The sequence below is a fragment of the Streptomyces sp. NPDC020747 genome (genome assembly GCF_044334695.1).
Lineage (GTDB): Bacteria > Actinomycetota > Actinomycetes > Streptomycetales > Streptomycetaceae > Streptomyces.
Map to the genome: position 1 here is coordinate 1 of NZ_JBIRTJ010000003.1, position 114,434 is coordinate 114,434.

Annotated in this window: 97 protein-coding genes, 10 tRNA genes, 1 other RNA gene, 3 pseudogenes and 1 riboswitch (1 of these 112 running past the window's edge); of the genes and pseudogenes, 46 read left to right on the plus strand and 65 right to left on the minus strand. The window is 70.3% G+C overall.

Translation table 11 applies throughout. The features are described from left to right. A partial coding sequence (locus ACH4YP_RS09080; RefSeq protein WP_398490057.1) for a hypothetical protein occupies positions 1-211 on the plus strand: 211 nt, incomplete at its 5' end. Between the two features lie 356 nt (positions 212-567). On the opposite strand, the gene ACH4YP_RS09085 is transcribed toward ACH4YP_RS09080, so the two are convergent. Further along, positions 568-1,116, minus strand: coding sequence for a MarR family winged helix-turn-helix transcriptional regulator (locus tag ACH4YP_RS09085; protein ID WP_143643678.1), 549 nt, complete (start codon positions 1,114-1,116; stop codon positions 568-570). A gap of 147 nt (positions 1,117-1,263) precedes the next feature. Here ACH4YP_RS09085 and ACH4YP_RS09090 point away from each other — a divergent pair, with 147 nt between their 5' ends. Continuing rightward, entirely contained in the window at positions 1,264-2,535 is a 1,272-nt protein-coding gene (locus ACH4YP_RS09090) for an MFS transporter (protein ID WP_361053300.1), read from the plus strand. Positions 2,536-2,617: 82 nt separating this feature from the next. Here the strand turns inward: ACH4YP_RS09090 and ACH4YP_RS09095 are convergent, their stop codons facing one another. The 3 genes from ACH4YP_RS09095 to ACH4YP_RS09105 all read right to left on the minus strand — a co-directional run bounded on the left by ACH4YP_RS09095 (position 2,618) and on the right by ACH4YP_RS09105 (position 6,662). Next, positions 2,618-3,448 carry a class I SAM-dependent methyltransferase gene (locus tag ACH4YP_RS09095; protein WP_398490060.1) on the minus strand — a complete coding sequence of 277 codons (831 nt, stop codon included), beginning with the start codon at positions 3,446-3,448 and terminating at the stop codon, positions 2,618-2,620. 79 nt (positions 3,449-3,527) lie between these two features. Further along, positions 3,528-5,174 (minus strand): SpoIIE family protein phosphatase, encoded by a 1,647-nt coding sequence (locus ACH4YP_RS09100; RefSeq protein WP_398490061.1) that lies wholly within the window; start codon positions 5,172-5,174, stop codon positions 3,528-3,530. Positions 5,175-5,297: 123 nt separating this feature from the next. Then, entirely contained in the window at positions 5,298-6,662 is a 1,365-nt protein-coding gene (locus ACH4YP_RS09105; RefSeq protein WP_398490062.1) for an NAD(P)/FAD-dependent oxidoreductase, read from the minus strand. A gap of 378 nt (positions 6,663-7,040) precedes the next feature. On the opposite strand from ACH4YP_RS09105, the gene ACH4YP_RS09110 reads away from it, so the two are divergent. Together ACH4YP_RS09110 and ACH4YP_RS09115 are read left to right on the plus strand one after the other, a co-directional pair. Further along, positions 7,041-7,835, plus strand: a complete 795-nt coding sequence (locus ACH4YP_RS09110; RefSeq protein WP_361053292.1) for a helix-turn-helix domain-containing protein — start codon at positions 7,041-7,043, stop codon at positions 7,833-7,835. 346 nt (positions 7,836-8,181) lie between these two features. Next, positions 8,182-10,089: a sigma-70 family RNA polymerase sigma factor gene (locus ACH4YP_RS09115; protein WP_398490064.1), complete on the plus strand. Its 1,908-nt coding sequence runs from the start codon at positions 8,182-8,184 to the stop codon at positions 10,087-10,089. A gap of 94 nt (positions 10,090-10,183) precedes the next feature. On the opposite strand, the gene ACH4YP_RS09120 is transcribed toward ACH4YP_RS09115, so the two are convergent. Together ACH4YP_RS09120 and ACH4YP_RS09125 are read right to left on the minus strand one after the other, a co-directional pair. Then, on the minus strand, positions 10,184-13,651 hold the full coding sequence (locus ACH4YP_RS09120; RefSeq protein WP_398490066.1) for an AfsR/SARP family transcriptional regulator: 3,468 nt from the start codon (positions 13,649-13,651) through the stop codon (positions 10,184-10,186). Between the two features lie 169 nt (positions 13,652-13,820). Further along, a complete protein-coding gene (locus ACH4YP_RS09125; protein ID WP_398490067.1) occupies positions 13,821-15,914 on the minus strand; it encodes an asparagine synthase-related protein in 2,094 nt (697 codons plus the stop codon). A gap of 773 nt (positions 15,915-16,687) precedes the next feature. On the opposite strand from ACH4YP_RS09125, the gene ACH4YP_RS09130 reads away from it, so the two are divergent. From ACH4YP_RS09130 to ACH4YP_RS09145, 4 genes are all read left to right on the plus strand, one after another. After that, positions 16,688-18,112, plus strand: coding sequence for an MFS transporter (locus ACH4YP_RS09130; RefSeq protein WP_361053280.1), 1,425 nt, complete (start codon positions 16,688-16,690; stop codon positions 18,110-18,112). Between the two features lie 340 nt (positions 18,113-18,452). Further along, entirely contained in the window at positions 18,453-19,664 is a 1,212-nt protein-coding gene (gene lhgO / locus ACH4YP_RS09135; protein ID WP_398490069.1) for an L-2-hydroxyglutarate oxidase, read from the plus strand. A gap of 310 nt (positions 19,665-19,974) precedes the next feature. Then, positions 19,975-20,784, plus strand: coding sequence for a tRNA (guanosine(46)-N7)-methyltransferase TrmB (trmB, locus tag ACH4YP_RS09140; protein WP_361053274.1), 810 nt, complete (start codon positions 19,975-19,977; stop codon positions 20,782-20,784). Between the two features lie 139 nt (positions 20,785-20,923). Continuing rightward, positions 20,924-22,225 (plus strand): PrsW family intramembrane metalloprotease, encoded by a 1,302-nt coding sequence (locus ACH4YP_RS09145; RefSeq protein WP_398490071.1) that lies wholly within the window; start codon positions 20,924-20,926, stop codon positions 22,223-22,225. Between the two features lie 17 nt (positions 22,226-22,242). Here ACH4YP_RS09145 and ACH4YP_RS09150 read toward each other — a convergent pair whose 3' ends face one another. The 5 genes from ACH4YP_RS09150 to ACH4YP_RS09170 all read right to left on the minus strand — a co-directional run bounded on the left by ACH4YP_RS09150 (position 22,243) and on the right by ACH4YP_RS09170 (position 27,422). Next, positions 22,243-23,187 carry an aldo/keto reductase gene (locus ACH4YP_RS09150; protein WP_398490072.1) on the minus strand — a complete coding sequence of 315 codons (945 nt, stop codon included), beginning with the start codon at positions 23,185-23,187 and terminating at the stop codon, positions 22,243-22,245. 60 nt (positions 23,188-23,247) lie between these two features. Next, complete coding sequence (locus ACH4YP_RS09155) at positions 23,248-24,300, minus strand: M23 family metallopeptidase (RefSeq protein ID WP_361053266.1); 1,053 nt, start codon at positions 24,298-24,300, stop codon at positions 23,248-23,250. Positions 24,301-24,311: 11 nt separating this feature from the next. Further along, positions 24,312-24,467: riboswitch (cyclic di-AMP (ydaO/yuaA leader) on the minus strand. 288 nt (positions 24,468-24,755) lie between these two features. Beyond that, the gene (locus ACH4YP_RS09160; RefSeq protein WP_398490073.1) at positions 24,756-25,877 is read right to left on the minus strand and encodes a PP2C family protein-serine/threonine phosphatase; all 1,122 of its coding nucleotides are present in this window, start codon (positions 25,875-25,877) and stop codon (positions 24,756-24,758) included. Between the two features lie 145 nt (positions 25,878-26,022). Continuing rightward, positions 26,023-26,096: transfer RNA gene (locus ACH4YP_RS09165), tRNA-Met, on the minus strand. Positions 26,097-26,267: 171 nt separating this feature from the next. Further along, entirely contained in the window at positions 26,268-27,422 is a 1,155-nt protein-coding gene (locus ACH4YP_RS09170; protein ID WP_398490075.1) for a dihydrofolate reductase family protein, read from the minus strand. A 118-nt stretch (positions 27,423-27,540) separates the two neighbouring features. Between ACH4YP_RS09170 and ACH4YP_RS09175 the strand changes: the two genes are divergently transcribed. From ACH4YP_RS09175 to ACH4YP_RS09190, 4 genes are all read left to right on the plus strand, one after another. Continuing rightward, positions 27,541-28,080: a MarR family transcriptional regulator gene (locus ACH4YP_RS09175; RefSeq protein WP_361053260.1), complete on the plus strand. Its 540-nt coding sequence runs from the start codon at positions 27,541-27,543 to the stop codon at positions 28,078-28,080. Positions 28,081-28,288: 208 nt separating this feature from the next. Further along, on the plus strand, positions 28,289-28,915 hold the full coding sequence (gene ribA / locus ACH4YP_RS09180; RefSeq protein WP_361053257.1) for a GTP cyclohydrolase II: 627 nt from the start codon (positions 28,289-28,291) through the stop codon (positions 28,913-28,915). A gap of 58 nt (positions 28,916-28,973) precedes the next feature. Continuing rightward, positions 28,974-29,381, plus strand: coding sequence for a hypothetical protein (locus ACH4YP_RS09185; protein ID WP_398490077.1), 408 nt, complete (start codon positions 28,974-28,976; stop codon positions 29,379-29,381). 187 nt (positions 29,382-29,568) lie between these two features. Then, positions 29,569-29,856 (plus strand): hypothetical protein, encoded by a 288-nt coding sequence (locus ACH4YP_RS09190; RefSeq protein ID WP_359715688.1) that lies wholly within the window; start codon positions 29,569-29,571, stop codon positions 29,854-29,856. A 541-nt stretch (positions 29,857-30,397) separates the two neighbouring features. Here ACH4YP_RS09190 and cyaB read toward each other — a convergent pair. The 4 genes from cyaB to ACH4YP_RS09210 all read right to left on the minus strand — a co-directional run bounded on the left by cyaB (position 30,398) and on the right by ACH4YP_RS09210 (position 32,800). After that, entirely contained in the window at positions 30,398-30,952 is a 555-nt protein-coding gene (cyaB, locus tag ACH4YP_RS09195) for a class IV adenylate cyclase (protein WP_398490527.1), read from the minus strand. A gap of 206 nt (positions 30,953-31,158) precedes the next feature. After that, positions 31,159-32,010, minus strand: coding sequence for a helix-turn-helix domain-containing protein (locus ACH4YP_RS09200; RefSeq protein ID WP_398490078.1), 852 nt, complete (start codon positions 32,008-32,010; stop codon positions 31,159-31,161). 24 nt (positions 32,011-32,034) lie between these two features. Next, the gene (locus ACH4YP_RS09205; RefSeq protein ID WP_398490080.1) at positions 32,035-32,568 is read right to left on the minus strand and encodes a DUF6879 family protein; all 534 of its coding nucleotides are present in this window, start codon (positions 32,566-32,568) and stop codon (positions 32,035-32,037) included. Beyond that, entirely contained in the window at positions 32,543-32,800 is a 258-nt protein-coding gene (locus tag ACH4YP_RS09210) for a hypothetical protein (protein ID WP_398490082.1), read from the minus strand. Before ACH4YP_RS09210 ends, ACH4YP_RS09205 begins: the two co-directional genes overlap by 26 nt. A 235-nt stretch (positions 32,801-33,035) precedes the next feature. Between ACH4YP_RS09210 and ACH4YP_RS09215 the strand changes: the two genes are divergently transcribed. Continuing rightward, on the plus strand, positions 33,036-33,227 hold the full coding sequence (locus ACH4YP_RS09215) for a hypothetical protein (protein WP_398490083.1): 192 nt from the start codon (positions 33,036-33,038) through the stop codon (positions 33,225-33,227). Between the two features lie 349 nt (positions 33,228-33,576). Next, a complete protein-coding gene (locus tag ACH4YP_RS09220; RefSeq protein ID WP_398490085.1) occupies positions 33,577-33,804 on the plus strand; it encodes a hypothetical protein in 228 nt (75 codons plus the stop codon). Between the two features lie 108 nt (positions 33,805-33,912). On the opposite strand, the gene ACH4YP_RS09225 is transcribed toward ACH4YP_RS09220, so the two are convergent. The 5 genes from ACH4YP_RS09225 to ACH4YP_RS09245 all read right to left on the minus strand — a co-directional run bounded on the left by ACH4YP_RS09225 (position 33,913) and on the right by ACH4YP_RS09245 (position 39,427). Next, positions 33,913-33,985: transfer RNA gene (locus ACH4YP_RS09225), tRNA-Lys, on the minus strand. A 236-nt stretch (positions 33,986-34,221) separates the two neighbouring features. Further along, on the minus strand, positions 34,222-35,757 hold the full coding sequence (locus ACH4YP_RS09230; RefSeq protein ID WP_361053193.1) for an amino acid permease: 1,536 nt from the start codon (positions 35,755-35,757) through the stop codon (positions 34,222-34,224). A gap of 219 nt (positions 35,758-35,976) precedes the next feature. Next, the gene (locus tag ACH4YP_RS09235; protein ID WP_398490087.1) at positions 35,977-38,097 is read right to left on the minus strand and encodes a DEAD/DEAH box helicase; all 2,121 of its coding nucleotides are present in this window, start codon (positions 38,095-38,097) and stop codon (positions 35,977-35,979) included. Between the two features lie 305 nt (positions 38,098-38,402). Further along, positions 38,403-38,924, minus strand: coding sequence for a hypothetical protein (locus ACH4YP_RS09240; protein ID WP_398490088.1), 522 nt, complete (start codon positions 38,922-38,924; stop codon positions 38,403-38,405). A 152-nt stretch (positions 38,925-39,076) separates the two neighbouring features. Beyond that, positions 39,077-39,427, minus strand: coding sequence for a metallopeptidase family protein (locus ACH4YP_RS09245; protein ID WP_055613650.1), 351 nt, complete (start codon positions 39,425-39,427; stop codon positions 39,077-39,079). A 146-nt stretch (positions 39,428-39,573) separates the two neighbouring features. On the opposite strand from ACH4YP_RS09245, the gene ACH4YP_RS09250 reads away from it, so the two are divergent. From ACH4YP_RS09250 to ACH4YP_RS09290, 9 genes are all read left to right on the plus strand, one after another. Beyond that, the gene (locus tag ACH4YP_RS09250; RefSeq protein WP_398490090.1) at positions 39,574-41,151 is read left to right on the plus strand and encodes a metallophosphoesterase; all 1,578 of its coding nucleotides are present in this window, start codon (positions 39,574-39,576) and stop codon (positions 41,149-41,151) included. 104 nt (positions 41,152-41,255) lie between these two features. After that, a tRNA-Glu gene (locus ACH4YP_RS09255) sits at positions 41,256-41,328 on the plus strand. Between the two features lie 204 nt (positions 41,329-41,532). Then, positions 41,533-42,828 (plus strand): MFS transporter, encoded by a 1,296-nt coding sequence (locus ACH4YP_RS09260; RefSeq protein WP_398490091.1) that lies wholly within the window; start codon positions 41,533-41,535, stop codon positions 42,826-42,828. A gap of 160 nt (positions 42,829-42,988) precedes the next feature. Next, positions 42,989-43,969, plus strand: coding sequence for a hypothetical protein (locus ACH4YP_RS09265; RefSeq protein ID WP_361053179.1), 981 nt, complete (start codon positions 42,989-42,991; stop codon positions 43,967-43,969). A gap of 238 nt (positions 43,970-44,207) precedes the next feature. Then, positions 44,208-44,282: transfer RNA gene (locus ACH4YP_RS09270), tRNA-Asp, on the plus strand. Positions 44,283-44,305: 23 nt separating this feature from the next. Continuing rightward, positions 44,306-44,379, plus strand: a tRNA-Phe gene (locus ACH4YP_RS09275). Positions 44,380-44,474: 95 nt separating this feature from the next. Beyond that, positions 44,475-48,467 carry an ATP-dependent RNA helicase HrpA gene (gene hrpA, locus ACH4YP_RS09280; protein ID WP_398490092.1) on the plus strand — a complete coding sequence of 1,331 codons (3,993 nt, stop codon included), beginning with the start codon at positions 44,475-44,477 and terminating at the stop codon, positions 48,465-48,467. A gap of 94 nt (positions 48,468-48,561) precedes the next feature. Further along, a tRNA-Asp gene (locus tag ACH4YP_RS09285) sits at positions 48,562-48,636 on the plus strand. A gap of 209 nt (positions 48,637-48,845) precedes the next feature. Then, positions 48,846-49,037 (plus strand): DUF6274 family protein, encoded by a 192-nt coding sequence (locus ACH4YP_RS09290; RefSeq protein ID WP_361053173.1) that lies wholly within the window; start codon positions 48,846-48,848, stop codon positions 49,035-49,037. 520 nt (positions 49,038-49,557) lie between these two features. On the opposite strand, the gene bldC is transcribed toward ACH4YP_RS09290, so the two are convergent. Both bldC and ACH4YP_RS09300 read right to left on the minus strand, forming a co-directional pair. Further along, the gene (gene bldC / locus ACH4YP_RS09295) at positions 49,558-49,764 is read right to left on the minus strand and encodes a developmental transcriptional regulator BldC (protein ID WP_027749187.1); all 207 of its coding nucleotides are present in this window, start codon (positions 49,762-49,764) and stop codon (positions 49,558-49,560) included. 604 nt (positions 49,765-50,368) lie between these two features. Then, positions 50,369-51,235 carry a hypothetical protein gene (locus tag ACH4YP_RS09300; protein WP_361053170.1) on the minus strand — a complete coding sequence of 289 codons (867 nt, stop codon included), beginning with the start codon at positions 51,233-51,235 and terminating at the stop codon, positions 50,369-50,371. 233 nt (positions 51,236-51,468) lie between these two features. Here ACH4YP_RS09300 and ACH4YP_RS09305 point away from each other — a divergent pair, with 233 nt between their 5' ends. Both ACH4YP_RS09305 and ACH4YP_RS09310 read left to right on the plus strand, forming a co-directional pair. Beyond that, the gene (locus ACH4YP_RS09305) at positions 51,469-52,566 is read left to right on the plus strand and encodes a Leu/Phe/Val dehydrogenase (RefSeq protein WP_398490094.1); all 1,098 of its coding nucleotides are present in this window, start codon (positions 51,469-51,471) and stop codon (positions 52,564-52,566) included. A 302-nt stretch (positions 52,567-52,868) separates the two neighbouring features. Further along, positions 52,869-53,120: a DUF3073 domain-containing protein gene (locus ACH4YP_RS09310; RefSeq protein ID WP_143643689.1), complete on the plus strand. Its 252-nt coding sequence runs from the start codon at positions 52,869-52,871 to the stop codon at positions 53,118-53,120. 167 nt (positions 53,121-53,287) lie between these two features. Here ACH4YP_RS09310 and purM read toward each other — a convergent pair whose 3' ends face one another. The 9 genes from purM to purS all read right to left on the minus strand — a co-directional run bounded on the left by purM (position 53,288) and on the right by purS (position 62,573). Beyond that, complete coding sequence (purM, locus tag ACH4YP_RS09315) at positions 53,288-54,352, minus strand: phosphoribosylformylglycinamidine cyclo-ligase (RefSeq protein ID WP_361053164.1); 1,065 nt, start codon at positions 54,350-54,352, stop codon at positions 53,288-53,290. A 63-nt stretch (positions 54,353-54,415) separates the two neighbouring features. Next, a complete protein-coding gene (purF, locus tag ACH4YP_RS09320; protein WP_361053161.1) occupies positions 54,416-55,942 on the minus strand; it encodes an amidophosphoribosyltransferase in 1,527 nt (508 codons plus the stop codon). Between the two features lie 73 nt (positions 55,943-56,015). Further along, on the minus strand, positions 56,016-56,876 hold the full coding sequence (locus ACH4YP_RS09325; RefSeq protein ID WP_398490095.1) for an META domain-containing protein: 861 nt from the start codon (positions 56,874-56,876) through the stop codon (positions 56,016-56,018). A gap of 97 nt (positions 56,877-56,973) precedes the next feature. Then, positions 56,974-57,771, minus strand: coding sequence for a sterol carrier family protein (locus ACH4YP_RS09330; protein ID WP_398490097.1), 798 nt, complete (start codon positions 57,769-57,771; stop codon positions 56,974-56,976). Between the two features lie 17 nt (positions 57,772-57,788). Continuing rightward, positions 57,789-58,688 (minus strand): M23 family metallopeptidase, encoded by a 900-nt coding sequence (locus ACH4YP_RS09335; RefSeq protein ID WP_398490098.1) that lies wholly within the window; start codon positions 58,686-58,688, stop codon positions 57,789-57,791. Positions 58,689-58,745: 57 nt separating this feature from the next. Next, a complete protein-coding gene (locus ACH4YP_RS09340; protein WP_361053149.1) occupies positions 58,746-59,240 on the minus strand; it encodes a helix-turn-helix domain-containing protein in 495 nt (164 codons plus the stop codon). Positions 59,241-59,377: 137 nt separating this feature from the next. Further along, the gene (purL, locus tag ACH4YP_RS09345) at positions 59,378-61,636 is read right to left on the minus strand and encodes a phosphoribosylformylglycinamidine synthase subunit PurL (RefSeq protein ID WP_361053146.1); all 2,259 of its coding nucleotides are present in this window, start codon (positions 61,634-61,636) and stop codon (positions 59,378-59,380) included. Beyond that, positions 61,633-62,313 carry a phosphoribosylformylglycinamidine synthase subunit PurQ gene (gene purQ, locus ACH4YP_RS09350; RefSeq protein WP_055613835.1) on the minus strand — a complete coding sequence of 227 codons (681 nt, stop codon included), beginning with the start codon at positions 62,311-62,313 and terminating at the stop codon, positions 61,633-61,635. The genes purL and purQ overlap by 4 nt, the downstream gene beginning before the upstream one ends. Further along, the gene (purS, locus tag ACH4YP_RS09355) at positions 62,310-62,573 is read right to left on the minus strand and encodes a phosphoribosylformylglycinamidine synthase subunit PurS (protein WP_361053143.1); all 264 of its coding nucleotides are present in this window, start codon (positions 62,571-62,573) and stop codon (positions 62,310-62,312) included. Before purS ends, purQ begins: the two co-directional genes overlap by 4 nt. Before the next feature lie 371 nt (positions 62,574-62,944). On the opposite strand from purS, the gene ACH4YP_RS09360 reads away from it, so the two are divergent. The 8 genes from ACH4YP_RS09360 (at position 62,945) to ACH4YP_RS09395 (ending at position 67,619) form a co-directional block, all read left to right on the plus strand. Beyond that, positions 62,945-63,262, plus strand: a complete 318-nt coding sequence (locus ACH4YP_RS09360; protein ID WP_361053140.1) for an Lsr2 family protein — start codon at positions 62,945-62,947, stop codon at positions 63,260-63,262. A 167-nt stretch (positions 63,263-63,429) separates the two neighbouring features. Beyond that, a tRNA-Gly gene (locus ACH4YP_RS09365) sits at positions 63,430-63,501 on the plus strand. 81 nt (positions 63,502-63,582) lie between these two features. Beyond that, positions 63,583-63,658 (plus strand) — tRNA-Gly (locus tag ACH4YP_RS09370). A gap of 129 nt (positions 63,659-63,787) precedes the next feature. After that, a complete protein-coding gene (locus ACH4YP_RS09375; RefSeq protein WP_361053137.1) occupies positions 63,788-64,750 on the plus strand; it encodes an ABC transporter ATP-binding protein in 963 nt (320 codons plus the stop codon). Continuing rightward, positions 64,747-65,553, plus strand: coding sequence for an ABC transporter permease (locus tag ACH4YP_RS09380; RefSeq protein ID WP_361053134.1), 807 nt, complete (start codon positions 64,747-64,749; stop codon positions 65,551-65,553). The genes ACH4YP_RS09375 and ACH4YP_RS09380 overlap by 4 nt, the downstream gene beginning before the upstream one ends. Positions 65,554-65,589: 36 nt before the next feature. Continuing rightward, complete coding sequence (locus tag ACH4YP_RS09385; RefSeq protein WP_398490100.1) at positions 65,590-66,906, plus strand: sensor histidine kinase; 1,317 nt, start codon at positions 65,590-65,592, stop codon at positions 66,904-66,906. Continuing rightward, on the plus strand, positions 66,903-67,523 hold the full coding sequence (locus tag ACH4YP_RS09390; RefSeq protein ID WP_143643611.1) for a response regulator transcription factor: 621 nt from the start codon (positions 66,903-66,905) through the stop codon (positions 67,521-67,523). The genes ACH4YP_RS09385 and ACH4YP_RS09390 overlap by 4 nt, the downstream gene beginning before the upstream one ends. 23 nt (positions 67,524-67,546) lie before the next feature. Beyond that, positions 67,547-67,619, plus strand: a tRNA-Gly gene (locus ACH4YP_RS09395). A 60-nt stretch (positions 67,620-67,679) separates the two neighbouring features. On the opposite strand, the gene ACH4YP_RS09400 is transcribed toward ACH4YP_RS09395, so the two are convergent. The 4 genes and pseudogenes from ACH4YP_RS09400 to ACH4YP_RS09415 form a co-directional block, all read right to left on the minus strand. Next, positions 67,680-68,579, minus strand: a complete 900-nt coding sequence (locus ACH4YP_RS09400; protein WP_398490101.1) for a phosphoribosylaminoimidazolesuccinocarboxamide synthase — start codon at positions 68,577-68,579, stop codon at positions 67,680-67,682. Between the two features lie 114 nt (positions 68,580-68,693). Next, positions 68,694-69,737: pseudogene (locus ACH4YP_RS09405) on the minus strand (ISL3 family transposase). Further along, the gene (locus ACH4YP_RS09410; protein ID WP_398490103.1) at positions 69,727-70,203 is read right to left on the minus strand and encodes a nitroreductase/quinone reductase family protein; all 477 of its coding nucleotides are present in this window, start codon (positions 70,201-70,203) and stop codon (positions 69,727-69,729) included. Before ACH4YP_RS09410 ends, ACH4YP_RS09405 begins: the two are co-directional and overlap by 11 nt. Further along, entirely contained in the window at positions 70,200-70,979 is a 780-nt protein-coding gene (locus ACH4YP_RS09415; RefSeq protein ID WP_361053117.1) for a glucose 1-dehydrogenase, read from the minus strand. Before ACH4YP_RS09415 ends, ACH4YP_RS09410 begins: the two co-directional genes overlap by 4 nt. 163 nt (positions 70,980-71,142) lie before the next feature. Here ACH4YP_RS09415 and ACH4YP_RS09420 point away from each other — a divergent pair, with 163 nt between their 5' ends. Beyond that, entirely contained in the window at positions 71,143-71,787 is a 645-nt protein-coding gene (locus ACH4YP_RS09420; protein ID WP_398490104.1) for a TetR/AcrR family transcriptional regulator, read from the plus strand. A 232-nt stretch (positions 71,788-72,019) separates the two neighbouring features. On the opposite strand, the gene ACH4YP_RS09425 is transcribed toward ACH4YP_RS09420, so the two are convergent. The 5 genes from ACH4YP_RS09425 to ffs form a co-directional block, all read right to left on the minus strand. Beyond that, complete coding sequence (locus ACH4YP_RS09425; RefSeq protein WP_398490105.1) at positions 72,020-73,546, minus strand: N,N-dimethylformamidase beta subunit family domain-containing protein; 1,527 nt, start codon at positions 73,544-73,546, stop codon at positions 72,020-72,022. 428 nt (positions 73,547-73,974) lie between these two features. Continuing rightward, positions 73,975-75,822, minus strand: coding sequence for a hypothetical protein (locus tag ACH4YP_RS09430; protein ID WP_398490528.1), 1,848 nt, complete (start codon positions 75,820-75,822; stop codon positions 73,975-73,977). Between the two features lie 325 nt (positions 75,823-76,147). Continuing rightward, positions 76,148-77,407, minus strand: a complete 1,260-nt coding sequence (gene purD / locus ACH4YP_RS09435; RefSeq protein WP_398490106.1) for a phosphoribosylamine--glycine ligase — start codon at positions 77,405-77,407, stop codon at positions 76,148-76,150. 376 nt (positions 77,408-77,783) lie between these two features. Continuing rightward, positions 77,784-80,144 (minus strand): DNA polymerase III subunit gamma and tau, encoded by a 2,361-nt coding sequence (locus ACH4YP_RS09440; protein WP_398490107.1) that lies wholly within the window; start codon positions 80,142-80,144, stop codon positions 77,784-77,786. Between the two features lie 118 nt (positions 80,145-80,262). Continuing rightward, positions 80,263-80,361, minus strand: an RNA gene (gene ffs, locus ACH4YP_RS09445) — signal recognition particle sRNA small type. Between the two features lie 71 nt (positions 80,362-80,432). Between ffs and ACH4YP_RS09450 the strand changes: the two genes are divergently transcribed. Beyond that, a tRNA-Ser gene (locus ACH4YP_RS09450) sits at positions 80,433-80,520 on the plus strand. A 103-nt stretch (positions 80,521-80,623) separates the two neighbouring features. Here the strand turns inward: ACH4YP_RS09450 and ACH4YP_RS09455 are convergent. The 10 genes and pseudogenes from ACH4YP_RS09455 to ACH4YP_RS09500 all read right to left on the minus strand — a co-directional run. Then, positions 80,624-81,853: pseudogene (locus ACH4YP_RS09455) on the minus strand (tyrosine-type recombinase/integrase); the annotation flags it as partial. A 10-nt stretch (positions 81,854-81,863) separates the two neighbouring features. Beyond that, entirely contained in the window at positions 81,864-82,097 is a 234-nt protein-coding gene (locus tag ACH4YP_RS09460) for an excisionase family DNA-binding protein (protein WP_398490108.1), read from the minus strand. After that, positions 82,090-83,394 (minus strand): replication initiator, encoded by a 1,305-nt coding sequence (locus tag ACH4YP_RS09465; protein ID WP_398490109.1) that lies wholly within the window; start codon positions 83,392-83,394, stop codon positions 82,090-82,092. Before ACH4YP_RS09465 ends, ACH4YP_RS09460 begins: the two co-directional genes overlap by 8 nt. Positions 83,395-83,525: 131 nt before the next feature. Further along, positions 83,526-83,786, minus strand: coding sequence for a SpdD protein (locus ACH4YP_RS09470; protein ID WP_398490111.1), 261 nt, complete (start codon positions 83,784-83,786; stop codon positions 83,526-83,528). Between the two features lie 13 nt (positions 83,787-83,799). Next, positions 83,800-83,994: a hypothetical protein gene (locus ACH4YP_RS09475; protein ID WP_398490112.1), complete on the minus strand. Its 195-nt coding sequence runs from the start codon at positions 83,992-83,994 to the stop codon at positions 83,800-83,802. A gap of 16 nt (positions 83,995-84,010) precedes the next feature. Further along, on the minus strand, positions 84,011-84,202 hold the full coding sequence (locus tag ACH4YP_RS09480) for a mobile element transfer protein (protein WP_328845178.1): 192 nt from the start codon (positions 84,200-84,202) through the stop codon (positions 84,011-84,013). After that, complete coding sequence (locus tag ACH4YP_RS09485) at positions 84,202-84,420, minus strand: hypothetical protein (RefSeq protein WP_398490113.1); 219 nt, start codon at positions 84,418-84,420, stop codon at positions 84,202-84,204. Before ACH4YP_RS09485 ends, ACH4YP_RS09480 begins: the two co-directional genes overlap by 1 nt. Positions 84,421-84,439: 19 nt before the next feature. Continuing rightward, positions 84,440-85,057 (minus strand): DUF2637 domain-containing protein, encoded by a 618-nt coding sequence (locus ACH4YP_RS09490; RefSeq protein WP_398490115.1) that lies wholly within the window; start codon positions 85,055-85,057, stop codon positions 84,440-84,442. 86 nt (positions 85,058-85,143) lie between these two features. Next, complete coding sequence (locus tag ACH4YP_RS09495; protein WP_398490116.1) at positions 85,144-86,517, minus strand: FtsK/SpoIIIE domain-containing protein; 1,374 nt, start codon at positions 86,515-86,517, stop codon at positions 85,144-85,146. A 5-nt stretch (positions 86,518-86,522) separates the two neighbouring features. Further along, positions 86,523-86,873 carry a hypothetical protein gene (locus tag ACH4YP_RS09500; RefSeq protein WP_398490117.1) on the minus strand — a complete coding sequence of 117 codons (351 nt, stop codon included), beginning with the start codon at positions 86,871-86,873 and terminating at the stop codon, positions 86,523-86,525. A gap of 168 nt (positions 86,874-87,041) precedes the next feature. On the opposite strand from ACH4YP_RS09500, the gene ACH4YP_RS09505 reads away from it, so the two are divergent. Beyond that, the gene (locus ACH4YP_RS09505; protein WP_398490118.1) at positions 87,042-87,416 is read left to right on the plus strand and encodes a hypothetical protein; all 375 of its coding nucleotides are present in this window, start codon (positions 87,042-87,044) and stop codon (positions 87,414-87,416) included. Between the two features lie 426 nt (positions 87,417-87,842). Here the strand turns inward: ACH4YP_RS09505 and ACH4YP_RS09510 are convergent, their stop codons facing one another. Further along, a complete protein-coding gene (locus ACH4YP_RS09510; RefSeq protein ID WP_398490119.1) occupies positions 87,843-88,526 on the minus strand; it encodes a TetR/AcrR family transcriptional regulator in 684 nt (227 codons plus the stop codon). A 101-nt stretch (positions 88,527-88,627) separates the two neighbouring features. Between ACH4YP_RS09510 and ACH4YP_RS09515 the strand changes: the two genes are divergently transcribed. Beyond that, complete coding sequence (locus tag ACH4YP_RS09515; RefSeq protein ID WP_398490121.1) at positions 88,628-89,587, plus strand: NAD(P)-dependent alcohol dehydrogenase; 960 nt, start codon at positions 88,628-88,630, stop codon at positions 89,585-89,587. A 708-nt stretch (positions 89,588-90,295) separates the two neighbouring features. Here ACH4YP_RS09515 and ACH4YP_RS09520 read toward each other — a convergent pair. The 3 genes from ACH4YP_RS09520 to ACH4YP_RS09530 all read right to left on the minus strand — a co-directional run bounded on the left by ACH4YP_RS09520 (position 90,296) and on the right by ACH4YP_RS09530 (position 92,569). Beyond that, complete coding sequence (locus tag ACH4YP_RS09520; protein ID WP_398490123.1) at positions 90,296-91,024, minus strand: GntR family transcriptional regulator; 729 nt, start codon at positions 91,022-91,024, stop codon at positions 90,296-90,298. Between the two features lie 62 nt (positions 91,025-91,086). After that, positions 91,087-91,551: an ATP-binding protein gene (locus ACH4YP_RS09525; RefSeq protein WP_398490125.1), complete on the minus strand. Its 465-nt coding sequence runs from the start codon at positions 91,549-91,551 to the stop codon at positions 91,087-91,089. Positions 91,552-91,828: 277 nt separating this feature from the next. Then, positions 91,829-92,569: a GntR family transcriptional regulator gene (locus tag ACH4YP_RS09530; protein ID WP_398490126.1), complete on the minus strand. Its 741-nt coding sequence runs from the start codon at positions 92,567-92,569 to the stop codon at positions 91,829-91,831. A gap of 80 nt (positions 92,570-92,649) precedes the next feature. On the opposite strand from ACH4YP_RS09530, the gene ACH4YP_RS09535 reads away from it, so the two are divergent. After that, positions 92,650-93,786: a DUF1152 domain-containing protein gene (locus ACH4YP_RS09535; protein WP_398490127.1), complete on the plus strand. Its 1,137-nt coding sequence runs from the start codon at positions 92,650-92,652 to the stop codon at positions 93,784-93,786. Positions 93,787-94,140: 354 nt separating this feature from the next. Here the strand turns inward: ACH4YP_RS09535 and ACH4YP_RS09540 are convergent, their stop codons facing one another. After that, entirely contained in the window at positions 94,141-95,451 is a 1,311-nt protein-coding gene (locus ACH4YP_RS09540) for a TerD family protein (RefSeq protein WP_398490129.1), read from the minus strand. Positions 95,452-96,156: 705 nt separating this feature from the next. On the opposite strand from ACH4YP_RS09540, the gene ACH4YP_RS09545 reads away from it, so the two are divergent. From ACH4YP_RS09545 to ACH4YP_RS09555, 3 genes and pseudogenes are all read left to right on the plus strand, one after another. Further along, positions 96,157-98,529, plus strand: a complete 2,373-nt coding sequence (locus ACH4YP_RS09545; RefSeq protein WP_398490130.1) for a hypothetical protein — start codon at positions 96,157-96,159, stop codon at positions 98,527-98,529. 244 nt (positions 98,530-98,773) lie between these two features. Further along, a pseudogene (locus tag ACH4YP_RS09550) lies at positions 98,774-98,983 on the plus strand (VapC toxin family PIN domain ribonuclease); the annotation flags it as partial. A 112-nt stretch (positions 98,984-99,095) separates the two neighbouring features. Beyond that, positions 99,096-99,716 (plus strand): disulfide bond formation protein DsbA, encoded by a 621-nt coding sequence (locus ACH4YP_RS09555; protein ID WP_361053099.1) that lies wholly within the window; start codon positions 99,096-99,098, stop codon positions 99,714-99,716. 355 nt (positions 99,717-100,071) lie between these two features. On the opposite strand, the gene ACH4YP_RS09560 is transcribed toward ACH4YP_RS09555, so the two are convergent. From ACH4YP_RS09560 to ACH4YP_RS09575, 4 genes are all read right to left on the minus strand, one after another. Beyond that, positions 100,072-100,866, minus strand: a complete 795-nt coding sequence (locus tag ACH4YP_RS09560; RefSeq protein WP_361053096.1) for an ABC transporter permease — start codon at positions 100,864-100,866, stop codon at positions 100,072-100,074. After that, a complete protein-coding gene (locus ACH4YP_RS09565; RefSeq protein WP_398490132.1) occupies positions 100,863-101,906 on the minus strand; it encodes an ATP-binding cassette domain-containing protein in 1,044 nt (347 codons plus the stop codon). The genes ACH4YP_RS09560 and ACH4YP_RS09565 overlap by 4 nt, the downstream gene beginning before the upstream one ends. Before the next feature lie 99 nt (positions 101,907-102,005). Further along, positions 102,006-102,848, minus strand: a complete 843-nt coding sequence (locus ACH4YP_RS09570) for a DUF4097 family beta strand repeat-containing protein (protein WP_361053093.1) — start codon at positions 102,846-102,848, stop codon at positions 102,006-102,008. 104 nt (positions 102,849-102,952) lie between these two features. Beyond that, positions 102,953-103,471 carry a toxin-antitoxin system HicB family antitoxin gene (locus tag ACH4YP_RS09575; RefSeq protein ID WP_398490134.1) on the minus strand — a complete coding sequence of 173 codons (519 nt, stop codon included), beginning with the start codon at positions 103,469-103,471 and terminating at the stop codon, positions 102,953-102,955. Between the two features lie 574 nt (positions 103,472-104,045). Between ACH4YP_RS09575 and ACH4YP_RS09580 the strand changes: the two genes are divergently transcribed. Beyond that, the gene (locus ACH4YP_RS09580) at positions 104,046-105,485 is read left to right on the plus strand and encodes a DUF2079 domain-containing protein (protein ID WP_398490136.1); all 1,440 of its coding nucleotides are present in this window, start codon (positions 104,046-104,048) and stop codon (positions 105,483-105,485) included. 22 nt (positions 105,486-105,507) lie between these two features. On the opposite strand, the gene ACH4YP_RS09585 is transcribed toward ACH4YP_RS09580, so the two are convergent. Then, positions 105,508-105,945: a PaaI family thioesterase gene (locus tag ACH4YP_RS09585; protein WP_361053084.1), complete on the minus strand. Its 438-nt coding sequence runs from the start codon at positions 105,943-105,945 to the stop codon at positions 105,508-105,510. An 81-nt stretch (positions 105,946-106,026) separates the two neighbouring features. Here ACH4YP_RS09585 and ACH4YP_RS09590 point away from each other — a divergent pair, with 81 nt between their 5' ends. Further along, positions 106,027-106,482 (plus strand): MarR family winged helix-turn-helix transcriptional regulator, encoded by a 456-nt coding sequence (locus tag ACH4YP_RS09590; RefSeq protein ID WP_361053081.1) that lies wholly within the window; start codon positions 106,027-106,029, stop codon positions 106,480-106,482. 25 nt (positions 106,483-106,507) lie between these two features. Here ACH4YP_RS09590 and ACH4YP_RS09595 read toward each other — a convergent pair whose 3' ends face one another. The 5 genes from ACH4YP_RS09595 to ACH4YP_RS09615 all read right to left on the minus strand — a co-directional run bounded on the left by ACH4YP_RS09595 (position 106,508) and on the right by ACH4YP_RS09615 (position 112,699). Then, positions 106,508-108,439, minus strand: a complete 1,932-nt coding sequence (locus ACH4YP_RS09595; protein WP_398490138.1) for a copper resistance CopC/CopD family protein — start codon at positions 108,437-108,439, stop codon at positions 106,508-106,510. A 178-nt stretch (positions 108,440-108,617) separates the two neighbouring features. Then, on the minus strand, positions 108,618-109,490 hold the full coding sequence (locus tag ACH4YP_RS09600) for an SDR family NAD(P)-dependent oxidoreductase (RefSeq protein WP_361053076.1): 873 nt from the start codon (positions 109,488-109,490) through the stop codon (positions 108,618-108,620). Next, entirely contained in the window at positions 109,487-109,966 is a 480-nt protein-coding gene (locus ACH4YP_RS09605; RefSeq protein ID WP_398490529.1) for a cupin domain-containing protein, read from the minus strand. Before ACH4YP_RS09605 ends, ACH4YP_RS09600 begins: the two co-directional genes overlap by 4 nt. Before the next feature lie 124 nt (positions 109,967-110,090). Beyond that, a complete protein-coding gene (locus tag ACH4YP_RS09610; RefSeq protein ID WP_398490140.1) occupies positions 110,091-110,717 on the minus strand; it encodes a GNAT family N-acetyltransferase in 627 nt (208 codons plus the stop codon). Beyond that, positions 110,699-112,699, minus strand: a complete 2,001-nt coding sequence (locus tag ACH4YP_RS09615; protein ID WP_398490141.1) for a penicillin acylase family protein — start codon at positions 112,697-112,699, stop codon at positions 110,699-110,701. Before ACH4YP_RS09615 ends, ACH4YP_RS09610 begins: the two co-directional genes overlap by 19 nt. Positions 112,700-112,777: 78 nt before the next feature. Between ACH4YP_RS09615 and ACH4YP_RS09620 the strand changes: the two genes are divergently transcribed. The 3 genes from ACH4YP_RS09620 to ACH4YP_RS09630 form a co-directional block, all read left to right on the plus strand. Then, on the plus strand, positions 112,778-113,506 hold the full coding sequence (locus ACH4YP_RS09620; protein ID WP_361053067.1) for a siderophore-interacting protein: 729 nt from the start codon (positions 112,778-112,780) through the stop codon (positions 113,504-113,506). 24 nt (positions 113,507-113,530) lie between these two features. Continuing rightward, entirely contained in the window at positions 113,531-114,133 is a 603-nt protein-coding gene (locus ACH4YP_RS09625) for an HhH-GPD-type base excision DNA repair protein (RefSeq protein ID WP_361053064.1), read from the plus strand. An 80-nt stretch (positions 114,134-114,213) separates the two neighbouring features. After that, a protein-coding gene (locus tag ACH4YP_RS09630) for an HdeD family acid-resistance protein (protein ID WP_398490142.1) crosses the window boundary here: on the plus strand, positions 114,214-114,434 show its start. Its footprint extends 478 nt past the window's final position; the window shows 221 of its 699 coding nt (coding positions 1-221); the start codon lies at positions 114,214-114,216; the stop codon falls past the right edge of the window.

Below are 114,434 nucleotides of genomic sequence, written 5' to 3' on the forward strand. Positions count from 1 at the left end.
ACATGACATGGTGGACGGGGTATCAACATATCTGGCGTTGATTTTTGGCACGCTGTTGAGTTCTCAAGGAACGGACGCTTCCTTCGTACTCACCCTCTCGGGCTTTCCTCCGGGCGCTTCCCTTCGGTCTTGCGTTTCCGACTCTATCAGACCGTTTTCCGATCCGATTTCCTCGGTGCTTTCCGGCCTTTCGGCCTTCCGGCGATGTTGACTGTATCAGATCCTTTCGGGCCTGACTCCCTGTCAACAGGGTTTGTCTTTGCGGCTGTTGGGCCGTTCCGACGTTCCAAACTTTAGCGGATCCTCTCGGCAGTTCCTAATCGGGCTGCCGGCCTCAAATCGAATTGAATTCGGGCATGCCGAATTCGCCCCGTTGAGGAGGTCGTGCTGATGGTTTGGTGTGCCGCTTCTGCGGCGGAGGTGCTGTCGCAGAACCGTTACGGCCCCGTGGCAACTCGAAGAACCTTACGGATCGGCGAGGGGAGTGTCAAGTCTCCCCCGGGCGACCATCCGGCAAACCAGAGGCGGGCAGGAAGTCCGAGCCGGAGCCGAGCCCCAACTCGGGCCTCAGTCAAGGTCGGTGAGCCGACCGCCGGCGTCCGGCTGGGCGTGCTCCACGCGGCGCAGCAGCCGGGTCAGCACCTCGCCGAGGACACCGCGGTCCTCCGGGGATAGGTCCTGGAGGAGGTCTTCCTCGAAGACCGTGGCAAGGCGCATGGCCTCCAGCCACTTCCCGCGCCCCTCCTCGGTCAGCTCGACGATGACGCGTACGCGGTTGGACTCGTCGCGTTCCCGGGTGACCAGGCCCTCCGCGACCATGCGGTCGATGCGGTGGGTCATGGCGGCCGGGGTGAGGCCGAGGCGCTTGGCGAGGTCGCTCGGGCCCATTCGGTAGGGGGCGCCGGAGAGGACGAGGGCCTTGAGGACCTCCCACTCGGCGTTGCTCATGCCGAGGGTGGCGGTCTGGCGGCCGTAGGCGACGTTCATGCGGCGGTTCAGGCGGCCCAGCGCCGAGACGATCTTCTCGACCTGGGGGTCGAGGTCCTGGAACTCGCGCTGGTAGGCGGCGATCTGCTCTTCGATCGTCGGCTCGCTGACGCGGCGGGTGTCACCCATGGCCGCAGTATGGCACGCGCTCGCTTGGCGTTGAAGTCCTTCGAGATGTACTGTTTAGCTTCTTACTTTAGCTTCGAAGTCTTCACCTCTAACTCCTGAGGCAGACGTAAGACTTCCCTACCAAGGCAGGTGAAAGTGACCAGGGCGATGGGCGCTGAGATGCGCCGGATCCATGTGGGCAACGCACTCAGCGCGTTCGGGCTCGGCTTTACCGTCCCGTATCTGTACGTCTATGTGGCGCAGGTACGGGATCTCGGTGCGATGACGGCGGGTCTCGTGCTCGCCGTCTTCGCCGTGGCCGCGCTCGTGGTGCTGCCGTTCGCCGGGCGGGCCATCGTCCGCCGGGGCCCGCTGCCGGTGCTGCTCACCGCCCTGGTCACCGCCGCCGTCGGCGCGCTGAGCCTCGGGCTCGCGAGCGGTTCGACGACCGTGCTGCTGTCCGCGGCGGCGCTCGGAGCCGGTCAGGCCGTGATGCAGCCGGCGCTCGCGACGATGATCGTGGACTTCTCGTCGGCCGAGACGCGGTCGCGCGCCTTCGCCACCCAGTTCTTCCTGCAGAACCTCGGGCTCGGGGTCGGTGGGCTCATCGGCGGTCATCTCGTCGACGCCTCGCGGGCGAGCTCGTTCACGCTGCTGTTCTCGATCGAGGCGGCGATGTTCCTGCTGCTCGTGGTGGTCATGGTGACGGTACGGATGCCGCGTACGGCCAAGGTCGAGGGTGCTCCCGGAGGGGCCAGGGGCAGCTGGAAGCAGTTGCTCGGCAACCGGGCCATGGTGCAGCTGTGTGTCGTGGGCTTCGTGTTGTTCTTCGCCTGCTACGGGCAGTTCGAGTCGGGGCTGAGTGCGTACGGCGTCGAGGCGGCGGGGATCTCCACGTCCGCGCTCGGGACCGCGCTTGCCGCGAACACGGCGGTGATCGTGGTCGCCCAGTTCGCCGTGCTGCGGTTCGTCGAGCGGCGGAAGCGGTCCCGGGTGATCGGCGCTGTCGGGCTGATCTGGGCCCTCGCCTGGGTCGTCGCCGGGTACGCGGGGCTCGGGCACGCCAGCCAGACCATGGCCACGGCCGCGTTCGTGTCGACGTACGCGCTGTTCGGGCTCGGGGAGGCGATGCTGTCGCCGACCGTGGCGCCGCTCGTCGCGGATCTGGCGCCGAGCGGGATGGCGGGGCAGTACAACTCCGCCTTCGCCCTGGTGAAGCAGCTGGCGCTCGCGGTCGGTCCCGCGGTGGGCGGGCCGATGGGGGCCTCGCTGCATGCTCCGTACGTCGTGACGTTCCTGCTGTTCTCGTTGGGGATCACGTTCCTGGCGGTGCGGCTGGGGAAGCAGCTCACTCCCGTACAGAATCAGCCGTCGTTGGCGAAGAGCCGGGTTGTCGCGCGGGGCGGGGCTTCGGCGGATGCGGTGCAGACCGCCGCCTGACTGGCGTGCAGGGCTTGAGAGATGGCGGACGGCCGTCACCACTGATGTGGTGGCGGCCGTCCTGTGTTTTGTGTGGCGGTGCTCAGTGGATGGCTGTGACCAGGGTGGATGTGAACGGGAGCATTGCCGTGCCGTCGGGGTTCGTGTGGTCGGTGAGGGTCGCGGCGATCACCTCGGCGGCCTGCGTGAGGCGGTCCGGGCCGCCGGCGTCCTCCATGGCCTGGCCCCATGGGACGGCCGACAGGTGGCCGCGGGCGAAGGCGGCGAGCGGGGGCAGGGTGATGCCGAAGGTGATGTCGTGGCTGACCACGTCGTGGAAGCCCGCGTCCGCGAGGGCGGCCGTGAGGCGTTCGGCGGGGCAGGAGAAGGCCATCGCGAAGTGCGCCTCCGCCTCCGGGCCGCCGTACTCGGTGATCGCGCGGTGGTGGGCCAGGAAATAAGGGGAGCGGTCGCGGGCGGCCCAGGCGGTGGCGGCGAACCGGCCGCCGACGCGCAGGACCCTGGACGCCTCGACGAGGGCCGCGCCGAGGTCGGGGAAGAACTGGACGCCCTGCTGACAGAGGACGGCGTCGAACGTGTCGTCCGGGTGGGGGAGGCGGTCGGCGGGGGCCACGGTGAACTCGATGTCCGGGTACATGCGGGGTGCCCTGGCGGCGGCCACCTTGAGCATGGCCTCGCTGAAGTCGGTGGCCGCGACATGGCCCGTGGGGCCGACCCGGGCGGCTGCCGCGCGGGCCGCGAAGCCGGTGCCGGAGGCCACGTCGAGGACCTGGTGGCCGGGACACAGGTCCACGGCGTCCAGCAGCGCCTCGACGAACGGCGCCATGATCGGTGCGCTGTACTCCTCGTAGCGCTCGGGAGCGCTGCCTTTGAGCTGAAAGCCCGTTTCGTCTGCCTGGGGTGAGCTGGTCATGGGTGAGCTACTAGCACCGCGGGGCGGGTCCGACCAGATGCCGCGCGGCCTATGGGTCACGTGATACGCGGCTCGTGGGTCACGTGGTGCGCGGAAGTGCGAACTCGCACCAGACCGCTTTTCCGCCGCCAGGGGTGCGGCGGGAGCCCCAGTTCGAGGCGATGGTGGCGACGATCGCGATGCCGCGGCCGGACTCGTCGGCCGGCTCGGCGCGGCGGCGGCGCGGGAGGTGGTCGTCCCCGTCGGTGACCTCGACGATGAGGCGCCGGTCGGTGCGGCGGAGTCTGAGGCGCATCGGCGGGGTGCCGTGCTGGAGGGAGTTGGCGACGAGCTCGCTCGCGGCCAGTACGCCGAGGTCGTGCAGGTCGGTCGGGAAGCGCCAGCTGGTGAGGACGCCGGAGGCGAAGGCACGCGCGCGTGGGGCCGCCTCGACGCCGCCGAGCAGCTCCAGTGCGGCGTTGCGGAAGAGCTCGCTGTCCGGTCCCGTACGGGCCGGGTGCTGGAGGACCAGGACGGCGACGTCGTCGTCGTGGTCGGCGGTCACGCCCGCCGAACGGACCAGGCGGTCGCAGACCACCTGGGGGGTGCCCGTGGCGCCGGCGAGGGCGCGCTCCAGGGAGGCGATGCCCTCGTCCAGGTCCGCGTCCCGGCGCTCGACCAGGCCGTCGGTGTAGAGCACGGCGGTGGAGCCGGGGCCGAGGGGGATCGAGCCGGAGGCGTGCATCCAGCCGCCCGTGCCTAGCGGTGGGCCGGTGGGTTCGTCGGCGCGCAGGACCGTGCCGCTCTCGTCGCGGACGAGGATCGGGAGGTGGCCGGCGGAGGCGTACACCAGGCGGCCCTCGTTCGGGTCGTGGACCGCGTACGCGCAGGTGGCGATCTGGTTGGCGTCGATCTCCATGGCGAGGCCGTCCAGGAGCTGGAGGACCTCGTGCGGGGGCAGGTCGAGGCGGGCGTACGCCCGGACCGCCGTGCGGAGCTGGCCCATGACGGCCGCCGCGCGGACGCCGCGGCCCATGACGTCGCCGATGACGAGGGCGGTGCGGCCGCCGCCGAGGGTGATCACGTCGTACCAGTCGCCGCCGACCGCGGCCTCCGTGCCGCCGGGGTGGTAGGTGGCGGCAACGCGCAGGTCGTCGGGCTCTTCGAGCTCCTGGGGCAGCAGGGAGCGCTGGAGGGTGACGGCGGTCTCGCGGTGCTGCCGCTCGCTGGCGCGCAGCCGCTCGGCGGCCTCGGCGTGGTCGGTGACGTCGGCGGCGAAGATCAGTACGCCGCCCCCTTCGGGGGTGGCCGAGACCTCGACCGGGGTGCACGTGAATGTGTACGAGCGGCCGCCGGGGGCCTTGCGGGACTTGACCGTACGAGGCTTGGAGCTGCGCAGGACCTGGTCGAGGAGGGGCAGCAGGCCGACCTCGGCCAGCTCGGGCAGCGCGACGCGGGCGGGCTCGCCGGCCTGGCGGACGCCGAAGGCCGCCACATAGGCGTCGTTCACGTATGCGAGGCGGTGGTCCGGGCCCTGGACCAGGGCGACGAGGGCCGGGATGCGGTCGAGGACCTCGCGGACCGGCAGCTCGTCCACGACGGGCAGGAGCGCCGCGTCGGACAGCCGCTCGGCGCGTGCCGCGGGCACGGAGCCCTCCGAAGGGAGCGCCGTCGGCGATTCCTCGGTCCGCGCTGCCGCGCGGCGCTGCGTTCCGGGGAGCCGGGCGCTCCAGCGCGTGAAGTTCACAGTGGGACAGGCCTCGTGGGTTTGAAGGGCGAGCGGTGGGCCCGCCCATGGTGTGGACCAGTGTGTCCGACCGGACCGACATCAGTCAGACGCGGGCGCGGCCGGTGGAGTTCCTTGGTCCGGTCAGGACGACCCCTTCGGGTTCTGAGGAGGCTTTCCACCGGCCGCGAGTTCGAACTCCGCACGGGGATGTTCGAGCGAACCGAGGGAGACGATCTCCCTCTTGAAGAGCCCCGACAGGATCCATTCGGCGAGCACGCGGGCCTTGCGGTTGAAGGTGGGCACCCTGCTCAGGTGGTAGACGCGGTGCATGAACCAGGCAGGGTAGCCCTTCAGCTTGCGCCCGTAGACGAACGCGACGCCCTTGTGCAGCCCCAGGGAGGCGACCGAGCCGACGTACTTGTGCGAGTACGTCTCCAGGGGCCGGCCGCGCAGGGAGCGGGCGATGTTGTCGGCGAGGACCTTGGCCTGGCGGACGGCGTGCTGGGCGTTGGGGGCGGTCTCCGTGCCGGGCTCGGCGGCGGTGACGTCGGGGACGGCGGCGGCGTCTCCCGCGGCCCACGCGTGCGTGGTGCCGTCCACGGTCAGCTGGGCGGTGCACTTCAGGCGGCCGCGTTCGTTCAGCGGGAGGTCGGTGGCCGCGAGGATCGGGTGCGGTTTCACGCCGGCGGTCCACACGACCGTACGGGTCGGGAAGCGCGCCCCGTCGCTGAGGACGGCGACGCGGTCCGCGCAGGAGTCGAGGCGGGTCTCCAGGCGTACGTCGATGTTGCGGCGGCGCAGCTGGGTGACCGTGTACTTGCCCATGTCCTCGCCGACCTCGGGGAGGATGCGGTTCGAGGCTTCGACGAGGATCCACTTCATGTCGTCGGGCGTGACGTTGTGGTAATAGCGCGCGGCGTAGCGGGCCATGTCCTCCAGCTCGCCGAGTGCCTCCACTCCGGCGTAACCGCCGCCTACGAAGACGAAGGTCAGGGCGGCGTCGCGGATCGCGGGGTCGCGGGTGGAGGAGGCGATGTCCATCTGCTCGATGACGTGGTTGCGCAGCCCGATGGCCTCTTCGACGGTCTTGAAGCCGATGGCGTACTCGGCGAGCCCGGGGATTGGGAGGGTCCGGGAGACGGAGCCGGGGGCCAGCACGAGTTCGTCGTACGTGATCTGCTCCGGGCCGGTGCCCTCCTCCTCGGTGGCGAGGGTGGTGAGGGTCGCGGTGCGCTTGGCGTGGTCGATGGACGCGGCCTCGCCGATGACGACCCGGCACTGGTCGAGGACGCGGCGCAGCGGGACGACGACGTGACGCGGTGAGATCGAGCCCGCGGCGGCCTCGGGCAGGAACGGCTGATAGGTCATGTACGGGTCGGGCGTCACCACGACGATTTCCACGTCGCCCCGCCTCAGCTCCGGTTTCAGCTTCCGCTGGAGCCCGAGAGCGGTGTACATCCCGACGTAGCCGCCGCCGACAACGAGAATGCGCGCACGTTCCTTCACTCACCCATGACGCACCGGCTCCGGGAGTTTGTCCACAGGCCCGTCAATTTGTGTGACCGCGTGCCTGAGACGCGCACGGTTGGCCGATTTGCCGGAGTGCGGGGAAGCTTCGCAGGTCAGCGGGTGTGAGCGGGGTGGAAGTAGGGGGCGCAACCGGGACGTATGCGGCCCGTAGTCCGATCGGGGGGCGCTCTGTGCGGAACCTGCCCCTTCTGAATTGACCCCCACTCAACTATGTTCGTGTGTCATCGGGGTGTAGGGGGATGCGCTCGACGGGTCCGTGCGGCGAGACCGCGCGGCGAAGGCTGTTCCGCTCGCTCCGGCTGTCAATGGCGGGGAGAGTCTCCGGGGGGAGACGTCATTACCGGGGGAACACATATGCACATTCAGGATTCTCAATGGTCTTCCGCGTCTGCCATCGGGGCGGGCGGCGCGATCAGTGCGGCGGCATCGAACGGACGCGGCGTGGGGGACCCGTCGCGCACGACGCCACTGCGCGTGGACGCACAGCGCAATCTGGAGCACGTACTTCGCGCGGCCCGTGAGGTCTTCGGCGAGCTGGGGTACGGGGCGCCGATGGAGGACGTGGCGCGGCGTGCCCGCGTCGGTGTCGGCACGGTGTACCGGCGCTTCCCGAGCAAGGACGTCCTGGTCCGGCGGATAGCCGAGGAGGAGACCTCCCGGCTGACCGACCAGGCGCGCACCGCGCTGGGTCAGGAGGACGAGCCGTGGTCGGCGCTCTCGCGCTTCCTGCGGACGTCGGTGGCCTCGGGTGCCGGGCGGCTGCTGCCTCCGCAGATCCTGCGGGTGGGCGTCGGTGACGAGGGAGCCGAGGGCACGGTCCTCGACGAGACGCGGGTGCCGCAGCAGCGGTCCCAGCCGCTCCCGCCCGAGCTGCGGCTCGTGGAGCAGCGGCCTGCGCCCTTGCAGGAGGCTGTGGAGGTCGTGGCGATCGAGGACGACGCCGGTACGGCGCAGCTGCTGGAGGTCGTGGGGCGGCTCGTGGACCGGGCGCGTGCGGCGGGCGAACTGCGTCCGGATGTCACGGTGTCGGACGTGCTGCTGGTGATCGCCACGGCGGCGCCGTCTCTGCCGGACGCGGCTCAGCAGGCTGCGGCTTCGGCTCGGTTGCTGGACATCCTGTTGGAGGGGCTTCGGTCGCGGCCGGTGTAACGCGCGGTGCCTCCGGCGGGGTGCGGGTGTCTTCGGCGGGGCGAGTGCCTCCGGCGGGGCGGGTGATGGGGTCGTTGCCGGGTGCGGGGGCGTGGGGGCTGGTCGCGCGCCCCCGCGTCGGAGCCGCACAACGCACGGCCCCGCGCCCCTCATGGGGCCCGCCTTCGTCAACCTGCTTGGCAGGGAAGGTGGTTGAGTCTTCCCCGTTCGGGTGAACGGTAGTGCTGTGGTTCGGCAAGTCGCCACGGACGAGTGGTTGGTCCGTTCCTCCGGGTAACAGCGGTGGGTCCGTGTGGCACTCTTTCCCGGTGTTCGGGTCCGAGTGTGCAGGCGGGGGCTTTCCGCGATGAGCGTTGAGGGGCGGGACGAGTCACCCGGTGAGGGTGGCGCGGAGGCCGGTGGGCTGCCGTCGCCGCAGGTGCCGAGCCAGGGCGGCCGGGCGAAGGGCACCCCTGCGGGATCCCCGGAGGCCGTTCCGCCGCAGCGGGAGCGGCGCGAGTGGCACGACAGCGGCGTACTGCCGCCCCCGATCGAGTTGCCGCCCGCCGACGCCGCGCTGATCGAGCGGATGCGCTCGGGCGACGACACCGCGTACGAGGAGCTGTTCCGGCGCCACGCGGACGCCGTCCGCCGGTACGCGCGCACCTGCTGCCGGGACGCCCACACCGCGGACGACCTCACCGCCGAGGTCTTCGCCCGCATGCTCCAGGCCGTACGCGGCGGGCGCGGCCCCGAGCACGCCGTACGCGCCTATCTGCTGACGACCGTACGACGCGTCGCGGCGGGCTGGACCAAGTCGGCGAGGCGCGAGCATCTCGTCGACGACTTCGCCGTGTTCGCGGCGCAGGCGGCGCGCGGCTCGGAGGTGTCGGACGACGACACGCTGGACCTGGGCGCGGACGTACGGGCGATGCACGAGGCCGAGCAGACGATGGCCATGCAGGCGTTCCGGTCGCTGCCGGAGCGGTGGCAGGCCGTGCTCTGGCACACCGAGGTCGAGGACGAGTCGCCGAGCGAGGTCGCCACGCTCTTCGGGCTGGACGCCAACGGCACGCGCGTCCTTGCCAGTCGGGCCCGGGAGGGCCTCAAGCAGGCCTATCTCCAGGCGCATGTGAGCGTCACGCTCACCACCGACGAGGAGTGCGCACGCTACGCCGACCGGCTCGGCGCGTACGCGCGCGGCGGGCTGCGCACGCGCGCCGAGCGCGGGCTGCGCAAGCACCTGGAGGAGTGCGCCAAGTGCCGGCTCGCCGCCGGTCAGATCAAGGAAGTCGCCAGCGGGATTCCCGCGGTCGTACCGATCGCCGTCATCGGCTGGTTCGGTGCCGCCGGGTACGCGAAGGCCGCCGCGCTCGTCGCGGGCGGGGCCGGCGTGGGCGCGGCCGGTGCCGCGGGGGCCGCGTCGGCGGCGGGCGGCGGCTCCGGAGGGGCCGGCGCCGGTGGCGGGGCCGCCGCCGAGGGGCTCGGGGCGCCCGTGAAGGCGGGCATCGCGGCCGGTGTCGTGGCGGCCGCCGTCGCCGTGGTGGCGCTCGCGCTGGCCGGTGACGAGGTGAAGCCCAAGGACCCGGTGGCCAGGCCGGAGCCGTCCCCGACCGTCGTCGAACCGCGTGTACCGTCGCCGTCGCCGAAGCCCCCGAAGGCTGAGCCCGCACCGAACCGGCCGGTGCCGGTCGTGGCGCCCTCGCCACGTCCCACGCCGAGCCCCACTCCGAAGCCGACGCCCACCCCCACGCCCACTCCGAAACCGACTCCCCCGCCGAAGCCGACGCCCACACCTCCCCCCGCACCGGCCCCGAAGCCGCCCCCTCCGCCGGCTCCACCGGCGGTCTTCCAGTGGAACCAGCTGGACTACGGCGTCACCGGCGACGGCACCAAGCCCGAGATGCGGCTCGGCGAGAGCAGCTGGGTCTGGCAGCGGTACGGCATGTCGATCGCCGACACGTCGTACGCGAACGGGGTCACCGTCCACGGCGCCTCCTCGGTCACCATCGATCTCAACCGCACGTGTTCCTCGTACGACGCGGTGGTCGGTGTCGACGACATGACGATGGGGCTCGGTCAGGTGCGGTTCTCCGTGTTCGCGGACGAGGCCCGGCTGTGGCATTCGGGGCTGGTTCAGGGCGGTCATGGCGCGGTGCCGGTGCATGTGGATCTGACCGGCAGGAAAACGATCCGCCTGGTCGTCGAGCCGCATTCGCCCTTCGACTCGGTGGCGCTGGCGGACTGGGCGGATTCGCGGTTCCGGTGTCAGTGAGGTCCCGCGGCGGTGCCGGCGCAACTGGGCTGCTGCGCCGGTGACCGCTGCCGATACCGATGACCGGTGACCGGCGCAGGAGCCGGTACCGGTGTCAGCGGCAGCCGCTGTCCGTGGTGGCAGTCGCGGCAGTGGTGGCAGCCGAGGCTGCCGCTGTGGCCGTGACCGACGCCTCGGCCAGTTCCCGTAGGACGTCGTCCGGGGTGAGGGCCGCGCCGGTGCGCCGCTCGGTGTCGTAGGCCCGGCGGCCCAGCTGGGACAGGGCGGCGGCCTCGATACGGTCGGATTCCCGGCTGTAGGGCAACGGGCGGGGGTGGCCCCGGCGCCAGTGGGAGCCCGCGGCGAGGAACCGGACCGCGCGCGCGTGGTCCTCGATGTCGCCGAGGACGCCCGCCGCCCGATCGGCCAGCGTGGCGACGACCACCTCCGAGCACCGCGCCGACACGGCCTCGCACAGGGTGTCGGCCAGCTTGCGCAGCCCGTGACCGGGGCTCTCCTCGACCGCGATGAGCAGGGCGTCGAGGCCGTTCAGCGCGGCGAGGAACTGGGGCGGCGGTGTGCCACGGTCCATCTCCGCGCGGGCCGCCTCGTGCAGTTCACGGGCCCGTACGAAGTCCTGGTCGTCGAAGGCCATCTGTGACCGCATGAGAAGGACGAACGCCCTCGAGTCCGGCACCGCGTACCGATCGGCCGCGGCCGTCGCCTCGTCGAGCGCCGCGAGAGCCGCGGCCCGGTCTCCCACGTAGTAGGCGATCTCACCGAGGCGGGCGATGAGGAACGGCGTCTCCACATACGCCCCCACCTCGACCGCGAGCCGCAGAGCTTCCTCGAACTCACTCCTCGCCTCGTCGAAACGGCTGCGGGCCATGGCCGTCTCGCCGCCCGCGCTGCTCATCTGCGCGAGCATCCAGCGGTCCCCCGCGCGCCGGGCGACCGCCCGCAGCTCCGTGAGGTTCTCCTCGACGCCCTCCATGCCTCCGGGGCTGTCCACTGCCACATGGACGCAGAACAGCAGGGCCGCGCCGATCTCCCAGTCACCGCCGTACTCCCGGCAGTTGGCGAGTGACGTCTCCATGTGGTCGCGGATGCCTTCGGTGTTGCCGAGGACGAACGCCATCAGCGGCCAGATGATGCCGGGGAACCGCGCCGAGTCGGGCCCGCCCCGCGCCATGGCGGCCCGCAGGCCCTCGGTGTACTCCAGCATCCGCTCGTCCTTCAGCGGGACCTGGCCGAGCTCAGCCCTCAGAAAGAGATTCAGCAGGCGCAGCCTCATACGGAGCCGGTGCGAGGGGTGTTCCTTCTCTGCCTCGGGGTCGGCGAGGTAGGCCTCGACGTGGTCGACGGTGTCGAGGTGGGGCATGCGGAAGGGACCGGACGAGCGGGTGCCGGAGGAGTCGAAGGAGTCGGCGGATTCGGCGGATTCGGCGGAGCGCATGTCGAGTGCCGTGCCCAGGCGCAGGACCTGGTCCGTCCAGTTCATGCCCTCCCGGCGGAAGTTGCGCAGCCACCAGAACCAGCCCATGGCGAGCGCGATGGAGCCCATCTCCGGCTCGTCGGCGGCGACGAGGCTGCGATCGAGTGCCGCGCGGATGTTGTCCAGGTCGGACTCAAGGCGGCGGATCCACCGGAGCTGGTCGGCGGACCGCAGGAGCGGGTCGGCCTCCTCGACCAGCGCGCGGACCCACGCGCGGTGCCGGCGCTCGGCCGTGGCGCGCAGCTCGGGGGTCTCGGCGGCGCGCTCCGCGGCGTACTCGTGGATCGTCTCCAGCATGCGGTAGCGCATGCCGCTGGTCCCTCGCCGGCCGGGCGTCGCGACGACCAGGGACTTGTCGACGAGCGCGCCGACGATCTCGGCCACGGGGCCGGTGCACACGGCCTCGGCGGCGTCCAGGTCCCAGCCGCCCGCGAAGACGGAGACCTCGCGCAGGACGGTCCGCTCGGGCTCGTCGAGCAGGTCCCAGGACCAGTCGACGACCGCGCGCAGCGTCTGCTGGCGGGGCAGCGCCGTGCGGCTTCCGGAGGTGAGGAGGCGGAAACGGTCGTCGAGGCGGTCGGCGATCTGGCGCGGGGTGAGCATGCGCAGCCGGGCGGCGGCCAGCTCGATGGCCAGGGGCAGGCCGTCGAGGCGGCGGCAGATCTCGTCGACGGCGGCGGAGTCGTGGCTGACGTCGGTGTCCGGGTGCGCCGCGACCGCCCGCTCGGTGAAGAGGCGGTGCGCCGGGTCGGGGAGCAGGGGCTCGACCGGGCGCACGGACTCGCCGGGCACGCCCAGGGGTTCGCGGCTGGTGGCGAGGATCGTGAGGCCCGGGCAGTGGGTCAGGAGGGTCTCGGCGAGCTCGGCCGCGGCGCCGATCACATGTTCGCAGTTGTCAAGGATCAGGAGCTGGCTGCGCGGGGCGCAGTACTCGATGAGCAGGGCGACCGGGTCGTCCTGCTGCACCGTCATCTCGTGGGTCTTCAGCACGGTCTCGCGCAGACCGAGGGCACTGACGACCGCGCTGTTCACCGCCTCCGGCCGGTCGAGCGGGGCGAGCTCGGCCAGCCATGCCTGCGGATGCCCGGCGGCGGCTTCCTCGGCGAGGCGGGTCTTGCCGGATCCGCCCGGTCCCGTGAGGGTGACGAGACGGACCCTGTGCAATTCGGAACGGATGGCGTCGAGTTCGGGTTCCCGGCCCACGAAGGAATTCAGACGGGGACGGATGTTGCCGCTGCGGTCGGCTCTCGACGGGCTGGTGGCAGTGCTTGACGGGGTGGTGGCAGTGCCTGAGGGAGTGGCGGGGGTGTACGGGTTCGGGGGCGGCGTCGGGTCCGCAGCGGCGGCCGAGGTTGCGGCCGGGGCCGGCGGCCGAGGCGTCAGCAGTTCCCCGTGCAGGGCTCGGAGTTCCGGGCCCGGGTCGGTGCCGAGGCCGTCCGCCAGGGCCCGGCGGGCGCTCTCGTAGGCGGCCAGGGCGTCCGCCGTGCGGCCCGTGTCGCGCAGGGCCCTGATGAGGAGGGCGTGCAGGGGCTCGTCGTAGGGGTGGGTCTCGGTGAGTTCCCTCAACTCCGGTACGGCGTCGTGGGCGTGGCCGTTGCGCAGGTCCGCCTCCACGCGCGCGCGTGTCGCCTCCTGGCGGAGGGATTCCGGGCGGGTCGCGGCCGTCGTACGGTCCGGGAGGTCCGCCAGGGCCGGGCCGCGCCACAGGGCGAGTGCCTCGCGGAGGGTGCGGGCCGCGGTCTCCGGGGCTGCGTCCAGTTGCGCCCTGCCCTCGCGGACCAGGCGCTCGAAGACGAACAGGTCCACGTCCTCGGGGGTGGCGGCGAGGCGGTAGCCGCCCGGCTCCGACGTGATCGCGTCCTTGCCGAGGGCTCGGCGGAGGCGGGCGACGAGGGCCTGGAGTGCGGCGGGGGCGGCGTGTGAGGGGCTGTCCGGCCAGACCTCGTCGATGAGGGTCTCCGAAGACGTGGTTCGGCCTGCTCGCAGGGCCATCGCCGTGAGGAGTGCGCGGAGGCGGGGGCCGCCCAGGGGCACGGCCTTGCCCTGGGCGTCCGTTGCCTGGGTGACGCCCAGGATTCTGTACCGCACGGGGCCATTGTCACCGGTCCGGCCCGGTGGGGCGGACTTTTTTCGCCCCCGCCGCCCCTACCCGTCCCGTCCCTGGGGGCTGCCGCCCCCAGACCCGCGCATCGCGCTGACGCGCTCGTCCTCAAACGCCGGACAGGCTGCTACCAGCGGGGGCGAGGAAACTCCCCCGCTACCCCCTCCCCGCCCCCGCCCCCAACGCCCCCCGCTGCGGTCGAATCCCCGCGGGGACGGCCCGCTGCCGCGCGGGCGTCCCCGTCCAGCACGTCCCCCGGCGCTCCATCAGGCGGCGGAGCCACAGTTCCAGGGACACCAGGTCCGCGAGGCCCTCCAGGGGCAGGGTCTCGCCGTCGGCCGCCGCCCGGAGGGCCTTGCGGACGACTCGGGCCTCGACGAGGCCCGCCTGGGCGAGGAGGGGCGTGTCGAAGAGGGCGACGAGGTCGTCCACGGCGACCCGGAGCCCCGTACGGGCGGCGGCCGTGGAGGACGCGTGGGACGGGGCACCCCAGCCGGGCGGGAGATCGGCCACGCCGGCACTCTCAAGGACCGTACGGAGGATCGCGGCCCGTGCCCCGGGCTGCACCCGCAGCGCCTCTGGAAGGGCACGACAGGCGCGTACGACCTGGTTGTCGAGGAACGGCGCGTGCAGGCGCTGGAAGCGGACCTCGGCGGCCTGTTCCAGGATCCGGAGGTCCGAGGCGTGGCGCGCGAGGGCGGAGCGCGCGCGGAAGTCGCCCGGGCGCTGGCCCGGACCGACGCCGCCCCGGGTCGTCGCACCCGCCAGGCGAACCGATACTTCAGCGAGGGCCTCGCCGGTGAGCCAGCGCGCGGCGGGCCCGGGTCTGGCCCACGTGAGCGCGGCGAGCGACGCCCCCACGGCACCTCCCGGCTCCTCGAACCGCTTGTGCAGCAGCCGGTCGGCGAGTCCCTCTATGCCGACGAGATACGGCGTACGGGACAACTTGCGCGCCGCGCCGTACACGCGCGCGGGGACCATGACGGAACCGTCGGCCTTCGCCAACGCCGCGACCGGGCGCACCAGATGACGTCGTTTGCGGTCCATCAGCAGGTCGGCGAGGCGGGCCGGGTGCGCGTCCAGGACCTGACGCGCGCCGTACCCGGTGAAGTGGTCCGCGCTGCCCGAGGCCAGTCGCGCGCGGTGCCGGGCGGCCGTCACCAGGGAAGGCCCCGGCTCGTCCGTCAGCGGGCCGTCCAACTCGGCGTAGGGGAGGACCTCTTCACCGCCCGCGACGACCACGTGGTGCAGCCTCGGGTTCGCCGCCAGCGTGCCCGCCCGCTCCAGTTCGGCCTCGCGGCCCTTCACCGCCAGGTCGTTGAACGTGACCGCGAGGAGGCGTTCGCCGGCCCCCGTGCCATGGCCCAGGACCGTGCCGGGCGCACCGGGCAGGCCGGCGGCGAGGAGGGCGAGGGTGCCCGAGGCGGGTCCTCCGGAAAGGTCGGCTCCGATGCCGGGCACGGGCATGCCGCGCGCCGCGCGCCGCTCGGCGGGGCCCATGCCGGGGACGGGACCGGGGTCTATGTCCGCCCCGGGTACGTGCCTCGGAGCCGCGAGTCGTGCGCGCACGGCCTCGACCAGGGCGTCGCGTACGGCGCTCACCGCGCTGTCGGGGTCGGTGGTCGCGGCCGCGACGGCGAGGGAGGCCACCTGCTCGTACCCGGCGATCTCCCGCGCACCCGCGCGCAGGATCAGCGCGTGCCCCGGCGGAATGCGCCGTACCCCCTCGTACGGCGTCGAGTCCTGGAGCGCGGCCGGTACGTCGGGAGCCGCGAGCAGGGCCGCCAGGTGCCCGAAGTCGAGGTTGGCCTCGATGAGGTCGGCGAGGGGGAGGGCCGCGGTCGAGTACGCCGTGCCGGCCGCCCAAGGGGTGTAGAACACCGGCCGTACGCCCGCGAGATCACCGCAGACCATGACCCGGCGGCCCACCTGGACGACGGCCGTGTAACTGCCGGACCAGGCCGTCAGATGCCGAAGTGCCCCTCCGCGCGCGGCGAACAGGCCCACGCGCAGCTCCTCGTCGGAGGCTCCGCAGGTGCCGAGCACCGCCATGCGGTTCTGCTCGTCGGCCTTGACGACACGCACCTCGTCGGGGCGCCAGTCACCGACCGCCCAGAGCGGATCGGGGTCGCCCCACAGGAGTTGGGACCCCACCGGGTGCACCGTCTCGCCGTCGCCGCCCGTCGCTCCCGCCGAACCGATCCCGGGCGCACGAGCGGCGGTACTGCTCCATCCCACCAACCACCGCATCGCCGCCTCCACAGGCTGTGGACAACCAGTGCACCGTACGAACCGGTCACCATGCTGCCACGAAGAATGCGCCCGGGAGGGCCGGTGCGGCCTCTTGTGCTCCCCGGAGTGCGCCCCTTGGAGATGCCCGCGAAAAAGCGAACGCACGCGCGACGAGCGGCGATCGCGCAGAATTTACCCAAGGGCGACGACGTGAATGCGCCCCCGGTACGCTCCCCAAAAACACCTAACGCGCCCTCAAGTGCCATGGTAGGAGGGGTATTTGCCCTCAGAAGGCATGGGCGATATTCGGCCAAATCGGTGATGGGCGAACACGCGTGCACACGCTCCGTACATGCTGTGCGCAACGCACAGTCCGGGAGGCGGAGTCCGCCTCCCGGACCGGTCCGCCGCCCGCGGGGATGGAGGCGGCGGTGTCCCCCAGCCCACTGGATCCAGTACAGCGGGCCGACCCACGCATCCCATGGAAGCGCTCCCCAGATGGCCGGAGAAGAGCGCACGGACGGGCGCACGGCCACACAGCGGGAGCACGACACGACGCTCTGTGCTTGCCCACGGGCCACAATCCCGCCATCCGGAACAATGCCCCTTAACGCTTGGGATGCGGCGAACTACCCTGTGTTTGCCTGTGTTTTCGCGGGAGGCATATTCCTGAGGGCTCGGCCACGTGCTTTTGCGGGTGGGGTTCCAGGGGTTGGCGCCCGGGAAGACGCAGCACGAATGCCGCTGGGCCACCACCCGCGCGGCAGCCGTCTGTGTCGAGGGGTGGCGCAATGTCCAGGGAGCAACGCGGGCCGAACGAAAAACTCGGCGCCGTTCTCGCCCTCGCGGGAATCAGCAACGCAGGACTCGCCCGACGCGTCAACGATCTTGGCGCTCAACGCGGGTTGACTCTTCGCTACGACAAGACGTCGGTGGCGCGCTGGGTGTCGAAAGGCATGGTGCCGCAGGGTGCCGCGCCGCATCTCATCGCCGCCGCCATCGGCCAGAAGCTCGGCCGCCCGGTGCCGCTCCACGAGATCGGCCTGGCGGACGCGGATCCCGCACCGGAGGTGGGCCTCGCCTTCCCCCGTGACGTGGGACAGGCCGTGCGGTCGGCCACGGACCTCTACCGTCTCGATCTCGCCGGACGCCGGGCCGGCTCCGGCGGCATCTGGCAGTCGCTCGCCGGATCATTCGCAGTGAGCGCATACGCAACTCCCGCGTCCCGGTGGCTGATAACCCCGGCCGACAGCTCGGTGGCACGGGACGCCGGCCCGCTGGAAGGCTCCGGAGCACCGCTGAAAGTCGGCCACAGCGACGTACTGAAGCTGCGGGAGGCCGCCGAGGACGCCAGGCGCTGGGACTCCAAGTACGGAGGCGGCGACTGGCGTTCGTCCATGGTGCCGGAGTGCTTACGAGTCGAGGCGGCCCCGCTGCTGCTGGGCTCGTACTCGGACGAGGTCGGCCGGGCCCTCTTCGGGGCCAGCGCCGAACTCACCCGCCTGGCCGGCTGGATGGCGTTCGACACGGGCCAGCAGGAGGCCGCCCAGCGCTACTACATCCAGGCCCTGCGCCTGGCCCGCGCCGCGGCCGACGTGCCCCTCGGAGGCTACGTACTGGCCTCCATGTCCCTCCAGGCGACCTACCGGGGCTTCGGCGACGAGGGCGTCGACCTCGCCCAGGCCGCCCTGGAGCGCAACCGGGGCCTGGCCACCGCCCGCACGATGAGCTTCTTCCGCCTGGTCGAGGCACGGGCCCACGCGCGCGCGGGTGACGCCCAGGCGGCAGGCGGCGCCCTGAAGGCCGCCGAGGGCTGGCTGGAGCGGGCCCGCGACGGCGACCACGACCCGTCCTGGCTCGGCTTCTACGGCTACGACCGCTTCGCCGCCGACGCGGCCGAGTGCTACCGCGACCTGAAGGCCCCGCGCCAGGTCCGCCGTTTCACGGAGCAGGCCCTGTCGAAGCCGACGGAGGAGTTCGTACGCTCGCACGGGCTGCGCCTGGTGGTGTCGGCGGTCGCCGAACTCGAGTCGGGCAACCTCGACGCGGCGTGCGAGCAGGGGGTGCGGGCGGTGGAGGTCGCCGGGCGCATCTCGTCGGCCCGCACGACCGAGTACGTGAAGGACCTCCTGCACCGCCTGGAGCCGTACGGGGACGAGCCGCGGGTGGTGGAGCTGCGCGAGCGGGCCAGGCCGTTGCTCATGGCACCGGCCTAGTGGGAAGACGCCCCGAGCGTCCGCGTGGCCGGGGTGATCTTGGGGCTGCCGGCCCGTGCGTGGCCGGTCGCGCAGTTCCCCGCGCCCCTATCGGGGCCCGGCCAGCGTGACCGGCACCACGAACGTGACGGGGATCATGCTCGTGAGCGACACCATGGAGGTGACCGGGCCCGTCCGCCGGTGATCGGGACCACGCACGTCCGATGACGACGTGGCCGGGGCCACCTGCCTCCGGTGCTGGGCGGAGCCGGCCCCTGCCATCCTGTGGGTTTGAGCGGGTTGTCAGTGGCGCAGTGCACTATCGGGGGTGGGAGTCGGAGGCTGGAGGTGGAGCGGAGAGATGGGGCGGAAGGTCGCTTACGACTGTGACGTGCTGGTGATCGGCGGCGGGATCGTCGGTCTGTCGACGGCGTATGCGATCACGCGTGCCGCGCCGGGCACGCGCGTAACGGTGCTGGAGAAGGAACCGGGCCCGGCCCGCCACCAGACGGGACGCAACAGCGGTGTGATCCACAGCGGGATCTACTACCGCCCGGGCTCCCTCAAGGCCCGTTTCGCCGTGCGGGGCGCCGCCGAGATGGTCAAGTTCTGCGCGGAGTACGGCATCGCCCACGCCGTCACCGGCAAGCTGATCGTCGCCACGGAGCGCGAAGAGCTGCCCCGCCTGCACGCACTGGTCCAGCGAGGCCGGGAGAACGGCATTCCGGTCCGCGAGCTGGGCGCCTCCCAGATCGCGGAGTACGAACCCCGGGTGCGGGGCCTCGCCGCGATCCACGTATCCACGACAGGCGTGTGCGACTTCGTGGGCGTGGCCCGCCAGCTCGCCGACGCGTCCGGCGCCCACATCGAGTACAACGCCGAGGTCACCCACATCGACCGCCGCCCGGACCTAGGAGTGGCGGTCCGCACCACCGACGGCACCATCACCCGCGCCCGGGTCCTGGTCAACTGTGCCGGCCTCCACTGCGACAAGATCGCCCGCCTGACCGGCGACGACCCCAAGATGCGAATCGTCCCCTTCCGAGGCGAGTACTACACGCTTGCCCGTCCCTCCCTGGTCAACGGACTGGTCTATCCCGTCCCGGACCCGGCCTTCCCCTTCCTCGGCGTCCACCTCACCCGGGGCATCGACGGAAGCGTCCACATCGGCCCCAACGCGGTCCCGGCCCTGGCCCGCGAGGGCTACGACTGGCGGACCGTACGCCCCCGCGAACTGGCGGAGACCCTCACCTGGCCAGGTTCCTGGCGCATAGCGAGACGCCACTGGCGCTACGGAGCCGGCGAAGTACACCGCTCAGCGTCGAAGCACGCCTTCACCCAAGCGGTCCGCCGCCTCCTCCCCGCCGCCACCCCCGACGACCTGATCCCCTCCACCGCAGGCGTCCGAGCCCAGGCGGTCCTACGGGACGGCACCCTCCTGGACGACTTCCTGATCAAGGAATCCCCCCGCACGGTCCACGTACTGAACGCCCCCTCCCCCGCGGCCACGGCCTCCCTCCCCATCGGCCGAGAGGTAGCGACCCGAGCCCTCAGATCCCTGACGACCACCTGAGAACGACCGTCGAATCCGAACCCACGCCGGCGGGCGGCAAAGCACGCACCCAAGGCGGCGGGTGAGGCACCCACGAACAGAAGGGGCCGTGCCGGTACGTCGCAGTCCGCCGCGTAGGGCTCCTCCAGAAAACGCGTCCCTCAAAAACCACAGCCGTACACCCGGAAGCGGCGGACTCGACGTACCGGCACGGCCCCGACCCACGACGACAAGCACAGCCACCCTGAGCTACCCGAGCTACCCCGAGCCACCCAAGCCACGCCGAGCCACCCCGCCCTCACCCGCCCCCACCCCGTAAAATCGACGCACTGTGTCTGACTCCTCCACACCCCCCGACAACCCGGACGCCCCCAGGAAGCCCCGCCCAAAGGGCGAACCCCGCTTCCCCGACGGCCCCCGCCCCGACCCCGCCGGCTCCCACTTCGAGCGAAGAATCCGCAGCTTCCAGCCCCGCAGAAGCCGAGTGACCCAGGGCCAGGCGGACGCGCTCCAGCGCCTGTGGCCCAAGTGGGGCCTGGACATCGACGGCCGGCACCCCCTGGACCTCAAGGATCTCTTCGCCGCCGACATCCCGGTCGTCCTGGAGATCGGCTTCGGCATGGGCGAGGCCACCGCGCGGATGGCCGCCGAGGACCCCGCCACCGGCATCCTCGCCGTGGACGTCCACACCCCGGGCCAGGGCAACCTCCTGAACCTCGCGGACCGAGCCGGCCTGTCCAACCTCCGCGTGGCCAACGGCGACGCGATCATCCTGCTCCGCGAGATGCTGACCCCGGACTCCCTGGACGGCCTGCGCGTCTACTTCCCGGACCCCTGGCCCAAGAAGCGCCACCACAAACGCCGCCTGATCCAGCCGGAGTTCCTCACCCTCGCCGCGTCCCGCCTCAAGCCGGGGGCACTGCTGCACTGCGCGACGGACTGGGAACCGTACGCCGAGGTCATGCTCGAAGTCCTCACCGCGCACCCGGACTTCGAGAACACCCAGCCGGACGGCGGCTACGCGCCACGCCCCGGCTTCCGCCCCCTGACACGTTTCGAGGGCCAGGGCCTGGACAAGGGACACGTGGTGAACGATCTGCTCTTCCGCCGCGTACGGCATACCGACCACACGATCAACTAGGGCCGCACGACACACGACATGGGGACCGTACGGTCGGCCTGAATGGGCCACAAGGCGGAGCCACACCACGCACCGCCCCCGCGCGCCCCCGGCAGTGCGCTCTCGCGGCCCACGCCCCTCCCTCGTTAGGGTCTTTGTCATGGCCACCGGTCCCCCGCTCCCGCCGCCCCCCGGCTTCCCTCCCGGCATCCCCGCCGGAGGCGTCCCGCACTGGTGGCAGCGCAAGTGGGTCCGCTACAGCGCCCTGACCACCCTGCTCGCCCTCTCCGGCCTCGTCATCCTGGCCCTGGTCCGCAAACAGACCGGCACCGAGGGCTTCCTGGTGGGCCTGGGCCTCGCCGTACTCCCGGTCCCGCTCCTCGTCGCCGCGTTCCGCTGGCTGGACAGGGTGGAACCGGGCCCCTGGCGGAACCTGCTCTTCTCCTTCGCCTGGGGCGCCTGCGCCGCCGCGCTCATAGCCATCGTCGCGAACAGCTTCGCGACGAGATGGATAGCGACGGCGACGGCGGACCCGTCCAGCGCCGACACCCTGGGCGCGACGGTCATAGCGCCCATAGTCGAGGAGTCGGCGAAGGCAGCAGCCGTCTTACTCGTCTTCCTGTTCCGCAGACGGGAGTTCACGGGAATCCTCGACGGCGTGGTGATAGCCGGCGTCACGGCGACCGGCTTCGCGTTCACCGAGAACATCCTCTACCTCGGCACGGCGTTCGGCACGGACCAGCTCAGCGGCGGCAGCGGCATCGCCTCCGTCACGGCGGCGACCTTCTTCGTACGCGTGATCATGTCGCCGTTCGCGCACCCGCTGTTCACCGTGCTCACGGGCATCGGCTTCGGCATCGCGGCGCTGTCCGCGGACCGCCACCAGGTACGCCGCGTACTCCTCCCGATCATCGGACTGCTGCTCGCGATGGGCATGCACGCGATGTGGAACGGCTCGTCGACGTTCGGCGAGTACGGCTTCTTCGCGGTCTACGCGGCTTTCATGGTCCCGGCGTTCGGCCTGCTGACCTGGCTGGTCATCTGGACCCGCCAGCGCGAACTGGGCACGATCCGCGCCGAACTCCCCGCGTACGCGATGGCGGGCTGGCTCACCGCCCCCGAGCCGTTCGTCCTCGGCTCGATGAAGGCACGGCGGCTGGCCCGCGAGTACGCCACGCACCACGGCGGTCGCGCGGCGGGCAGGGCGGTCGCGGAGTACGAGGCGTACGCGACGTCGCTGGCGTTCCTGCGCCACCGGGGCCGCAAGGGCCGCGCGGGAGCCGACTTCGTCGTACGGGAACGGGAGTTGCTCCACGAACTGTGGACGCGCCGGGAACCGGCCCGCCCGGCTCTCCTGTACGCGGCCCGGGCGACGGCTCCGGCACCGGTGGCACCGCAGTGGCAGGGCGGCTACGGCTACCCGGCCCCGACGCCGTACACGTACAACCCGTACCGCTCCTGAGAAACGCACCCCCGACCTCAGCCGGAAGCAGCGGTCAGCCTCCCCGACTCCCCCTCCGTGAGGTCAAGTCCGGCCACCCCCAGCAACGCCGGAAGCTGCTCAACCGTACGAGCGCTGGCGATAGGGGCAACGACGGTCGGCCGGGACGCGAGCCAGGCCAGAGCCACGGTGGCGGCCTCGACCCCACGTTCCCGCGCGACCTCGTCGAGCGCGGCCAGCACCCGCGGCCCCCGCTCCGACTCCAGATGCGCACCCGCGGACCCGGCCCGCGCGCTGTCGACCACGGCACCCGCCCGGTACTTGCCGGTGAGGAAGCCCGAGGCGAGCGAGGAGTAGGGGACGACGGCCAGACCTGCCCGGGAGGCGACGTCCCTCAACGGGCCCTCGTACGAGTCGCGGGAGACGAGGTTGTACCGGGGCTGCAGCGCGACGTACCGCGCGAGGCCCTCGCGGTCGGAGAGGTCGAGGGACTCCTGGAGCCGCTCGGGAGAGAGGTTGGACGCGGCGATCGCGCGCACCTTGCCGGCGCGGACGAGCTCGTCCAGGGCCGTGATGATCTCCTCGACCGGCACGGACGGATCGTCGAAGTGGGTGTAGTACAGGTCGATGTGGTCCGTCTTCAGCCGCCGCAGTGACGCGTCGGCCGCGGCCTTGATGTTCGCCCCGGACAACCCCTTGTACCGGGGGTGCGCGCCGACCTTGGTGGCGACGACGACGTCGGCGCGGTTGCGGCGCGCGGCGAGCCAGTCGCCCAGGACGGTCTCCGACTCACCGCCCTCGTTGCCCGGCGCCCAGGCCGAGTAGGTGTCGGCGGTGTCGACGAAGTTCCCGCCCGCGGCGGTGTAGGCGTCGAGTACGGCGAAGGACTGCGCCTGGTCGGCGGTCCAGCCGAAGACGTTGCCACCGAGCGAGAGCGGGAAGACATCGAGGTCGGACGAACCCAGCCTGCGGAGAGAACTCATGGATGGGTCAACAGCCGTACCGGACGACTGTATTCCACACCCAGCCCCCTCAGGCCCGCCCTACGGAGTGAGCCCCTTGCCCCGCAGCCACGCCATCGGGTCGATGCCGTCGCCGCCGCTGGTGTGGACCTCCAGGTGGAGGTGCGCCCCGGTGACGTTGCCGGTCGCGCCCACGCGGCCGATGATGTCGCCGGTGCTCACCTTCTGCCCGACGCTGACGCCGATCGACGACTGGTGCGCGTACCAGAGCTCCGTACCGTCGTCGAGCGTGAGGACCGTGCGGTAGCCGTACGAGCCGTTCCAGCCGGCCTCGGTGATCGTGCCGCTGTGAACGGCCTTGATCGGGGTACCCGTGGGAGCGGCGAAGTCCAGACCCGTGTGCTGACCGGACGACCACAGCGCACCGGACTGCCCGAAGGTGGAGGTGATCGTGTACGAGGAGGTGGGCAGCGTGAACTGCTTGGCGAGCTCGGCGAGGCGCGCGGCCTCGGCCTTCTCCTTGGCCGCCTGGTCCGCCTTCTTCTCGGCGGCGGCGACCTTGGCCTCGGCGGCGTCCCGCTCCTTGGCGGCCAGCGTGGCGGCCTTCTTCGCGGCGGCGGCCTCGGCGGCCTCCTGGGCCTCGCGGTCCACCTGGTCCTGCTGCTCCTCGGCCTGGAGCATGATGCGGGCGCGCAGGGCCTCGCCCGCGTCCGAGTTGCCCTGCTCGGCGTCGGCGGTGGTGAGGCCGACGGCGGTGATCGGGGTGCTGGATCCCTCGGGGGCGTCGTCGTCCGAGAACGGCGAGCCGACGTTCGGCAGGTCGGGGATCGAGATCGACACCGGCGGCTTGCCGGTCTGCGCGGTGGCCATGCCACCCGCGCCGACGGCGGCTATGACACCGACGCCCAGAACGGTCGAGCTACGGGCGAGTCCGCCGCCGCCGCGCTGCTTGGCGACGCGGTGCCGGCCGCGGACGGGAAGGACGGTCTCCGCGCTGGGATTCCAGACCTCCCACGTCTCCTCGTCCTTACGGGCGCCGTAGGCGAAGGTGTCGGGCTTCTTGTCACCCGAGGACTCACCCGTCAACTCATTCGGCACGAACGAGGGTGTGGGGGCAGGCCGGTTGGACGCCACGTAGGCGCACTCCTTTCCTTCCTTCTCGCCTACCGGGTTAGCTGACGGGTTCGGAGCAGGAAGGTCTCCTACGCGCGTCAACCGCGGTGCGCTACACCGCGAAGACGAGCGATTCACCCCAAGTGGTGGTTCCCCGGTTCCCTTGCGGGATTCGGCGCGTGCGCACGGAGCCGACTCTTGTGACGGCTGGGACTACCGCGCTGCGTTATCGAACGTTAATAGACCCGGGCACCGGATTCCAAGCCGTTCCTGATGATCGTTACGGCTCTTGGCCTGGACTTACGGGTCATGAGCGGAGTAAATCGGGCGAGTTGATCGACATTCAGGAGCGGGAGCCCTGTTGATGGTGCGTCAGTTGTTGAGCAGAGGGATTCCGTTCGACTACCAACGGTGATAGAGGCCGCCGCAAGAGCGACGCATCTCACGATCATCGCGCCCTCACGACCGCCGTGCCCTCACGCCCGCCGCACCGCGAGCAGTGCCATGTCGTCCGTGGCCCCGCCTCCGGTGTGCAGCAGGACGTCGTCGAGTACCGCGGCGAGCAACGCGTCGGGCCCGGGAAAGACCCGCCCGGACAACCGCCGGGCCGGATCGTAGAAGACGCCCCGCCGGTCCCGCGCCTCGGACAGCCCGTCCGTGTGGAAGAGCAGCATGGCCCCGCCCGGGAACTCCTCCTGCTGCGCCCGGTCGGGCCAGGTCCCCAGCGCCCCCGTCCCGAGCGGCAGCGCGGGCTCGGCCGCGGCGAGCGTACGTACCTCTCCGTCGCCGTACAGCAGCAGGGGCCCGGGGTGGCCGCGGTTCACGAGGCGTACGACCGGGGTGCCGTGCGGGATCTCGGCGAGCACGGCGGTGGTGAAGTCCTCGAAGGCCGCGACGATGTCGCGCCGGACGCCCTCGCGCGCGAGCGCCCGCTCCAGCCGCTGGGCGACCGCCTCCAGGCTCGCCTCCTGCTCGGCGGCCTCACGGAAGGCACCGATGAGCACGGCGACGACGGAGACCGCCCCCATGCCCTTGCCCCGTACGTCGCCCACGAGGAGCCGTACGCCGTGCGGGGTGTCCTGCACGGCGTACAGGTCGCCCCCGATGAACGCGCCCTCCTGCGCCGCCTCGTACCGTGCCGCGATATCGAGGCCGCCGATCCGCGCCGCGGGTTCGGGCAGTACGGCCCACTGGGCGGCCTCCGCGATCTCGCGGGCGGTGGCGAGGCGCGCGTCGCCCCGGTGCACGAGCCGGTTGATGCCCACGGCGAGGACGGCGGCCGTGGCCACGGTGAGGACCTCGGTGACCGCGCTCACGTCGAAGGCGAACCTGAGATGTACGACGGCCATGGCCGCGGTCGCCGCGATTCCCGTCCACACGGTGGCGCCGAGCGAGAACAGGGGTGCCGCGATGAGCACCGCGGCCGTGAAGAAGGGAGCCGCGGTGAAGTCCTGCGGGGTGAGGAGGTCGTAGCAGACACCCGCGACGATCAGCAGCGCCGGCAACGCGCGGACGAGGGTGCTCGGATACGAGGCGGTCCTCTCCACGGGCTCGACGCGCACCGGTTCCTGCTTCTGCTCCGGTCCCTGCTCCTCCACCTGTCCAGGCTTCCGGGAGCGGGGGCGGCGGGCGAGCGGACGAGGACCGGGCGGGTGAAGACACCCTGGGGACACCCGAGTCGAGATATCCGGGGAAACACCTGAGGCCGGAATCCTTGATCGGATTCCGGCCTCAGGCCTTCAGTAGCGGGGACAGGATTTGAACCTGCGACCTCTGGGTTATGAGCCCAGCGAGCTACCGAGCTGCTCCACCCCGCGTCGTTAAGACCACTGTACGCCATCCGCGGGACCCAAAGCACACGCGTTAACTTCGCCCGCGCTTCACCGGGTGGTTTGGTACGAAACATGCCGGTCGGCGGTACGGGCCGACAGTGCGGGTCGGCCCTGCGCATCGGCCGTACCGACGGGAAACGGGCCGGTCGGGCCAGGTCAGGTCAGGTCAGGTCGGGTCAGGTGACGGTTGGGTGCCTTCGCGTCGGCCTCGTACTCCGGGAGCACCAGGACGTCGGCGCCGGCCGCGGCCAGCAGCCCGCTCCCGTCCGCGCCCGCCACGAAGGTGTCCGGCTCCCGCCAGGCGGTCACGACCCTGCGTACGCCCGCGTCGAGGATCAGCCGGGCGCAGGGCGCGGGCCGTGACGCGCGGCGGGCGCACGGCTCCAGGCTGCTGTAGACGGTGGCGGTCGCGAGCCGCGGATCACCCGGCCCGATCTTGGCGAGGGCGGCCTCCTCGGCGTGCGAGACGGGGTCGGACTCGCGGGAGTACCCGCGGGCCAGCTCCGTACCGTCGGCCGCGACGACGACCGCGCCGACGCTGAACGCGGTCCGCGAGGGCGGACACTCGGCGGCCAGTTCGCAGGCGAGCGCCAGCCACCGGTGGTCGGCGGCGGAGGGTACGGGCCCGGTGCCGGGCGCGGTGGGGACGTACCGCATGAGGACGACGTCCCCCACGGGCCGCGTCTCGACCAGCCGCAGCCGGTTGCGGGGGCCGCCCGGGTAGTCGCCGGGGCCGAACAGCCGGGGCGCGTCCGGCTCCCCCACGACGAGGGGCGCGAGGGCGAGCTGCAGCTCGTCGGCGAGGCCCTGGCGGAGCAGCTGGGTGTGGACGCGGCCACCGCCCTCGACCATGAGCCGCCGTACGCCGCGCACGTCGTGGAGATGGGTGAGTACGGCCCGCCAGTCGACGTCCGGTCCCACGGGGACGACGCCGACGCCGAGCCCGCGCAGCGCTTCGGTGGCCTTGGCGGCCCCCTCGTCGCTCGTGTAGACGACCTTCTCGCCGCCCGTGGACCAGAAGTTGGCGTCGGGGTCGAGGTCGCCGCTGCCGCTGACGGTGACCTTCAGCGGGTACTCCGGCCGTCCGGCGGCGACCCGGGCCGCGCGGCGCTCCGCGGAGTTGACGAGGAGCCGGGGGTTGTCGGCGCGCAGGGTGCCCGCGCCGACGAGGATCGCGTCGGACCCGGCCCGTACCTCGTCGACCCGGTCGAAGTCGGCCGGCCCGGAGAGCAGCAGCCGTCCGGGGCCGGTGTCGTCCAGGCAGCCGTCCAGGGAGACGGCGGCGGACAACAGGACGTAGGGGTGAGGCATGAACGCGCTCGCTTTCGGACTCTCTCGGGCTCTCGGACACTTTCGAAGGCGGAGCCGGGGCTTGCCCGGAGGACGGTCGGGGCTTGGTTCAAGTTTGAAACAAACCTACACTGGGAGCATGACGACCCGCTGGCTCACCTCCGAGGAGCAGCGCGCCTGGCGCGCTTACATCGCCGCGTCCCATCTTCTGGAGGACGCGATCGACCGGCAGCTCCAGCAGGAGGCCGGCATGCCGCACCTTTACTACTCCATCCTGGCCAACCTCTCCGACGCGCCGGGCCACAGCCTGCGCATGACGGACCTCGCGGAGAGCACGAAGATCACCCGCAGCCGGCTGACGTACGCGGTGACCCGCCTGGAGAAGGACGGGGCCGTACGCCGCGAGGACTGCCGCATGGACAAGCGCGGCAGCATCGCGATCCTCACGGACGAGGGGATGGCCCTGCTGGAGCGCACGGCCCCGGGCCATGTGGAGACGGTCCGCACGACACTCTTCGACAAGCTCACTCCGGAGCAGGTGGGACAGCTGGAGGAGATCTGCACGTCGATCGCGCGGGGCCTGGAGGGCGACGACCCGCAGGCGGCGCCGGACGAGGTCCCGTGGCGCCGCCGATCGTCGAGCCCGTCCGCGGGAGGGACGACGAACGGCGAGGCATGAGCTTTGCAGAGCCAGATGAGCCGCACGGCACCCACCGGAACCACCACAACCCCCGGGGCCATCGGGGCCATCGGGGCCATCGGAATCATCGGGGGCCACCACAACAACCCAAATCACATTGATTCAACTTTGAAGCATGAGGTAGTGTCTCGATCCAAGGATCTGCTTCAAATCTGAAGCAGATGAGAGATCGGACCGGGAGAACCGCATGCCCGACTACCCCGCCGCCACCCAGCGCTCGCGCGTCCGGGTGCCGCTGCGTTTCAACGACGGCTACAGCGTCGATGCCGAGCTGGTCACCTTCCACGGCCTGGCCGACGGCCAGGAACACGTGGCGATGATCCTCGGCACCCCTTCGGCCACCCCCTTGGTCCGCCTCCACTCCGAGTGCCTGACGGGCGACGTCTTCGGCTCGTCCCGCTGCGACTGCGGCCCGCAGCTCCGCGAGGCGGTCGAACAGATCGCGACCCGCGGCGGCGCGCTCCTCTACCTCCGCCAGGAGGGCCGGGGCATAGGCCTCTACAACAAGCTCGACGCGTACGCTCTCCAGGACGAGGGCCTCGACACGTACGCCGCGAACACGGCCCTGGGCTTTCCGGAGGACGCCCGCGACTACACGGCGGCGGCCCAGATGCTGACGGCCCTCGGCATCACGGAACTGGACCTGCTCTCCAACAACCCCGACAAGGCGAACCAGCTCCGCGACCTGGGCATCACGGTCGGCCACCGCGTCCCGACAGGCGTCTTCACCACGGCCCACAACGTCCGCTACCTCCGCGCGAAGGTCCTCCAGACCCAGCACACACTGCCGCTGGCGGAACTGACGGCGGGCTGACACCGGGGGCTCTGCCCGGAAGGGGTGACTCCGCACGACCGCGGGGCAGAAGTCACGCATGGGGGACGACAGCGAGGTTCAGCGCATAGCGGAGGACGGCCGGCTCTGGCAGCACACGCTGCACGAGAACACCATGCTGTTCCAGCGCGGCAACCTCTTCCTGGTGGGCCAGTCACTCTTCGCCGTGGCCCACACGACACTCCTGGCCTCGGAACAACACCTCGCGGCAGCCCGAGTCCTGGCCGCCTTCGGCCTCGTACTGGCCCTCACCTGGCTCTACGTCGGCCACCGCCACCGCCTCTACTACCGCCACGTACAGGCGAGAGCGCTGGAACGCCTCCCGGACTACGCCGCCACCTGGTCAAGCTGGACGGGCCGCAGGCGGGGCATGTCGATCACCCTGATCGCCTATGTCCTGCCTTGTTTGGCTGTGGTGATGTGGGGGGCGTTGCTGGTGATCACTTGAGTGCCCCGCCGACCGCGTTCAACCCTGACCGCCTGCGTCACTCGCGAGTGGCAATTCAGGCGAAACCCACGACAAGCAGTCTTAAAGCCAGCACACTGCCCCACACGCGACACCAACCACCACCGGGAGCAGTGCCACGGCCAGCAACCCCTACTTCAACCAGCCCTTAGCTCTGAGCCGCCCCCACATGTTCAACACCACGATCGCCAAAGTGATCTGGACCATCGTCCCCGTCGTCACGCTCGGCCTGTGTGCGGCCGTGCCGTTCGTGGTCGCCGCGGTAAAGGGGGTGGTGAAGCCATGGCTGGCAGTGACCTACGTGGTCGGCGAGATCGTAATCATCGGTGTGGCACTGGCGATCGACCCGTCGGGAGACGGCAGCCCGCTGACGGGGTTCTTGCTGATGATCCTGATCATCACGTCGGCCACACACACGGCGCTCCTCGACAACGACAAGATCAGCATCGGCAAGTAGCCCGGCCCGCCAACGGCAGCGGGCGAGCAGCCCGAACCCCAGCCCCGCCGAAGGGAAACCGAAGCAGTTCGGCAGCATCCTGAACTGCAGCGACCCAGTCGACGGCGGTGCCCTCGCGGTCACCGTCCTCGGCTACGAACAGGGCGTCACCGCGTCCATCACCGCCGACCAGGAGTTCGGCACCACCGGCTACGTATGGGCTGCCCTGGAGATCAAGGCCTGCGTCAAGAAGGGCACGGCCGGTATCAGCCACTTCCCCTGGGTGCTCGCCTTCGCCGACGGCGCCCGAGTCGAGCCGAGCGGCGTGACGTACGGGGATTTTCCCAAACCTGAGTATCCGTACGACGCCACAGTGAAAGCCGGTGACTGCGTGCGCGGGAAGACCGTGTTCGCGGTGCCGGGCAAGCAGCGACCCGAGCGGGTGCCGTATACGCCCGAGGCACTTCCGGAGCCTGTCGAGTGGGCAGTGCCAACGGCGTAGCCGAAGCCGCCCACGGCCATGAGAGAGGACGCTGGGGGCACTTCTGCGTGTCCGGGCCCCTCAACGCCTCTGTATCGCGACTGCACTCGTGTACGTCTCTCGCGTCAGGTCCTCCTGCCCGATGCCGAGTTCAGCAAGGACGGCGCGGACGTCGTCGAGCGCTGCCGCGACGTCGTCCTCGTCGACGAGGGTCTCGACTTCGAGGAACGTGCCGTCGATCTCGGGTACGCGTACGAGCGTGGCGAGCATCTGCCGGCCGCGGGCCTCGAACTCGTAGTTGCGACATCGCTTCTCGAGGGCGATCGCCGGAACGTAGCCGAGACCGTGCAAGATGGCATGCGCCTCCTGCGAGTCCTCTACTCGGGTCTCGTGCTCGGGCTTCGATCCAGATGCTTTCTCGACCGCGGCGGCCTTGAACGTCAGGACAGTCCGCACGCTGTCCCGACCGTGGACGGTTCGCACCCGAAGCTCCTGGTCCCGCTTCTCGAGCGAGCCGTCGGGCCAGTCGTAGTACGTGTCCTGATGGATCTCGACACGAGCCTCTGCGCGCTCGTCGAGGTGACGCGTGACCGCCTCGGGCGCATGCACGTGGGCCTTCAACTCGGCCTCGATCACCTGGGGTCTCCTCCCTGCTCGGACCGTGCGCTGTACGCCGTCGGTGATCGCCTCGAACATCCAGCGGGACCCCGGCGGAGGGGGCCCGTGTGGAATCTCCATCACCATGTACGTGGCGCTCTCGTGGCCTCCCCAACCAGCGTCGAAGGCACTGCCGAACATGGTGGAGTCTGTGCGGATGAACCGCCAGGCCCGGCAGGTCGGGGTCAGTGCAACGCCGCTATGGCCTTGAGGATCAGGGCGCGCGCGTCGGCCCCGTACACGGCCATGCTTCGCAGTTGCTCGAACGCCTCCCGATACAAGGCGATCTCCGTGGGCTGCGTGATATTCACCTGTGCCGAGATTAGCTCGACGGAGACGAGGGTGTCGTCGTAGACGTGGAACAGTTCCTGCGGCCACAGCACACGCTCCCGCGTGGCGCTGGGGATGATGCCGAGCGACACGGACGGCAGCGCCCCTGCGGTGAACAGGTAGCCGAGCTGGGCGGCCATCGCGTCGCTGTCGCCCAACTGGTAGTAGAGGACGCTTTCTTCGATCAGCAGGACGAATCGGTGGCCCTGCTCATGGATGACCTTGGACCGTTCGAGGCGGGCGTCTGCGGCCTGGTCGGCGTCGTCGGGGATGTCGAGCAGGCGGGCGTTGGCGGACAGCAGGGCGCGCGCGTATCCCTCGGTCTGCAGCAGGCCCGGAACCAGCGTCGGCGAGTAGATGCGGAACAGGCCGGTCGAGCGGAACAGCTTCACGTAGCTGTCCTGGATCTGGCGCAGGCCGAGGCGGGCCCGGCGGCGCCATTCGGTGTACATGGACTCCGCGTTGAGCGACGCGGCGATCAGGTCGTCGGCCCGGCCCGGCGTCTTGCAGGTCGCGCACCAGAGACGGATGTCGGTGGGGGACGGCGGCGTCTTCGCGTTCTCTATGCGGGACGTCTTGGCGTGGTGCCAGCCGCACGCGGAGGCCAGCTCGGCGACCGTCAGCCCGGCGTCCCTGCGGAGTTCACGGAGACGGCGCGCCACGTTTTCGCGGGCCTCCTGGGCGGAGGACGACGGGGAGATGGGCATGAGCTGGCCTGTCCGTGCTTTCTGTCAGTGGATCTCGTACTGGTCGTGTGAGGTGGAGCGTTCCCACACGGCCTCGAACGCATCGACGCACTGCTTGACGATGGCTGGTTCCGTGCGGAGTTCGAGTGGCGGGTCTGCCCAGTCCCCGTCGCCGCTGAAGTGGTTGAACAGCACGCGTGCCCCGTCGAAGATCCACAGGTCTGCGCCGGGCAGCATGAGGTCGACGGCCTGGCGGCGGGGCAGCCAGCGGACTTGCTCGCCCGCGTGGACGTTGACGCCGGCCCCGGCGTACTCGTATCGGATGTAGTCAGTGACAGGCTCGGACACGATGCGGGCCCGGCGCACGGTCACGCCGCGGGCGGTCGAGCGCTGGATCAGGTCGACCCACGGCGCCCAGTAGACGGAGCCCGGGTCGGCGTCGCGCCAGCCGGTCGCCTTCCAGTGGTCGAAGTCGTCGGCCTCGTCACCGACCCCGTAGTTGTCGCGCATCTCCAGGTGGACGGCGGAGTGCTGGGCTGCCTCGAGGAGGTCGTTAAAGCGCAGCTCGTTCTGCGGCATCGCATGCCTCCCTCAGCATCGGTACGAGGTGGACGGGGATCCGGATCACGGTCTCGTGGTCGGGGATTCCCTTGTCGTGCCCGGGCGCGGTGTTCTCCTGGCACTGGGTCCGGGTCTGCTCGTCGGCGGTGTAGCTCTGGAGCACGATGTCGGCGGTGTCGGTGTCGACCCACGCGGTAGGTGACCCGCTCTGTCCTGTCTCTGGGTCGATGCCGATGAACTGTAAGGCCATGGCTGTCCTCCCCTGGCGGCGTGTGCGCTGATGTGCACCAACGTCACCCGCCGGTGATGCGGGGTCAAGACCGCGTTCTGGCCAGGGAGTTGTTCAGAGCGACATCGTGCACATCAGTGCACATTGCTGGCACTTCCGCACATCGCGTCCCTAGCGTCGTGACCAGCGGCAGGCCCACCACTCTGCCCGTGCACATAGCCGCGCTGGGCAGACCTACGCCAGCGGAGGCACGCGTATGAGCACGACCCAGGAATCCCCCGTCACGTTGCTGGATCCGACGAGCCCTCCCCGGCCGGCCCCGGGGTGCGACGTGTGTGCGGCGCTGGAGAAGCAGCGCGCCGGGTACGAGCGCCGCGGGAACATCAAGGCCGCGACGGACTGCGAGGTCGAGATGCGCAACCACCCCAAGCACGGGAGTGTCTCGTGATGGGCGACCGGTCGCAGTGGCGGGACCCAGCCGGCGGGGCACCGCGAGCGGCGGCCAGCATTACCGGGTTCACGCCGAAGCAGGCGAAGTTCCGCGCCTTCCTGGACCACTCCCAAGGCTGCCCGGACTGCGACTACGGCAACCGGCGGTGCGACGTGGCGCAGGGGATATGGGAAGCGTGGCGGGCGCTGCCGCAGTAGACCCCCGTCCGTCCCTGTACCCCGTGAGCTCCGGGGCGGGTGGGACCAGGCCCCGGCCGGGCATGTCCACCGGCCGGGGCCGCTCCATGTCTTGCGGGCCCTTGAGGTGCGGAGCACGCTCTCGCCACGACGCGAGACACGGAGGTCTCATGAACCTCAGCAAGGAAATCGAGTGCACGGTCGACTTGACGATCACCGACGCCGTCGAATCGGACGTGAGGGACCTCATTCATAGCGCTGCCGCAGAGCACCAGGTCGACGTCAAGTACCTGCCGATCAACAACTACCGGATCACGGTGACCTTTGGAGACGACCTGGGTGGCGCCCAGGCTCTCGTTTCCAGGGCGGATCGCCTCGCCGACGACGACAGCGACTGAGGCTGATCATCTGCGCTTCAGTTGAGCTTCGACTGAGCTAGCGATCTCTGCAGCCCCAAAACACACCGAAGGCCCAGGTCAGATTCCCTCTGACCTGGGCCTTGTCGGTAGACCCTGTGGGACTCGAACCCACAACCAATGGATTAAAAGTCCACTGCTCTGCCAATTGAGCTAAGGGTCCGTGCGTCGGACCACGCCGGCGCACACACGCACCGACCCGTGTCGACGCAGGAACGAGCATAGCCGGACGTGGCCGGGACTCCGATCGGGTATCGGTGTACCGGCCACGCCGAAGGGATGCGCGGACGCCGCGCGAGGTGCGGGACGGCGCCGCGCAACGTGCGGGACGGGGCCGTGCAGGGTGCGGGACTGGGCACCGCGAGGTGTGCGGAGCGCGGCCGCGCCGGGTGTGCAGGCTTACGGGTCGATCGGGTCCGGGGCTCCCGCGCGGGCCGCCTCTCGGGCGTGGGTGCGTTCGTGGTCGGGGTTGAGGAACCAGTGGCGGGCCGAGGCGAACCACCAGGCCGCGGCGAAGCCGAGGACGGCCAGGACCGCGAGGGGAGCGTAGTTGAAGGTCTCCCAGGTGACCGGGGAGACCTGCGGCAGCATGAAGAGGATCGTGATCACGCCCACCCACACCACCGCCACGACGCCGATCGGGCGCGACCAGCGGCCCAGGTGCCACGGGCCGCGGTCGAAGGCCTCGCCCTTGCGCAGGCGGAGCAGGGTCGGGATGACGTAGGCGATGTAGAGGCCGATCACGGCGATGGACGTCACGGCCGCGTACGCGGTCACGTTGATCAGGTAGGGCAGGCCGAGCACCAGCGCGCCCAGCGCCGCGAGCCACACCGCCGCGACGGGTGTGCGCGTGCGCGGGTTCACCGTGTGCCAGATGTGCGAGTACGGCAGGGCCCCGTCGCGCGAGAAGGCGTAGATCATGCGGGAGTTGGCGGTCACGGATGCCATGCCGCAGAAGAGCTGCGCGCCGATGACGACGAGGAGCAGGAGCTTGCCCGCCGTCGCGCCCAGCGCGTCCAGGAGGATCTGGGCGGGCGGCACCCCGGTCGGCGAGCCGAGGGCACCGTCGTACGACTGGATCGCGAAGGTGAAGCCCAGGAGGAGGACGAAGCCCGCTATCCATGATGTCCAGATCGATTGGACGATGCCCTTCGGGCCGGCCGTGGACGCGTCGCGCGTCTCCTCCGTCATGTGCGCGGAGGCGTCGTAGCCGGTGAAGGTGTACTGGGCCATCAGCAGGCCGAGCAGGACGACGTAGAAGCTGCTGCCCCAGCCCGTGTTGTTCACGAACTCGGTGAACACGAAGGACGCCGACTGGTGGTGGTCCGGCGCGAACGTCAGCGCGCCCACGATGACCGCGACGCCCACCACGTGCCACCACACGCTGACGCTGTTGAGGAGGCCGACTATGCGTACGCCGAAGGTGTTCAACAGGCCGTGCAGGACCAGGATTCCGGCGAAGAGCAGGATCGTACGGCCGGGGGTGACCTCGAAGTCGAACTGCAGGTTCAGATACGCGCCCAGGAACGAGGCCGCGCCGAAGTCGATGCCCGCCGTCACCGCGACCTGGCCGAGGACGTTGAACCAGCCCGTGAACCACGCCCAGGCAGCGGCCGTACGCGGCGGGGCGAGGCGGTGGGCCCAGAAGTAGAGGCCCGCCGAGGTCGGGTACGCCGAGCAGATCTCGGCCATCGCCAGCCCGACGAACAGGGTCATCAGGCCGACCACCACCCAGCCCCAGGTGATCACCGCGGGACCGCCGGTGTTCATGCCGAACAGGTAGAGCGTGAGGCACCCGGAGAGCACCGAGATGATCGTGAAGGAGACCGCGTAGTTGGAGAACGCCGACATGCGGCGGGCGAGGACCTGCGTATAGCCGAGCTGCGCGAGACGTTCCTCGTCCGACAGCCCGGTTGCCTTGGCGTCATCTGTCATGCCCCCAGCAATTCCCCTGCCGGGGGTACGACATGCGCCAGGCGATTGGCCAAAAGATGACGTGCCGTACACGCACATCGTCGCCGGTGCCCAGGCACGCGAAAGGGCCCGGACGACCGAGGTCGTCCGGGCCCTTTCAGTAGCTCAGCTCAGTAGCTCAGCTCAGTAGCGCAGCTCAGTTGCTCAGCGAGGCGGTTGGCGGTCGCCGCTCAGGCGACGTCAGCCGTTGCGCTTCCAGCGCGGCTTGTCGTCACGGCGCCCGAAGGACGGGCCCGAGCCGGAACCGGCGCCGCGGTGGTCGTCACGACGGCCGTACGGGCGGTCGTGGCCGCCGGAGCGGAAGCCGCCGCCCGAGGGACGGTCGCCCTGCCGGTCGCGGTTGAACGGACGGTCGCTGCCCCTGTGACCGGCCGGACGGTCGTCACGGCGGAAGCCACCACGGTCGCCGCGGTCGCCACCGGCGGGACGCTCGTCACGACGGTCACGGTTGAACCCGCCCGACGGACGGTCGTCACGACGGAACCCACCACGGTCGCCGCCACGGTCACCACCGCGGTCGTCGCGACGGTCACGGTTGAAGCCGCCCGACGGACGGTCGTCACGGCGGAAACCACCACGGTCACCACCGGCGGGACGCTCGTCACGACGGTCACGGTTGAAGCCACCCGACGGACGGTCGCCGCCACGGAAACCACCACGGTCGCCGCCGCGGTCGTCACGACGGAAACCACCGGACGGGCGGTCGTCGCGACGGTCACGGCGCTCGTAGTTGCCGCGCTCGTCACGACGCTGACGCGGCTGCTCCGCACGCGCGGCAGCGGCGGCTTCCTCGGCCACCGCCTGCTCGGCGACGGCCGCCGCGGCGGCCTCGACCACGGCGGCGGCCTCGGCGAGCGCGGCCTCCGGGTCCTCGCCACGCTCACGCGCGGCACGGGCGATCAGCCGGTCCGACTCCTCGCGGAGCTCGACGGCACGACGCTGCGCGCGCTCCAGCTGCTTGGTGAGGTCGGTGACCTCGCGCTCGGCCTGCTGCGCCGCGTTGCCCGCGGACTCGGCCTGGACCTCGGTCATCGACCGGGCACCGGTGATGTCGGCGACCTCCGGGTCGAAGCTCGTACCGCCCTGGATGATGTGGCGCGAGGCGTCGACGCCCGCGTCCTCCATCAGCCGGAAGATCTGGCGGCGCTGGTGCGGCAGGGAGAGCGAGACGACCGTGCCGGAGCGGCCCGCGCGGGCCGTACGGCCGGAGCGGTGCAGGTAGTCCTTGTGGTCGCCGGCCGGGTCCACGTTCAGGACCAGGTCGATGCCGTCCACGTGGATGCCGCGGGCGGCGACGTCGGTCGCGACGAGCGCGTTGACGTAACCCTTCTTGAAGTCCTCAAGGACGCGGGTACGGGCGCCCTGCGTCATGCCGCCGTGCAGCGCGTCGGCCTTCACACCGGACTCGCAGAGCTGCTCGGCGATGCGGTCGGCGCCCAGCTGCGTACGGACGAAGATGATCGTGCGGCCCTTGCGGGAGGCGATCGCGGCGGTGACCGGCGCCTTGTCCTTGGGCTTCACGATGAGGATGTGGTGGGACATCGTCGTGACGTTGCCCTGGGCGCTGTCGACCTCGTGCGTGACCGGGTTGGTCAGGTAGCGCTTGACCAGCGTGGAGATCTCGTTCTCCATGGTGGCCGAGAACAGCATGCGCTGGCCGCCGCCGGGGATCTGGTCGAGCAGCTCGGTGACCTCGGGCAGGAAGCCCAGGTCGGACATCTGGTCGGCCTCGTCGAGGACCGCGACCTGGACGTTCTCCAGGGAGCAGGCGCCGCGGTTGATGATGTCGCGCAGCCGGCCCGGGGTGGCGACGAGGACGTCGACGCCGCGCTCCAGGGCGTAGATCTGGTTGCCCATCGACGTACCGCCGCAGACGACCTTCATCTTCAGGCCGAGCACGTCGCCGTACGGCTGGAGGGCGTCCGCGACCTGCATCGCGAGCTCACGCGTCGGCGTGAGGATGATGCCGCGGGGCTTCTTCTTCTCGGTGTGGCCGCCGGAGAGCTGCGTGAGCATCGGCAGACCGAAGGAGAGGGTCTTGCCGGAGCCGGTGCGGCCACGGCCGAGGATGTCCTTGCCGGCCAGGGCGTCCGGGATGGTCGCGGCCTGGATCGGGAAGGGGGAGGTCACGCCGTTCTGCGCGAGCTTGCGCACGACGCCCTCGGGCAGACCCAGGTCGCTGAAGGTGACCTCGGGAGTCTCGGGGACCTCGGGAGCCGCGGTCGCGGCAGTCTCGTCGACAGCGTCCCCGATGTTCTCGTTCTCGGGCACGACGACGTGATCAGTACTGGAAATGGACATGCGAATGCGAAACCTTCCGGAGTCTCGTACGGCACGCGCCCGTCAACTCCGTGATTTCGCAAACGACCGCCTCAATGCGGTCAGCCACGGCAAGGGAGAGTACGCGCCACACGGCGCGCTCTAACTGGCGCCGGGCAATGGGATCAAACGATCTACCACCATACGCACCCCCCACCCGGTAAGGCAAACCAGCTCCGAGAGGCTCCGGTCACACCGCCTCCGGGCCCTCTCGCCGAACCCGGGCGCACCCCCTGCGACCAGGCCCGTTCAGGCACTGCGACCAGGCCCGTTGCGGCGATGCCCGGTCAGGCCTCGACACCGGCCTGGGGCTCCGGCTCCCGCCGCTCCACGAGCTGCGGCTCGGGCTCCGGGTGCGCCGAGGACGACGGCTCGGCGGTGGTCGGGTCCGGCGACGGAGGCGGCGGCTCCTCCTTGGTGGGCGTCGGCTCGGGGGCCGGTCGCGTCGGCGTGGGCTGGGCCTTCGTCGGTGAGGGCGCCCCCGGCCTGGGCTTCTTCCCGTCCTTGCCGTCCTTGCCCGGCTTGGGCGGAGCGGCCGTCCCGCTCTCCCCCGCGGACGGCGACGCCGACCCGGACGCCGACTCGTGGGGCTTCGCCCGACCATGTTTTCCGTCACCCGCCCCGCGGTAGCCGGGGCCCCCACCGCTCACCGCGGCCCCGCCGTCGGGTGCCTCACCGCCCCGCCGCCCGGCCGAGTGCGAGGGCTTCGCGTGGTCGCCCCCGTCGTCACCGACGCTCACGCAGCCGGCGGACGCGGCGACGGCCAGGGCGGCGGCGGCCAGACGGACGGGTACGTACTTGGCGCGCACGGGCAGCCACCTCCGGGCGGTGTGGGGAGTCCCCCTGCCCAACTCCCGCCGCCCGCAAGAAGACACGCGAACGCGTGAGAGACACGGGAGAACCGCCCGCGGAACACGAGAGATATGTCACCCGCGCCGCGCGGACCGTGCCTGACGGATCGTCACCCGTACCCGAGGGCGTGCAACCGCGCGTCGTCGATACCGAAGTGGTGGGCGATCTCGTGGACCACGGTCACCTCGGTCTCGGCCACCACCTCCTCCCGCGTCGCGCACATCCGCAGCGTGGGCCCCCGGTAGATCGTGATCCGGTCGGGCAGCACCCCGGCGTACCACTCGCCGCGATCGGTCAGCGGAGTCCCCTCGTAGAGCCCGAGCAGCTCGGGGTCGTCGGCGGGCGGCTCGTCCTCGACGAACACCGCCACGTTGTCCATGAGCCGCGTCAGCTCCGGCGGAATCCGGTCCAGCGCCTCGGCGACCTGTTCCTCGAACTCCTCGCGCGTCATCTCCAGCACAGGGCCATTGTCCGGCACCGACGCGCGGACGCCACGGGACGCGTCGTACGAGAACACACCCCGGTCGTACGAGAACACACCCCGGGGCACGCCGAGAGCCGGAGCCGCGCCGCATATCCGCCCCCAGCTCTGGGCATACGGGACCAATGGCCCGCGTCCCCGCTGCCGCCACCGCTCCGCACCGTGTACGACGGGCTTCCCGCGCCCTCGTACGCCGCTTCCGCGCACGCCGCCGCACACACCACGTCGAACCCGTCGTCGAACTCGTCCACCAACCACGCCCCTGGGTCCGCGCCCTGGGCCTCGTCACCGTGGTGCTGTTCGGCGCGTGGCTGGGCCTGCTGATCGTCGGGAACGTCCGGGCGCCGGTGGGCCCCATGGACACCACGATGACGCTGCGCCCCTCCCTCACGGGCGGCACGAAGATCAACGTCTCGCCGCTGGGCGCCCTGGAACTGCGCAGCCACACGGCCCCGCTCCGCCTCGACGTGGACGTCGACCAGCTCGACCCCGTCCGCTCCCAGGCCCTGGTGGACCACCCCGAACGCCTCTCCGGCCTCCAGGACGAGGTGGCCCAGGACGTCGGCGCCGGCACCCTCGACCTGGCCGTACGGTCCGTCGTCGCCGTCGTCTCCGGTGCGACCGCCCTCGGCCTCGCGGTCTACCGCCGACCGCGCCGGGCCCTGGCGGCGGGCGGCCTGGCCCTGACCCTGCTGGCGGCCTCGGGAGCGACGGCCTTCGCGACCTGGAACCCCGACTCGGTCCTGGAGCCGAAGTTCTCGGGCCTGCTCTCCTCGGCCCCCTCGGTCGTCGGCAACGCCCGCAGCATCGTCAGCGAATTCGACGTCTACCAGAAGGAGTTGGCCCGCCTGGTGACGAACGTGACGAAGCTGTACGACGTCACGTCCACGCTCCCCGCCTACGCGCCCGACCCCTCCACCATCCGCGTCCTGCACGTCTCCGACATCCATCTCAACCCGGCGAGCTGGAAGATCATCGCCTCGCTGGTGAAGCAGTACAAGATCGACGTGATCGTCGACTCCGGCGACACCATGGACCACGGCACGGCGGCGGAGAACGGCTTCCTGGACCCGGCGTCCGACCTCGGCGCCCCGTACGTCTGGGTGCGCGGCAACCACGACGGCCGGGTCACCCAGAGCTATCTGGAGCGCATGAAGAACGTGCACGTCCTCGACGACGGCCGGGCCGTCTCGGTGGCGGGCCTGCGCTTCGCGGGCGTCGGCGACCCGCAGTTCACCCCCGACCGCTCGGCCAAGGTGGGCGGCGACCAGTCGGAGGAGCTCGCGGGCGCCCGGCTCGCCTCCTCCCTCCGTGACCAGGAGGCGGCCGGCACCCCGGTCGACATCGCCGTCGCGCACAACCCGACGGCCGCGCGCCAGACGGACGGCGATGTTCCGCTGGTCCTGGCCGGCCACCTCCACCACCAGGAGATGGAGGTCCTGAAGTACGGCACCCGGCTGCGCATCGAGGGCTCCACGGGCGGCGGCGGTCTGCGCGCGCTGGAGGGCGAGGGTCCCGCCCCGATCGAGACGTCGATCCTCTACCTCGACCGCGACACCCGTCGCCTCCAGGCCTGGGACGAGATCAAACTCGGCGGCCTTGGCCTCACCACGGCCGAGGTCAGCCGCCACCTCCCCAAGGAGAACCGGCCGGGCGCCGTCACCACCCCGGCCACCCCGACCCCCTCCGCACCCACCCCGTAAACCGTTTCCGAACCCACCCCGTAAACCGTTTTGGCGATCCCTCCCGACATCCCATATGCTTCTCACGTCCCCGACGCGCTGCAAGGCGCCCAGGCGGGCCGATAGCCCTCATCGTCTAGCGGCCTAGGACGCCGCCCTTTCAAGGCGGTAGCACGGGTTCGAATCCCGTTGGGGGCACAAGCTACTTATATGGATCGCAGGTCAGAGTCCTCTCTGGCCTGCGATTTGTTTTTCCCGGCTTCAGCTTGCTGGTTCGGCCCGCGGCTGTCCGGGAACCGCCCCTCCGCCCCGAGGCGTACTGGTTGCGCCGTGCGGCCTTTGCTAGAAGAGAGCGAGCAGAGCTGCGGCAGAGGCGTCGGCGTGCGATGAGGAGGGCCCGGCTTGGCGGTCCGGGGGGCACCGGCCGACGGTCCGGAGGCCACCGCACGGGACGCCGGACGCCGGGACTTCCGCCGGATGTGGCTGGGCCAGAGCATCAGCCTCGCCGGCGACCAGGTGTCCCTGTTCGCCCTGCCCAGCCTCGCCATTCTGGTGCTGGACGCCACCGGGCCCCAGGTCGGCGTGCTGCACGCGATGGCGACGATCGCCTTTCCCGCGCTCGGCCTGTTCGTCGGCGCCTTCATGGATCACGTCCGGTGCCGCCCCTTCATGATCGGCGCGGATCTGCTGCGGCTGGTCCTCTTCCTGTCCGTCGCGGTGCTGGCGCTGACGGACTCGCTCGGACTGTGGCACCTCTATGCCGCGGCGGCGCTGGCGAGCGTGTGCACCGTCGTGTTCGACGTCGGTTACCAGACGCACCTGCCCCGCCTGGTCAGCCGCGACTTCCTGCCGCTGGGCAACGCGCGCCTCGAAATGTCCAGCAGCGTGGCCCGCGCGGGCGGCCCAGCCATCGCCGGCGCGGTCACCCAGCTGCTCGGTCCCGCACTCGCCGTCGCGGCCAACGCGCTCAGCTTCCTCGCCTCCGCGGCCGGCCTGCTCACCGTCCGCACCCCCGAGTCCGCCGTACCGGACCCGACCGGCGCCCCCTGGCGGAAGCAGATCCTGGACGGCGCGCGGTACATGTGGCGTACGCCCGTCCTGCGATGGCTCTCGGCCGCCGCCGCGCTGCGCAACTTCAGCATGGCCATGGTCGACACCGTCCTGCTGCTCTTCCTCTACCGCGCCATGGACCTGTCCCCCGCACTGGCCGCCGCCGTCCTGACCGCCGGCACCCTGGCGGCCGTACTCGGCGCCGTCGTCAGCCGTCGCCTCGTCCACCGGATGGGAGCCGGCCCCGTCCTGCTCGCCACCGCCACCGAGGGGATCGTCTGGGCCGGGGCCCCACTGGCCCTGGCGACCGGGTCGAGCGCGGTGGTCATCGCCATCGCCTTCGTCTCCGCACTGTGGCTGCCGGTCTGGAACATCACCGTCATCACCCTGCGCCAGCTGATCACCCCGCCCCACCTCCTGGGCCGGGTGCACGCCACCGCCCGCACGATCAACCTGTGCACCATCCCCGTGGGAGCGGTGGCCGGCGGCCTCCTCGCCGGCTGGGCCTCCGACGTGTGGGGCGAGGGCACCGGGCTCACAGCCGCCCTCGCCGTCGCGGGCCTGGCCACCGTCGGCGGACTGCCGTTCCTGCTGCGCAAGGAGATCCGTCACCTGCGCCGACTGCCCTCCGGCGAGGAGACACCGTGACGGTCCTCGCCACCGGCGAACATGGCACCCTCCCTGCCGTGACAGCTGCTCAGAGAGGCGCGAGCACAAGGCACGCCGTGGCGCCTGATGCAGAGGAGCCGGCGCGGCCGATCGGGCATCTCATGTGATAGGACGGCCGCCTCAAGGGGTGGGGGCGCGAATGCGGCACGTATTGGTCTGGCTGGTGCGTCTGAGCGCGCTCGGCGCGTGGGGCGCGGCCGCGGTCGCCTGCTGGCAGCTGCTCGGGAGCGGGCCCGTACCGCGGCCTTACCGCGAGCCCCTGGTGTGGGGTGCCGTCGCCGTGGGGTGTGCCGTGGTGCGGGTGGTGGCGTTGTGGACGCTGCGGGCGCCGGCGGCAGCGGCCTGGTGGCGGAGGTACCTGAGCGCCGGAGTCCCTCTGACCAAGGCGCCGCATGCCTGGAGCGACCCCCGCTCCCTCTCCTTCGACGACTCCGTGCTCTGGGTCAAGCTCCGTACCGCCGCCGTATGGCTGCTCGTGGCCTTCTCCGCGGGGGCGTTCTTCGCCGCGATGATGACCTCGCCCGACTGGGGGGAGCGGGCCGACGCCCTACGGGACGCCGGTGCCGAGGTGAGCACCGCGACCGTGGTGGCGCGACCGGGAGACGTGCGGGAGGAGTTCAGCGACGGTGACCTGGAGGGGTACACCTCCCACCTCGTCGTCTCCGTACCCGGCGGGCCCGAACGGCTCGCCGTGCCGGACGCGTTCACGTACGACAAGCCCGTCGAGGGGGCTGAGGTCGACGTCCTGTGGGCCCGTGCGGGCGGTTACGCCGACGAGCGCAAGCATCTGCCCACGATCGCCGCGGGACGCTGGGCGGTCTTCCCGGACGACGAGAACGGCGGCGCCGCACTGGTGGCGTTCGTCGTCCTCGCCGTCATCGGGGGCGCCGTACTGACCCCCTTCTTCACGATCGGGGCCCACGCCGACCGCCTCCAGCGGCTGGCCTGGTCGCCGCTCGCCCAGACCGTCCGGACCGGGCTCGCGGTGGGGGTGTTCCTCGGCTGGCGGCCCCTGCTGCTGGGGCGGGAGCCGGCCCCGACGGAGATGGCGTTCGCCGGGGGTGGTTTCCTGCTCGTCCTGGCCGTGTACATCGGCACGTCGATGCGCACGCTGCGGTGAGGCGGCTGCACACCGACGTCCCGCTGTACGGCAGCACCTTCGCCGCCGGGTCACCTGCCCCGCACCCAGCACGTTTTCAGCCCGCCGCTCATCCTCTGATACGCTGCTTCAGCGACGTCACCCCACCTGACCAGCATCTCCTCCCTCACCAGGATTCATCTTCCCGGCGTCGGCGGCAGACGGAATCACGTTGGGGACACGCAACACCGTGTGCGACACTGTTCGGACACAACAGCTTGGTCCTGTGGAGCAGTTTGGAGTGCTCGCCACCCTGTCAAGGTGGAGGCCGCGGGTTCAAATCCCGTCAGGACCGCTGAGATTCCTCGCGAATCTCTCGGCTGGGTAGCTCAGTTGGTACGAGCGACCGCCTGAAAAGCGGTAGGTCGCCGGTTCGACCCCGGCCCCAGCCACAGCACAGGCCCCGATCTCCGGATCGGGGCCTTGTTGTATGCCCGTACAAAAGCGTTCGCCCCTCGTTTCCCCGAGGTGAGATCCTGGACGGCGTATGTCAACGACTCCTGCCCCCGCCTTCGGCGCCATCGCCCCCCGCCTGACCGAGCTGTCCCTGCGCGACGCGCAACGGCTCGGGCGCAGGCTCGAAGGCGCGCGCAAGATCCGTAAGCCCGAGGCCCGGGCCGCCGTCCTCGCCGAGATCGAGGCGGAGGTCACCAAGGGCGAGGCCCGGATGACCGAGCGCCGCTCTCGCGTGCCCGCGATCACCTATCCCGAGCAGCTCCCGGTCAGCCAGAAGAAGGACGACATCGCGGCCGCCATCCGCGATCACCAGGTCGTCATCGTGGCCGGTGAGACCGGGTCTGGCAAGACCACCCAGATCCCCAAGATCTGTATGGAGCTCGGCCGCGGTGTGCGCGGCATGATCGGGCACACGCAGCCCCGCCGGATCGCCGCCAGGACCGTCGCCGAGCGGGTGGCGGACGAGCTCGACGTCCCGCTGGGCGAGGCCGTCGGCTGGAAGGTCCGCTTCACCGACCAGGTGAACCCGGACGGCACCTTCGTCAAGCTGATGACGGACGGCATCCTGCTCGCCGAGATCCAGACGGACCGCGAGCTGTACGCGTACGACACGATCATCATCGACGAGGCCCACGAGCGGTCCCTCAACATCGACTTCCTGCTGGGCTACCTCGCCCAGCTGCTGCCCAGGCGCCCTGACCTCAAGGTCGTCATCACCTCCGCGACCATCGACCCCGAGCGCTTCTCCCGGCACTTCGGGGACGCCCCGATCGTCGAGGTCAGCGGGCGTACGTATCCGGTCGAGGTCCGCTACCGCCCGCTTCTCGAAGAGGACGGCGCCTCCGCCGAAGGTGAAGAAGGGGACCGCGACCAGATCACCGCGATCTGCGACGCCGTCGAGGAGCTCCAGGGCGAGGGCAAGGGCGACATCCTCGTCTTCCTCTCGGGCGAGCGGGAGATCCGCGACACCGCGGACGCGATCACGAAGAGGAACTACCGCTTCACCGAGGTGCTGCCCCTGTACGCGCGGCTGTCGCACGCCGAGCAGCACCGCGTCTTCCAGCAGCACACCGGGCGCAGGATCGTGCTGGCGACCAACGTCGCCGAGACCTCGCTCACCGTGCCGGGCATCAAGTACGTGATCGACCCGGGCACCGCCCGTATCTCCAGATACAGCCACCGCACAAAGGTCCAGCGCCTCCCCATCGAGGCGATCTCGCAGGCCAGCGCCAACCAGCGCAAGGGCCGCTGCGGCCGGACCAGCGACGGCATCTGCATCCGCCTCTATTCGGAGGACGACTTCCTCGCCCGGCCGGAGTTCACCGACGCCGAGATCCTCCGTACGAACCTGGCGTCCGTCATCCTCCAGATGACCGCGGCCGGGCTCGGGGACATCGAGAGGTTCCCGTTCATCGACCCGCCGGACCACCGCAACATCCGCGACGGCGTCCAACTCCTCCAGGAACTGGGCGCGTTGGACCCCGCCCAGAAGGACGCCCGCAAGCGGCTCACGGACCGGGGCCGCAAGCTCGCCCAGCTGCCCGTCGACCCCCGCCTGGCCCGGATGGTCCTGGAGGCCGACAGGAACGGCTGTGCGCGCGAGGTCATGGTGATCGCCGCCGCGCTCTCCATCCAGGACCCACGCGAGCGCCCGGCCGACAAGCAGACCCAGGCCGACCAGCAGCACGCCCGATTCCGGGACGAGACGTCGGACTTCCTGGCGTACCTCAACCTCTGGCGGTATGTGCGCGAGCAGCAGAAGGAGCGCGGCTCGTCATCCTTCCGCCGGATGTGCAAGCAGGAGTACCTCAACTTCCTGCGGATCCGCGAGTGGCAGGACATCTACACCCAGCTGCGGACCGTCGCCAAGCAGATGGGCATTCACCTCAACGAGGACGACGCCCCCGAACAGCAGGTCCATCTCTCCCTCCTCGCCGGCCTGCTCTCCCACATCGGCATGAAGGACGTGAAGGAGACCGGTGGGGAGAGCGGCAGAAGCACCGGGAAGAACGAGTATCTGGGCGCCCGGAGCGCCAAGTTCGCGATCTTCCCCGGCTCGGCGCTCTTCAAGAAGCCCCCGCGTTTCGTGATGTCCGCCGAACTCGTCGAGACGTCCCGCCTCTGGGCCCGGGTCAACGCGAGGATCGAGCCCGAGTGGGTCGAGCCGCTCGCGGAACACCTGCTGAAGCGCACGTACAGCGAACCGCACTGGGAGAAGGACCAGGCCGCGGTCATGGCGTACGAGAAGGTCACACTGTACGGCGTGCCGATCATCGCCCAGCGGAAGGTCAACTTCGGGCGGATCGACCCGGAGGCCAGCCGCGAGCTTTTCATTCGCAACGCACTGGTCGAGGGCGACTGGCGTACGCACCACAAGTTCTTCGCGGACAACCGCAAACTCCTCACCGAGGTCGAGGAGTTGGAGCACCGCGCCCGGCGCCGCGACATCCTCGTGGACGACGAGACGCTGTTCGACTTCTACGACGAGCGGGTGCCCGAGCACGTCGTGTCGGGCGCGCACTTCGACTCCTGGTGGAAGCACAAGCGCCATGAGGAACCCGAACTGCTCGACTTCGAGCGGTCGATGCTCATCAACGAACGGGCCGGGGACGTCAGCAAGGACGACTATCCGGACACATGGCGCCAGGGCCCGCTGAAGCTCCGGGTGACCTATCAATTCGAGCCAGGTGCGGACGCGGACGGCGTGACCGTCCACGTCCCGCTCCAGGTGCTGAACCAGGTCACGGACGAGGGCTTCGACTGGCAGATCCCGGGCCTGCGCGACGAGGTCGTGACGGAGCTGATCCGCTCCCTCCCGAAGCCGATCCGCCGGAACTACGTCCCGGCCCCCGACTTCGCCCGGCGGTTCCTGAACCGGGCGGTCCCCCTTCAGGAGCCGCTGACGACCACGATGGCGCGCGAACTGAAGCGCATGGTCGGCGTTCCCTTCACGGCCGACGACTTCGACTGGTCCCGGGTCGCCGACCACCTGAAGATCACCTTCCGGATCGTCGACGAGCGGCGGCGCAAGCTGGCCGAGGACAAGGACCTGGAGGCCCTGAAGCTGCGTCTGAAGCCGAAGGCGCGGCAGGCGATCTCGCAGGCCGCGGCGGCGACGGCCGAGCGGGAGGGCGGCGAGTCCCTGGAACGCAAGGGCCTCACGGACTGGACCATCGGCTCCCTCACCCGTGTCTTCGAGACGCGTCGGGCCGGCCAGCCGGTGAGGGCGTTCCCGGCCCTGGTCGACGACGGAACGACGGCGAACACCGTCTCCGTACGCCTCTTCGACACCGAGGCCGAGCAGCAGCAGGCCATGTGGAGGGGCACGCGGCGGCTCATCCTGCGCAACATCCCGGTGAACCCGGCGAAGTTCGCCTCGGACAAGCTCACGAACGCCCACAAGCTGGCCCTGTCCGCGAACCCGCACGGCTCCGTCCAGGCCCTCTTCGACGACTGCGCGACGGCCGCCGCCGACAAGCTCATCGCCGACTTCGGCGGCCCCGCCTGGGACGAGGAGTCGTACCGCAAGCTGTACGAGAAGGTGCGCGCGGAGATCGTCGACACGACGGTCCGCACGGTCGACCAGGTGCAGCAGGTCCTGGCCGCCTGGCAGGCCTGCGAGCGCCGCCTGAAGGGCGTACGGAGCGCCGTGCTGCTCGCGAACCTCACGGACGTACGGAAGCAGCTGGACGCCCTCGTGAACCCCGGCTTCGTGACGGAGACGGGTCTGCGGCGGCTGCCGGACCTGATGCGCTATCTGGTGGCCGCGGACCGCCGGCTCCAGCAGATGCCGACGAACGTCCAGCGGGACACCAGCCGCATGGAGAAGGTCCACGAGATGCAGGACGAGTACGCCTGGCTCCTGGAGCAGATGCCGCAGGGGCGTCCCGTGCCCTCGTCGGTCCTGGACATCCGCTGGATGATCGAGGAGCTCCGGGTCAGCTACTTCGCCCACGCGCTGGGCACGGCGTACCCCGTCTCCGACAAGCGCATCGTGAAGGCGATCGACGCCGCTGTCCCGTAACAGCGCCTGCACGGTGGGTGAGTTCGCCCAGGAGGCTCACCCTCCTGTAGAGTCCTGTCTCGCAGAGCAACGCAAGATCCGCACTGCGAAACCTGGTCCTGTGGAGCAGTTTGGAGTGCTCGCCACCCTGTCAAGGTGGAGGCCGCGGGTTCAAATCCCGTCAGGACCGCATCAGATGAAGGCCCCGCATCCGCAAGGATGCGGGGCCTTAGTCGTGCCCCAAGAAACCCCCCACATCCGGCAACAGGGCGCCACACCACCCCCACAAGCCCCGCGCACCGCACCGCGGCACAACCTGGGCTTGACGCCGTCACATTCCCCCAGTACCTAAAAACCAGGGCCCAAGACACCCCATCGCACACCCCACCGGAGGTGACCATGGCGGCGACAGCTCGACATGAGACGCGAGCCCTCCTCCGCGCCCACCTGTCGGCCGCCTCCGGCTACCGCCACCTGACAAGGCACTGCCCGATCTGCCACAGACTCCTCCGGCTGGCCTCCGAGAGCGCTCCCTACGACCAGGAGAGCCCCGAGGCCCCCTACGAGGACGAGACACCCTCCACGGCGTGAGCGGACCGCAGGAAGCGCCCCGCACCCCGGCCTCGCCCCAACTGCCCCTCGGGCGACGCCAGATGCGCACGGCCCCCTCTAGCGCAGAAACGCCACCCACAACAAGGACCCTGGCGTGTGACGGGTGTCACCGCATAAGTTTTCAAACCCGCGGAACTTACCCCCCACCTACAACTGGTCAATTTAATATGTGCAATTGCACCCTGCTCCGGGGTTCACACACAGCCGATCCGACAGGTCTCCCCAGAGTGCGACAAGGCCGCTCACAGAACGGCCTCACACCCTGTGCGCACCCCATGACCAGCGCATGACCGGACACCGCCGGCACGCCCTCGGCGCACAAAAAAGATCGCGCTGGACCCGGCGGAGTCCAGCGCGATCTACGACGCACCCTTGTTGCTTGTGGTTCTCGCTCGGGCGTGGACCCCGTTGGGGCAGGATCCGCGTCGCTTGGAGCTTGGGTTCGGGCAGTCCGACAAGTTAGGGGACCTGCCGAAATGCCCTGCTATGGAGTTGTTGTTCAGACTTCGCTGCGCTGCTGCGGGATACCCGCGAGCAGGGCACGAACCTCGGCCTCGCGGTAACGGCGATGGCCGCCGAGCGTGCGGATCGAAGTGAGCTTGCCGGCCTTCGCCCACCGCGTCACCGTCTTCGGGTCCACGCGGAACATCGTGGCAACCTCAGCGGGGGTCAGCAGCGGCTCGGCATCAGGGGTGCGAGCGGTCATGAGCGGCCTCCTCGGGAGAACCGAACCTTCTCGGTTCTTTCCTCTAAATTCTGCACCTTGACCCGCGTTGCCCGAAATGGCGGATGCGGGTCGAGTCGGTTATAGGACGAACGGCTTGTCCTCGGCACTACAACTACACCATCTGTCCAGCCGCGTCGGCCAAACCGATGGAATTGCCCTCCCAGGTGTTCATCAGCGACGGAAGCCGATGGACCATGCCATAGCGGACAGTCACGCCGCTGTGACGATCAGTCACAGGACGATCAGGAGTCAACAGACCCCCCATAGCGTGCAATGCTGAGATTCCACCCATACGTGGGCAGAAGGAGCCCTCCCCGGACTCCTTGTCCTATTTTGGCATGAGGAGGGGCGTTCGACGCAAGGTCCGCGTTAGTGCCGTCCGTCACGCTTACCCCGTACGACCCGGATAGGGACTTACGTCCTGTCAGAACCCGTGACGCACAGGGACCATCAGTCCCACAGGCCATCTCCCGCCTCGGCGGGCGGACCTCCGACGCCGGTATGCGGACCTCCAGTATGCGGACTCCCCGCTTCAGCGGTCCCGGGTTCAGGAGTCCCCTGAAGATCTCTTGGCCCCTCGGCCTCAGTTCGCCGAGCGACGGTCCCGTACCGAGCGCCACCGCTCCACGAGCCGGCCGTACGCCTCACCGGCGCCCGCCCCGTCGCCCGTACGCAGCGCCTCGATGCCCTCGGCGACGTCGGCCGCCGAATGGTCGCCGTCGAGCTCCCCGGCAGGCAGGACGTGCACCAGGCCCCCGTAGTCGAGCTCCACCAGCGAGCGCGGGTGGAACTCCTCCAGCCAGCGCCCCACGTCCACCAGGCCGTCGATGAGCGGCCCCTCGTCGAGGGCGTCCCGCAGCGTCCGCAGGCCCCGCGCCACCCGCCGCCGGGCCTGCACCATCGGCGTCCGGTAACGCAGGACGGGCGGGTCCTCCGCCGCCTCCCGGCCCTCCTCGGAGCCGGCGCCCTTGTCGTACTCGCGCTCCTCGTCCGAGACCAGCACGAACCAGTTCAGCGGGACCTGCCAGGTCGACGTGCGGATCCAGGGCCGGGCGTCGGGGTTGCGGGTCAGCCAGCGCTCGTAGTCCTGGCTCGCCTGACGGCGTACGACCGCCGGCAGCACCGCGTCCAGGACCGGTGCGGGCAGTTCCTCGGCCAGGTCGCCCAGGGCCTGCCAGCCGCGCAGCCGGGTCCGCCAGGGGCACACGCACAGCACGCCGTCCACGTCCGCGACGAACGCGTCACCGCTCTCGTGCACCGGCACCGGGATCGGCGGGGTGGGCAGCAAGTCGGCCAGCGACCGGCGCAGTTCGTCCTGGTACGAAGGGCGGTCGGGCCGGCGCGCGTAGCGGGCCCAGTGGCCGCGCTCCGGCTCCGGAAAGGCCGCGAGCGGTTCGTACACGCGCAGATAGGACGCGTACGGGACGATCAACGAGGACACCTTGGGCACGCTTGCTCCCTCCCCCGCCGACCCGACGGAAAACCCGCGAGACCCGCTCACAGGAGTGCGGGAAAACACTGCAAATCGTCCCACGCCCCGTCGCGACCGTACTCCGCGAGAGGGTGATCCTGACCACTGAGCGGATGGCGGTCGCGTCCAGGCTCTAATCTCGTGCCACACAGACCTCCGCCACCCGTACGGAGGCCGTCCCAACCGCCGCTTCCTGACTGGGAGTCACCACAGTGACCGACGTAACCGGCGCCCCTGCTGATGTACTGCACACCCTGTTCCACTCGGATCAGGGCGGCCATGAGCAAGTCGTGCTCTGCCAGGACCGGGCCAGTGGCCTCAAGGCCGTCATCGCCATCCACTCGACCGCCCTGGGCCCCGCCCTCGGCGGCACCCGCTTCTACCCGTACGCGAGCGAGGAAGAGGCCGTCGCCGACGCGCTGAACCTCTCCCGCGGGATGTCGTACAAGAACGCCATGGCCGGGCTCGACCACGGCGGCGGCAAGGCCGTGATCATCGGAGACCCCGAGCGGATCAAGACCGAGGAACTGCTCCTCGCGTACGGCCGTTTCGTGGCCTCGCTCGGTGGGCGTTACGTCACCGCGTGTGACGTCGGTACGTACGTGGCCGACATGGACGTCGTGGCGCGCGAGTGCCGCTGGACGACCGGGCGCTCCCCCGAGAACGGCGGCGCGGGCGACTCGTCCGTCCTGACGGCCTTCGGCGTCTTCCAGGGCATGCGGGCCTCCGCCCAGCACCTGTGGGGCGACCCCTCGCTGCGCGGCCGCAGGGTCGGTATCGCGGGCGTGGGCAAGGTCGGGCACCACCTGGCGGAGCATCTGCTGGAGGACGGCGCCGAGGTCGTGATCACGGACGTCAGGGCGGAGTCCGTACGGCGAATTCTGGACAGACACCCGTCCGGCGGCGTGACGGCCGTGGCGGACACGGATGCGCTGATCCGGGTCGAGGGGCTGGACATCTACGCCCCCTGCGCGCTGGGCGGCGCCCTGAGCGACGAGTCCGTACCGGTGCTCACCGCGAAGATCGTCTGCGGTGCGGCCAACAACCAGCTGGAGCACGCCGGCGTCGAGAAGGACCTCGCCGACCGCGGGATCCTCTACGCGCCGGACTACGTGGTGAACGCCGGCGGTGTCATCCAGGTCGCCGACGAACTCCACGGTTTCGACTTCGAGCGGTGCAGAGCGAAGGCCGCGAAGATCTTCGACACCACGCTGGCCATATTCGCACGTGCGAAGGAGGACGGGATTCCGCCGGCCGCCGCGGCCGACCGGATCGCCGAACACCGCATGGCGGAGGCACGCCGTCCCTGAGGTCCCGGAGGACTGTCCGGGGCGTCTGGCGGGTACCTGTCGGCGAGTGTTGGAGAGAACTCTCACGTTCGTCGGCGGGTCGTTCGCCAAGAAGAGGTTAAAATCGCGGTTGACCAGCGGGGACAGGGCTCCCCGAGGGTTCTGGGCTCAGGCGCGTCCTGCGGGCGACGTACCGTATGGGCGTGGGCTCAGGTACCGTGGAAGCCCTACGGACCGGTCTCTCCACGGAGAGCCCGTTCCAGATCATGAACGGGTGTCAAGACTCTGGGGCCGTCGAGCCCCGTATCCGAGGGGGTCGAGCCATGGGGCGCGGCCGGGCAAAGGCCAAGCAGACGAAGGTCGCCCGCCAGCTGAAGTACAGCAGCGGCGGGACTGACCTCTCGCGTCTGGCCAATGAGCTGGGCGCTTCGACTTCGCAACAGCCGCCGAATGGCGAGCCGTTCGAGGACGACGACGAGGAAGACGACCCGTACTCCCAGTACGCGGATCTCTACAACGACGACGAGGACGAGGACGACGAGTCCGGTCCTACGTCTCAACGCCGCGGCGCTTGACGCTTGCAGCGCGCTGAGCAGAATCCGCGGTTCCTGTAGGGCAACAGCCGCACCTCACCCGGTCCGGGGCGATCAGCACCGGACCGGGTTTCGTGCTGCCGTCACGGGGCTCTGCCCCGAACCCCGCTCCTCAGGCGCCGGAGGGGCTGGATTCAGCGGGCCCCGGTTCACGCGTAGTCGTTGATCAAGGCTGCGCCTGTCGCGTGGTCGGCGCGGTCGGTGATCTCGCCGGCGATCCACGCTTCCACGCCTCGGTCGGCCAGTGTGGCGAGGGCCACATCCGCCGACTCCTCCGGGACGATCGCGATCATGCCGACGCCCATGTTGAGGGTCTTCTCCAACTCCAGGCGGTCCACCTGGCCGGTGGTGCCCACGAGGTCGAAGACGGGGGCCGGGGTCCAGGTGGCGCGGTCGACGATCGCGTGGAGGCCGTCCGGGATCACCCGGGCCAGGTTGGCCGCGAGACCGCCGCCCGTGACGTGTGAGAAGGCGTGCACGTCGGTCGTGCGGGTCAGCGCCAGACAGTCCAGCGAGTAGATCTTGGTGGGCTCCAGGAGCTCCTCGCCGAGCGTGCGGCCGAACTCCGCGACGTGCTGGTCGAGCTTCAGCTTCGCGCGGTCGAAGAGGACGTGCCGGACGAGTGAGTACCCGTTCGAGTGAAGCCCTGAGGCCGCCATGGCGATCACGGCGTCACCCGTACGGATGCGATCCGCGCCGAGCAGCCGGTCGGCCTCCACAACGCCCGTACCGGCGCCCGCGACGTCGAAGTCGTCCGGTCCGAGGAGGCCGGGGTGCTCGGCCGTCTCGCCGCCCACCAGGGCGCAGCCCGCGAGGACACAGCCCTCGGCGATGCCCTTCACGATGGCCGCCACGCGCTCCGGGTGGACCTTGCCGACGCAGATGTAGTCGGTCATGAAGAGCGGCTCGGCGCCGCACACCACGATGTCGTCCATGACCATCGCGACCAGGTCGTGGCCGATGGTGTCGTACACGCCGAGTTGGCGGGCGAGGTCGACCTTCGTGCCCACGCCGTCCGTGGCGGAGGCGAGCAGCGGGCGCTCGAACCGCTTGAGGGCGGAGGCGTCGAAGAGGCCGGCGAAGCCGCCGAGGCCGCCGAGGACCTCGGGGCGCTGCGTCTTCTTCACCCACTCCTTCATGAGTTCGACGGCGCGGTCGCCCGCTTCGATGTCGACGCCCGCCGCTGCGTAGCTGGCACCAGTTGTCTCAGACATGACGGTGAGAACTTTCGTGTCGTACTGCAGATGAGCAGGTATTACGGGCTGTCTGCGGGCCGTCTACGGGCGACGGATCGCGTCGGCCGCGGCCGTGGCGGCGGGCCCGGCGGCCAGCTCGGTCTCCAGGAGCTGCTTGCCGAGCAGTTCGGGGTCCGGGAGCGCCATCGGGTACTCGCCGTCGAAGCAGGCACGGCAGAGGTTCGGCTTGTCGATGGTCGTCGCGTCGATCATGCCGTCGATGGAGATGTACGAGAGGGAGTCCGCGCCCAGCGAGGTGCCGATCTCCTCGATCGTCATGCCGTTGGCGATCAGCTCGGCACGGGTGGCGAAATCTATGCCGAAGAAGCAGGGCCACTTCACTGGCGGCGAGGAGATCCGGATGTGGACCTCCGCCGCGCCCGCCTCGCGGAGCATCCGGACCAGCGCGCGCTGTGTGTTGCCGCGCACGATCGAGTCGTCCACGACGACCAGGCGCTTGCCCTTGATGACTTCCTTGAGCGGATTCAGCTTCAGCCTGATGCCCAGCTGGCGGATGGTCTGTGAAGGCTGGATGAAGGTACGGCCCACGTACGCGTTCTTCACGAGACCGGCACCGAACGGGATGCCGGAGGCCTCCGCGTAACCGATCGCGGCGGGCGTGCCCGACTCCGGAGTCGCTATGACCAGATCGGCCTCGGCAGGGGCTTCCTTGGCGAGGCGGCGGCCCATCTCGACCCGGGAGAGATACACGTTCCGGCCGGCGATGTCCGTGTCCGGACGGGCCAGATAGACGTACTCGAAGACGCAGCCCTTGGGCTTCGCTTCCGCGAATCGGGACGTCCGCAGGCCGTTCTCGTCGATGGCGACGAACTCGCCCGGCTCGATCTCGCGGACGTAGGCGGCGCCGCAGATGTCCAGGGCGGCGGACTCGGAGGCGACGACCCAGCCGCGCTCCAGGCGGCCGAGGACCAGCGGGCGGATGCCCTGCGGGTCACGGGCCGCGTACAGCGTGTGCTCGTCCATGAAGACGAGCGAGAAGGCGCCCTTGACCTGCGGGAGGACCTTCCCGGAGGCCTCTTCGATGGTCAGCGGCTTGCCGTCGTCGTCGACCTGGGCGGCCAGCAGGGCCGTCAGCAGGTCCGTGTCGTTGGTCGCCGCCACACGCGGGGTGCGGCCCTCCTGCTTGGGCAGGTCGGCGACCATCTCGGCGAGCTCGGCCGTGTTGACCAGGTTGCCGTTGTGGCCGAGCGCGATGGAGCCGTGCGCGGTGGCACGGAAGGTGGGCTGGGCGTTCTCCCAGGTGGACGCGCCGGTGGTCGAGTAGCGGGCGTGACCGACCGCGATATGACCTAGGAGCGAACCGAGAGACGCCTCGTCGAAGACCTGGGAAACGAGCCCCATGTCCTTGAAGACAAGGATCTGGGAGCCGTTGCTGACCGCGATCCCCGCGGATTCCTGGCCTCGATGCTGGAGGGCGTAGAGCCCGAAGTAAGTGAGCTTGGCGACCTCTTCACCGGGAGCCCAGACTCCGAAGACGCCGCAAGCGTCCTGGGGTCCTTTCTCGCCGGGGAGCAGATCATGACTGAGTCGACCGTCACCACGTGGCACGCCACCGAGTGTAGGCGAGATCGACCACTGGTCCGAATTGGGGAATGCCCGGCAACACGCTGCCCCTAATGGATCACTTGGCGGCGACCGCTTCGACACCCGGGCCGTTTTCGCTGGTCAGCGTGAGCGAGCTGCCCTTCAGCTGGTATTTCACGGTGGTGCCGAAGAGCTTCAGGAGGGTCTTCTCGGTGTCCATGAGTGAGGCGGAGCACATCTTCCGGGTGGTGCCGGCCGCGCCCAGAGTGATAGTGCCGTCGCCGACCGTCGCCTTGGCGGTCACCTTGTTGCAGCCGAGCTGACCGCGGACGGTGCCGTCCTTGTCGAAGGTGAGGTGCACCTTGCCCTCGGCCTCGGAGGCCAGGGCCACGGCCGATCCGCCCTTCACGGCACCCTTCGTCATCGCGGTGACGTCCCACTTGGTGCCGAGGAGCTCGGCGGGCTTGTCGGCGGTGAGGTTCACGGTGTACCCGTTCTCGGTGGTGAGCGTGAGCTTGTCGTCGTTGACCTCGGCCTTGAGCGTGCTGCCGGAGATCATGCCGCCGAGCCGGGACTCGAAGCCCATTGCCCCGTCGGCCGTGCAGGCCATCTCCGTCTTGAACGTGTCGTCGGCGACCGTGATCGTGTCGCCCTTGATCTCGGCGGTGGCCCCGAAGTGGTTGCAGCCGTAGTTGCCGCCCACCTTTCCGTCCTTGCCGAACTCGATGTGGGCGCCGGCCGGGGCGTCCTGCGTCTTGCCGTCGGCCGTCACGCTGTCGACGTTCCACTGCTTGCCGGTGATCTCGGTGGCCTGCCGGGTGCCGACGGAACCGGAACCGGAATCGTTGCTGCCGCTTTCCGTTCCGCAGGCGGCGGTGGCGAGGAGTCCGGTGACGGCCAGGGCGCTGAGGCCGACCCGCGGGCTGAGGACGCTGAGGTTGAGACGCTGCGTGTGCATGCCGCTTTGACGGGGCGGGTGGGGTGCTTGGTTCCCTCGCCGGATAACGGCCGCACAACGCCCGGCCGCTGACGCCGGTGCCGGGTCGGCGCCGGGATCAGCGCATAAGGGGAAGCAGTCCGCCCAGGTCGGCGCGTTCCCCGCTCGCGCTGACCTTCGCGTCGTCGAGGGCCGCCTTCCACTCCATGCGCCCGGTCGCGAGCCGGATCCACGTCAGCGGGTCGGTCTCGACGACGTTCGGCGGGGTGCCGCGGGTGTGGCGCGGGCCCTCCACGCACTGCACGACCGCGTACGGCGGTACGCGCACCTCGGTGGAGGCTCCGGGCACCTTCACGGCGAGGGCGTCGGCGAGGAGGCGGGTGCAGGCGGCGAGGGCCTGGCGGTCGTACGGGACGTCGAGGCCCGGGACCGCCGCGTTGAGGTCGTCGGTGTGGACGACCAGCTCCACCGTGCGGGTGACGAGATAGTCGGCGAGGGTCATGGAGCCCGTGCGGGCGGCGAGCAGACGAGCGCCGGGGGCCGCCGCCAGGTGCTCGGCGAGGCGCCGCTCCGTGCGGGCGTAGAGCGCGTCGAGGTCCGGGTTCGCCCGGGTCAGCTCGCGGGTGCCCTCGGCGATGTCGTCCGCCCTGGCACCGGTCGCGAACGGCCACTCCAGCAGGGTCAGTTCCGCCTTCGCCGGTTCGTCCCGCTCCAGGTTCCGGCTGACGGTCTCAGCGGCCATCGTGACGTGCGCGGCCAGCTCCCGTACGGTCCAGTCGCCCAGCCGCGTCGGCCCGGCCAGCTGCTCGGGGGTCAGGCCGCGCACCGCCTCCCGTACGTTCCCGAACTGGGCGAGCACCGCCGCGCGGGTCTTCGCCGGGTCGTAGATACGGGTGCGCTTCTTGGCCGGGGGCATGGCGGCGAGCCTATGCGCTATGCGCCATGGGCTCCGCTGGGAGGGGGTACTTCGTCTGCGGGTCGGTCGTGGCTGGTCGCGCGGTTCCCCGCGCTCCTTTGGGGCGCCGCTGTGAACGTTTCCTTGTTGGCCGGGACTCCGATTCCGCTCCAGGTGAAGGGGATTCCGCGGGCCGCGTCGAGGTCCGGGCCGTCCATCAGCTGGAAGTGCACGTGTGGCTCGGTGGAGTTGCCGGAGTTGCCGCAGCGGGCGATCTGCTGACCCGCGCGTACGCGGTCGCCCCGCCTGATCGTGAGCGAGCCCCGCCTCACGTGGGCGTACATCGCGTACACCCCGTCGCCGAGGTCGAGCACGACGTGGTTGCCGACGATCCAGCGCGCACCGCTGATCTCCCGGACCGCGCCTTCGATCAGCATCAAGTAGGCGAGCGCGGGCAGGGAGTTGCGGCTGAGGTGGTCGCGCATCCAGTCGCTGGCGTGCACGACAGTGGCGTCGGCCACGGCGAACAGCGGCTCGTCGTACGCGGGAAAGGCACGGCTGCGGCGGACGACCGGCCAGAGCTTGGCGAAGGCGGGGCGGCTGTTCTCGGACGCGGCGGGCTCGGCCACGATGTCGATCGCGTACGTCTGCCCGTACGCGTGCGTGCCGTGGCTCGGCACCTTCGTGGCCGGGCTGTTCATCGCGGACCAACGGCCCCTGACCGGCGGGTCCACCTCCACCGGCGGGCGGTCGGCGGCCTCGCGCCCGGGCCCGCTGCGGCTCACGGCCAGCCCGATGACGACGGACAGCAGCAGCGGCAGGAACGCCCACGCCCAGGCGATCGGGTAGCCGGGAACGAGCAGCTCGGCCAGGACCATGGCCAGGAAGGCCAGTTGGAGTATCCGGAACAGAATCATCGCGGTCTTGCGGATGGACATGGTTCCCCCAGTGGACCGGAGCCGGACAGTGGACCGGAGCCGGAAGTCGTCGAGGCCTCAGACCGGTTGAGCCGTGGTGAGGGCCACGAGGAGCGGTACGACGCGGCTCCCCGGGATCTCGTAACGGCCCCGCCCCGCCTGCCGGAGCCAGCCCGCGGCGGTCAACTGCCGCAGGTGGTGGTAGATCTGGCCGCTCGTTCCCACGTCGTCGAGCCCGGCCAGTTCGGTGGCCGTGCGCCGGCCGCCGACGATCTCGCGCAGCAGCCGCAGCCGCATTGGGTGCCCAAGCGCGGCGAACACGTCGGCCGCCTCGCTCCAGTCGGCTTCGAGCAACTGGTCGGTGGCCATGCCGTACTGCCACTCGTACCGCTCCTCGGTCGGCAGCCGCACCGAACCCGTGAACAGCACACCACCGCCCTCGACGTCGGCCAGCTGTGCCTTGAGCCCTTCGAGGGCCCAGAAGTCGCCGTCGCCCGCACGCGGAGAGGGCTCACTGCTCTCCAGGGCGTCGAGACGCCGCTCAAGTTCCGCGACGCGCTGCTCCAGATCCATGACACGAGATTACGTAATTACGTAGAAGCGGTCAAGGGGCGGTGGCATGCGTGCGGCTCAGGGGGCTTGGGCATGCCGAAGGCCCCGCCCGGAATCCGGACGGGGCCTTCAACTGCGTACCGCTGTAAGGCTTTTCTCTACGCGAGCAGCGCCGGGATCGTTCCCTCGTGGGCCGTGCGGAGCTCGGTCAGGGGGAGGGTGAACTCGCCCTGGACCTCGACTTCGTCGCCGTCCACGACGCCGATGCGGGTGACGGGCAGGCCGCGCGCCCCGCACATGTCGTTGAAGCGGAGCTCCTCGGAGCGCGGGATCGCGACGATCGCGCGGCCCGCGGACTCGGAGAAGAGGAAGGTGAACGCGTCGAGCCCGTCCGGTACGACGAGACGCGCGCCCTTGCCGCCGAGCAGGGCCGACTCGACCACGGCCTGGATCAGACCGCCGTCGGACAGGTCGTGCGCGGCGTCGATCATGCCGTCGCGGGAGGCGGAGATCAGGATCTCGGCGAGGAGGCGTTCGCGCTCCAGATCGACCTGCGGGGGCAGTCCGCCGAGGTGGTCGTGGACGACCTGCGACCAGGCCGACCCGCCGAACTCCTCGCGGGTGTCGCCGAGGAGGTAGAGGAGCTGGCCCTCTTCCCGGAAGGCGGCCGGCGTGCGGCGGGCGACATCGTCGATGACACCGAGCACGGCCACGACGGGCGTCGGGTGGATCGCCACCTCGCCCGTCTGGTTGTAGAGCGAGACGTTGCCGCCGGTCACCGGGGTGCCCAACTGCTGGCAGGCGTCGGCCAGTCCGCGGATGGCCTCCGCGAACTGCCACATGACGGCCGGGTCCTCGGGCGAACCGAAGTTCAGGCAGTCGGAGACGGCGAGCGGCTTGGCGCCGGTCGTCGCCACGTTCCGGTACGCCTCGGCCAGGGCCAACTGGGCGCCGTGGTACGGGTCCAGCTTGGTGTACCGGCCGTTGCCGTCCGTGGCGATGGCGACGCCGAGGCCCGACTCCTCGTCGATGCGGATCATGCCCGAGTCCTCGGGCTGGGCCAGCACCGTGTTGCCCTGCACGAAGTGGTCGTACTGGCTGGTGATCCAGGACTTGGAGGCCTGGTTCGGGGAGGAGACCAGCTGGAGGACCTGGTCCTTCAGCTCCTCCGAAGTCGTCGGCCTGGCCAGCTTGTTGGCGTCGTCCGCCTGAAGGGCGTCCTGCCACTCCGGGCGGGCGTACGGGCGCTCGTAGACAGGGCCGTCGTGCGCAACCGTGCGCGGGTCGACGTCGACGATCTTGCCGCCGTGCCAGAAGATTTCGAGGCGGTCGCCGTCGGTCACCTCACCGATGACGGTCGCGATGACGTCCCACTTGTCGCAGATCTCCAGGAAGCGGTCGACCTTGGACGGCTCGACGACCGCGCACATGCGTTCCTGCGACTCGCTCATGAGGATTTCCTCGGGCGAGAGCGTGGAGTCGCGCAGCGGTACGTCGTCCAGGGTGACCCGCATGCCGCCGGAGCCGTTGGACGCCAACTCGCTGGTGGCGCAGGACAGTCCGGCCGCGCCGAGGTCCTGGATGCCGACGACCAGCTTCTCGGCGAAGGCCTCCAGGGTGCACTCGATGAGGAGCTTCTCCTGGAAGGGGTCGCCGACCTGGACCGCCGGACGCTTCGACGGCTTGGCGTCGTCGAAGGTCTCGGAGGCGAGGATCGACGCGCCGCCGATGCCGTCACCGCCCGTGCGGGCCCCGTACAGAATGACCTTGTTGCCGGAGCCGGACGCCTTCGCGAGGTGGATGTCCTCGTGCCGCATGACGCCGATGGCACCGGCGTTGACCAGCGGGTTCCCCTGGTAACAGGAGTCGAAGACGACCTCGCCGCCGATGTTCGGCAGGCCCAGGCAGTTGCCGTAGCCGCCGATGCCGGCGACGACACCCGGGAGTACGCGCTTGGTGTCGGGGTGGTCGGCCGCACCGAAACGGAGGGGGTCCACGACGGCGACAGGCCGCGCGCCCATCGCGATGATGTCGCGCACGATGCCGCCGACGCCGGTGGCCGCGCCCTGGTAGGGCTCGACGTACGACGGGTGGTTGTGCGACTCGACCTTGAAGGTGACCGCGTAGCCCTGGCCGACGTCCACGACGCCCGCGTTCTCGCCGATGCCGACGAGGAGGGCGTCCGACTGCGGGGCCTTCTCACCGAACTGGCGCAGGTGCACCTTGGAGGACTTGTACGAGCAGTGCTCGGACCACATGACGGAGTACATGGCGAGTTCGGCGCCGGTCGGGCGGCGGCCGAGGATCTCCACGACCTTCTCGTACTCGTCCTTCTTCAGACCGAGTTCGGCCCAGGGCAGCTCGACGTCGGGGGTCTCGGCCGCGTGCTCGACCGTGTCCAGAGGCGTCCGGCTCATGCGTTGACCAGCTTCTTGAGGATCGAGGTGAAGAAGGGGAGGCCGTCGGTGCGGCCGGACCCGATGAGGGGCTCGACGGCGTGCTCGGGGTGCGGCATGAGGCCTACGACGTTGCCGGCCTCGTTCGTGATGCCGGCGATGTCGCGGAGGGAGCCGTTCGGGTTGAAGTCCACGTAGCGGAAGGCGACCCGGCCCTCCGCCTCCAGCATGTCGAGCGTGTGCTCGTCGGCGACGTACCGCCCGTCCATGTTCTTCAGCGGGATGTGGATCTCCTGGCCGGACTCGTAGTCGGCGGTCCAGGACGTCTCCGCGTTCTCCACCCGCAGCTTCTGGTCACGACAGATGAAGTGCAGGTGGTCGTTGCCGAGCATCCCGCCCGGGAGGAGATGGGCCTCGGTGAGGATCTGGAAGCCGTTGCAGATGCCGAGCACCGGCATTCCCGACTTCGCCTGCTCAATCACGGTCTCCATCACCGGCGAGAAGCGCGAGATCGCCCCCGCGCGCAGATAGTCGCCGTACGAGAAACCGCCGGGCAGCACCACGGCGTCGACCTGCTTGAGGTCCTTGTCCTTGTGCCAGAGAGCGACGGGTTCGGCACCGGCGAGCTTGATCGCGCGCTGGGTGTCCCGGTCGTCGAGGCTTCCCGGGAAAGTGACGACGCCAATACGAGCGGTCACTTTCCTGCCTCCGCGACTTCCTCGACCTTGACGGTGAAGTCCTCGATCACGGTGTTGGCGAGGAAGGATTCGGCGAGTTCGTGGATGCGGACGAGGGCGGCTTCGTCCACCGGTCCGTCCACTTCCAGTTCGAATCGCTTTCCCTGACGTACGTCGGCGATGCCTTCGAAACCGAGACGCGGCAGTGCACGCTGCACCGCCTGGCCCTGGGGGTCGAGGATCTCCGGCTTGAGCATGACGTCGACTACGACGCGTGCCACTGGCACTCCCGGTGTGTGGTGCTGAGCAGGTTCGTTCAGACTACCCGTACAAAATTTCTACGCGGGTAGATTCGTAGGAATCTACGTGATGGCCATCACGATTCCGCATCGAGACGCTATCGACCGGGGATGAAGGGGCTACCTTCACGAAAAATCCTGGGAAAGATCCGGATCAGGACCCGGTCTCCTATTGCCTTGAGACACGCCAAGAGATTTAGTCGAGCTTCACATTGGATTGCCGGGCACTGTACAAAGGAATTGGCAATAGCCGATACTTTGCCCAATCGCCCATAAAAACAGCCGGACAGTCGGCATCTCCGCACGTCATCACGCGTCGCTGGAGAGGTGCCGCACGAAGGGACCGATATTTCGTGGCGCAGCGTGTCGTAATCACTCTGTCCGACGACATCGACGGCTCGGAAGCGGCGGAAACGATCGCCTTCGGTCTGGACGGCAAGTCGTACGAGATCGACCTGAATCAAGCCAATGCCAAGAAACTGCGCAGGGCGTTGGAGCCGTACCTGGAGGCCGGGCGCAAGCGGTCCCGGTCCGGCAAGGCGTACCGGCAGACGGCCGTGGCGCCCGATCCGGCGGCCGTTCGGGCGTGGGCCCAGTCGCACAAGATGGAGGTGCCGGCTCGGGGGCGGATCCCCAAGCGGGTCTACGAGGCGTTCACCGCCGCGCAGTAGGACCCCGGGGAGGCGGGGCTTCCCCGAGCCGACGCATACGCGGAAGTCGGCCCCCGGAAGCCCTCATCCGGCCCTGGGAACAGCCGACTTGCGTAGTACCCCTGCTGATCAGCTAGAGTCTGGAGCACGCCGAGGGGCAAGGCCGAAAGGCCCGGTCCCGGAGTCACGCGGGTGTAGTTCAGTAGTAGAACATCCCCCTTCCAGGGGGAAGGCGCAGTGTGCAATTCCTGTCACCCGCTCTGCACCGCCGGTCTGGTCAGCGTTTTGGATCAGGTAGGCTGGTGCCCGCACCGATCGGTGAAAGCCGGTCGGAGGCAAATGCGGACGTAGCTCAGTTGGTAGAGCGCAACCTTGCCAAGGTTGAGGTCGCCAGTTCGAACCTGGTCGTCCGCTCCAGTAAGTAAGGCCCCGGTCATCACGATCGGGGCCTTTCTCGTGTGCCGGGACCGTCCCTCTGACATTTGTCATGTGCAGCGGTGACAGCGCGCACTGCTCCGGTCCGTCGGCGGCGGGGAGGCTGGTCTCATGAACACGAACGAGCACGTGATCGAGGTCACGGATCTACGACGTGTGTACGGGGGAGAGTTCGAGGCGGTCCGGGGGGTGTCCTTCTCCGTCGGCCGCGGGGAGCTGTTCGCGCTCCTCGGGACCAACGGCGCGGGCAAGACCTCCACCGTCGAACTGCTCGAAGGGCTCGCACCGCCGTCCGGCGGCCAGGTGCGCGTCCTCGGCCACGATCCGTACACCGAACGCGCCAAGGTGCGCCCGCACATCGGCGTCATGCTCCAGGAGGGCGGCTTCTCGTCCGAGCTGACCGTCGCGGAGACCGTACGGATGTGGGCGGGCTGCACGAGCGGGGCCCGGCCGGAGGGCGAGGCGCTGGCGCTGGTCGGCCTGTCGCGCCGGGCCGGCGTACGCGTGAAGCAGTTGTCCGGGGGCGAGAAGCGGCGACTGGACCTGGCGTGCGCGACCCTCGGGCGGCCCGAGGTGCTCTTCCTGGACGAGCCGACGACCGGTCTCGACGCCGAAGGGCGCCAGGAGACCTGGGAGTTGGTGCGCGAGCTGCGCGAGACGGGCACCACCGTGGTGCTGACCACGCACTACCTGGAGGAGGCCGAGGACCTCGCCGACCGGCTCGCGATCCTGCACGCCGGGCGCATCGCCGTCACCGGTACCCCGGCCGAGGTGACCGCCTCCCAGCCGTCCCGGATCTCCTTCGAACTGCCCGCCGGCTACTTCCCCGGCGATCTGCCGCCGCTCGCCTCGCTCGGGATCACCGACCACGAGCTGGAGGGCAGGATGCTCCGGCTGCGGACGCTCGACCTGCAGCGGGCCGCCACCGAGCTGCTCGTGTGGGCCCAGCGGGCGGGGGTCGAGCTGCGGGGGCTCGACGTCCGGTCGGGGTCGCTGGAGGAGGCGTTCCTGCGGATAGCCCGTGAGGCGTCGCAGGTGTCCGAGAAGACGGCGGAGAAGGAGCGTGTGGCATGAGCGCGGAGACGGTGACCACCACCGCACCGACCGGTACGACCGTGACCGCCGCACGGCGGATGACGGCTCTCGCGCGGGCCGAACTGACGCTGCTCGGACGCAGCAAGGCCACGTTCTTCGCGGCCCTGTTCGTGCCGCTGATCATGCCGATCAGCCTTCGCACTGCGGTCGAGGACATGGACCTGAAGGAGGCCGGGCTCTCGATCGGCTCGGTCATCCTGCCCTCCGCCGTCGGCTTCTCCCTCCTCTTCGCCGTCTACAGCTCGCTGGTGAGCGTCTACGCCGCCCGTCGTGAGGAGCTGGTGCTCAAGCGGCTGCGCACGGGCGAGCTGCGGGACGCGGAGATCCTGGCGGGTGCCGCGCTGCCGTCGGTCCTCATCGGGCTGGTGCAGTGTGTGGTGCTGACGGTCGCCTGCGCCGCGCTGCTCGACCTGGGAGCGCCGGAGGCACCGCACCTCGCCGTCCTGGGCCTGCTGTTGGGACTCGTCATGTGGCCCGCCATCGCGGCCGTCGTCGCGAGCTTCAGCAGGAGCCTGGAGGGCGCCCAGGTCGCGGCGGTGCCGTTGCTGCTCGTGTCCATGATGGGTTCCGGCACCTTCATACCGTTCGAGCTCATGCCCGACCGGCTCGCCTCCGTCTGTGAACTGCTGCCGCTGTCCCCGGTGATCACGCTGATACGCGGTGGCTGGACCGGGAACCTCGGCGCGTACGACGCCCTGGGCGCCATCGCCACGGCGGTGGCCTGGGTCGTGCTCTCGGTGTTTGCTGTACAGCGGTGGTTCCGCTGGGAACCGCGACACTGAGACGGCCGGGAACGACGACGAAAGACGGAGGCGGGTATGCGCGGGCCGGGGGCCTGGTGGCGGGCTCAGAGCACGCCGGCGAAGGTCGAGACGTACACCCGTTGGTCCTTCCACACCTTCGCGCTGGTCGAGATGACGGCGATCGGGCTGCCGTCCTTCGCGCAGGTGGGGGCGCCACTCGCCCTCTGGATGTTCCCACCGCTGACCGTGCACGCCCTGCTGGGGTCGGTGGCCTCGTCACGGGCGCTCGACTGGACGTGCGGCCGCCGTGAGCAGCCCGTACGGATGATCGCGGCGCTCGGTGTCCTCACCGCGCTGCTCGGGATCGGCGCGCTCGCCGCCTCCGAGCACGGGCCGGCCGGCGACGACGTGGACACCGCGGCGGGCACGTTCTTCGTCGTGGTGGTGCCCTTCGGGATCGGCATGATGGCGCTCGGGATGCGTCGACGGCGCGTACCGGCGCTGCTGGGCGGATTCGCCGCCGGTACCTGGGTCGCGGCGTTCCTGATCGGACGGCCGGCGGCCACCGCGGGCGCCACTGCGCTCGCGATGCTGCTCATCGGCGGGGCCCTCTGCCTCACCTCCACCTTCTCGGTATGGCTGCTGAACGCCGTGCTCGAACTCGACGCGGCCCGCGAGACCCGTACCCGCCTCGCCGTCGCCGAGGAGCGGCTGCGCTTCGGGCGGGACCTGCACGACGTGATGGGCCGCAACCTCGCGGTGATCGCCCTGAAGAGCGAACTGGCCGTCCAGCTCGCCCGGCGCGAACGGCCCGAGGCCGTGGAGCAGATGATCGAGGTGCAGCGGATCGCCCGCGAGTCGCAGAAGGAGGTCCGCGAGGTCGTACGCGGCTACCGCGAGGCCGACCTCGGCGTCGAACTCCTCGGCGCACAGGGAGTGTTGACCGCGGCCGGAGTCGACTGCACGGTGACCGGCTCGGCATCCGAGCTGCCCTCGGCGGTCCAGTCGGCGCTCGGCTGGGTCGTACGGGAGACGACCACGAACGTGCTGCGGCACGGGGACGCGGAGCACTGCCGGGTGTCACTGCGGGTGGAGGGGACCCGCGTGGTCCTGACCGTGGAGAACGACGGGGTGGAGAGGGACAGGGCGCCGAGTACGCCCACCAGCAGCGGCTCCGGCCTCGCCGGACTGCGGGAGCGGTTGTCGGCGGTGGACGGGACGCTGGAGGCGGGGCCGGTCGACGGTGACCGGTTCCGGGTGGTGGCCGAGGTTCCGCTGCCTCCGGCGGCCACCACCTCGTCGCCCAGGCCACGGCCGCCGTACCCCTCCCCCTTCCCCTCCCCTTCCCCGTCTCCCGCCCCGCGCCCCGTGGACGAAGAGGTCGCCCCATGACGCCCGTACGACCCATCCGGCTGCTGCTCGCCGACGACGAGCACCTCATCCGGGGGGCGCTCGCCGCGCTGCTGGGTCTGGAGGACGACCTGCTCGTGGTGGCGGAGGCGGCCAGTGGGCCCGAGGCGCTGGCGATGGCCAGGGCCCACGAACCCGATGTGGCCGTGCTGGATCTCCAGATGCCCGGCGCGGACGGTGTGAGGGTGGCCACATCGCTGCGGGGCGAACTGCCCGCGTGCCGGGTGCTGATCGTGACCAGTCACGGGCGGCCGGGGCATCTGAAGCGGGCGCTTGCGGCGGGTGTGCGCGGGTTCGTCCCGAAGACCGTCAGCGCGCAACGGCTCGCGGAGATCATCCGTACCGTCCATGCCGGAAACCGTTACGTCGACCCGGAGTTGGCCGCCGACGCGATCTCCTCCGGAGACTCGCCGCTGACCGCGCGCGAGGCGGAGGTGCTGGAACTGGCCGCCGACGGGGCGCCCGTCGCGGAGATCGCGGAGCGGGCCGCGCTGTCGCAGGGGACCGTACGGAACTATCTGTCGTCGGCCGTCTCCAAGCTCGGGGTGGAGAACCGGCACTCGGCGGTGCGTCTCGCGCGGGAGCGAGGTTGGGTATAGTTGCTCTCGCGCCACGGCGCAGTGCGGACGTAGCTCAGTTGGTAGAGCGCAACCTTGCCAAGGTTGAGGTCGCCAGTTCGAACCTGGTCGTCCGCTCAGCAGGAAGAAGCCCCCGGTCATCGCGACCGGGGGCTTCTTCGTGTTCGCCGAGGGCTCTCAGCTCCAGGTGGTGCCCGTGAGGCGCTCGTACGCCTCCACGTACTTGGCGCGGGTGGCGTCCACGACCTGCTGGGGCAGGGCGGGCGGCGGGCGCTCGCTCTTGCGGTCCCAGCCGGACTCGGCCGAGGTCAGCCAGTCGCGGACGAACTGCTTGTCGAACGAGGGCTGCGCGCGGCCCGGCTCCCACTGGTCCGCGGGCCAGAAACGGGACGAGTCCGGGGTGAGCACCTCGTCGGCGACGACGAGCGTCCCGCCGTCGAAGCCGAACTCGAACTTCGTGTCCGCGAGGAGGATCCCGCGCTCGCGCGCGATGTCACGGCCCCTGCCGTAGACCGCGAGCGTCGCCTGCCGCAGCTGGGCCGCGGTATCCGCGCCGACCTGCCGGGCGACCTCCTCGTACGAGACGTTCTCGTCGTGCTCGCCGACGGCGGCCTTGGTGGCCGGGGTGAAGATCGGGGCGGGCAGCTCCGAGCCGTCGGTCAGGCCCTCTGGGAGGGCGAGACCGCAGACGGTGCTGGTCCGGTTGTACTCGACCAGGCCCGAGCCGGTGAGGTAGCCGCGGGCCACGCACTCGACCGGGGCCATCCGCAGCGACTTGCAGACCATGGTGCGGCCCGCCCACTCGGCGGGGGCGCCGGGCGGGAGGTCGGTGCCGAGGACGTGGTTCGGCATCAGGTCGGCGATCTGGTCGAACCACCAGAGCGAGAGCTGCGTCAGTACGCGGCCCTTGTCGGGGATCTCCGTGGGCAGCACCCAGTCGAACGCGGACAGGCGGTCGCTGGCGACCATCACGAGGTCGCCCGCCTCGTTCTGGTACAGGTCGCGCACCTTGCCGGTGTGCAGATGCACCAGACCCGGCACCTCGACGGGCTCGGGCTTTTCTACGAATCCGGACACGGTTCCTCCCCGTGGTTCTGTCTGAATGGGTCGATTCTCCCGTACGGGGAGGACGGGCCCGGCCAGGGGTCGGGTGTGAAGGTTCTCCACGGCTCAGTCGCGTTTGCGGGTTCTTCACGGTTGAGGGTGTGGCCGTGGTCCGAACCCGCCGGTCTTGAGCGGGCTTCTGGCGATGTAGCTGGTGAGGTTGCGGAACCCGAGTGCTGAGCCGCGGAGGTGTTCGAGGCGTCCGTCGATCGCCTCCGTGGGCCTGTTGCCGGTACCGGGCCGGTCGAAGTGGGCGAGCACGCGCGCGGAGTGGAGCGGGTCGCCCTTGTGGCCGCGGTGTTCGTGGATGGCCTGCTGGACCGGCGCCGGCGCCGGCACCGATCGAGCGCGTCGCCGGCCGGCCGGACCACGTGGAAGGGGTCCATGGCCGCGACCGCGTCGGGGAGCTCCTCGGTGGTGGCGGTCATGAAGCCGCTGAACCCGTCCGCCGCGACGACCTCCACGCCGTCGCGCCAGGCGTCGGTGCGGGCGGCGAGCCAGGTCTTGAACACCTGCCTGGTGCGGCCCTCGACCATGTCGAGCAGCCGGGCCGGGCCGGTGCCGTCGCGGATCGTCGTGAGGTCGATGATGACCGTGACCTACTTGTCGCCGTGACGGGTGTGCCTCCAGACGTGCTCATCCACACCGATGACCGGCACGTTGTCGAACCGTGCCGGGTCGTCGATCAGGACCCGCTCGCCCTCGGCGAGGACAGCGTCGTCGGCGGTGTTCCACGCGGCCCCGAGCCCTTCGGCGACCCGGGCGACGGTGAGGTGTCCGACCACGATCCCTTCCAGCGCCCACCGCGGCCCGCAGCCCGGCAACCTGGCCCGCGGCTCAGCCGCCGGTGAGGTGTCCTGGCGCCACACGTGGCCCCGGCCACGGCATCGGTACCGGCGGTTCGTGACCAGCGGCAGCGTCGTGGGCCGCCGGCCGAGCGGCTCGTGGGCCGGGCTCCGGGCTCCGGGTCACGGTGTCCCGCGGGGTCCCTGCACAGCCGCAGCGGTGACACCGACGGTCGGGTTCGACGACCCGGCCCGCGAGGACTGCGCGCTCGGGCTCCAGGCGCCGGCCGGTGACGACGAGCCCAAGCCCGTCGAGGCGGCCCGGGGATCCACGATCACGGCCGATGGCCGAAGCTGATGCGCATCAGCCGGCTGCCGGTCCAGTCTTCGAGCCGAGTCGGCCGAATGGTGCCGGGGTCGTGGGGCTGGTTGAGATCCGCCACGATCTCCGCCAGTACGGCCTGACGTTCGGCCGGGTCGGTGACAGGCGTGGCCCGTGCGGGCAGATCCGCACGGATCCCGTTCTTGAGGTGGAAGGTGAAGTCGGGATCGGCGAGAAGGTTCGCATGCCAGTCGGTCGCGGCACCGCCGGCGCCGCTGCACAGGTAAGTGCTGCCCGCGGCTCGGTAGAAGAAGATCTCGATGCGGCGTGCTCGGCCGGTGCGGCGCCCCAGCGTCGTGATGTCGATGATCCGTTCCCTGGTGCCCGCGGCGGGGGTGATCTCGATGGCTCGCCGGATGCGGTCGGGCAGGTGGGACAGAGACTCGTCCCGTGCGGAGTCGTTCGACCTGGTCGTGTCCGGAGTGCTCATGCGGTCTGTGCCTGAAGGGCGGGGCCGAGGAGGAGTCCACCGTCGATGACGTACTCCGACCCCGTGATGAACGACGCGTCCGATGACGTGAGGAACAGGAGAAGACGGCTGACGTCGGTCGGCTCCCCGAGCCGGGGGACGGCGAACGGCTCGGGTGAGTAGAAGTCGGCGATCGCCGCGACCGCGCCGGCTGCCGGTTCGTGGATGAAGGGGGTCGAGATCACGCCGGGGTGGATGGTGTTCACCCGGATGTGGTCGCGGCCGAGCTCGAGTGCCGCCGTCTGGGTGAGGCCTCGCACGGCCCACTTGCTGGCGACGTACGGCGCGTAGTGAGCCGTGCCGCCCAGCCCCATGGCCGAGGCGATGTTGACGATGGCTCCCCCTGCCGCGCGGCGCAGAGCGGGGGCTGCGGCCTTGATGCCGAGGAAGGTCCCTTTGAGGTTGATGTCGAGGATGCGCGACCACGTGGCCTGGTCCGTGTCTTCGATCGTCGCAGGCGGATTCTGCACGCCCGCGTTGTTGACGAGCACGTTCAGGGCGCCGAAGGCGTTCTCGGCGGCCAGCACGGCGGCGGACCACGAGCTCTCGTCGGTCACGTCGAGGCGGACGAAGCGAGCGCGGGTCCCGAGCTCGTCGGCGAGAGCGGCGCCGCGTTCCGCGTCGATGTCGCCGATCACCACGTTCGCCCCCTCCGCGTGAAAGGCGCGCACGTGGCTCGCGCCCTGGCCGCCGGTCCCACCGGTCACGAGCACGGTCTGGTTGTCGAAGCGGGGCATCAGATGTTCCTTCGGTACGTGGGTGAATCATCGTGGGTGAATGACCGGGATCACCAGTGATGAACGGCGGCCGGCCAGTGGTGAGCCGAGCGACTCACCACTGGCCTGACACTAGGCCGCCCAACAGTGGCGAGTCAAGCCACTCGCCTCGTATGCTCGACCCATGAGCAGAGTCGTGACGACGTATCACCAGCGCGTCGCCCAGGAGAAGCGCGCGCTGATCGTGACGGCCGCGACCGCGCTGTTTCTCGAGCTGGGCTACGACCGGACGTCGCTGGCGCGGATCGCGGAGTGCTCGGGCGTTTCGCGGGCCACCTTGTTCAAGCAGTTTCCGAGCAAGGCCGCCCTGTTCGACGCCATCGTGACCGAGTCCTGGTCGACCGCCGACGAGGAGGATCCTCCGTCGGCGGGCGACGTCGTCGACGGGCTCGGCATCATCGGTCGCCGTTACGCCGAGCTGCTGGGCCGTGCCCGGATGACCGACCTGTTCAGGATCGTCATCGCCGAGCTGCCGCGGTTCCCCGAGCTGGCCCATACGCAGTTCTCGCACGGGAAGATGCCCTACTTCGAGTCCGTACGCGGCTACCTCCTGGCCGAGCACGAGGCGGGAACGGTGCGGGTCGAGGACGTGGACCTCGCGGCCACCCAGTTCCTGGGCATGATCTCCAACTACGTCTTCTGGCCGACACTCCTGGTGCCGGGCTGGGAGGTGGGTGCCGAACGCGTCGCCCAGGTGGTCGACGAGGCCGTCCGCACGACCACCGCCCGGTACGCCGCGACCGGACCAGGGGCGTACGCCAACGACTGAGTCCGCCGACCGCGACAGAGTCCGCCGCCACCGAAGGCGCTGATGCCTACGCGATCGAGGCCGTCGGCACCGAGGGCGTTCGCGGGGCATCCCGGGGCGGACAGGGGTGGACAGGGGCGGACAGGGGTGGACAGGGGTGGCCCAAGACCCACAAGCCAGGCCAGCGGCTACACCCTCATCTGTGAAGAGCCCGTTCGCGGACTGCGGCTCAGTCGCGTTTGCGGCCTGCGGCTCAGTCGCGTTTGCAGATGCGGTCCAGGAGGTTGGCCGTGGCGCGCTGGACGCGGGTGTCGATGTGGCCCGGGCGGTCCAGGGCCGGGGACCAGGCGAAGGTGCCGGCCGCGAAGACGAGGGCACCGGAGGGCGCGCGGTACAGGGACGTCTCCTGGTGGCGGACGGCTCCCTCGGTGTCCCGGTACGGGGAGTGCGAGAGGAGGATGCGGCCCTGGTGCTCGGGGAGCGTGATGCGCGGGAAGTAGCGGTCGGCCTCGCCCGCGACCATGCCTTCCAGTTCGTCGCCCTCGTGGGCGCCGGTCGCCTCCCACATCCAGTGGTCGGCGTTGCGCACGACCAGGGGGTGCGCCTCGGGGACCCGGCCCGCGTACTGGACGCCCAGGAGTTCCTGCTCGGGGCGGTCGACCTCACGCCACAGTGCGGGTTTGCCCGGGCCGCGGCGTTTTCGGCAGGTGAGCAGGCGGTCGGGGACGCCGGACGGGGACGGGCCCAGCTCCGCCTGCCAGTACATGGTGTTGGCGGAGAGGAAGACGAGGGACGTGCCGTGCTCGCGGGCCGCCTCCACGGTGCGGCGCACGGTCGTCGACCAGTACTCGTCGTGGCCCGGGAAGACCAGGCCTCGGTAGCGGGTGGGGTCGACGCGGCCGGCGTGCAGGTCGCGGGCGTCGGCGTACGCGAGGTCGTAGCCGTAGCGCTCGGCCCAGCGGATGAAGTCGTAGGCGTGGCCGACGTGGAGGGGGAGGCCGGCGCCCGCGTACGGGCGGTCGAACGACACCGTCGTGGCGGCTTCGGCCTCGCCGAGCAGCCGGCCGTGCTCGTCCCACGCGTGGTAGAGGCTCGCGCCCGTGTGCCCGTCCTCCGGATAGAGGTTGTACGCCTGCCAGGTGATGTCCGGGAGGAGGAGCAGCAGGTCGGCGGGGTGGTTGTCGCGGACCGTGAACGGGATGTGGGAGCGGTAGCCGCCGTCGGTGGTCAGCACAGCCACGTACGCGCCGATGCTCCAGTACGTCGGGATCTGCAGCCGCCAGGAGAGCCACCAGTGGTGGCAGGAGACCGTGCGGTCCGCGGTGAGCGGGGGCGGCTGGACGATGCCGGGGAGGCGGGGGCTGGTGGTGATCTTGCTGGCGCCGTCGCCGCCGTAGTGGCCGATGCGGTAGATGTCCACGCTGAACTGCTGCGGCGGGTCGACCGTGATATGGAAGTCGATGGCCTCGCCGGGGGCGGCCGCGCCGGTGGAGGCGAAGCCCTTGATCTGCCGGTGGACGTCGTCCGCGGTGCGGGGGCCTCCGGCGGTCTGGCGGGGGGTGGGGACTCGGGGGCCGGTGGTTCGCTGGTGGTTGCGGCCGCCGGCGGAACTCGCGCCCGGGGGCGGGGTGTGGTCCACGTACCAGGGGACGACATGGCCCGTGTCGTCGAAGTAGTGCTCACTGCCGCGCAACCACGGGAGGGGGCCCTGTCCGAAGGGGTCCGTGACGGCATGCGCCAGCGCTCCCGACTCCCACCGGCGAATCTGCTCCGACCCCATACCGCGTCCCCTCCCTCGTGCCCCCGTCAGCCCCTGCCGGCCCTTGCAGGCCCTTGCCTTCACCTTCCCAACGAGCGGTCCCAGCACATCACATTACGCACGCGCTCCGTCACCGTTCGTCGCGAATAGGCGACACCTGCCTCCGGCGGTTGGGCGGGGGGTGGGGGTTTGGGTGGGTGTGTGATGTGGGGATGGGTGGGGGTTTGCGCGGGTGCGGGTCGGTGGGTGTTCGGGCGGGTGCGTGAGGTGCGGGTTGGTGGGGGCTGGTCGCGCAGTTCCCCGCGCCCCTGGAGGGCGGGCCGCCCCACCCAGCCCGTCCGGCGTTTGAGGACGAGGCCGTTCGGGCCGATGCGGGGGCCTGGGGGCGCCAGCCCCCGGAAAGGGACGGGAATGGGTAGGGGCGGCGGGGGCGGAAAAAGGGACTGGCGTCAGACCAGGCGGACCGGCTTCTCGGGGCGTATGCCCAGGTGGAGGAGCCAGGTGCGGAGGGGCGCGGGGTCGCCCTCCTCGATGAGGCTCAGGACCCGGGGCCCGAGGTCCACGGACCGCTCGCCGTTGATGAGCAGCGACGGCCCGTCGAGCCAGTCGAGCCCAGGAGCCGCCCCGGCCGTGTCCATCGCCGCACAGCAGACCATCGCCGTGACATGGTCGGCCAGCAACTCCCGCCCGGTGCGGGGCGGTTGCAGCGGGAAGAGCGGCAACGAACCGTCGTCCCAGAGGGGCATGTCCGGACCGACCTGCCCGGCTGCCCCGGAGGGAGCGGGGGCCCCGGCCGACACCGCGGCCTCCTCCCGCGCCACCTCCGCACTCAGTCCCGCCGCCAGCGCGGAACTCCGCTCGTTCTCCGGCCCGCCGTCCTCTTCGTCGTACGCCACGGCCTCACGCCTCGCCACGGCCAACGGGTCTCCAGGATTTCCTGCACCTCCTGGATCTCCTGGATTCCCAGGGACCCCGGGTTCCTCCGAATCCCCCGGCGCCTCATCGCTCAGGTGGTCCATCACCCGGGCCAGCGTCGGCCCCTCCGGATCCGAGGAGCCGGTCCCGGTCCCGGCCCCGGGCGACCGGCTCACGCCGAGCGCGTCCAGCACCCGGTGCAACCGCGCCGCGTCCGTACGCCACTTCCGGTCCACGACCTCGTCCGGATACTCGTCCCAGTCGACCGGCGCCCAGTCGGGCCCCGTCTCGGCCGGGCCGCCGTGGAAGAGGCGGGCGGCCAGCAGGGATGCCGCCTCGTCGATCGCTCCGGGCTCCTCAAGCAGGTCGCAGGCGGGCCGCTCGCCGAGCCGGGAGGCGAAGCCCTCGGCAAGACGGTCGCGCCGCGAGAGCTCGGTGAGGGCCGCGACCACGCCCGCGTCGAGCCGGGACGGCCAGCGCCCCATGCGCCAGGCGGGCAGCGCGACCCGCGTCAGCAGCCGGTCCCAGCCCGCGTACGCAAGACCCACCTGTTCCTGGGCGACGATCCGCAGACCGTAGTCCACAGCCTGTGCACGCTCCGCCGCCGCGGCGGCGACACCCCGCTCCATCTCGGCGGCATGCCCTCGGCAGCTGCGCAGCAGAAGCCGCACCACCCAGCCGACCCCGCCGAGCACCGTCCGGAACAGGGGTCCGCGCGGCTCCGAGGTCACGGCCACCGCCGCGTCGAGACCCCGGACGAAACGCCGTGCCGCGGCTATGTCGGGGTGCGCCGACGGTCCCGTACCGGCGACGACCGGTGCGAGGACGGCGCGCAGTTCGCCGACCCGCATCCACCACAGGAAGGGCGAGCCGATGACGAGGACGGGCGCGGCCGGCGTACGACGGTGGGCCGAGGGCAGACCCCGTACGCCCGGTACGCCCTCGATCTCGTCGCGGGACTCCGGCCTGGGCGGGCCGTGGGCGGGGTGGGTGCGGTCCTCCAGCCAGCTGTCGCAGTCCGGGGTGAGCGCTATCGCGGAGGGCGCGGGCACTTCGAGGCGGTCGGCCAGGTCGCGCACCATGCGGTAGAGATCGGGCGCCGATTCCTCGGCGATGGTGACCGTGGGGCTCACGGCGGGCCGGGAACGGGCCACGACCAGCGCGATGCCCGCCGCGGCGAGGATCACGAACAGGGCGAACCCCGACACGATCCAGCGCGTGACGCCCCAGCCGGGGCCGTCGATCTGGCCCGTCGACCCGCCGACGAGCAGCACGACGGCGACGGCCGCGGGCAGCAGGGCGACGGCCAGCGCCCTGCTGCGGACCCGCAGCACGGCGAGAGCCCGTGAGCGCGCGGCCTGCGCGCCCACCTCCACACCCATACCGGACACGACCGGTGTCACCCCCTACTGCCCGCCCGGCGCGTGCATACCCAGCCACTGCCGGCGGACGTCCATGGCGTTGCTCACTCCCCCACTGTGGCACCCACGACCGACATCGCAATGCCGGTGGGCCAAGTGCCGGAACGCTTGCGCCGCACCCTAGTTGGGGCCCCGGCCCTCGTCAGCCGGATGGGGCATCGGTCACTCGATGGAATGGCTTTGGGCAGAGGTGGCTGACGAAAGGGCCCCGGATCCTGTGCGGGATCCGGGGCCCGGGGTGGTTCGTCGATACATGTTGACGCAGGTGAAGAGGCGTAACTGTCGGTTACGCCTGGGCCGCCCCCGCAACCTTCGCCGCGATGTCCGTACGGTGCTGGCCGCCGTCGAGGTGGATTCGGTTGACCGCTTCGTACGCGCGTGCGCGGGCCTGGGTGAGGTCCTTGCCGCTGGCCGTGACGGAGAGCACCCGGCCGCCCGCGCTCACGATGGCGTCACCGTCGCGCTTCGTGCCCGCGTGCAGGACGTACGCGTGCGGGGCGTCCTGTGCCGCCACCTGGTCGAGGCCCTCGATGGGGTCGCCGGTGCGCGGGGTGTCCGGGTAGTTGTGCGAGGCGATGACCACGGTGACGGCCGCGTCGTCGCTCCAGCGCAGGGGTTCGAGGTCGGCCAGGGTGCCGTCCGCCGCCGCGAGGAGGATGCCGGAGAGGGGGGTCTTCAGGCGGGCGAGGACGACCTGGGTCTCGGGGTCGCCGAAGCGGGCGTTGAACTCGATGACCCGTACACCGCGCGAGGTGATCGCGAGACCGGCGTAGAGGAGCCCGGAGAAGGGGGTGCCGCGGCGGCGCATCTCGTCGACGGTCGGCTGCAGGACCGTCTGCATGACCTCCTCGACCAGCTTCGGATCGGCCCACGGGAGGGGCGAGTACGCGCCCATGCCGCCGGTGTTCGGACCCTCGTCGCCATCGAGCGCGCGCTTGAAGTCCTGCGCGGGCTGCAGCGGCACGACCGTCACGCCGTCGGTGATCGCGAAGAGGGAGACCTCGGGGCCGTCGAGGAACTCCTCGATGACCACGCGCTCGCAGGCGTTGGCGTGCTCGCGGGCCTTGTCGAGATCGGCGGTCACGACGACGCCCTTGCCGGCCGCGAGACCGTCGTCCTTCACGACGTACGGGGCTCCGAAGGCGTCGAGCGCCTCCTCGACCTCGTCAGGGTTCGTACAGACGTACGAGCGGGCCGTAGGTACGCCCGCGCCCGCCATGACGTCCTTGGCGAAGGCCTTGGAGCCCTCCAGCTCGGCGGCCTCCTTGGAGGGGCCGAACACCGGGATGCCCGCCTCGCGCACGGCGTCGGCGACCCCGGCCACGAGAGGGGCCTCCGGGCCGACGACCACCAGCTCGGCGCCGAGCTCAGTGGCCAGCGCGGCCACGGCCTTGCCGTCGAGGGCGTCGACCTGGTGCAGCTCGGCCACCTCGGCGATTCCCGCGTTGCCTGGGGCGCAGTGCAGCGCAGTGACGTCGGGGTCGAGGGAGAGAGAACGGCACAGGGCGTGTTCGCGGGCACCGCCGCCGATAACTAGGACCTTCACGGGGGTCAGCCTAGCCGGGCGCGGGCGCTGGGCCCGGGCGGGTTTGGGCCGGTGGACCGGGGGTGGGTCTGGTGTGGGTCGAGGTGGGTCGGGTGTGGGTCGGGTGTATGGCTGAGCGCGCGGTTCCCCGCGGTCCCCGGCGGGGCGCTGTCGACCAGGTGTCCTGCCCCGCGTGGGGCATCCTTGCGCCGCGGGCTTGGCGGGGCGAAGGCGTCGGCCAGGCGTCCTTGCCGGTTCGGGGCAGCCGCATGAACCGCTGAACCGCTGTTCGTTCACGAGCTGGCTGCGGTTCGTTCACGAGCTGCCACTCGTTCAAGAGCCGCTACTCGTACGAGCACTGCGACTCATTCGAGAACTGCTACTCGTACGAGCACCGCTACTCGTTCGAGAACTCCTCCACCACCGTGGCTCCCAGCTCTCTCACGATCATCTCGTGGCCCGACAGGGCGGACTCGTCGAGGTCCGGATCGTCGTCCTCCGGGATGTCGTCCTCGGGGGAGATGGGAGGCGGCTCCGGCGCAGAAGGGCGGGGAGCGGACGCGGGACCGGATGCGGGCGCCGACTGGGACTGGAACTGGGACTGGGGAGCCGAGGAGGCGGGCCGGGGAGCCGGAGCCGTCGGCTGCTGCGGGGCGGGGCGCGGCGCCGCCGGAGCCGGGGCGCCCCCCGTCCCGTAACCACCGCCGTAACCGGACCCGGGGCCGGGCGCGGGCGGCGGTGCCGAACCGCCGGACGGGTCGACGACCGCCTCGACCTTCCAATGCACGTTGAACAGCTCGGTCAGCGCCTGCTTCAGCACCTCTTCGCTGCCGCTGCTCGCGAAGTTGTCCCGAGCACCCGCGTTGACGAAACCGATCTGGAGGGTCGTGCCGTCGAAGCCGGTCACCTGCGCGTTCTGGCTGAGCAGGATCCAGGTGAAGCGGCGTCGGTTCTTCACCGCCTCCAGGATGTTCGGCCACAGCATGCGGGGGTCGGGGCCACCGCTGGGGGGAGGGGAGGCGTACGCGGCCGCCGGTGCCGGGGCTTGAGTCTGGGGCTGGGATTGGGGGGCCTGGGGCGCGGGCAGACCGGGTGCCGCGACCGGTGGCTGGCCCCCGCCCGCGGGTGTGGCGGTCGGCCATCCGCCGGGGCGCCTGCCACTGCCCGCAGCGGTCGCGGCGGGCCAGGCGCCGGGAGCGGCGCCGGCCGCGGGGGCGGAGGGGGGAGCCTGGGCGGGCGGCTGTTCCGGAGCGGGGGCGGGCGTGGATGCGGCCGGGGCGGGAGCGGCCGCCGTAGGGGCCTGGTCCGAGGCGGGGGCTTGGGCTGGTGTGGGGGCTTGGGCCGCCCCGGGACCCGTAACTCCACCCGGACCCGTATCTCCACCGGGACCCCCCGCTCCCCTTACCGCAGCGCGAGCCGCGGCGGGCCCGCCACCCGGCGGGACGGAGGGAACGGGAGGAGCGGAAAGAGCAGAAGGAGCGGAAGGAGCGGAAGGAGTCATGCCGCCCCCCTGCACTCCGGTCGGCATCCCGGCATGCGCGTCGGGCCCGGGTACGTACCCCATGGCGGGTGCTCCGGCCGACGCCGCCCCCGTGAAGTTGACCCCGCGCTCGATGCGGTCGAGCCGGGCCATGAGGGACCGCTCGTCCCCATAGGCCGCGGGCAGGAGCACGCGCGCGCAGATCAGTTCGAGCTGCAGGCGGGGGGAGGTGGCCCCGCGCATCTCCGTAAGGCCTTCGTTGACGAGATCGGCGGCCCGGCTGAGCTCGGCGGCGCCGAACACTCCGGCCTGGGCCGTCATCCGCTCCACGACATCGGAGGGAGCGTCGATGAGCCCCTTCTCCCCGGCGTCGGGCACGGCCGCCAGGATGACCAGATCCCGCAACCGCTCCAGCAGGTCGGCGACGAACCGCCGAGGATCGTTTCCGCCCTCGATGATCCGGTCGACGACCTCGAAGGCGGCGGCGCCGTCCCCCGCGGCGAAGGCCTCGATCACGGAATCGAGCAGCGACCCGTCCGTGTAACCGAGCAGTGAGGTGGCCATGGCATACGTGACGCCGTCGTCCTTGGCACCGGCCAGCAGCTGGTCCATGACGGACATGGAGTCACGCACGGACCCGGCGCCGGCGCGCACGACCAGCGGAAGCACGCCGTCCTCGACGGGGCTGCCCTCGCGCCCGCACACCTCGCCCAGGTACTCCCGCAGAGTGCCGGGCGGCACGAGCCGGAACGGATAGTGGTGCGTACGCGACCGGATGGTCCCGATGACCTTCTCGGGCTCGGTGGTGGCGAAGATGAACTTGAGGTGCTCGGGCGGTTCCTCGACGACCTTCAGCAGCGCGTTGAAACCGGCCGACGTGACCATGTGCGCCTCGTCGATGATGTAGATCTTGTACCGGCTGCTCGCGGGCCCGAAGAACGCCTTCTCACGCAGGTCACGGGCATCGTCCACGCCACCGTGCGAGGCGGCGTCGATCTCGATGACGTCGATGGAACCCGGCCCGTTCCTCGCGAGGTCCCGGCAGGACTGGCACTCCCCGCACGGCGTCGGTGTGGGCCCCTGCTCGCAGTTCAGACACCGCGCCAGGATCCGCGCGCTGGTCGTCTTCCCGCACCCGCGCGGCCCGCTGAACAGGTACGCGTGATTGACCCGGTTGTTCCGCAACGCCTGCTGCAACGGGTCGGTGACATGCTCCTGCCCGATGACCTCGGCGAACGACTCCGGGCGATAACGGCGGTACAGCGCGAGAGACGACACGCGTACGAGGTTATAGGCGCCCACTGACAACGAGCACCGCCCGCCGGACTTCACCGCTCCGCCCCACCGACGCCGGGCCACCGGCACCGGGTCGCACCCTCGCCTCGGCCCGCCCGCAAACGCGAGCGCCCCCCACGCACCCGCCAGAGCCAACCTACCCTTGCTGCCTTCCGGCCCTGGGGGAGTTCAGTCAGATAGCGCCACGTGAGGGGCTGCGCACACAGTACCCGATCTGAACGGGGGGAACGAGTTCGCGAGCACTCCTCAACGTCTTGTATTGTTTGCGGCGGAGGATTCGCCTAGTGGCCTAGGGCGCACGCTTGGAAAGCGTGTTGGGGGCAACCCCTCACGAGTTCGAATCTCGTATCCTCCGCCAGTGCCTCACCGGGCACGATGTCGAAGGGCCCCACCGTTCGCGGTGGGGCCCTTCGACGGTTTCCGTCTCAGTTTCCGTCTCAGTTTCCGTCTCAGTTCGCCTTCGGCAGCTCCCAGAGCACGTCGCCGACTTGCTGCGCGACCTTCCGGAGCATCGGACCGGTGATGTGCATGTAGCGAGCGCGCATCCGTGCCGCTCCCCCGGGTTCTCATCCCATCATCGAGTCGACGACGACGTCGGGAACGCCGAGGAGGAGAAGTACGGTCGCGGCGGTGTGGCGAGCGTCATGAAGACGGCCGTCCCGTACGCCCGCGTCCCGAAGCAGCCGCTTCCACACGTGGTAGTCGGTGTTCGGGCTCAGCGGCCCACCGAGGGGTGAGGCGAAGACGTACCCCTTGTCCTCCCAGTCGGCTCCCGCCGCCAGTCGCTCCCCCGCCTGTACCTCCTGGTGGTGCCGGAGGAGCTTGATCAGAGGATCGGGCAGGCCGATCGTGCGACGTCCAGCCCGGGACTTGGTCGACTTGTGTTCGCGCCGGATCTGCTCACGTTGGGGGCAGTAGCCGGCCTTCCTGCCGCACGGTTCGCCCTCGCCGCAGCCGTGGCGGTACTTGGGCCGAAGGCGGTTCTTGCGGATGCGGACATACCCCGCGTCCAGGTCGACGTCTTCCCAGTGGAGGCCGAGCGCCTCGCCTTGCCGGAGACCGAGCGCCAGGGCTACGACCCATCGCGTGCTGTTGCGAAGCTTGGCCGCTTCGAGGAGGAGGCTCTGAACCTCCTCGATGGTGAACGGTTCGATGTCCTCCTCTTCGAGCCGCGGAGCCTTGGCTATCTCAGCCGCATTGGTTGGGACGTGCCCGCGCCGTACTGCCTCGCCGAGGGCGACCCGGATCGTGCGGTGCACGTGATGCGCCGTTCCGGCCGCGCTGCCGGAGCTCTGCATCTTCTGGTAGAAGCTCTCCAGGTGCTCCGGCTCCAGCCGGTCCAGCTTGTGGGCGCCCAAGCCGGGCACGAGGTGAACCCGTACGTCGACCTCGTACCCGTCGTACGTGTTCTCGGAGACGTACGGCTTGGCAATGTTCTCGACCCAGTGCTCCAGCCAGTCCTGGACGGTCCAGCTCTTGCCCGGCTTCCGGAGCTTCTTGGCGTCACGGGCCCGCTCCATCTCACGGACCGCTTTGGTCACCGCTGTCTTCGTCTTGCGCTCGATGTGACGGCGGTCGGGCTTGCCGTCGTCACGGACGCCGACCGTCACACGGCCGTGCCATTTCCCGTCTTTGCCGAGGTAGATGGACGAGGCCCCGTTGGGCTGGCGAGTGCGCTTCTGGTCTGCCATGTCAGCCCCCTCACGCCGCTTCAGCAGGTCGACGGCGCAGCCTGGAGACGTACGCAGGCAGAGCATCGGTCGGCACCCGGCGGAGTCGCCCGACCGTGACCGACTCGATCTCGCCCGCGCGCACGAGCTTGAAGCACGTCGTACGACCGATGCGGAGTCGCCGTGCCGCCTCCTCGACGGTCAGCAGGACCAAGGAAGAGTCGATGACTTGCAGAACAGCGCGCGTGCTCTGCGGCTCAGGCATGGGTCGGTTCTCCTTCCGTGCCGGGAGCGGGTTCGAGGGTTGAGGTGAGCCAGGCTTCGGCGGAGGAGAGTCCGGTTCCGGCGAAGACCCAGTGAGCGAGGACGAGCGTTGTTTCCTCGGCGTTCTGTGGCGCGGGATTGACTTGCTCGCGACGCCAGTCGGCGCGGGCGGTGCGGAGAGCACCGAGGGTGGTCGAGTAGCGGCGGGACTTCGTGGAGAAGTGGCCGCGGAAACCGAGCATGTGAGCCCAGGCCCGGAGGCGGAGGTCTGCCAGCTCCGGGCGTGCGCCGAGCGTCCAGGCTGTGCGAATCATGCGTCGGGCATGGTCGGTGAGCTTGGCTTGGGCCAGTTCGGCGAGGAATCGGATCGGCCGGTCGAGGGTGCCGGTCGCCGTCTCGGCACCCTTCGTGGCGTACTTGGCGATGTACGCGGCTTCGGCCCGTTCGGTCAGCTCCTGGCCGCCGTCGAAGTCGGCGGTTCGGATGGGTCGGACGTCGAGCTGACGGCCGAAGGTGAAAGTGTGGGCGCGGCCGTCGATGACCGGGCCGTCGACCTGCGCCGCGCGGGCGGCGGCTCCGATGGCGTCGGTGAGCAGCTCGGCGGTGGCCCAGGCGGGCGGTGTCGTGTCGCCGCCCTCGGGGCCGTCGAGGCGGATGACCGCGTGGAAGTGGACGGCGCCGCGCTTTTGGTACTCGGCGACCTTGGCGAACGAGATGCGCACGTGCTCGCGGAAGGCGCGTTGGGTGAGGCCTGCGCGCTTGGCGACTTCACGGCGCAGGTAGATGGAGAACCGGCGCCACAGGGCCCCGGCGTGGGCGTTCCAGAGCACGGCCGCTTCGTAGTCATACGTGTCGGGGTCGAGGGGTGTGCCCAGGGCAGCCTCCTCCTGGTCGTGACGGACGCCGCAGCGGCAGGCACGGCCGCTGGAGGGACGGTTGTGGACCGGGCCGAAGCCCGGGGCGGTGAAGGTGGCGAACACGCGCGGGTGGGTGCCGACTTGTTCGGGGGTGCCTTTGCCGCCGCGGAGTCCGGCGGTGATCAGGTGGTAGGTGTCGCGGCGGTACGTCTCGGCGCAGGCCGCGCAGCGAGTGGCGCGGCGGTTGTTGCAGCGGACGAGGAGGTGACCGGCTGGGAGGGTCGCGGAGTCCAGATGGTGCAGGGCGCGGCCGATCTCGCCGGTTGCCTTGTTGATCTCGTACTCGGTGCGGTGGCCGTCGAGACGTACGGGGCGGGTGCAGCCGCCCAGGCCGGAGAGTTGCCGGGCCAGCTCAGGCAGGGTGCCGAGGGAGGCCAGCATGGAGAGTTCCGCCAGCGGGGGCGGAGTCTGCCGGGTGATGATGGGAGTTCCTTTCGGCTGTTTCGCGGTTGGGAGGGACGGCCCCGGGGCGGCGGAATGCTTGGTGGCGTTGTTGCCGCCCCGGCGGCCGGTCAGCGCCTGTTGGCGCCGTTGACGAGCGAGCGCAGGACCACGGCGGAAATAGCGACCGAGATGGCAGTGATGGCGACGGCCGCCAGGAGCGCGGTGAGGACGACGCCGACGACGACCACAGCAGCGACCGCGCCGACTCCGACGCCCACGTACGGGGCGACCGGGCGGCCGGCGGATGGAACGGCCGGAGCCTGAACGTGCTGGTGAGTGGTGACGGTTGTCGGCAGGAGCGGGGCATCGAGCAGCTTGGGGCGGAACATGGCGGGACTCCTCTCAGTCGTGGGTGCCGTTGACGACGTCGACCCCGGAGCGGGTGCCGGACTCGATGGCGGGGGCGAGGATCGTGTGCGAGAGCCAGAAGCCGAACAGCGCGATCACGGCGGCGACCCAGAGGCGGACGCCGAGGAACTTGATCGCGGCCCAGGCGATGACGCCCAGGACGAGGACGAGCGGCAGTGAGACGGTCACGGGAGCTCCTCAGCGGTCAGCGGGCGGGGCAGCGGTGGGTGCGGGCGGCCAGCTCGGCGGCGGCGCGGCTGTCGTAGTCCGTGGAGAAGCCGCAGCGCGGGGCCGTGCAGGCGGCGGTGTGCTTCTCGTGGCCCCGGCCGTCGTAGTACGTGGCGACCTGGACGGGGCCGATGCGGACGACGTTGCGGAAGCGGCGGTTGGCGGTCATCAGTTGGGCTCCTTCGGGTTGTCGTGGCCGTTGCGGTCGTTGTGGGGCTCGCCGGTGAAGTCGGTGACGTGGTCGGCCAGCCAGCGCAAGATCTCGTCGCCCTCGTAGCTGTCGGCGGCGAGAATCACATGCTCGGCGATCAGCACGGCCTCGGTGAGGCGGTTCTGTCGGGTCAGCTCGGCAGCGCGCTTGAGCGCGCGGAGCGTGGTCGGGCGCAAGGTGGAAAGTCCTCCGGGATCAGGTGAGTTGAGCGGCGATGGCTTCGGCGAGCGGCGCAGGGATGCCGAGGCGGGCGCGAAGCGTCGGGGTGTCGATGACGGTTCCGGTCCGGGCGCGGTGTTCGTCGGCGACCTTGTGCGCCAGCGCGACGAGCGCGGGCGGAACAGGGGGTGTGGAGGGTTGGGAGGCTTCCGGTACCGCCGCAGGGAGTTCGGGTGCCGTGGTGGTCGGGACGGACTCTGGTTCCGTCGCCGCCGGGCCCTCGATCGGCGTAGGGGCGCCGTGGGCGAGCAGGGTTCCGCCGAGGAAGGCGACGGCGGGCCATCCGGCGACGAGGATGCGAAGCCAGGCCGGTACGTCGTTCAGGTCGAGCAGCCCGGCGGTGGCGACGTTGGCGCCCAGCGAGGCGGTGAGCGCGACGAGGAACCAGCACCACCCGGCCGCTTTCGCCTCGCCGGAGCGCAGTCGATGCCAGGCCGCCACCATCAGCAGGTCGACGGAGACCGGGTAGGCCCACGCCTTCCACCCGTCCTGTCCGGCGGCCGAGGCCAGGTCATGCAGGTGGGCGAAGGACAGCGCGGCCGCGATAAGCGCTTGGATGAGTACGGCGTCGAGGCGGACGGGTAGGGCACGCACGGGCGACTCCTTCCGAGTCCGTTTCGGGCATGGAGGGGTAGGGAGTCGGCGCGGGATGACCGCGCCGGCGGTTGGATGGGGTGCGCTTAGTCGGTGACCGGGCGCGGTGTGGACACCTGTTCGGCGACCTTCACGGGCACCGGCGGGACGTACGCCCGGAAGGGCGCGAGCGCCGGTATGTCGGGGGCGAGATGCGCCGTCTCACGGCAGGTGACCGCAGCGTCGGCGAGGGTCATGTACGGAGTGCGGATGCGAGACCAGCCGCCAGAGGTGTCGCCGACGACGGCCAAGCCAGGCAGCTCGGCCGCGATGGCGCAGGCAGCGCCGACGGCTTCCGGGGCGATGTCGCCGAGCGCCATTTTCGCGGAGGCTTCGTCGTTGACGCGGTGGCAGACCCGGCCGGAGAGCTGAGCGCGGAGCATGGTCGCGCCCTTGCCCAGCTCGGCGCCGAACCGCTGTCCGCAGACCTCCAGGTAGATACCGGCGGCCCGGCCGAGCTGAGCGAGCCGGATCAGCTGAGTGACCATCTCGTCGCGCCGTTCCTCCTCCTTCCGCGTGGCGATGAGGAAGAGTTCGGCCACCTCGTCGATGAACAGCACGATGGGAGCGGGGCGTTCGCTCTCGGGCAGGCCCCAGATGTCCGAGGTGATCGACTCGTCCGGGGTCCCGGGGGCGATGCCCTGCCGGGCCTTGATCAGGTCGTAGCGGTCCTCCATTTCCTTCACGAGCACGGGAAGCAGTTCAGCCGCTTGCTCAGGGTCGGTCGCCAGCGCGGAAAGCCGGGCAGCGAACGGCGCCAGCTCCACACCGCGCTTGCAGTCGATGCCGACCAGGACCACCGGCTGAGCCGCCAGCCCGGTCAGCAGGTTGCGCAGGAACATGGACTTGCCCGACAGCGTGGCGCCGAGGACCAGTTCATGAGGTACGGCCCGGTAGTCCCGTACGAATGCGGTCGCGTCCTGCCGCAGCGCCACCGGCACCCGCAGCAGCCCGCCATCAATCCGGCGGGGCATTCTCACCTTGCGCAGTACGTCGAAGCCGACGAGCCGCAGTTCCACGACTCCGGGCTTCACGTCCCGCACGTACACGGCGTGAACGCCCCAGGCGTGCCGCAGCCGTTCGGCCGAGGCCGCCACGTCCGCCGGTTCCTGGCCCGGAGCCAGCCGCAGCCGGAGCCGCAGGCCGGTCGTGGTGGGCCGGATCATGCCCCGCCGCGGGGGCACAGGCCGGACCTCACGGCGAGTCGTGGCCTTGACGGCCAGTACCCGCAGCCGTGACGGCGCGACCGTGAGGCCGCACGCGTCCATGGTCGAGGAGTACGAGGCCATCAGCCGGACCACCGAGACCGGCAGCCCGACCGTGGACCAGTACGCCGCCGGGTGGGCGTGCCGGGCGTAGGCCGCGCCGCCTATCGCAGCGAGCGGCCCGCTCAGCTCGGCCAACGTCACCAGGTCGGTCACGTCGATCAGCCCGCCTGGGCGACCGGGAAGGCGCCCGAAGTGATGGCCTTTGCCCGGTAGGCGATGCCGTGCCGCTGCTGGCCGTTGAACACGCTCTCCCACGGCCGGGCGATCAGGCGCGGTAGGGAGACCGGAGCACCGACCGACAGTCCGTCCGTCACACCGCTTTCGGGGATGGTGACCTGGATCAGCGACGACTCCCCCTCATCGATGAAGACGACGCCGACGGTCATCAGTGCCTCGCCGCTCACCGCGTCCTTGGCGATCTCACCGGTCTGCCGGTCGCGCACCTTCGGCGACGGCGCTTCGGTGAGCAGGATCGTGGCGGACGAGGCGTCAATACGGATCACACGCACAGAGGTTTCTCCTTCTGAGTGGATCAACTCGCCACATGACAAGTTGACTTATCAAGTTCGACGTTAAGGATGCCAGGTTGACTTATCAAGTGGCTTGCTGAGGACCAACAAGCACGATCGACAACGCAAGCGCACCCTGTAACCAGGCAGCACAAAGGAGGGCGCGACATGGGCAAGCAACACCGCGCTCAAGAGCCGCAGTCATGGGGTCCACGCAACTCGCAAGGGCCCGCACCACCGCCAAACGCCTGGTCTGCGCCACCGGAAGGCCCTCCGTCAAACAGCCCCTATCAGGGCGAGACGACGTCCCGGCCGAAGAAGCGACGCCGCGTCTTTCTATGGATCTTCCTGATCGTTCAGATCTTGTTCCTGATCTGGGTGATCACGGGCGCCGCGAGCGGCAGCGGCACACCCGATGAGTGCCGAGGCCTGACAGGTGACAACTTGCAGGTGTGCGAGGACGCGAACGACATCGGAACCACCATCGGCGTGGGACTCATCATCGGCCTGTGGGCGGCCGTTGTCCGTTCCCAAGAGATCTGAATTGATGAGATGCCTCCGAGCTGGCCTTTGCCAGTTCTGCTGGGACAGCTTGGGGAGCCGCTGGCCCGGTGGATCTGAACGGCGGTGAGCCTGCTTGTGCCCGAGCTTGGTGAGTCCCCTTTGTTCTGCCTGGCGGCATGGCTGTGGCCTGGTGTTTTTCAGTTCTGGTGGGACTCATCCCGTAGGGCGTCGTAGTCGTCCGGCGCTGTCACCAACATCAGTGGTCTTCCCAGGGAGTCGGTCAGCGGAAGAGAGCGTCGTTGGAGAAGGTGTGGGAGTGGAGCTTCTCGCGAAGGGTGGGGACGTTCAGCCGGTGCTCCGCCTCTGTGCAGACGGCGTTGATGGTGCGCCGGTGCTGGCTGAGCCGGCCTCCACCTCCGTGCCTCGATGATCTGGATCAACGGCCTCCTGAAGGCAACTGGCTGATCACGACATCACACGGGCCCAAGCCAGCGGTGCGGGCGGGGGTAGGGGTTCGGTGCGGTCGGCACGGAAGGACTGCAGGAAGTAGGCCACCAGGCGCCGTGACGCGGCCATCGACACCTGCGGAGACTCCCCGACGATGCCACCGTTGGCCAGCAGCAGGAGGGTGATGTCGGAGATGTCGAAGTCGGCGCGCAACTTCCCGGTGTCCTTGGCCCGTCGTGCGAGTTGGGCGAGAACCTCCTCGATGCGGGCGCGTTCGCGGCCGAATTCGGCGTTGTCGGGGAACTCGGAAAGGAACGCGGCCGTGAAGCCGCGGTCGCAGGCCTGCATCGCACACACCTTCTCGATGACGGAGCAGAAACCGCGCCAGGGGTCCGGGTCACCCACCGCCTCGTCGAACACCGCCACACAGAGCGCCAGTTGCCCGGAGAACGCCTCGGTCACGAGCGAGGCACGGGTGGGGAACCGCCGGTAGAGGGTGGCGACCCCGACACCGGCCCGCCGGGCGATCGCGGTGACGGGCACGTCGGTCCCATGGGCGGTGTAAACCTCGCGGGCGGCCTTCAGGATGCGCTCGCGGTTGTACCGGGCGTCGATGCGAAGCCCGTCCGCTGCTGCACTTCGGTCGCGCTCGCCGGAACAGGCGGCGTCGGCCGGACCCTTGTGAGAAGGCTGATCAGGCATGTCTCTCACTTTAACGCAACCGGAAGGTGCCGTCCGTTTGCCTCGCTAGCCTGGGCCGACAGCCTGGTGGAACCCCTTCCGTCGATTGACAGGACAGCTACGTGAACGACATGCGCGCGGCGCTCTACGACAGCTTCGGCTCGCCCGAGGTGCTGTACGTGAGCAAGGTCCCCGTCCCCGCCCCGGAGCACGACGAGGTACTGGTCCGGGTCCACGCGGTCAGCGTCAACGGAGCTGAACTGCACGGCCGGGCCGGGCGGATGCGCCCGGTGACGGGCCGCCGCTTTCCCCAACGTACGGGCCTGGACTTCGCCGGAGAGGTCAATGCGGTGGGCGCCACGGTGACCGGGGTGAGGGAAGGCGACCGGGTGTGGGGCATACTTCCGCGCGGCCGGTTCGGCAGCGCGGCCGAGTACGTCGCCGTCCACCCGCGGCAGCTCTCTCCCGCCCCCGCCGGACTCCCCCTGGTGCAGGCCGCCTCGCTCCCCGCCACCGGTACGACCGCGATCACCGCCCTACGTGGCAAGGCACGACTGAAACCGGGCGAACGCCTTCTCGTACGCGGCGCAAGCGGAGGGGCCGGCAGCGCCGCCGTCCAGCTCGGCAAGGCACTCGGCGCCCACGTCACCGCGCTCGCGGGCCCGAGGAACCTCGACTTCGTCCGTGACCTGGGCGCCGACGAGGCGCTGAGTTACACCACGACCCGCCTGTCCGACCTGGGCACCTTCGACGTCATCCTGGACACCGTCGGCACCCTGCACTCCGCCTACCGCAAGCTCCTGGCCCCGGGCGGGCGCATGGTGGCCATCGCCTTCGACACCGAGAACTTCCTTCTCAGCCTCTCCTACATCCTGGCCTCCACCCTGCACGGCCCACGCCGGGTGCGCTTCTTCAGCGGAAACCCCCGGCACGAACTCTTCGCCGAACTCACCCGATATGTGGAGACCGGCGCCATCCGCCCGACCGTGGACACCGTCCACCCCCTGGCCGGCATCGGCGCCGCCCACCGCGCCCTGGAAGCAGGCGGCGTACGCGGGAAGCACGTCATCCAGATCGCGTGACGGGCCCATGCGCCCGTGCCCGCCGGGCTCCACCCGCGCGGAGCCGCGTCCTGCCTCCGCACCCTCCACCCCGCGTGATCACGACCCAGGACAGGCCCTGGGCCGCGACCCTCCAGGAAGCAGGTGCCGAAGCCGCGCCTGCCCCTGGCAGGGATGCCCCGAGCCCGCCGGATCGCGCAGGCGATCGTGGTGAAGCGGCGGCACGTGCCCACCGCCCTTGTCTCGGGTGGCCGGGCGCATGGTGCAGGGGAGCGGGGTCCAGCGCAGTCAGCGCGGCGACCAACTCGTTCACCGGCCGGATGTCCTTCTCCGCGAGTCGCTCTTCGGGAACGCCGAGCGCGGCGGCGTCGGTCGGCCGGATGACCAGGCTCTGTACGGCGGCACAGATACCGGGCGGTCGTCCGGCAGGCCCCTCAAGAGCCCTGACTGGTCGGCGGCAAGGCGCGTGAGCGGATCGGGTGGTGAGTAGTCGCGCGCGTCCCCGGTCATGACCGGGGATCGTAGAGGGCCGCTCTGACACACGGACAGTGCTGTTCAGTTCCGCCGGGACTGCTCACCTGGCCGAGCAGATCCAGCGGGAAATGTCAGAAGGACTGGGAACGGACAGCCGTTGACGTCATCCTTGGCTTTACATACGTCGTCTACCGACTCGCCAGCCGACGCACCTAAGACAAGCCATCGCAGCCGAACGGCAGGCGGCACGCCGGTTCAGGTGAGCCGGTAAGTGTCTTCAAGTTCCTGCCGGTCGGCTGGCAGCAGCACGTCGACGACCTGCAAGGCTTGACCCGAGGTGTCGCAGGCGACGACCAGCACGCTAAGGACGGGAACGCCATCAGGGAGCTCCAGAAGTTGAGCCTCGCCACTGTCGGGCAGTCTGGCCGAGACCCGTTCCGTCACGTGGTCGAAGCGCACTTTCTTCCGCGTCTCAAGATGCTCACGGACGCTGCCACTCAGGGCTTCGGAAGTCTCCAGCTCGGTTCCCTCGACCAGGCCGGCGGGGAAGTACGACGAGACCAACTCGACCGCTTCGCCGTCCTCCTCGACCAAGAATCGGCGCACGAGAACCTTCGCCCGCTTGGGCAGTCCGAGCGCCGAGGCAACGCGAGCAGGAACGGGCACATGGCCGACCTCAATCAGGCGGCCCGGCGCTTGCGATTCGTCGCGCTCCAGCGCCGTACGGCCACGGCGGTCCTTCTGCTCGCCAGCCTCGGGGCGCCCGCGCACGATCGTGCCGTATCCCTGCCGGGACTCCAGCCAGCCGTCACGCTTCAACAGCTCCAGCGCACGCACGACGGTCGGGCGGGACATCGCGAAGGCTTGCACCAGCTGGTTCTCACTGGGCACCCGTGTGCCGGGCGAGTACGTACCGTCCTCAATGCGACCTTGAAGGGTCTGCGCGAGGCGCACGTACTTCGGTGGCTCCACTTCATACGCCATGAACGCCGCCCGTCGGGATTGGACCAGTCAACTGGTCAACCAGACTAGCGACACTTGCACACTCACAGTAGAAGGGGGCCGAACCCTTCGTTCGACGGCCAGGCGCCGGCCACCACGGCGGAGACCACGGTCCCGCCGAATCGACTGGGCCCGGAGTGCCACGAGTCGGCGATGGCGTCGACCAGGAACAGGCCAAGCCCGTGTGCCTCGCTGGCCTCCGGGCGCCGCAGTCGCACGTTCGACGGGAACCCCGGGTTGTGCACCTCGATCCGAAGCGACGTCTCCACGCGGTACCACTCAACGCGCACCAGCCAGGGTTCATCCGCCCGTCCGTAGAGAATCGCGTTGGTGACCAGCTCCGAGACCATCAGCGTGCAGTCGTCGATCGAGCAGGCCGGGTCGTACGCGGCGATGACCTTCCGGAACCAGCTCCGGGCCCGGGCTACGGACCCCGGCGCCGGGTGCAGGATCATCGCCCCGAGTCGTGCGGTACCGAAACCGTCGCGGCCATCGGTGGTGTCATCCATCCGCGCCCACTCCTTGCCGCTGCCATCGCAGTCGAGACAGCGCCGCTTCGATGTGGCACGAACGCGGTCGTTGGCCGTGGAGAGCGCCAGAGCGGTACGGGAGCCGACGCGTTTCCAACCGCGCCCACGGCATCCCGGCAAGCTAACCGCGCACCCCTGTCCGGCCGCTGACTTCGTCACGCCGTGCCCCTTCCACCCCAAGTGGCCTTATCCGCTTTATGGATAGTGGTATTAGCCACTTGGAGTGTGCAAGTGGTTCGGCGCAACTGCCGGGTTGTCAGGTGAGGGGGTAACCCTGCTCGAAGGCCCAACGATGCGGGGGATAGGTGGCCTCGGCGAACTCCAACGGCCGGTCCTGAAGGTCGAAGACGACGTGGTGAACAATCAGAACGGCTGAACCGGCCTCCAGTTGGAGGTCCGACGCCTCCTCGTCGGTGGCGCTCCGGGCGCACATACGGTCCTCGGCATAGCTGCCCTGGCGGCCCGTCATGTTCTCGACGTACATGAGCGTCCCCTCCTGGATCCGCTCAGGCTCCAGGAGCTTCGGCGCACGCCGACCGACGTCGGGAGCGAACCACGAGGTAGACAGGGTGATCGGCCCGTCATGGTTGTTGGTCACCCGTCGCCGGTGCACGGCCCGACGGTCCTTGACCAGCCCCAGGGCTTCGGCAACGTGATCCGGCGCATCCAGCCAACCGGCCGACGTGATCACCGCGTACTCACCGGGCGTGTAGATCTTCCCGGTCTGCCGGGCCCGGCCGTACAGCTCACGCGCCCGCCGGTTGACCTCCAGGCTGCGCACGTACGTGCCCGATCCCTGGCGCTTCTCGACGAGCCCCTGATGGCTCAGCGCTTCCAGCGACCGTGCGGCCGTGGGCCGGGACACCTTCCAGTCCGCCGCCAACTGGCGCTCCGAGGGCACCTCGTCCCCGGGCCTAAGGTCTCCCCGAAGGATCTGATCGCGGATGAAGTGCGCGATCTGGAGATACTTCGGCTGAGCCTCCTCGATCTGAGGCATTCGCCCTCCTCGTCCAAGTGGCTATGGCCTCTAGCCACTATAGAGTGAGTGGTCAACCCTCGACCCCGTACGCTGGCCGCATGAAGCGGTTGATCGTCGCAGCAGGAGGAGGGGGCGACGCAGTCGCCGCCGCCATGCTCCACACCGCCCTCTACGGCGACGAGGACCAGGCGGTGATCCTCACGTACGCGTGGGACCGCCTCCTCATCGACCCGGTACCGGGCCCCCGAGGACCGGACAACTTCACCGGCCTCGAACAGCTCACCCCCGCAGTCTGGACAGTGCCGGCGGACGCCCGCCCGATCGCTCCAGCAGGCTCCACACTCCCCCGTCTCGCGGCAGAGCTCCCGCACACCTTCGCCCTGATCGACCCGCACCACGGCGCCGAGGGCATCACGCGCCAACTCGAAGAGCTGATCGGCCACTTGTCTCCGGAGTCGATCGATCTGCTCGACGTGGGGGGCGACATCCTTGCGCGAGGCGACGAACCGACCCTGAAGAGCCCTCTCGCGGACGCCCTCACGCTTGCCGCGTGCTGCCAGGTGAACGCGCCCATCCGGCTGCTGGTCGCAGGCCCCGGTCTGGACGGCGAACTACCGCTCGACGACTTGCGCGGAATGCTCGGCCCCCTCTTCCACACCTTCACAGCGAAGGATGTCGAGCCGATCAGCGCGGTCCTGGAGTGGCACCCGTCCGAGGCCACCGGCATGCTTGCAGCCACCGCCCGAGGCGTACGAGGGACCTGCGAAGTCCGGGACGCGGGACTACCCGTCGCACTCACCGACGAAGGCCCCACCGTCCACGTGGTCGACCTGGACGAGGCTGTCAGTCGCAACCAGCTGGCCCGCGCCATCATGGCGACCGAGACTCTGGACGAGGTCGAGGCCCACAGCCGGGAAGTCTGCGGCTACTCGGAAATCGACTACGAGCGCAACAAGGCCGCATGGCTCAAGGACCAGCCGCCCGCGGACCTGGTCCCACAGACCGTGCTGGCCCAACTCGACCAGTTCGAGGGCGAAGCCCGGCGCCGCGGAGTCACCCACACAACATTCCGCCACCTCACAGAGGCTTTGAAACTCAACGGCTCCCAGCGCGAGGATCTCCGCCAGCTCCTCATCAGCAGCCGCTCTGAGCAGTACACCGCTCCGCTATGGGGCATTCCTGCCACAATACGTCACCGTCAGTACCCTGTGTCTTCTGGCCCGTCCGGCGGGTGAGCCGGAGACGGCGCTTGTAAATCCTGGCGAGTACATCGGCGGAGGATGGCTCATCCCAGACGGTGCCCACGCCGCCAGACAGCAAGGCGTCGCGGGCTCGCATCATCGTTTCGGAGCCCGCCCAGGAGGAGTGCGGCCAACTGCTCCTTCTCCATGCGTCGCCCTCCGGTGTGGACTGGTCGCTGACATCCAATCCTGACACCAACGAGGCCGGACGACGGCGCACGCCGACGCACCGGATCAACCACAGTGACAGCAGGTTGCGCGGCCCGGACGTTTCCTTGATCGAACTCCTAAAGCGGGTGTCAGAGCTTCTCTCGCTGTCACGGCATCACATGCAAGTCGGTCCGAGGGCTACCGAGTCTTGAACTCGACCTTCCCGGTGCCCATTCGGAAGTTCCCATTCGAGTACAGCGTCGGTCGTTCCTCGACATGGTTTCCGCTGTACTTCTCAACCTGTCGGATCTGGGCGCCGCCGGGCGCGGTGAAGTCGATCAAGGCGATGGCGACCCAATAGGACAAGTTGCGATTGTTGAACAGTGGCACCGTCACTGTGGAGCCCCGCCCGTCAGTGACTACCACCCGAGCACCGTACGACTTGAACGATCCGGTCCCGTTCTCCACTGCGCTATAAGCGCAGAGAAGGACGTATCCCTGGAGGTCTGGACGACGGATGGTGATCGTCTCGCGACCCGGAACCTTAGAGTCCCCATCCAAAGCGATATAGGGCGGCACGACAGTCGATCCGAGCTGCCGGTAATAGACGACCTGATCCGACTTGTTCGGACGCTTGCCCGGTAGCGTGACCGCATCTCCAGGGACATAGAGGGCGTACAGGTCGAGGTCAGCGCCGGCCTGTCTCCGGGCCGCGCTCCCACCGTTCCACTCAAGTGAGGCTGTCACGATGAGGCTCGGGTCATCCTTGCGCATGTTGATGGTCGCTTGTCCGGCCTTGGTCAGGGCGACTTTGCCCAGCGGGACGAGGGGACGAGTCGGCGTCATGGGCGGGGCTGGCTGGACGTGTTGGCGCTGTGCGGGCGGTATAGCGGGGACTTGCCCTGCGCTGGGTCCTGGGTCATCTACAACGATGCCGAAGTCTGAGGCTAGGCCAGCCAGCCCTGTGTCCCATCCTTGACCCACGGCTCTTGCCTTCCACCCGCTCGCCCGCCGGTAGAGCTCGATGAGAATGGCCACCGTCTCCCGGTGCACGAGCGGCGGCGGCTCGAATGTAATCCGCGCACTTCCGCACTCAACGACCGCTTGGGGGGTATTGCTCGCGTCGAAGTGAGTTGCCGTCAGCTCAGGGTCAACGCTGGCCACAACGACGATGCGGTCTACTGCCGCGGGGATCGCGGCCAGGTCCGCGACAATCGTCTGCCCGCGCAATTCGACCTTGTCCTGTGACGCGTGGTTGTAGAAGACCAAATCGTCATCGCTCCGCACCTTGCCGTCCCGGCCTAGGAGGACGGCAGACACGTCGATGCCTGTAGTCAGGGAGTTGAGGGCGACGCGGCACACCGCCGCGGGCAAGACGGCGTTACCGCCCTTGGTAAGAGTCATGGTCATGTGTGGCCTCTCACGGTGGTTCGTACATACTGGTCCCCTGAGGCGATCCATGTAGAGCGAACGCTGATCTCGCGTGGTAAGCACGTCGATGACGATCATGTTCTGAGATGCCACGACGCGCGGCCTGCAGGGCTGTCCCCCGTCTCAGTTTCCGTCTCATTCAAACCCGTTCGCGGTCGTTCAGACGAGACCATGAGTCACCCCCACACCAGCGGCCAGCCGCCCATGAACCCGGGTGAACTCCCCGGCACACAACCCGTCACCCCACCACCACAGTTGGAAAGCGTGTTGGGGGCAACCCCTCACGAGTTCGAATCTCGTATCCTCCGCCAGTGCCTCACCGGGCACGATGTCGAAGGGCCCCACCGTTCGCGGTGGGGCCCTTCGACGGTTCTCAGCCCTCGTTGTCCTGGTTTTTGTCCACGGCGGGTGTCTCCGGGGATCCCCGGATGGCTTCGGTGATCTTCCGGGTGACGTCCCTGAGCATGGCGTCCGGTACGTGGAGGTACCGGGCCCGCAGTCCACAGGTCGGGACTGTCCACGGGCTGTGTGGTCCTGCGCCTGCTCTCCCTGTCGATGGGATTCAGGACCGGGCGGAGTGTGATGTGTTGGACGTGGATCTCCAGGAGTCGCGTGACGGCGGCGCGGCCGATGGTGTGCCGGCCGTGGCCCCGGGGCCGCCCAGGGACTGCCAGGACGACGCAGTTTTCGGTAATCGGTATGGCACGTCGGGAAGAGCGATAGAACTTGGCTCCGCACCTTCGGGGGCGATCGTCTGGCTGCGTCCGACTTCGGGGGATCTCGATGACCAAATGGCGGGTCGCGCTCTGGCCTCTGGCGATCTTCAGCTCCGGGTATGTCGCCCTGCTGCTCTTCTGGAGCTTCGGGGATCATCCCTCAGGGCTTCCCGGCCTCTTTGTCTTCCGGAGTGCCACTTGGGGTGACGGGCTGCTCCTCCCCCTGCTGGCGCTCTGCCTGCGGGTGCTGACCCTGCGACTGCGAGCGGCCGAACCGACGCCACCGAGCAGGCGCGGAACAATCGCCGTCGTGGCCCTGGCGGGCGCCGCCCTCGGCTGCGCGGTGGTCCTGACCTGGTTCCTGGACGACCATCCGGAACTCAACTGGACGAATCCCAGGCCTCATTACTTCAACGCGGCGGGGAAGTACCACGCAGCCTTCCTCGTCCTCGCCAGTGCCGCCTTCGCTGGCTTGGGCGCTGACCTCGCAGTGCACCTGCGCCGCGCGGGGACGGCGGCCGTCAAAAGAACGCTGACCTCGTCCTGGGCGTGCGTGGCGCTGGCTTGCATGGCCGCGTACGGATACTTGGGGGTCCTGGACAGCACGAGAGGAAAGGCGACTGCCGGGAGCACGGTCTCACTGACGGCGATGGCGATCGCCGCGGCTGTCGTCGTCGCCGCGATGTTCCTCTTCCGGGACGGGCAGGGGACGGCGTACGTCAACACGCTCGTCGTCGCGTTGGTTCTCACCGTCTTCACGGTGACCTTCGCCCTCGCCCATCCGCATATGAGCGCCCTCACCTATGCCGCGCTGGTGAGCGCCGTCCTCTCGGGACTGGGGCTGACCGCGACGACGGAGCCCGGCAGTCACGTCTCCGCGGTGGAGTCTCTGGGGGTGTGCGGCCTCTTCGGTGCCACGACGGTGTACGTCTCCACCGCACACTCGGACAAGCTCTGGATGGCGGTCGCGGCCGCCTTCCCCGCGACGGCCGGCGCCGTCGCCTTGCGCTGGCTCCGGGCGAACGTCGCCCACATGCCCCGCCAGTCACCGGTGACCGGGGAATACGGAATGGCTGCCGGCATCTCCACGTGCCTGCTCCTGTCGTCCATGTTCGCCGCCTGGATCAGCGAGCGGGCGGGGGACGAATACATCACCGGTGGATTCATTCTCACGGTCGTCGGGGCGGTACTGGGCGGCGTCTTCTTCCAGTACTTCAAGTCCGACTTCACCAAACTCATGCAGATCGAAGGCGATCCGACAGGCCGGTCCGAGGGGCAGCAGGCGAGCCCGGCCCAGTCACAGACCGCGCGGAGAGTGTGGATCAGGCTCGCCAGTTACAGCCTCGCCGCATTCGCCGCCATGCTCGTGCTCTCCATTTCTCTGGCTCCGTCGCTGGGATGGCGCCCGGGCGGCGCGGGGCTCCGGTGGACTGTGGTGTTCAGTGCCGTGGGAATCGCGGTCCTGGTGGCGGCGCTGATCGCCAAGGCCCTGTCCACCGCCTCCGAGCCGCATCAGGACTGGGAGCACAGAGAAGCACCACCGAGGACGGACACACCGGCTTGGGTATGCGCCGTCGGCGGCACACTCGTGTCGGTCGTAGCGGGTGCCGCCGTCGCACACGAGGGAGCGTTCAACGGCCTGGCGGCGGTGCAGGCCGTCATGATCGCGCTGTTCGCGACGGAGGGCATTCTGGGCAACGGGGTCTGGCTGCATGTCGGCAGGACGACGCCCGCCTCCAGGTCCGCCGCGGCAGCCGTCGCCCTCGCCGTGGGGTTGACCACCTACTGGTCCTTGACCGGCCTGATCCGGCCGGGCGGTCGCACCGCCCATCTGGGGCAGTCACTGTCCGCGTGGCTGTGCTGCGCCGTCCTGGTCTTCGTCCTCGTCGTATCCACCACCTCGGCGGTGTACGTGGCCGGCGGGCGGGCGTACTGGACGGACTATCCACCGGCCAACAACGTGATGCAGGACGCCTTCCTGCTGTGTGTCCTCTGGCTCACTCTCGGCTGGCTTCCGCAGACCGTCCTCACGCACATACCGGCATCGGCGACCGAGCGGTGGGCGGCCGTGGGCACCCTCCTCGCCGGCTTCATGCTTACCTTCTGCCCTCCCTTCCTGTGGACGCTGGAGAACAACGACACCCATGTCTGCAGGCAACGTCTACGGCGCGGGGCCGACGAACCTCCCTGGCCGACCTTCTCCGACTCCTCCTTCACCCGAATCGCCCACCTTCAGCGACGGATATCTCATTTCTCCACGTCTGTGACATCGCACGAGCACGGCGTGGACGATCAGGAGCCGAACGCCAACGTCTTCCTGGTGAGGCTCAGCGGGCACACCGCCGCCCAGAACTCGATCGCACTGCTGCTCGCGATCGTCTCCCTGGTCGGAGCCGTAGGGATGACAGCCGGTTTCACGGGTGAGAGCGAACGCGAATGAGCAGCGACGCCTCTCGGCCCGGAGCGCGGCCCCAGCCGCGCTCCGGGCCGAGGAATACGCTCCTGTGGCCGAGACGGCCGAGGTCACGGCACGCCTCGAAAGGCCTGATCTCGGCGGGCCACCGCTCCCGTTCCCACTCCGCGCGACACCAGCACGAAGGACAGCGACCGGATCGCTGCCACGCCCGCGGCGAATGAGGGCCGGCGTCGCGCTCTGGCTATCACCCCGGCTGCGGGCCACGGCGGACGACCGTGCCTACGATCGCGCCGGGCAGGTCCAGGAAGCCCTCACCAAGCAGGGGAAACACCGAAGCGCCGCCGGAGCAGTCGATCTGGCCGTCGCCGCGACCGCTGAGCTGCAGGGGCTCACCCTGCTCCATCGCGACCGCGACTTCGAGTGCATCGCCGCGGTGACCGGGCAAGCCCTCCAGTGGTACGGCCCGGAGCACGGCAAGCAGGCCGGCGGTGGTTGGGCAGTTCTGCTTGCGTTCACTGCCGTGCATCATCGTTCAGAAGCCCCACCCGACGTTGTGCCCTTCGTCGTTGTCCCGTCTCAGGAGGGATCGGATGACCGAGCAATTGGTTGTCGACTTCTGGTTCGACCCCGTGTGCCCGTACACATGGATCTCCTCGCGGTGGGTGGTGGAGGTCACCAAGGTGCGGCCGGTGACCGTGCGCTGGCGGGTGATGAGTCTGTCGGTGCTCAACGAGCACCGGGACGACAACCCCGAGGGCGAGTGGGGGGACTACATGTGGGCTCCGGTGCGGGTGTGTGCCGCCGTGGAGGAGCGGTTCGGTCAGCAGGCGCTCGGTGATCTCTTCACTGCGATGGGCACCCGATTCCATCTCCGGGGCGGCTGGGGGAACCTGTCGGCGGCGCTTGCTGATGCCGGACTGCCGGAGGGGATCGCCGAGGTCGCCGAGTCCACCGCGTACGACGACGCGATCCGCTCCTCGCACGCGCGGGCCGTCGCCCTCGCCGGCGACGACATCGGCACCCCGGTGCTGTCGGTCGCCGGGCCCGGTGGCGAACGGGTCGGCTTCTTCGGCCCGGTCGTCTCCCCCGCGCCCACCGGAGAGACCGCCGGACGGTTGTGGGACGGCTTTCTGCTGCTGGCCACCGTTCCCGGCTTCTACGAGGTCAAGCGGACCCGTACCGAAGAGCCCCGGTACGACATGGGCGGCTGACACGGCGCGTCCGGCGGGAGCTCGCGTCCCAAGGCCGACGCCGACCACGAGCCTCCCCGGTCATCCGGCCCTTGGCCGCCGGGGCGTAAGCGTCGTCCCTCTGGAGAGCTACGCGTGAGTGACCCCTGTGGGGTGACGACCCAGGGCCGTCGGATCCGTAGCGTTTGAGTTGTCGCCCGAGTCACCGCACAGGCCACGGCCCACTCGTAGGGAAGGGATCGGGGTACTTCGGCCCGGACAGCAGCACTCAACGAAGGACCACGAAGGACCAGATCACCAAGATCCTGTCCTTCGTGGGCTGACAGCCTCACCTTTGACTGTCGCGGGAGGGGCCTCCCCCGCTGTCGTACGGCGGTTATTTCGGGTCGCTGTTGAACTTCGCGGTCGACCAGAAGTAGCCGAGCACCGCGAGCCCCACGCACCAGGCGAGGGCGAGCCAGCCGTTGTGGCCGATCTCGGTGCCGAGCAGCAGGCCCCGCAGGGTTTCGATGGCCGGTGTGAAGGGCTGGTACTCGGCGATCGGCTGGAACCAGCCCGGCATCGCGTCGACCGGGACGAACGCGCTGGAGATGAACGGCAGGAAGATCAACGGCATGGCATTGTTGCTGGCCGCCTCTGGGTTCGGGCTGATCAGGCCCATGCCGACCGCGATCCAGGTGAGTGCCAGGGCGAAGAGCACGAGCAGTCCGAACGCCGCCAGCCACTCTACGACGGTCGCGTCCGTGGACCGGAAGCCGATGGCCACCGCGACGGCGCCGACGAGGAGCACGCTCATCATGCACTGCAGCACGCTGCCGACGACGTGTCCGATGAGCACGGACGGGCGGTGGATCGCCATCGTGCGGAAGCGGGCGATGATGCCCTCCGTCATATCCATGGAGACGGACACCGCGGTGCCGATCGTGGTGCCGCCGATGGTCATCAGCAGCAGGCCCGGCACGAGATACGCGACGTATGCCGACCGGTCCGGACCGCCGTCGCCACCGATGCCCGCGCTCATCACGTCGCCGAAGATGTAGACGAACAGCAGTAGCAGCACGACTGGCGTGAGCAGCAGGTTCAGGGTGAGGGACGGGTAGCGCCGCACGTGCAGGAGGTTGCGGCGCAGCATCGTGGACGAGTCGCGTACGGCGAGGGCGAGGGAGCTCATCGGACGTCCTCCTTGGGCTGAGTGAGCTGGGCGGCGGGCTGCGCGGCGGGTTGGCTGGGCTGGCTGGGCACCTTGGTGCTGCCGGTCAGGGCGAAGAACACGTCGTCCAGGTCAGGGGTGTGCACGGTCAGTTCGTCGGCCTCGATGCCGGCCGCGTCCAGCCAGTCGAGGATCGAGCGGAGTTCGCGTTGGCTGCCGTCGCTGGGGATCTGCAGCGACAGGGCCTCGTCGTCGCGGGTCGCCTCGCGCAGGGCGAGGGCGGCCGTCTGGTACGCACCCGGGTCGGAGAACCTCAACCGCACATGCCCGCCGGGGATCAGGCGTTTCAGCTCCTCGGCGGTGCCTTCGGCGGCGATCTGGCCGTCGTTCAACACGGCGATGCGGTCGGCGAGTTCGTCGGCCTCTTCCAGGTACTGGGTGGTGAGGAAGACCGTCACCCCGCCCGTGACCAGCTCCCGGATGATGCCCCACATGTTGTGGCGGGAGCGCGGGTCGAGGCCGGTGGTGGGTTCGTCGAGGAAGATGATCCGCGGGTTGCCGACCAGGGTCATGGCGATGTCCAGGCGGCGTTTCATGCCGCCGGAGTAGGTGGAGGCCGGCTTCTTCGCCGCGTCCACCAGGTCGAAGCGTGCCAGGAGTTCGGCGGTGACCCGGCGGCCCTCCTGCTTGGAGAGGTGGTGCAGGTCCGCCATGAGGAGCATGTTCTCCTCGCCGGTGATCAGGCCGTCCACGGCGGAGAACTGGCCGGTGACGCCGATCGCCGCCCGCACCCCGTCCGGTGACGTGGTGACGTCGTGGCCCGCAACCTGGGCCTGCCCGCCGTCGGCGGAGATGAGGGTGGAGAGGATTTTCACGGCGGTGGTCTTGCCGGCGCCGTTCGGGCCGAGCAGGGCGAACACGGATCCGGCCGGGATGCGCAGATCGATGCCGTCGAGGACGGTCTTGTCGCCGTACGACTTGCGCAGACCGACGGTGGAGACGGCGGGCGGCGACGGATGACCGTCCCGTCGATTGGACGTGGGCATGACAGATGAAGGCATGGAGCCCTCCTGTTAGAAGGCCGAAGGGGCTGAGGGATCGGAAGAGGTGAGGCTGGGGCGAGGAGAGAGGAGAGGAGAGGAGACGCGATGCGAGAGCGCTCAGGTCCTGGCGCGGAGGACGTCGATGTTTCCCCAGTTGGACCGTGCGCGGACCTTGACCGTCTCCTCGGTCTGCTCCGGGGCCTCCGACGTGGCGAGCGTGTTGCGTACGTGCCCGCGGTTGGAGCTGACGTCGAGCCAGGCGGCGGTGCCCTCGCGGATGCCGACCTCGATGGCGCCGTTGGAGGTCTCCAACTGGACGGTGCCGCGGACGACTTCGGCGACGCGAAGTGAGCCGTTGGTCGCGGTGCCGGTGACCGACGCCTCGGCGCGCGCGACGTCGATGGCGCCGTTGGCACCGCTCATCCGCAGCTCGCCGGTCACGGTACCGACGGTCGTGGTGCCGTGCGAGTTCTTCAGGACGGCGGGGCCGTCGACGGTGCCGACGCGCACGTTGCCGCTGCTGCTGGTGATCTCGGCCCTGCCCTCGACCCGGTCCACGGTGATCGTGCCGTGCGACACGGTCAGCTGCAGTGGGCCGGTCTCGCCGAAACGGGCGTCGCCGGTCGAGGTCTTCATGTGGAGCTCACCGAGCCGGCCTTCGCCGAACGCCTGGACCCAGGAGCCGGTGATGTCGACGCGCGAGCCTGCCGGCAGGCCGACCGTCACGTCGACGGCGCCGGAGGGCCCGATGAGGTAGCGCTCCTTCGTCCTGATCGTCAGGACACCGCCGGCGTACGTGACCTCGGTCTGCTCGGCGGCCCGCACGTCCTTGTCCCTCTTGGGGGTGGCGGGACGCACCTCGACGACCGTGTCGAGGCGGTCGCCCGCGGTGAAGTGGATGGAACCGGCTCCCACGTGCGCCGTGACCGAGATCGGTTCGGGAGTTTCGAAAGAAGGCATGGCTGTCCCGTCCTCGTGAGTCCTTGGGCCGTCCCCGCTGGTGGGACGTGGTGTAGGTGGAGTGGTACGGGTGAAGTGGTACGGGTGAAGTGGCGCGGGCGCGGCTAGCGCACCCAGCCCGTGATGCTCTGGCCGGTGGTCTGGGTCCTCTCCGTCGTACGTGGCCGGGCGCCGCCGTCGACCGCCGCCGACACGGCGCGCACCAGCCACGCGTTGACCGACAGGCCCTCGCGGGTCGCGGCCTCCTCGGCCCGGGCCTTGAGGTGAGCCGGCATACGCAGGTTGACGCGGGCGGTGCCGCTCTCGTCACCGTCGGCCGGGGCCGGGGCCCTGAACGGTTCGACGGGCTCGGCCGGCTCCACGGAGGCGCCGCCGTCGGTGGGCGGCGGTGTCACCACGAAGTCGGGGTCGAGTCCGCGCAGCCGTACGTCGACCGAGCCGGGGGCGAGTTCACGGGTGATCTCGTCCGTCGCGGCGGAGAGCACGTTGAGCATGACCAGCCGGGTCGCCGACTCCAGCGGAGCCGTCAGCCTCTCCGCCAGCTCGCGGGCTTCGTCGCCGCCGGCTTCGGCGGCCACCGCAAGTTCGCGGCGGAGGCTGTCGACATACGGGGTGAGGTCCATGACGCCATGATGGCACCACAATGGCGCCACACGCAAGCCGCAAGGTGACATCACAGCGCTGATCGTCGACGAAACCGCTCTGAACTGCAGAAACGCACTGGCACCTGACTGGGCGATTGTGGTGCCATGTGCAGCCTTGCGCGTCGGGGGGCGGAGAATGGCACAGGGAGGCACCAGATGGCACCACTCGGCGCCGCCTTGCGCCACCCATGCCGCCAACGCCACCAACGCCGCCCGGCGCCAAGCCGTGCCACCCGACGCCATGTGCCCCTCCACAGCCCCTGAACTGCGAGAAAACGGACATCCATCGCATGCGGATCAAGGGTCGTGTCATGCTCAGATCTCCGTTCCCATCCCTGTCCCTGCCCCTGCCCCTGCCCCTGTCCCTGTCCCTGTCCCTGTCCCTGTCCCTGTCCCCGATCCTGTTCTCCTCTTCTCCTGCTTCCTGTCCCAAGGACCGCCCGTGACCAAGGCTCTACCCGGCCCGCCACAGGACGCCCGGGCCGCGCAGACGTCACCGACACACCCACCGACACGCCCACCGATACGAATACCGGCGCAGACGCGGGAGCAAGTGCCGGTACCCACGCGGGCCTCGCCCGGGTCCGCGATACCCGGGCCGGTCGCGCTCCCTCCGCGTGACCGGCGCCCCCGCCGAACCGGCCCGGCCGGCCGGTACGACCCGTATCTCCTCGCGGTCGCCCTCTTCACCGCCTACGCGGCTCTCTCCCTCGCCCGCTACCGGCACCTGGCCACCCGTTCCTGGGACCTCGGCATCTTCGAGCAGGCCGTTCGCGCGTACGCGCACCTCCAGGCGCCCGTCGTCGATCTGAAGGGGCCCGGGACCAATGCCCTGGGCGACCACTTCAGCCCGGTCACCGCTCTCCTCGCCCCCGTCTACCGGGTCTTCCCCTCCCCGGTCACCCTGCTCGTCGCACAGGCCGCGCTGTTCGCACTGTCGGCCGTACCGGTGACCCGTGCGGCGGCCGGACTGCTGGGGCGTCCGCGCGGGCTGGCGATCGGCGTCGCGTACGGCCTGTCGTGGGGCATCCAGCGTGCCGTCGACTTCGACTTCCACGAGATCTGCTTCGCCGTGCCCCTGATCGCCTTCAGCCTGGAGGCGATCCTGGCCCGGCGGTGGCGCGCGGCGCTGCTGTGGGCGCTGCCGCTCGTGCTGGTCAAGGAGGACCTCGGGGTGACGGTGGCGGCCATCGCCCTCGTCGTCGCCCTGCGGTGCCGCCGCGACTCCCGGCGCACGGTCCTGTACGCCCTCGCCGTGGCGGCCCTGGGCATCGCCGCCACCCTGGTCGTACTCGTCGTCGTCATCCCGGCCTTCAACACGACCGGCGGGTACGACTACTGGACCAAGGTCGACGGCGGCCCGACCTTCCTCGACGGTACGGACACCAAACTCCGCACCCTCGCCTGGCTGTTGGTGCCGACCACCGGGCTGCTGGCGCTGCGCTCCCCGCTGTCCGTCGTCGCGCTGCCCACGCTCGGGTGGCGGTTCCTCTCCTCCGACGACCACTACTGGGGGACCGACTGGCACTACAGCGCGGTCCTGATGCCCGTCCTGGCACTCGCCCTCGTCGACGCCCTCGCCGGTGCCCGGTACAGCCCGCGGCCCTGGCTGCGTTCGTACGCGCACCAGCTGCCGACGGCCCTCGCCGCGGCCGCGCTCGCGCTCACGACCACGCTCCCGCTGTCCGTGCTGACCGAGCCCGCCGCCTACCGCAAGCCGGCGCGCGTCACCGCGGCCGAGCGCCTTCTGGACCGGATCCCGGACGGCGCGACCGTCGAGGCCGACATCCGCCCCAGCAGCCGCCTCACCTCACGCTGCCGAGTCCTGTGGGTGGGCGACACCCGCGGCATCACCCCCGACTACATCGCCCTGCACAACCCCGACGACCGGATCCGCGACATCGAGGCACGCGCGCTCCGGCTCCACCCCGACGCCAGTTACTCGCTCGTCGGCACCGTCGAGGGATACGTCGTCCTCAAGCTCGACCCGTGATCGTGCCTTCCCCCGGCTGTTCCTACTCCCCCGGTTCCTCCGAGGAGCCCAGCACCGCGATCGTGCCCTGCGCCACGGCGCACAGGCTCTCGGTGCCCTCGTCGTCCACGGTGGACAGGTCGCAACGGCAGACGACGCGGGTGCGGCCGGCCCGGACGACCCGTGCGTGGGCCCGCAGCAGTACGCCCTCGGCCGGGCGCAGATAGTCGATGGTGAAGCCGGCGGTGATCAGCCGGGAGTGGGTGGCGGCGCCCGCGGCGAAGGTCAGCGCGTTGTCGGCGGCGTAACCGAGCACCCCGCCGTGCAGGAAGCCGTACTGCTGGCGCAGGTCGTCGCGGACGTCCAGCTCAAGCGTCGCCTCGCCGTCCCCGAAGGACACCAGACGGGCACCGACCAGGTTGCTGAAGGGCTGGGCCGCCAGCACCTTCTGGGCAGCCGCCAGATCCGGGATGTCACTCACACCGCACCCCACTTCACTTCACGTCACTTCACTAGTGAAGTGAGAATCCCGCGCACCCGCCTGATCTGTCAAGATCGCCCCATGTCCGAGACCGGCCCCGACCCCGGGGACACCCCCGAGCCCGACCAGCGCCTCTTCTTCCATCTCCAGCGAGCGGCCCACCAGTTGCGTACGACCGCGGACCGGCGCTGTCTGGCCGCCGCCGGGGTCACCACGGCGCAGCTCGGCGCGCTGTTCGCCGTGCGCGAGCAACCCGGCATCACTCAGCGGGAGTTGGCCCGCACTCTGGGGCTGCGCGAGTCCGCCGTCACCGCGCTCGTCACCCGGCTCACCACGGCCGGTCTCGTCACCAAGCAGGCGCACCCGCGCGAACACCGGGCAGTGACACTGGAGTTGACGTCCGAGGGGGCCGACGCGCTGCGCGCTGCCCAGCCCGAGATCGACCGGTTCAACGGCGAGGTGCGGGCCCTGCTCGGCGAGGACGAGTTCGTACGTACCTCCGCGGCCCTCCGCCGACTCGCGCGCTGGGAGTCCTGACCGGTGCCGCCCTGCCGGACGGGTGTCAGCGGAGGATCTTCACCCGGCGGGTCTCCGACACCTGGTCGATGTCCGACGTGCGGATGGTGACCTTCATCGTCCAGGTGCCCGGGATGGGGAGGTTGAGGGACGAGGTGCCCCAGTAGCCGCCCTTGTCGGTGAGGCCGGCGTCGATGGGGCCGATCTTCTGGGACGCGAGGGTGAAGGAGAGGCGGATCTCGGGGACCGTGGCGATGCCTCCGTCGGGGCCGATGACGACGGCCTCGACCGTGTTCTCGCCGACGCGGCCCGGTTCCAGGATGATCTGGACCTTCCCGTGGCCGCCCGGGGTGCCGACGTCGAACGGGATCAGCGTGGTCGACGCGGTCCGCTGATCGGCCACCGCGGTCTTCTCGGCCGCCGCCGTCTCGATCTCGGCGCGCCCCGGCTGCGTACCGGTGAGAACCGTCGTGATGACCAGCACGACCACACCCACGACGACCTCGGCCAGGACCGAGCGGCGCAGGGCACCGCGGCGGGCGCTGGGCAAAGAGGTCGGCTCGGACTCGTTTTCGGGCGCCTCTTCGGACCCGTCTCCGGTGGCCGCCGACGAGGACTCCCCCGTGTCCCGGCCCGAGCTGTCGGCCCCGGGGCCGGAGTCCGCACCCCCGGCCACAGCCCCGGCCGCCCCCTCGGCCGCACCGCCGCCCGCGCGCGCCCCCACCGTCTCAAGGACCGGCACCCTCAACGGTTCCTCCGTGTCCGTCAGCCGGCCAGTCCAGCGGCGCGAGAAACCCGCCGCCGCGAGCAGCAGGACCACCGCGCACACCTTGGCGACCAGGATCTGCCCGTACGACGTGTCGAACATCGCGTCCCACGAGCCGAGCCCCCGCCAGGACTGGTAGACGCCGGTCAGCACGAGCACGCCGACCGAGGCGAACGCCAGGCGCGAGAAAACGGTCACGGAGGCCGCCGGGAGCAGCGCCTCCGAGCGGTGGAGCGTGGTGAGGAGCGCCGCGAGGCCGCCCAGCCAGACCGCCATCGCCAGCAGGTGCAGTACGGAGGAGGTCATCGCCAGGGGGACCTGGATCCCGGCGGAGGCGTGCTCGGCGGCGGCCCACGTGACCGCCAGACCGACGGCGAGAAGCCCGCCGACCGCGAGCACGACCGGCTTCGGCCGCATCTGTTCCTGCTCCGGGCCCTCCGATTCCGCCGCTGCGCCCCGGCCGAGCCGTACGAGGAAGACCGCCGCCCCGGCCAGCAGCGCGAGGCGGGCCAGCAGGGCCCAGCCCGGCCTGCTGGTCAGGGTGTTCTCGATGAGTTCGGGGTCCAGGAGGGTGGAGGGGCCGGTGCCGCGCTCGTACGGGCCGCGTATCAGGAGGAGCGCGGCCGTGGAGGCGACGAGGACCCACCAGCCGGCCCGGACGAGTCCGCGCAGGGGCTCGGCGGAGGGCGGGCGGCAGGCCAGGACGAAGGTGACCGCGCCGATGAGCAGGGCGACGGCGGCGTACGCGGCGTAGCGGGCGATGTCGTAGAGCGCGCCCGAGGCGGGGTTCACGGCCGGCTCGGCGGAGACGGACGCCGTGGTCTCGGACGGTTTGCCGATGGAGAAGGTGAAGGCGCCGGAGATGGGGTGGCTGTCCGCCGAGACCACCCGCCAGGCCACGGTGTACGTGCCGTCGGCCAGGCCGTCGCCGAGCGGCACGCGGACGGTGTTGGACCGGCCGGACTCGTGCTCGGTGTCGCCCGCGTTGACCCGGCGGTTCTCGGGGCTGAGGACGCGCAGCGAGTCGTCGGTGATGCCGACCGCCTCGGTGAAGGTCATGGTGACCTGCTTCGGCGCGGACTTGAGGACGGTTCCCTCGCCGGGGGTCGTCTCGCGCACGGCCGAGTGGGCGGACACCGGGCCCGCGCCGCCCAGCAGGAACAGCGTGCCCAGCAGCACGACGAGGGCCGCTGCCCGGCGTGGCGCCGACACCCGTAGTAGCCGTAGCACTCGGTGTATGCGGCGCACTCGGCCCACGTCGCCTCTCCCTACCGCTCGTCCCACTCGTCCTGCTCGTCCCGCTCGCACCGCACGTCCAGCTACCGCTGTGTCTGCGGCCGCGGCCTCGGCCTCGGCCTCGGTGGGAGTACGGATGTACGCGACACCTTGTTCACCACGTCGGCCGCGCCGACACCCCGCCGTCCACGACCAGGTCGTGCCCGGTGATCCAGGAGGCCATCGGCGAGGCGAGGAAGACACAGGCGTCGCCCACGTCCTCGGGACGCCCCAGCCTCCCGGTGGGGACCGCCTGTTGCCAACGCCGTACGCCGTCGGGCCACGCCTGAGCGAGGCCCGCGCGGTCGATCAGCCCCGGAGAGACGGTGTTCACGCGGATTCCGTAGGGACCGTACTCCAGGGCCGCGGAGCGCGCGTGCGCGACGACGGCCGCCTTGGACGCGCAGTAGTGGGCGTGGAGAGGGGCGGGGTGTGTGGCCTCGATGGACGCGATGTGCGTGATGCTGCCCACAGGCCCACCGGACGAGCCCCGCCGGCCGCCCGGGTCACTCGGGTCACTCGGATCGGCCTGCTCCCTCCCGTCGCGCATCGCCTTCACCGCCGCCTGCGTGCACGCGAACACGCTCGACAGGTTGGCGTCGACCACCGCCCGCCAGTCCCCCGCCGTCATCCCGGGCAGCTGCTGGACCGGCTGTACGCCCGCGTTGTTGACCAGGGCCGTCAGCGGGCCGCACCGGTCGACGGCCTCGCGCACCAGGCGGTGGCACTCGTCCTCGACGGTCAGATCGGCGCGCAGGGCGACCGCGTGTCCGCCCGAGTCCTCGATGAGGCCGACGACTTCACGGGCGGCCTCCTCGTTCGTACGGAAGTGGACGGCCACGGCCGCCCCCGCCGCGGCGAACCGCAGCGCGATGCCCCGGCCGATACCGCCCGACGCCCCGGTGACGAGGGCGACCTGCCCGTCGAGAAGCCCGCTGAGGTGTCCGCTGCCGCGTGCGCCGCCGTGTCCGTCGTCCGGGCCGCTCACGGGCGGCTCAGCGCGGCGATCAGCGCGGCCCGGTCCGGGTGGCGGGCGGTGAGTTCCGCCGCGTCCCCGTGCTCGTACCCCTCGTAGGTGAAACCGGGCGCCATCGTGCACCCGAAGAACGACCAGCCGGTGCCGGCGGCGACCCGCGCGCCCATCCAGGTGCGTGCGGGCACGGTGTACTGGAGGTGCTGGCCGCCGAGGACGTCGGAGCCGAGCAGGACCGTACGGGACGTGCCGTCGGGGGACAGGAGCAGCATCTCCAGCGGATCCCCCAGGTAGAAGTGCCAGGTCTCGTCGGCGGGGAGCCGGTGGAGTGCGGAGAAGTCACCGGGTTCCGCGGTCAGGAGGACCACTATCGCGGACCCCTCGGGGCGGCCGTCGGGCCGTTCGGGACCCGCCCAGGTACGGCGGAAGAGACCGCCCTCCTTGGGGATGGGCTCCAGCTTGTAGTGGGCGACCAGGGCTTCGGGAGTGATGTCATGGACCACCTGTCGACCATGCCCCAAAGGGAGTTGCCGATCCACCAACCGGATCCCGACGCGCGGAACACCGGACGCCCCGCCGAGCACCGCACCGAGACGCTCGTCGCCCGCCTCGCCCCTAATAGCCCGCTGCTTCCCTTGTCAGGAACGCCAGTTGGGCCTTCTTCGCGGGCAGGTGCACCTCCGGCAGGTCGATCTCCGGGAGCACGACCGGTGGACCGAGTACGAAGCCCTGGCGGGTCAGCCGGGCGATCGCCTTCTCGTTGCGGGGATCGGGTTCGACCACGACCCGGCGCCGGTCGAGGACGCCCAGCACGTACACGGTGAACGCGGTCAGCAGCGCCGAGCTGTACTCCGGCCGTTCGTCGCCCTCGCCCGCGGGCCCGATCAGCAGATGAACGCCGATGTCGCCCGGCTCCACCTCGTAGCACTCGCCGACCCGGTCGGCCGCGGGCTCGTACGTCTGGAAGAGCGCGGCCGGGCGGCCGTCCAGGACGGCCAGGTAGGCGTGGTGGGAGTCGAGGGAGTCGAGATGCCGGTACGTCTCCAGCACCTGCTCCCTGGCGAAGCCGCCCATGCCCCAGAAGCGGGCACGCTCGGCCGTCACCCAGGCGTGGAGCACGTCCAGGTCGGCGTCCGGGTCCACGCGCAGCACGCGGACCGTGCCGAGACCGTCGACGACCTGCACGTGGACGGCCTCCCGGCTCTCGGCGTACGGCTCGGACGTCATCGTTCTGTCCTCCATGTCCTGTCCTCCATGAGCTCGGTCCAGTCGGTCACGACGGGGACGAGATCTCCCCTGACCCACAAGGGGAGTTGATCGCGGTGGTGCGGTGAGTCCGGGACGCCCGAGGCACCGAACGGCACCACCCAGAGGCTGTTCTCGCGCCGCGCGACATCCCACACATAGCGGGCGGCGGGACCGCGAGCGGCCCGGTCGGTGAGCCCCGGCACGGCGGAGGTGCACAGCACGCAGTCGTGGTCGCCGGAGAGCCCGGGCTCCCGTTCGTCGTCCTCGTCGTCCTCGTCGTACGAGGGGTCCGGCAGCGCCCGCCAGGGAGCGAGGCGGTGGGTGTCCCCCCACGTGCCCTTCGGCGGGTCTCCGGCCACCTCCTCCACGGCCGCCCTGACGGCCTCGGCGCGGTCGATCCCGTACAACTCCTCGGCCCTGAGCAGGCTTTCGAGGGCGAAGGCCACACGCGGGACGAGAGCGAGCCAGGGGCGGAAGACCTCGGGGTGGAGCGGGGGTTCGGTGAGGCCGGCCAGGGCGGGGTGGGCCGCGAGGCGGCGTACGACCGCGCCCCGGACCGCCGCGTAGGTAGCCGCCCCTGTGCTGTCGGCGGTCATCCGGCGGTCCCAGTGAAGGAGCCGGTCGCGCAGGGCGGCGGCCTCGGGGGTGAGGTCGTCGAGGGCGGCGAGGTGGTCCAACAGCGGGGCCGCGGAGGCGAGATGGGTGTCCATGTGGAGGGCGGCCATGTCGGCGGCGGACCAGTCCCGCCGGGTGCCGAGGAGTGCGCGCAGCCGGGTGGCCCGGTGGGGCGGGGCGAACTCGACGCCGAGCGGGGTCGCCGGGCCGCGCTGGTTCGCCATCACCGCGATGCCGTCGTCGACCGTGCCGCGCGGCATGGGGGCGTACCAGCCGCGCCACTCGTGGCCGGGCTCCCAGGCGTTGACGATCCGCGTGCGGTTGTCCTCGCTCCGGACCGGGACCCGGCCCGCGACCCGGTGCAGCAGGCCGCCCTCGGTGTCGGCGGCCTGGACGACGTTGACGGGCTCGGCCCAGTCGTCGAACGCGCGGTCCACATCGGCGACCCGGCGGGCACGGAGGAGGGGGAGGAGAGAGGAGAAGCCGAGGTCCTCGCTGACGCGGGGCGGGTGCCAGATCCCGTCCGGGCCGAGGGCCTCCACCCGGCCGCCGTCTCCGACACCATCTCCAACGCGGCCTCCGTCTCCGGTCCGGCGGAGCCGTTCGCGGTACAGGTCCTGGTAGTCGGCCATCGCGTTGGTGATCGCCCAGGCGACCGTGCCCGTGTGGCCGAAGTGGGCGATGCCCGGGACGCCCGGTACGGCGAGGCCGACGACGTCGAACTCCGGGCAGGACAGGCGGATCTGCTGGTAGACGCCGGGGGCCTCGATGTAGCGGTGGGGGTCGCCGGCGATGACCGGCCCGCCGGTGGCGGTGCGCTCGCCGGTGACGAGCCAGCCGTTGCTGCCGGAGGTGCCGGGCCCGTCGGTGGCGAAGAGCGCGACCGCGTCCGGACCGAGGTGGCGTACGACCTCCTCGCGCCACAGCTTGGCCGGGAACCCGGCGAACAGGACGTGCGTGGCGAGCCAGACGCCGAGCGGGGTCCAGGGCTCCCAGTGGCCGGGGGCGAGGCCGACGGCCGTGAACTCGGGGGCGCGGCGGGCGCCTTCGGGCAGGCCCTGGTTGACCCCGTCGACGTACGCCCGGACCCAGGCGGCCGTCTCGGGGTCCCGTCTCTCCAGTGTGGTGAAGCAGCGTCTCGCCGTGTCGTCGAGCCGGGCCTGTCTCGCGAACCGGTCCCAGGCGAGGGCGTCCGCGCCGAGGAACGCGGCCGAGGTGCCGCGCGCCCGGTGCCGCTCGACCTCCAGCTGCCAGGCGCGGTCGTGGGCGGTGGCCAGACCCTGGGCGTGGGCGAGTTCACGCGCGTCGCCCGCGCGCAGATGTGGGACACCCCAGGCATCGCGGTAGATCTCGACGGTCACCCTGCATCTCCCATGTTAATTAGGTTAGGCTCACCTAAGTAAGGTGCGCCGGAATCGTACGCGAGGGGTGAAGAAGTCATGGGGCAGGGTCACGGCTGGGAGGGCGCGGTCCTCAAACTGTTCCGGGGCAAGGACTTCGTGTTCACGGTCACGGGTGCGGAGGACGTCACCGAGCACTACCGCCGGGTGCGTCTCACCGACGGCGGCATGCTCGCGGCGACCGGGGTGCACCCGACGATGTGGGTGCGGCTGTGGTTCGACAACGCGGGCAAGCCGCACCAGCGGGCGTACACACTCGTGGACCCCGATCCGGCCGCGGGGACGTTCGGCCTGGAGTTCGCGCTGCACGAGGGGTGCGCGAGCGAGTGGGCGCGGGCCGCGAAGCCCGGGGACACGATCGAGGCGACGGTCCAGGGCACGGGGTTCACGGACCCGGACCCGGCGCCCTCCCACGTGCTGGCGATCGGGGACACGGCCTCCCTCCCCGCGCTCAACTCCCTCCTCGGGGCGGTGGGTTCGGCGCCCACGACGATCTGGTTCGAGTCGGCGGAGGGCCTGGACGGCCTGCCGCTCCAGGCGGACCCCGACCGCCACGACGTCCGTACGGTCCCCCGGCTCGACCAGGGCGCGCACCTGGTCGCCCAGGTGAAGGAGGCCGTGCCGGAACTTCTGAAGGACGCGGCCGACCCGTACGTCTGGATCGCCTGCGACACGGCGACGACGCGGGCGCTGGCCGCCTACTTCCGCAAGGAGCTGGCGCTGCCGAAACAGCGGGTGAACGCGCTGGGGTACTGGCGCGCGGCCTGAGCGGCCACGCGCGATGATCGGAGCATGGACGCCACGCTTCACCTAGCCCAGCAGCCCGAGGCCGACGAACTGCTCGGCCGCAGCCCGCTCGCCGCGCTCGTCGGCATGCTCCTCGACCAGCAGGTTCCGATGGAGTGGGCCTTCGCGGGCCCGTACACGATCGCGCAACGCCTCGGTACGGACGATCTCGACGCGCACGAGATCGCGGCGCACGACCCCGAGGCCTTCGCGGCGCTGCTGTCCGAGAAGCCGGCCGTGCACCGCTACCCGGGCTCGATGGCGAAGCGGGTCCAGCAGCTGTGCCAGTACCTCGTGGAGCACTACGAAGGGGACGCGGCGAAGGTCTGGGAGGGCGTGAAGACCGGCGAGGAACTCCTCCGCCGTCTCAAGGAACTGCCCGGCTTCGGCGCCCAGAAGGCGCAGATCTTCCTCGCCCTGCTGGGCAAACAGCTCGGCGTACGCCCGAAGGGCTGGCGCGAGGCGGCCGGCGCGTACGGGGAGGACAAGTCCTTCCGCTCGGTCGCCGACATCACGGGGCCGGAGTCGCTGGTGAAGGTACGGGCGCACAAGCAGGAGATGAAGGCGGCGGCGAGAGCGGAGAAGGCGCCGAAGGCCTCCGGCAAGTAAGGGCCTCCGGCTCGTAGGAGCGGTCAGTCGGTCGGCCGTCCCGGGTGGCGGGGTGCCGGACGCCGGTCCGAGCATGGAGCATGGCCGAGGTACCGAGCGGAGCGCCCTGGGGGTCGGACAACGACGACCGGCGGGTCCACGCGGCCCGCGACCCGCACCGGCCGGAGAGGCCCGGCGGGCTCGGAGGGCTCGGTGGCCCCGGAGGACCCGGAGGCCCTGAGCATCCTCTCTTCCTCCTCACGCGCAACGCCTGGCAGGCCGTGCTGGCCGCCGGGATCGCGACGCTGGCGCTCGGCGTCAT

Bases quoted from the DNA above. Each gene is read 5' to 3' on its own strand.
- ACH4YP_RS09085 (WP_143643678.1), bottom strand. From the start codon at position 1,116: ATGGGTGACACCCGCCGCGTCAGCGAGCCGACGATCGAAGAGCAGATC.
- ACH4YP_RS09090 (WP_361053300.1), top strand. From the start codon at position 1,264: ATGGGCGCTGAGATGCGCCGGATCCATGTGGGCAACGCACTCAGCGCG.
- ACH4YP_RS09095 (WP_398490060.1), bottom strand. From the start codon at position 3,448: ATGACCAGCTCACCCCAGGCAGACGAAACGGGCTTTCAGCTCAAAGGC.
- ACH4YP_RS09110 (WP_361053292.1), top strand. From the start codon at position 7,041: ATGCACATTCAGGATTCTCAATGGTCTTCCGCGTCTGCCATCGGGGCG.
- ACH4YP_RS09115 (WP_398490064.1), top strand. From the start codon at position 8,182: ATGAGCGTTGAGGGGCGGGACGAGTCACCCGGTGAGGGTGGCGCGGAG.
- ACH4YP_RS09125 (WP_398490067.1), bottom strand. From the start codon at position 15,914: ATGCGGTGGTTGGTGGGATGGAGCAGTACCGCCGCTCGTGCGCCCGGG.
- ACH4YP_RS09130 (WP_361053280.1), top strand. From the start codon at position 16,688: ATGTCCAGGGAGCAACGCGGGCCGAACGAAAAACTCGGCGCCGTTCTC.
- lhgO (WP_398490069.1), top strand. From the start codon at position 18,453: ATGGGGCGGAAGGTCGCTTACGACTGTGACGTGCTGGTGATCGGCGGC.
- ACH4YP_RS09145 (WP_398490071.1), top strand. From the start codon at position 20,924: ATGGCCACCGGTCCCCCGCTCCCGCCGCCCCCCGGCTTCCCTCCCGGC.
- ACH4YP_RS09150 (WP_398490072.1), bottom strand. From the start codon at position 23,187: ATGAGTTCTCTCCGCAGGCTGGGTTCGTCCGACCTCGATGTCTTCCCG.
- ACH4YP_RS09170 (WP_398490075.1), bottom strand. From the start codon at position 27,422: ATGCCTCACCCCTACGTCCTGTTGTCCGCCGCCGTCTCCCTGGACGGC.
- ACH4YP_RS09175 (WP_361053260.1), top strand. From the start codon at position 27,541: ATGACGACCCGCTGGCTCACCTCCGAGGAGCAGCGCGCCTGGCGCGCT.
- ribA (WP_361053257.1), top strand. From the start codon at position 28,289: ATGCCCGACTACCCCGCCGCCACCCAGCGCTCGCGCGTCCGGGTGCCG.
- ACH4YP_RS09185 (WP_398490077.1), top strand. From the start codon at position 28,974: ATGGGGGACGACAGCGAGGTTCAGCGCATAGCGGAGGACGGCCGGCTC.
- ACH4YP_RS09190 (WP_359715688.1), top strand. From the start codon at position 29,569: ATGTTCAACACCACGATCGCCAAAGTGATCTGGACCATCGTCCCCGTC.
- ACH4YP_RS09200 (WP_398490078.1), bottom strand. From the start codon at position 32,010: ATGCCCATCTCCCCGTCGTCCTCCGCCCAGGAGGCCCGCGAAAACGTG.
- ACH4YP_RS09205 (WP_398490080.1), bottom strand. From the start codon at position 32,568: ATGCCGCAGAACGAGCTGCGCTTTAACGACCTCCTCGAGGCAGCCCAG.
- ACH4YP_RS09210 (WP_398490082.1), bottom strand. From the start codon at position 32,800: ATGGCCTTACAGTTCATCGGCATCGACCCAGAGACAGGACAGAGCGGG.
- ACH4YP_RS09215 (WP_398490083.1), top strand. From the start codon at position 33,036: ATGAGCACGACCCAGGAATCCCCCGTCACGTTGCTGGATCCGACGAGC.
- ACH4YP_RS09220 (WP_398490085.1), top strand. From the start codon at position 33,577: ATGAACCTCAGCAAGGAAATCGAGTGCACGGTCGACTTGACGATCACC.
- ACH4YP_RS09230 (WP_361053193.1), bottom strand. From the start codon at position 35,757: ATGACAGATGACGCCAAGGCAACCGGGCTGTCGGACGAGGAACGTCTC.
- ACH4YP_RS09235 (WP_398490087.1), bottom strand. From the start codon at position 38,097: ATGTCCATTTCCAGTACTGATCACGTCGTCGTGCCCGAGAACGAGAAC.
- ACH4YP_RS09250 (WP_398490090.1), top strand. From the start codon at position 39,574: ATGGCCCGCGTCCCCGCTGCCGCCACCGCTCCGCACCGTGTACGACGG.
- ACH4YP_RS09265 (WP_361053179.1), top strand. From the start codon at position 42,989: ATGCGGCACGTATTGGTCTGGCTGGTGCGTCTGAGCGCGCTCGGCGCG.
- hrpA (WP_398490092.1), top strand. From the start codon at position 44,475: ATGTCAACGACTCCTGCCCCCGCCTTCGGCGCCATCGCCCCCCGCCTG.
- ACH4YP_RS09290 (WP_361053173.1), top strand. From the start codon at position 48,846: ATGGCGGCGACAGCTCGACATGAGACGCGAGCCCTCCTCCGCGCCCAC.
- bldC (WP_027749187.1), bottom strand. From the start codon at position 49,764: ATGACCGCTCGCACCCCTGATGCCGAGCCGCTGCTGACCCCCGCTGAG.
- ACH4YP_RS09310 (WP_143643689.1), top strand. From the start codon at position 52,869: ATGGGGCGCGGCCGGGCAAAGGCCAAGCAGACGAAGGTCGCCCGCCAG.
- purM (WP_361053164.1), bottom strand. From the start codon at position 54,352: ATGTCTGAGACAACTGGTGCCAGCTACGCAGCGGCGGGCGTCGACATC.
- ACH4YP_RS09325 (WP_398490095.1), bottom strand. From the start codon at position 56,876: ATGCACACGCAGCGTCTCAACCTCAGCGTCCTCAGCCCGCGGGTCGGC.
- ACH4YP_RS09330 (WP_398490097.1), bottom strand. From the start codon at position 57,771: ATGCCCCCGGCCAAGAAGCGCACCCGTATCTACGACCCGGCGAAGACC.
- ACH4YP_RS09335 (WP_398490098.1), bottom strand. From the start codon at position 58,688: ATGTCCATCCGCAAGACCGCGATGATTCTGTTCCGGATACTCCAACTG.
- ACH4YP_RS09340 (WP_361053149.1), bottom strand. From the start codon at position 59,240: ATGGATCTGGAGCAGCGCGTCGCGGAACTTGAGCGGCGTCTCGACGCC.
- purL (WP_361053146.1), bottom strand. From the start codon at position 61,636: ATGAGCCGGACGCCTCTGGACACGGTCGAGCACGCGGCCGAGACCCCC.
- ACH4YP_RS09375 (WP_361053137.1), top strand. From the start codon at position 63,788: ATGAACACGAACGAGCACGTGATCGAGGTCACGGATCTACGACGTGTG.
- ACH4YP_RS09380 (WP_361053134.1), top strand. From the start codon at position 64,747: ATGAGCGCGGAGACGGTGACCACCACCGCACCGACCGGTACGACCGTG.
- ACH4YP_RS09385 (WP_398490100.1), top strand. From the start codon at position 65,590: ATGCGCGGGCCGGGGGCCTGGTGGCGGGCTCAGAGCACGCCGGCGAAG.
- ACH4YP_RS09390 (WP_143643611.1), top strand. From the start codon at position 66,903: ATGACGCCCGTACGACCCATCCGGCTGCTGCTCGCCGACGACGAGCAC.
- ACH4YP_RS09410 (WP_398490103.1), bottom strand. From the start codon at position 70,203: ATGAGCACTCCGGACACGACCAGGTCGAACGACTCCGCACGGGACGAG.
- ACH4YP_RS09415 (WP_361053117.1), bottom strand. From the start codon at position 70,979: ATGCCCCGCTTCGACAACCAGACCGTGCTCGTGACCGGTGGGACCGGC.
- ACH4YP_RS09420 (WP_398490104.1), top strand. From the start codon at position 71,143: ATGAGCAGAGTCGTGACGACGTATCACCAGCGCGTCGCCCAGGAGAAG.
- ACH4YP_RS09425 (WP_398490105.1), bottom strand. From the start codon at position 73,546: ATGGGGTCGGAGCAGATTCGCCGGTGGGAGTCGGGAGCGCTGGCGCAT.
- ACH4YP_RS09430 (WP_398490528.1), bottom strand. From the start codon at position 75,822: ATGGGTGTGGAGGTGGGCGCGCAGGCCGCGCGCTCACGGGCTCTCGCC.
- ACH4YP_RS09460 (WP_398490108.1), bottom strand. From the start codon at position 82,097: ATGCCTGAGCCGCAGAGCACGCGCGCTGTTCTGCAAGTCATCGACTCT.
- ACH4YP_RS09465 (WP_398490109.1), bottom strand. From the start codon at position 83,394: ATGCTGGCCTCCCTCGGCACCCTGCCTGAGCTGGCCCGGCAACTCTCC.
- ACH4YP_RS09470 (WP_398490111.1), bottom strand. From the start codon at position 83,786: ATGTTCCGCCCCAAGCTGCTCGATGCCCCGCTCCTGCCGACAACCGTC.
- ACH4YP_RS09480 (WP_328845178.1), bottom strand. From the start codon at position 84,202: ATGACCGCCAACCGCCGCTTCCGCAACGTCGTCCGCATCGGCCCCGTC.
- ACH4YP_RS09505 (WP_398490118.1), top strand. From the start codon at position 87,042: ATGGGCAAGCAACACCGCGCTCAAGAGCCGCAGTCATGGGGTCCACGC.
- ACH4YP_RS09510 (WP_398490119.1), bottom strand. From the start codon at position 88,526: ATGCCTGATCAGCCTTCTCACAAGGGTCCGGCCGACGCCGCCTGTTCC.
- ACH4YP_RS09520 (WP_398490123.1), bottom strand. From the start codon at position 91,024: ATGGCGTATGAAGTGGAGCCACCGAAGTACGTGCGCCTCGCGCAGACC.
- ACH4YP_RS09525 (WP_398490125.1), bottom strand. From the start codon at position 91,551: ATGGATGACACCACCGATGGCCGCGACGGTTTCGGTACCGCACGACTC.
- ACH4YP_RS09530 (WP_398490126.1), bottom strand. From the start codon at position 92,569: ATGCCTCAGATCGAGGAGGCTCAGCCGAAGTATCTCCAGATCGCGCAC.
- ACH4YP_RS09535 (WP_398490127.1), top strand. From the start codon at position 92,650: ATGAAGCGGTTGATCGTCGCAGCAGGAGGAGGGGGCGACGCAGTCGCC.
- ACH4YP_RS09540 (WP_398490129.1), bottom strand. From the start codon at position 95,451: ATGATCGTCATCGACGTGCTTACCACGCGAGATCAGCGTTCGCTCTAC.
- ACH4YP_RS09545 (WP_398490130.1), top strand. From the start codon at position 96,157: ATGACCAAATGGCGGGTCGCGCTCTGGCCTCTGGCGATCTTCAGCTCC.
- ACH4YP_RS09555 (WP_361053099.1), top strand. From the start codon at position 99,096: ATGACCGAGCAATTGGTTGTCGACTTCTGGTTCGACCCCGTGTGCCCG.
- ACH4YP_RS09560 (WP_361053096.1), bottom strand. From the start codon at position 100,866: ATGAGCTCCCTCGCCCTCGCCGTACGCGACTCGTCCACGATGCTGCGC.
- ACH4YP_RS09565 (WP_398490132.1), bottom strand. From the start codon at position 101,906: ATGCCTTCATCTGTCATGCCCACGTCCAATCGACGGGACGGTCATCCG.
- ACH4YP_RS09570 (WP_361053093.1), bottom strand. From the start codon at position 102,848: ATGCCTTCTTTCGAAACTCCCGAACCGATCTCGGTCACGGCGCACGTG.
- ACH4YP_RS09575 (WP_398490134.1), bottom strand. From the start codon at position 103,471: ATGGACCTCACCCCGTATGTCGACAGCCTCCGCCGCGAACTTGCGGTG.
- ACH4YP_RS09590 (WP_361053081.1), top strand. From the start codon at position 106,027: ATGTCCGAGACCGGCCCCGACCCCGGGGACACCCCCGAGCCCGACCAG.
- ACH4YP_RS09610 (WP_398490140.1), bottom strand. From the start codon at position 110,717: ATGGAGGACAGAACGATGACGTCCGAGCCGTACGCCGAGAGCCGGGAG.
- ACH4YP_RS09620 (WP_361053067.1), top strand. From the start codon at position 112,778: ATGGGGCAGGGTCACGGCTGGGAGGGCGCGGTCCTCAAACTGTTCCGG.
- ACH4YP_RS09625 (WP_361053064.1), top strand. From the start codon at position 113,531: ATGGACGCCACGCTTCACCTAGCCCAGCAGCCCGAGGCCGACGAACTG.